Below are 109936 nucleotides of genomic sequence, written 5' to 3'. Positions count from 1 at the left end.
GCGGACTCGGCCGGCGACAAGATCAAGCCCAAGACGAAGATCACGATCAAGACGCTCACCTTCGGCGACACCGCTGCCTCCGCGGCACCGTCGGCGAGCGCCCAGTCTTAACTCCCCCCAGGCCGAACACAGCAGGAGGACCACCGTGTCGTCGATCAAGGACAAGCAGCGCCAGGCGGCCCGGGCCCGGCTCGAGAAGGAGATGGCCGAGCGCGCCGAGTCCGCCCGCAAGCGGCGCCAGCGACAGACGATCATCGGATCGGCGATCGCCGTCGTGGTCGTCGCCGGCGTCGTGTTCTTCATCGTCAACCCGTTCAAGGACGACGACAAGAAGAGCACCGCGGCCGCGAGTTCCGTCCCGGCCGGGTCGGTCGCCTGCACCTGGACGCCGGACACCGGCGGCGGCAAGACCAAGGACGTCGGCACCCCGCCCGCCACCGCGCCCAACACCGGCACCGCGACCATGACGATGGACACGAACCTCGGCAAGATCGTCGCCAACCTCGACAAGGCGAAGGTCCCCTGCACCGCCGCCAGCTTCAGCTACCTCGCGAGCAAGAAGTTCTGGGACAACACCAAGTGCCACCGCATGGTCAACGAGGCCAACTTCAAGGTGCTGCAGTGCGGCGACCCGTTCGCCTCCGGCAAGGGCTACCGCGACACCGACGGCCAGGGCGGCCCCAGCTACACCATGGCTGAGGAGAACCTCCCCACCGACACCAACAAGCCCTACCCCGCCGGCTCGATCGCCATGGCCAACACCGGCAAGGCGGGCAGCACCGGCAGCCAGTTCTTCATCTGCGCCGAAGACACCCAGCTCCCGGCGAGCTACACCCTGCTCGGCACCGTCACCACCGGCCTGGACATCGTCAAGGACGTCATGAAGGCCGGCGACGACGAGGCGTTCAAGGCCTCCGCGGGCGGCGGCCACCCCAAGAAGGAAGTCGACATCAAAGCCCTGACGATGTCGTAACTCCCGCTTGACGCACAGGGCGAGGCCGGCCGGCCTCGCCCTTTTCTTCAGTACGCGCGTCCCACCACTCCCCTGGCACGCCCGCCGCAAGCTCCCCCCGCCCAAGACCCAGCTGCCGCGCCCCCAGCCGCCCGAACGACCCGCGTCCGTCCCGAGTGGACAGTGACGCTCCCGCCCTCCCCCGTGCCGCCCGCCGGGCCGACGTAGCCCGGGTGGCCGTCGCGGCCGGCATAAGTGGGTGAGCACAGCAGACCGTCGCATCGCGGGTCTTGACCACACCTCCCTCGGCCGCCGGATCAGACCGTCCGAGGTGGTGAGTGCGGGCTGCGAACATACGGCGAGTCGGTGACCAACCATCCGGCAAGGCGCAATGCGGTCAGCTTGTCGGTCGGCCATGGCCACGGCTCGTTCGAGGTGCGCACGCGAGCACCAGGCGGTTCCGGACGGCCCCGGGCCAGGGCGTCGAGCCGGGTTTGCAAATCGGGCCGGCCACCAGCAGGTAAAGGCCAGCATCACCGCGTTGCCATGGCTGATCTCGGCCGCATAGCGAGCCCGGTCCCCGGCGAATAGGCTCGCGCACATGACCGGCGGCGACTGGCGGGACAGTGGGTTCAGACAGCGCCGGCCCTCCGCGGAGACTCTCGACTGGGTCGCGGCGTCGATGGGTCGCGGCAGTCGCATCGTCGGCCGTCGCCGGTTGACCGGGGGCGTCTGCTCCGCCGTTCATCGGCTGACGGTCGAGCGGCACGGAACGCGGACGTTCGTCGTGCTGCGGCAGTACCCGGGCGGGCTCGGCCTGCGCCAAGCCCTCGAAAAGGAGATCGCCAACCTCGGTGTGGTGGCCGGAAGCGGGCTTCCGGTGCCGAGCATCCTGGCCGCTGATGTCGCCGGCGCCCGCACCGGCGGCGCCCCCGCATTGCTGATGACCCGGTTGCCGGGACATGTCGACCTCAACCCGGCGGACCCCCGGTCGTGGATGACCAGGATCGCGGAGATTGCCGTACTGCTGCATTCCCTCGATCTTCCGGCGAAGATCTTCCGGCCGTGGACGGATTCCTGGATCGCTCCGCGGGACGCGTTTCAGGTGCCGGCCGGCGCGCGGAAGCCGGCTGTGTGGCATGAGGCGTTCGGAGTCATGGCGCAGGCGCCGCCGAAGGACACCGCTGTCTTCCTGCACTGCGACCTGTTGCCGGTCAACCTGCTGTGGTCGCGTGGGCGGATCACCGGACTGACCGACTGGAACGGCATTCATCGAGGGTCACGCGCTCTTGATGTCGGGCACTGCCGGCGCTACCTGGCGGCGCTCTACTCGCCGGAGTGGGCGGAGCAGTTGCGGTCGCGCTATGAGTCGATCGCCGGGGTGACCCTCGATCCGTGGTGGGACTTGTACGCCCTGCTGCACTATGACGACAGCGACCCGAAGTGGATCCAAGGTCAGGTCGCCGGGCGCCGTCTTGTCGATGCGCCCGGCATGACCTCTCGAGTCGAGATCGCTATCGAGACAGTGCTCCGCCGCCTCGCGTAACCGCCGCGGTCAGGCGCCGGAGGTGACGCGGTAGGCGTCGAACACTCCGTCGACCTTGCGGACGGCGGCGACCAGGTGGCCGAGGTGTTTGGGGTCGGCCATCTCGAAGGTGAAGCGGCTGACTGCCACTCGGTCGCGGGTGGTGGTGACGGTGGCGGACAGGATGTTGACCCGCTCCTCCGACAGCACCCGGGTGACGTCGGCCAGCAGTTTGTGCCGGTCGAGCGCCTCCACCTGGATCGCCACCAGGAAGGTGGACGCGCTGGTGGGTTTCCAGCTCACCTCGACCACGCGTTCCGGCTGGTCGCGGAGGTCCTCGGCGTTGGCGCAGTCCTCCCGGTGGACGCTGACGCCGCCGGAGCGGGTGACGAAGCCGAAGACCGCGTCGCCGGGGACCGGGGTGCAGCAGCGGGCCAGTTTGACCCACACGTCGCTGACGCCCTTGACCACGACGCCGGGGTCCTGCGTGGTGGTGCGGTTGCGGGGCGGGCGGGTCGCGACGGCGGTCTCGGCGATGTCCTCGACCGCGCCCTCCTCGCCGCCGAAGCCGGCGACGAGTTTCTGCACGACCGACTGGGCCGAGACGGTGCTCTCCCCCACCGCGGCGTAGAGCGAGGCCACGTCGGCCAGGTGCAGGTCACGCGCGATCGTGGTGAGGTTCTCGCTCGTCAGCATGCGCTGCAGGGGCAGGCCCTGCTTGCGCATCGCCTTGACGATCGCCTCCTTGCCGATCTCGATCGCTTCCTCGCGGCGCTCCTTGTTGAAGAACTGCCTGATCTTCGTGCGGGCCCGTGGGCTCTTGACGAAGCCGAGCCAGTCCTGGGTCGGGCCGGCGGTGGCCGACTTCGACGTGAAGATCTCGATGACGTCGCCGTTGGACAGCGTCGACTCCAGCGGCACCAGCTTGCCGTTGACCCGCGCCCCGATGCACTTGTGCCCGACCTGGGTGTGCACCGCGTAGGCGAAGTCGACAGGCGTCGAACCGGTCGGCAGCGGGATCACGTCGCCCTTCGGCGTGAAGACGTAGACCTCCTGGCTGGACAGGTCGAAGCGCAACGCGTCGAGGAACTCGGACGGGTCACTCGCCTCGCGCTGCCAGTCGAGCAGCTGCCGCAGCCAGGTCATCTCGTCGATGTGCGCCGGCGGGCCGACGATCGTCGCGCCCTTCTGCTCCTTGTACTTCCAGTGGGCGGCGATGCCGAACTCCGCCGTCCGGTGCATCGCGAAGGTTCTGATCTGCATCTCGACCGGCTTGCCGGTCGGGCCGATGACCGTCGTGTGCAGCGACTGGTACATGTTGAACTTCGGCATCGCGATGTAGTCCTTGAACCGGCCCGGCACCGGCTGCCAGTTCGCGTGGATGACCCCCAGCGCGGCGTAGCAGTCGCGGACCGTGTCGACCAGGATGCGCACCCCGACCAGGTCGTAGATGTCGTTGAAGTCGCGGCCCCGCACGATCATCTTCTGGTAGATCGAGTAGAGGTGCTTGGGCCGGCCGGTCACCTCGGCCTTGATCTTCGCCGATTTCAGGTCGAGGCCGACCCGGTTGGTCACCTGGCGCAGCAGCGCCTCCCGCTGCGGCTGGTGCTCACCGATGAGGCGGTTGATCTCCTCGAACCGCTTCGGGAACAGCGTGCCGAAGGCGAGGTCCTCGAGCTCCCACTTGATCGTGTTCATGCCGAGCCGGTGGGCCAGCGGCGCCAGGATCTCGAGGGTCTCCTTGGCCTTCTGCTCCTGCTTGGGCCGGGGCAGGAAGGTCAGGGTGCGCATGTTGTGCAGCCGGTCGGCCAGCTTGATGACCAGCACCCGCGGGTCTTTCGCCATGGCCACGACCATCTTGCGGATCGTCTCGGCCTTGGCCGCGTCACCCAGCTTGACCCGGTCGAGCTTGGTCACGCCGTCGACCAGCAGCGCCACCTCGGCGCCGAAGTCGGTCTTCATCGACTCGAGGGAGTAGTCGGTGTCCTCGATCGTGTCGTGCAGCAGCGCCGCCACCAGCGTGGTCGTGTCCATGCCGAGGTTGGCCAGGATCGTCGCCACGGCGAGCGGGTGGGTGATGTAGGGGTCGCCGGACTTCCGGTATTGCCCCGAGTGCCAGCGGGCGGCCACGTCGAAGGCCCGCTGCAGCTGCCGTCCGTCGGCCTTGGGGTGGCTGGCCCGGTGGGTGGCGATCAGCGGCTCGAGCACCTCGCTGACCTGGGTGCTCTGCCACGGCGCGTTGAAGCGGGCCAGGCGCGCTCGGACCCGGCGCCCGGTGGGGGCACCGGCCAGGCCGCTGAAAGCGCTGCTCGGCTCCTCGCCGGGCGGCATCGGCTGGGTGGCCTCGGGATCGACGGCGGGGACGGCCGGCCGGGGCGTGGAAGCCTCCGGGGTGCCGTCCGCGGCGGACGCTGTCGCGTCCGCGCCGGTCCCTGCCTTGTCGGTCGGCTGCACCGAGCCCTCCGCCGGAGGGGCGACGTCGCTGGACACCGGTCTCCTCACACCTTCGACAGAAACCTCGCCGGTCACCGTCGGCCGGTGAAGCTCACTCATCCCGGAGCCCCTGCTGTTGGTCACCTGGTTAGGAACGCCATCCTACCCGCACACACTTCCCGGATGCCCCGGCCGAACCTCCGAAAGAGCGGTTATCAACCGGACGAAACCCAATCAAACGGTCAACATCGCGTGTACGGGGCGGGGCGCGAGCCGCTCCCGGCCCTTCAAGAACCCCAGTTCCATGAGAACCGTGAAGCCGGCGACGGTGCCACCGGCCCGTTCGACGAGTTCCAGCGCGGCGCCCGCCGTGCCACCCGTGGCGAGTACGTCGTCGACCACCAGGACGCGCTGCCCGGCGACGAAAGCGTCCTCGTGCACCTCGAGGGTGGCTTCGCCGTACTCGAGCTCGTATGTCGCCGACAGGGCCTTGCGGGGCAGCTTGCCGGCTTTGCGCACCGGCACGACACCGACGCCGGTCGCGTAGGCGACCGCGGCGGCCACCACGAACCCGCGTGCCTCCACCCCGGCGACCACGTCGAACGACTCGCGGCCGAAGTGCTCGATCACGCCGTCCACCACCCGGCGGAACGCGGCGCCGTCGGCGAACAGGGGCATCAGGTCCTTGAAGACGATCCCCGGCTTGGGGAAGTCGAGAACGTCGACCGTGCCGCCGAGAACGACGGAGGCGAGCTCCGGTCCGCTGTCGCCATGAGGAGCTTGATCTGTCACGGGCGCCAGCCTAACCAAGCCCGGCGGCCCGGCCCGTCGCGGCCGGGATGCGGAAGCGCCCGCCACCGGAGGGTGACGGGCGCTTCGTTCGCGAAGTGGATCAGCGAGGCTTGGTGCCACCGCTCGGGCGGTTGCCGGCCCCACCGGGACGGCCGCCACCGCCGCGGTTGGTGTTGCGCTTCGCGGTCGGCCGGGCTCCCGGGCGCGGCGACAGCGTGGCCAGGGCCGGGGCCTCGTCGGACGCGGTCACGTTCGCCGGGCGCTGCCGCTCGGCACGGGGCGCCACGTCGCCGGACTTGGCCGACGCGCGCCGGGCGAGCACCCGGGCGGTGTGCGCCTTGATCTTCGGCTCGCGGTCCTTCAAGGCGCTCAGCACCGGCGCCGCGAACATGATCGAGGAGATGACGCCCAGGCCCATACCGACGAACAGCACCAGACCGAGGTCCTTCAGGGTGCCCGCGCCGAGCAGGCCGGCCCCGATGAACAGCAGGCCGCCGACCGGCAGGAGGGCGACCAGACCGGTGTTGATCGAACGCATCAGGGTCTGGTTGACGGCGAGGTTCGTCGCCTCCGAGTACGTCTTGGTGCTGCCCGCCGTGATGCCACGGGTGTTCTCCTGAACCTTGTCGAACACCACCACCACGTCGTACAGCGAATAACCGAGGATCGTCAGGAAGCCGATCACCGTCGACGGGGTGACCTCGAAACCGACGAGCGAATAGACGCCGGCGGTGAGCAGCAGGTCGAGCAGCAGCGAGGACAGCGCGGCCACCGCCATCCGCCACTCGAACCGGATCACCAGATAGGCCATCACCAGGACCAGGAAGACGAGCAGACCGATGATGGCCTGTCTGGTCACCTGACCGCCCCAGGCCGCCGACACCCGGTCGTCGCTGACGTCGTCGGCCTTGACCCCGAGGTCCCGGACCACTGCCGTCTTGGCCGCCTCGGCCTGCGGCGCGGTCAGGTCGGAGGCCCGGACCGTGAAGTAGCTCTCGGCGCTGCCGACGCTGTCGACCTTCTGCGCGGCGCCGATCTCGGCCTCCGGGTCGGCCGACTTGACCGCGCGCTCGACCGCGTTGGAGACCTCTTCCTGGGTCAGCACCTGACCGCTGGTGGTCTTGGCGGGCACGCTGAACGACGTGCCACCGGCGAACTCGATACCCAACTCGAACTGCTTGATCGAGAAGCTGGCGATCGAGATCAGCACCAGCACGGCCGCGATGGTGAACCAGGTCTTCCGGCGGCCGACGATGTTGATGTTCGCTTCGCCCTGGTAGAGGCGACTGGCTAGACCTTCACGGGCCATCTCAGGCCTCCTTGGCATCGGTCTGGGCGCGACGCAGGACGCGGCCGAGGCCACTGACCCGCGGCGACATGAACGCCTTGGTGCTGGCGAACATCGTCATGATCGGGTGCCGGAACAGGAACACCACGAGCAGGTCGAGCACGGTCGACAGACCCAGCGCGAAGGCGAAACCCTGCACCGCGCCGATCGAGACGATGTAGAGAACCACGGCGGCCATGATCGTGATCGTGTTCGCCGAGATGATCGTGCGGCGGGCGCGGGCCCACGCGCGGGGCACCGCGGAGCGCGGTGTTCGGCCCTCGTGGATCTCGTCCTTCAGACGTTCGAAGTAGATGACGAACGAGTCCGCGGCCACACCTAGTGACACGATGAAGCCCGCTATACCGGCCAGGGTCAGCGTGAAGCCGACCGTACGGCCGAGGAAGACCAGCGCGCCGAAGGTCAGCAGACCGGACAGGATCAGGCTCAGGAAGATGACCGAGCCGAGCAGGCGGTAGTAGAAGAACGCGTAGACCGCGACCAGGGCCATCCCGATCGCGGCGGCCAGCAGACCGGCCTGCAGCTGCTGGATGCCGAGCGTCGCGGAGACCGTCTGGGCCGGGCCGGCGGTGAAGGTCACCGGGATCGCACCGAAGTTGAGCTGGTCGGCCAGCTGCTTGGCGGACACCGCGGTGAACTGGCCGGTGATCTGCGAGGTGCTGGTCAGCACGCCCTGGATCTGCGGCGCCGAGATGACGTTCTTGTCGAGGACGACGGCGACCGCGCAGTGCTCGATGCTCGAGTACAGCGCCTGGGCGGCGGTGTAGCAGGGCTCGCTCGCGGTGGCGTTGAACGCCGTACGCGTCAGGGCCGTCCATTTGGTCTGACCCTCGCTCTTGAAGTCGAGCGAGACCACCCACTGGCCGTTCTGCGGGTCGAGCTGAGCGGACGCCTTGGAGATGTCGTCACCGACCACCGACGCCTTGTCCAACATGACCTTGGCGCCGTTGTAGCACGCCACGACCTTGGACTGGATGTTGTCGATGGCGCCGTTGGGCCGCTCGTCGAGCTGCTTCTCGCAGCCGATGGTCGGAATGTTGAACTGCATGTCCGGGCTCAGCGCGTTGACCTCGGGGCCGGTGAGCTTGCCGAAGCCGTAGTAGGCCAGGCCGGCCTTCGGGTCGGCGGACAGGTCGACGGGAGCGGTCAGCTTCTCGGCCGCGGCCCAGGCGGCGGCGCCGACCTTCTTCTTGACGTCGTCGAGCGAGACCTGCTCCTGGCCCGGCACCGGGGCGGTGCTGTCGGCGGCCGGGGTCGAGGTGACGCTCGGGCTCGGGCTGACGCTCGGGCTCGGCGCCTTCACGACCTCGCCACCGCCCTGGCCGCCGCTCGTGCTCTTGGCCGACGGGGAGGCGTTGACGGCCGGCGCGCTGCCGCTCGCCGACGGCTTCGCCGAGCCGCCGGCCGACGGCGTGGCCGAGGCGGCCACCGACGGCGTGGCGGTCGACGGGTTCATCGCCGTCTGGGCGATGTCGCCGGTGGTGCCGATCAGCAGGCGGAACCGCATCTGCGCGGCCGTCGCGAGGTCCTTGAGCTGGTCGTCGGACTCACCCGCGAGCGACACCACGATGTTGCGGTTGCCCTGGATGACGACCTCGGCCTCGGAGACACCGAGCGCGTTGACGCGGTTCTCGATGATCGTCCGGGCCTGCTCCATGCTGTCCTTGGACGGGTCCTGGCCGCCCTGCACGGAGGCGATGTAGGTGGCCTGTGTGCCACCGACCAGATCCAGGCCCAGTTTCGGCTGCAGGCGGTCGGTGAAGCTGCCCTTCGCGCCACCGGCGAAGAACACAAGCAGATACAGGACGACGAAGACCAGGCCGAGCACGCCGAGTTGGCGTCCGGGATGCATCTGTCCCTGTGGTGGTCGTGCCACGGCGTTCGGTCTCCCTAGTGCGTGTGTCGGCCGCCCCCTGGCGGCGCCGATCATTGTGCGTGGCCGATGTCCGGCCGGACGAAGCGGCCCGACGGCAGGGTGCGCCGCGGGCCGATCCGTGAACCTCTGTTCAGTCTTTCTTGCTCTTGTCGGCGGTCGTGTCGTCCACGATCACCGGGTGCTCCTCGATGACGGGCTCGTCCTCGACCAGAACCTCATCCGTGTCAACGACGGGCTCGGGCTTCGGAAGCACGCGGGCGATAGCCGGACGGGCGAACTTCACCACGACGCCGGGAGCGACCTCCAGAGTAGCCACATCGTCATCGATGGATACAACGGTCCCGTGCAGCCCGCCGATCGTCACGATCTGGTCGCCCGGACCGAGCGCGCTCTGCATCGACTGGGCCTCGCGGCGCCGTTTCTGCTGCGGGCGGATCATCAGGAAATAGACGACGCCGAAGAGGAGAAGGAGGAACAGGATCGTCGTGAAGCCACTTCCGCCTGAGCCACCTGCGGCTGCTGCGTGAACCACTAGAAAGCCTTCCGTAAGCCACCGGCGCGCGACTCGGGCGCGTCAGGGCGATATACACATCCCGGTTGAACCGCGGCGAGTCTAATCGGTCAACCTGGGAAGTCCGAATGCGGCACACATCACGTTCACATTACGAGGGGATTTCACGCGTCTCGGGCGAACAGGTCGCCCTGCACGACTCCGGACGGCGGCGTCTTGCCCAGATGCAGCCAGCCGGCCTCGGTCGCCACCCGGCCGCGGGGGGTGCGCGCGAGCAGTCCGGCCCGCACCAGGAACGGCTCGCAGACCTCCTCGACGGTATCGGACTGCTCACCGACGGCGACCGCGAGGGTGGACAGGCCGACCGGACCGCCCCGGAACGACTCGATGAGCGCCCGCAGCACGGCGCGGTCAAGGCGATCAAGGCCGAGCGCGTCCACGTCGTACACCTTCAGTGCCGCCCTGGCGGTCTCCTCGGTGACCACCCCGTCGGCCCGCACCTCGGCATAGTCCCGCACCCGGCGGAGCAGACGGTTCGCGATGCGCGGCGTGCCGCGCGAGCGGCCGGCGATCTCGGCCGCCCCCGCCGCGGTGATCGGCACCCCGAGAATGCGCGCCGACCGATGCAACAGCGAGTCCAGATCGGCCGGTGAGTAGAAGTCGAGATGGGCGACGAACCCGAATCGATCACGCATCGGACCGGAAAGTAATCCCGCGCGTGTCGTGGCACCCACGAGAGTGAACGGCTCGACATCCAGCGGGATCGCGGTGGCCCCCGGGCCCTTGCCGACGATCACGTCGACGCGGAAGTCCTCCATCGCCGAATAGAGCAGTTCCTCGGCCGGTTTCGCGATGCGGTGGATCTCGTCGATGAAGAGCACGTCGCCCGGCGCGAGGCTGGTCAGGATGGCCGCCAGGTCGCCGGACCGCTCGATCACCGGGCCGCTCGTGGTGCGGATGCTCGTGCCCAGCTCGGCCGCGACGATGTTGGCAAGCGTGGTCTTGCCCAGGCCGGGCGGCCCCGACAGCAGGATGTGATCGGGCGGCGCGCCGCGGCCCATCGCGCCCTGCAGCAGCAGTTCCAGCTGGTCACGCACCCGGTGCTGGGCGATGAACTCGGCCAGCCGGCGGGGGCGGACGCTCGCCTCGGCGTCGAGCTCGTCGTCACCCGCCTCGGCGGCGACCAGATCGTCGGTCATCGGGTCTTGCCCAGCAGCCGGATCGCCTGGCGGAGCAGCAGCGGAACGGGCGGCACCGCACCGTCGATCGTCTCCGCCACCGCCGCCACCGCCTGATCGGCCTGCGCCACCGTCCAGCCGAGCGCGAGCACACCCTGGCGCACCTGCTCCTGCCAGTCGCCCCGCAGCATGCCGGCCGGCGCGCCGTCGGACAGCGGCAGCGGACCGATCCGGTCGCGCAACTCGACGACCATCTTCTCGGCGCCCTTCTTGCCGATGCCCGGCACCCGGGTCAGGGTGGCCAGGTCGGCACCGGCGATGGCGCGCCGCAGGGTGTCCGGCGGGTGCACGGCCAGCGCCGCCTGCGCCAGCCGCGGACCGACCCCGCTCGCGGTCTGCAGCAGCTCGAACAGCTGCTTCTCGTCGTCGTCGGCGAACCCGTACAGCGTCAAGGAGTCTTCCCGGACCACCATGCTGGTCGCCAGCCGCGCCTCGACGCCGGCCTTCAGGCCGGCAAGCGTGCCCGGCGCGCACTGCACCTGCAGCCCGACACCACCGACCTCGATGACGGCACTGTCCGGGTTGATGGCGGCCACCACGCCGCGAACGCTGGCGATCATCGCCGTGCTCCCCTTCTGGCCGCCAGCGCGGCGGCTTCGATCCGGGCCCGGGTGCCACCACGCCAGATGTGGCAGATGGCGAGGGCGAGGGCGTCGGCCGCGTCGGCCGGTTTCGGCGGCGCGTCGAGCCCGAGCAGCCGGGTGACCATGCCGGTCACCTGTTTCTTGTCGGCGACGCCGGACCCGGTCACGGCCGCCTTGACCTCACTCGGCGTATAGGTGGTGACCGGCAGCCCGGCCCGCGCGCCGGCCAGGATCGCGACCCCGCTGGCCTGCGCCGTGCCCATCACCGTGCGCACGTTGTGCTGGGAGAACACCCGCTCGACGGCCACGCTCTGCGGCTTGTGCTCGGCCACCAGGGCGGCCAACTCGGTGTCCAGCCGCAACAGCCGCAGCGAGATGTCGTCGTCGGGATCGGTGTAGACCACGTAGTAGCCGATCAGCTTGCACTGCCGCCCCGGCACGCCCTCCACGACACCGACCCCGCACCGGGTGAGCCCCGGGTCGACGCCGAGCACGCGCACCACGGACCTCCCCTGCCTCACGTACGTGTGTTCGACACCCTAATACCCCCCGGTCTTGCGCCCGGCACCGACACGCTCCGACGATGGAGTCATGTACGTCGTTCCGCCGATGGATGACGAGCCGCCACCGGACTACCTGACGTTCGTCGCCGGCCACCTGGACGCGCTGTGCCGCGAGACGAACCGCCTGGTGGGCGGTGACTTCGAGGCCGCCCACCTCTATCTGGACGTGCTCACCGACGTGGCCGGGCACTGGCGCCGGCTCACCTGGTGGGGCCGGCTGACCAGGAAGGACGTGGCCACGCCGTACCTGGAGAGACGTCTCACCCAGCGCACCAGGCGGTGGCGCGACGAGCAGATCTACGAGGTCGACGTCCGCGTGCTGCGCACGCGAGCGATCTTCCCCTCCCTGGTGGGCGCGCCCCGCTCGAGCTTGGCGCTGCGCAAGGCCACGGTGCTGCCGAGTACGGCCCGGAGCAGTGCCGCCTACCGCGCGGACGCCGGCATAGCGTGGGTGAAGGCGTACCGGAAGCAGGAGTGGCACCGGATCGGCCGGCTGGCCGCCTCCGGGATCCTGCTGGTGGGCGGAATGATCCAGTACATGTCCTGGCTCTCCACCAGTTACTGAGATCGCGCGCCGTCATCGGAACGGTCCGGTGTGCGATCGACGATCCAATACTGTCACGCGGGCGTCGCCCAGAACTCCGGGGCAAGTCAGGCCGTGCAGGCCGGCGCGGGGGCGCCGGCCTTCGGGACGTCGAACTTCGATCAGGCGTCGAGGGCCGCCATGATCTCGTCGCTGATGTCGACGTTGGCGAAGACGTTCTGCACGTCGTCGCAGTCGTCGAGGGCGTCGATCAGCTTGAAGACCTTGCGGGCGGCTTCCTCGTCGACCGGCACGGTCATCGTCGGGACCAGGGAGGACTCGGCCGAGTCGTACTCGATGCCGGCCTCCTGCAGGGCCGTGCGCACCGCTGGCAGATCGGTCGGCTCGCTGACCACCTCGAACGAGTCGCCCAGATCGTTGATCTCCTCGGCGCCGGCGTCGAGCACGGCCAGCATCAGGTCGTCCTCGCTGTTCGCGCCCTTCGGGACGATGAACACGCCCTTGCGGTTGAACAGGTAGGAGACGCTGCCGGCGTCGGCGAACGTGCCGCCGTTGCGGGTCAGGGCGGTGCGGACCTCGGTCGCCGCGCGGTTGCGGTTGTCGGTCAGGCACTCGATCAGGATCGCCACGCCGTTCGGGCCGTAGCCCTCGTACATGATCGTCTGCCAGTCGGCGCCGCCGCCCTCCAGGCCGGAGCCGCGCTTGACCGCGTTGTTGATGTTGTCGTTGGGAACGGAGCTCTTCTTCGCCTTCTGGATGGCGTCGTAGAGCGTGGGGTTGCCCGCCGGATCACCACCGCCGGTGCGCGCCGCGACCTCGATGTTCTTGATGAGCTTGGCGAACATCTTGCCGCGCTTGGCGTCGACGACGGCCTTCTTGTGCTTCGTCGTCGCCCATTTGGAGTGGCCGGACATGCAAAACCTCCGTGATCTACCGTGCGTCTTCGGCCTGGCGGACCATCTCGACGAAGTACCGGTGGACGCGCAGGTCTCCGGTAAGCTCCGGGTGGAAAGCCGTGGCGAGCAGGTTCCCCTGCCGAACGGCGACAATCCTACCGGCGCTCGGCCCGTCATTGACGCGGCCCAACACGCGCACGTCGTCGCCGACTTGTTCGACCCAGGGCGCCCGGATGAAAACAGCGTGAAAATCGCCGCCCGCAATGTCGTCGATCGGCACCGACGCCTCGAACGAGTCGATCTGCCGGCCGAAGGCGTTGCGCCGCACGGTCATCTCGATGCCCTGGAACGTCTCCTGGTCGGGCCGGCCGTCGAGGACGTCGGTGGCCAGCATGATCATGCCGGCGCAGGAGCCGTAGACCGGCATGCCGTCGGCGATCCGCTTGCGGATCGGGTCGAGCAGCCCGAACGACACGGCCAGGTGGCTGATCGCGGTCGACTCCCCGCCCGGCAGCACCAGCGCCTCGACGTCGGCCAGCTCCTCGGGCCGGCGGATCGGCCGAGCCAGCACGTCGCTCTCGGCGAGCGCCGACAGGTGTTCCCGAACGTCGCCCTGCAGGGCCAGCACTCCGATGTTCACCGACCCAGCTTAGGCGGGCGACCAACAAGATCAACTTGTCCCGGATGTCGTCCGGGCCGTCGCGCACCGAGGAAAACCGGCGTTGCAGGCCACCGGGGGGTCGATTGGCCATCGGTGCCGGGGGTCTTCGTGCCTACGATCCGTATTACCGAAACCCCGCTTGAGGAGTCGATACCCCATGTCTACCGATAACCAGCCCGCCGTCGGGACCGCGCGAGTCAAGCGCGGAATGGCGGAGATGCTCAAGGGCGGCGTGATCATGGATGTCGTCACGCCCGAGCAGGCGAAGATCGCCGAGGACGCCGGCGCGGTGGCGGTGATGGCGCTGGAGCGCGTCCCGGCCGACATCCGGGCCCAGGGTGGCGTCTCCCGGATGTCCGACCCCGACATGATCGACGGAATCATCGCCGCCGTCTCCATCCCGGTCATGGCCAAGGCCCGCATCGGGCACTTCGTCGAGGCCCAGGTGCTGCAGGCGCTCGGCGTCGACTACGTCGACGAGTCGGAGGTGCTGACCCCGGCCGACTACGCCAACCACATCGACAAGTGGCAGTTCACCGTGCCGTTCGTGTGCGGGGCCACCAACCTGGGCGAGGCGCTGCGCCGCATCACCGAGGGCGCCGCGATGATCCGCTCCAAGGGCGAGGCCGGCACCGGCGACGTGTCCAACGCGACCACCCACATGCGCAAGATCCGGCAGGAGATCCGCCGGCTGCAGACGCTGCCGGAGGACGAGCTGTTCGTCGCCGCGAAGGAGCTTCAGGCACCGTACGACCTGGTCAAGGAGGTCGCCGAGGCGGGCAAGCTGCCGGTCGTGCTGTTCACCGCGGGCGGCATCGCCACCCCGGCCGACGCCGCCATGATGATGCAGCTCGGCGCCGAGGGCGTGTTCGTCGGCTCGGGCATCTTCAAGTCGGGCAACCCGGCCCAGCGGGCGGCCGCGATCGTCAAGGCCACCACCTTCCACGACGACCCCGACGTGCTGGCCAAGGTGTCCCGCGGGCTCGGCGAGGCGATGGTCGGCATCAACGTCGACGACATCCCGGTGCCGCACCGCCTGGCCGAGCGCGGCTGGTAGGACCTCAGACCGCTTCGAGCGGCGCGGTCGGGGCGGTCGGGGCGGCCGGCACCGGCACCTCGACCGCGCTCTCGGGCAGCGCCGGGTCCTCGATGTCGAAGTACTGCGGGCGTGGGTAACGCCGCGCCATCCCGAGCATCCGCACCAGCGGCCGGTGCCGGGCGGTCAGCGCGTCGCGGACCTGGTCGGTGTGCACCTGCCGGGCCAGCACCGTGCGCCGGCTCGTGCCGACGAGCTGGCGCTCGGCCAGGTCGGATCCGAACGGCGCGGCCGCCCGCAGCTGCCGGGTCAGGTCGTTCTCGGCCTGCTCGCGCTCGTCGGGATCGGCATCCAGCGCCAGGCGGGCCGCGGCGTAGAGCTCGACCAGGTCCTTCTCCTCGGCCACCACCGCGGCGGCGGCGGCCCGGCGCACCAGGTGGGCGTCGAGGGCCCGCTCGGCGGACTGCGCCCGCACGTGCACCCGCTCGACCCGGTGGGCCGTCCAGCCCAGGTAGGTGGCGAGCAGCACGACCACCGCGACCGCCCCCAGCACCCACCACATGCGGGGCATCGTAGTGCCCTTGAGCCCGTTGAAGTCAGCCGCCCGAGCGTGGTTCCGACCACTCTTCGTCCATGACGCGTCCGTCGGTGGCCTCGATCGCGGCCGCGTAGACCTCGAGAACCCGCTGCGCGACGCTGGTCCAGTCGAACGCCGTCACGGCGGTGTGGGCGGCCTCGGTCAGCTCGGTGCGCCGGGCCGGGTCGTCGAGCAGTTGAGCGAGGAGTACGCAGAGCGCATCGGCATCGCCGGTGGGGAACAGCGCCCCGGCCCGGCCGCCGTCGAGCACCCGCCGGAACGCGTCGAGGTCACTGGCCGCGATCGCGGTGCCGGCCGCCATCGCCTCGGTGAGGATCATCCCGAAGCTCTCGCCGCCGATGTTCGGGGCGACGTAGACGTCCACGCTGCGTAGCATGCGAGCTTTGTCGGCTTCGGACACCAGACCGAGGAAAGTCACCCGATCGCGTAGATCCCGGGGGAACTCCGAGTAGAGGTCGTCACGATCACCCGGCCCGGCGACCAGCAGGCGCAGGTGGGGCCGCGCGTACGCCAGTGGCACGAACGCCGCGCGGAGAATGTCGAAGCCCTTGCGCGGCTCCGTGAAGCGACCGAGAAAGCCCAGCGTGCCGCCGTCGCCCGGCCAGTCGTCGAACGGCTGCGCGGCGGCGAACTTGGCCACCGCCACCCCGTTCGGGATCTCCACCGCGCCCCCGCCGAGGTGCTCGACCTGCACCTTGCGGGCCAGCTCACTGACCGCGATCCGGGCGGTGATCTTCTCGAGCACCAGCTGCAGCAGGCCCTGCGCCACCGACAACGCCCGCGACCTGGTCATCGCCGTGTGGAAGGTGGCCACGACCGGGCCCCGCGCCGACAACACGGCAAGCATCGACAGCGACAGGGCAAGCGGTTCGTGAACGTGCAGCACGTCGAACTTGCCGCGGTTGAGCCAGCGCCGCACCCGCGCGGTCGAGACCGGCCCGAACGCGATCCGCGCCACCGACCCGTTGTAGGGAAACGGCACCGCCCGACCCGCCGGCACGACGTACGCCGGCAGATCGGCGTCCTCGTCGGCCGGCGCCAGCACGCTCACCTCGTGGCCGAGGGTGATCAGCGCCTCGGAGAGGTCCATGATGTGGTTCTGCACGCCGCCGGGCACGTCGAAGGAGTAGGGCGAGACGATCCCGATCCGCACGACGCTCCCCCTACAGCCACAGCTTCTGGAGCATGTGCCAGTCCTGCGGGTGTTCGGCGATCCCCGCCGCGTAACCGTCGGCCAGCATCTGGGTGGTCGCCTTGACCCGCTGGTCGAGCGGCCCCTCGGTGGCCGGGACGATCCGGCGCAGCACGGCGTGGGTTCCGGTCGGCGTGAACGACAGGTCGACCGCGTAGAGCGGGGCGCCGGTGCGGATCGCGAGGATCGCGGGCCCGGCCGGCATTCGTGTGCGGCCGCCGAAGAACGAGACCTCGACGCCGCTGCGGGACAGGTCCCGGTCGCCCAGCAGGCAGACCAGGAAGCCCTGCTCGAGCCGTTCGCCGAGCACGTCGAGCGGCGGCCGTTCCCCGCCGGTGAGCGGGATCACCTCCATGCCGAGCGTCTCCCGGTACTCCACGAACTGCTGGAACAGGGCCTCGGGCTTGAGCCGCTCGGCGACGGTGATCATCTGCCACCCGTTCGCGACCACCCAGGCGGCGGCCGCGTCCCAGTTGCCGATGTGCGGCAGGGCGAGCACCACACCCGTGCCGTCGGCGACGTGGCCCTTGAGCCAGTCGTAGTGCTCGGGCGAGATGCTGAAGCCGTCGAGGGCCTGCTGCCGGCTCTGCGACGGCAGGCGGAAGGCCTCGAGCCAGTACCGGGCGTACGACCGGAGCCCGTCCCGGACCACCAGATCGGAGATGTCGGGCTTGACCTGCCGCAGGTTGTTACGCAGCCGCTGGGTGCCGGGTCCGTTCTGCTTGTACGCCCGGTCGGCCGCCGCGTTGAACAGCGCCCGCGCGGCCGGCAACGGCAGCATCCGGACGAGCCGCCAGCCGGCCGAGAACCCGAGCGCGGTCAGCCGATCCGTCATGCCACCGGCTCGGCGGAAGCGGACGGCCCGGACGAAATCGGCGGCTCGGACGAGATCGGCGGCTCGGACGAAGGCGGCGGCTCCGACGAAGGGGGCGGCCCCGACGAGAGCGGCGGCTCGGAAGCGGCCGGGGCCGGTTCGGTGCGGGCGGCGTGGATCAGGCGCTGGAAGACGGTGATCACCGACACCACCGCAAGCACCCACAGGGCGGCCGGCAGGCCCCAGTCCAGGCCGGCGCTGCCGAGCAGGCCGCCGACACCGATGATGAGCAGCCGTTCGAGGCGCTCGGCGATGCCGACGTCGGCGTTCAGGCCGAGACTCTGGGCGCGGGCCTTGACGTAGGACACCACCTGGCCGGCGACCACGGCGATCAGGGCCGCGACGGTGCCGCCGTAGGGGTTGCCCTCGGTCGCCATGTAGTAGACGACGGCACCGAACACCGCCCCGTCGGCGAGGCGGTCCATGGACGAGTCGAGCAGGGCGCCGAACTTGCTGGAGCCGCCGCGCATCCGGGCCATCGTGCCGTCGAGGACATCGGTCAGGGCGCAGGCGGTGACCACCCAGGTGCCCCAGAACAGGTGGCCGGTGGCGCCGAGCCAGGCACCGAACAGCACGCCGACGGTGCCGGCGACGGTGACGGCGTTGGGCGTCACGCCGATCTTGAGAAGAAAGCGGGCAGTCGGATTGACGCCGTGTGAGACAACGGCACGCGCGGTTGCGTTGACGATCTTTGCCATGGCCGTCCCACCCTATCGGCGCGAAAGCGGAGACCGCGAAACGAGGCCGTATCGTCATCCCCGAAAAAGGACCGAAGTCACCACTATGGCACTTGACCCTTACCAAGGGTTGCGAGTGTCACGGCGGCGGGTGTGGGATTCAGAACAGCGGCGTAACAGTCAAGAAACGACAGGAGCGACCGGCGATGGCGCAGAAGACCTCGGAGAAGGGGCTCACCGGCGCGTCCGTGCCGGTGGTGACCGAGCCCGGCAACGTTCGCAACGTGGTGCTGGTGGGGCATTCGGGATCGGGCAAGACCACTCTGGTCGAGGCCCTGCTCGCCGCCACCTCGACGATCTCGCGGGCGGGCACCGTGACCGACGGCACCACGGTGACCGACCACGACCCGGCGGCGGTTCGCCAGCAGCGGTCGGTGGCGCTGGCCTGCGCCCCGCTCGTGCACCAGGGTGTGAAGATCAACCTCCTGGACACCCCCGGGTACGCCGATTTCGTCGGTGAGCTGCGCGCCGGCCTGCGGGCCGCCGACGCCGCGCTCTTCGTCGTCAGTGCGGTCGACGGCACCGACGGCGCGGAGATCGCCGATTCGACGATTCAGTTGTGGGAGGAGTGCGCCGCGGTCGGCATGCCCCGGGCGGTCGCGATCACCCGGCTCGACCACCCCCGCGCCGACTACGACGGCACCCTGCAGGCCTGTCAGGAGGCGTTCGGCGAGAACGTCATGCCGACCTACCAACCCATGCTCGACGACGACGGCCAGTCGGTGGCCGGCCTGATCGGCCTGGTGACCCTGCGGGTGCTGGACTATTCCGAGGGCTACCCGCCCCGGGTCGGCGAGGCCGAGCCGGCGCACCTCAACCCGATCACCGACGATCGCAACACGCTCATCGAGGGGATCATCGCCGAGAGCGAGGACGAGACCCTCATGGACCGCTATGTCAGCGGTGAGCTGGTCTCCACCGACACGGTGCTGGCCGACCTGGAGAAGGCGGTCGCCAAGGGCAACTTCTACCCGGTGATCCCGGTCTGCGCGGGCACCGGCGTGGGCCTCGACGCGCTGCTCGACGGCCTGGTCAGTGCGGCCCCGTCGCCGCTCGAGCACTACCTGCCGGTGGTCACCGGGGTGGACGGCTCGCCCCGCCCGCCGCTGACCTGCGACCCGGACGGCCCGCTGGTGGCCGAGGTGGTCAAGACGACGATCGACCGGCACGTGGGCCGGGTCTCGCTGGTGCGGGTGTTCTCCGGCACGCTGCGCCCTGAGCAGGTGCTGCACGTCTCGGGGCACGGGATGACCGAGCGCGGCCACCCCGACCACGACGCCGACGAGCGGGTGGCGCACATCTACTCACCGCTCGGCGCCCAACTGCGCGAGGTGCCGTTCTGCGTGGCCGGTGACCTGTGCGCGATCACCAAGTCGGGCAGTGCCGAGACCGGCGACACGCTCTCCGGCAAGGACCAGCCGCTGCTGATGGAGCCGTGGGCGATGCCGGAGCCGCTGCTGCCGATCGCGGTGGTGGCGAGGACCCGCTCCGACGAGGACGCCCTCGCCAAGAACCTCGCCCGCCTGGTGGCCGGCGATCCGACCCTGCGGCTGGAACGCCACGCCGAGACCCACCAGCTGGTGCTCTGGACGATGGGCGAGTCGCACGCGGACGTGGTGCTCGACCGGCTCCGCGCCGGCGGCGTCGAGTTGAACACCGAGCCGGTGCGGGTACCGCTGCGGGAGACCTTCGGCACCGGTGCCAAGGGCCACGGCCGGCACGTGAAGCAGTCCGGCGGCCACGGCCAGTACGCGGTCTGCGACATCGAGGTGGAGCCACTGCCGCGCGGCTCGGGTTTCCAGTTCGTCGACCGGGTGGTGGGCGGTGCGGTGCCGCACAACTACATCCCCTCGGTGGAGAAGGGCGTCCGCGCTCAGCTGGACCGCGGCCTGGTCTCCGGTTATCCGGTGGTCGACCTCAAGGTGACCCTCGTCGACGGCAAGGCGCACAGCGTCGACTCCTCGGATGCGGCCTTCCAGACCGCCGGCGCGCTGGCCCTGCGGGAGGCGGCCGCGGCCGGCCAGGTGACGCTGCTCGAGCCGATCGACGAGATCGCGGTGCGGGTTCCGGAGGTCTTCGTGGGCGCGATCATGAGCGATCTGTCCGGCCGGCGCGGTCGACCGCTCGGCTCCGAGCCCGAACCGGACGGCGCGCACTGCGTGGTGCGGGCCGAGGTGCCGGCCACCGAGCTCGTCCGCTACGCGGTGGAGCTGCGGGCCCTCTCGTCGGGCGCGGGCACCTTCACCCGCACCTACGTGCGGCACGAGCCGATGCCCGCGCACCTGGCCGAGGCGGTGCGCAAGGAACACACCGCGTGATCACAACGTGACGGCGTTGGCCGCCTCGTGCATCGGCGCCAGGATCTTGTCGATCACCTGCTCCTTGCGCGGGTGGTACTTCAGGGTCCGCATGCCGTAATTGCGCAGGGCGATCTGGAGGCGGCCACCCGGCACCATGTCCTTGGCCATCTTGCGGCCGAACTCCATGTTCTTCTCGACGTAGGGGCGCATCCTGCGCTCGTACTCGGCCAGGCCGCCCGGCGTGCCCAGCTGCTCGGCCAGAAGATGGGCACCCACCAGGGCCAAGCTTGTCCCCTGGCCGGAGGCCGGGGAAGGACAGTGCGCGGCGTCGCCCAGCAGTACCACGCGCCCGGCCGACCAGGACGGCATCTCGACCTGACTCAGCGAGTCGAAGTAGAAGTCGTCGGCCGCGTCGATCGAGGCGAGGAACCTGTCGGTCTCCCAGCCCAGACCCTGGAAAGCGGCCTTGACGAGCGCTTTCTGGGCGGCCACGGCGCGCCGGTCGTGACCGACCGGCGGCGATGCGAAGGTCATGCCGACCTTGGCGGGCTGGTCGCTGCCCATGGCATAGGCGAAGACCAGACGCCCGGGGCGGAAGAACATCACCTCGTCGCGGTCGATGCCGAGGTGGTTGGGCACGGTGAAGATCGAGATGTACGCCCCCAGGTGCACCGGCTCGACCTCCCCGAAGGCGAGTCGCCTGGTGTTCGAGTGCAGGCCGTCGGCGCCGACGACGTAGTCGAAGCGCCGGGCCGCCCCCCGCTCGAACGTCACGTCCACCCCCTCGCCGTCGTCGGTCAGGCCGGTGATCGAGTCGCCGAACACGTATTCCACGTCGGCCGCTGTCGCGTCGTGGAAGATCCGGCCGATGTCCCCGCGCATCAACTCGATGTCGTCGCCGCGCCGGCCCATCAGCAGGCTCGCCGGCAGGGCGGCGAACGGCCGGCCGGCCTTGTTCACGTAGGTGATCTGCTTCATCCCGCAGTCGTGGGCGCGGCAGACGTCGTAGACCCCGAGGCGTTTGAGCACCTCGGTGCCGGCGCCGCGGACGTCCACCTTGTAGCCGCCCTCGCGCAGGGTCGGCGCGCGCTCCACGATCGTCACGTCGAAACCGCGGCGGCGCAGGCCCAGCGCCAGGGCGGGACCGGCCACGCCGGCTCCGGAGATGAGTACCCGAGAGGTCGTCATGCCGCTACTATACAAACGTCTTACACGTTTGTATAGATGCGAGATCGGCGCGAAAGTTAAGGTGATGCACGTGGGGCACAAGGAAGATCTGCTGGCCGGGGCCAAGAAAGCGCTGTTCGAGAAGGGTTACGCCAGGACGAAGGCGCGCGACATCGTGGCGCTCTCCGGCACCAACCTCGGCTCGATCGGCTATCACTACGGCTCCACCGAGGCGCTGATGACGGCCGCGATGCTGAGCGCGATGGACGACTGGGGCAACGCCGTCTTCACCGCACTGAGCAGCGCGGGTGACGACGACGAGGATCCGATGGTCGGGTTCTGGCGGCGGATCGTCGACTCGATCACCGAGTACCGCGCGCTCTGGCTGGCCAGCGTCGAGGTGCTGATCCAGGCCGAGCACAACCCGCAACTGCGCGAGCAGCTGGCCGACGGCATCCGGCAGGGGCGGCAGGGCATGGCCGCCCTGCTCACCGGCCGGCCCGAGGATCAGCTCGACGAGCAGACGGTGCGCACGATCGGCTCGGTCCAGATGGCGCTGATGTCGGGGGTGCTCACGCAGTGGCTGGCCGATCCGGCCACCGCGCCCACCCCCGCCGAGATCGTGGCCGGGATCAGAGCGTTGACCACGCCTTCGACAGCATGAGCCGGGTGTCGCTGAGGATCTGCGGCAGCACCTTGGTCTGACCGATCACCGGCATGAAGTTGGCGTCCCCGCCCCACCGCGGCACGACGTGCTGGTGCAGATGCTCGGCGATGCCGGCGCCGGCCACCCCGCCCTGGTTCATGCCCAGGTTGAAGCCGTGCGGACGGCTCACCGAGCGGATCACCCGCATGGTCTGCCGGGTGAACGCCGCGACCTGCGCCGTCTCCTGTTCGGTGAGCTCGGTGTAATCGGCGACGTGCCGGTAGGGGCAGATCAGCACGTGTCCCGGGTTGTACGGATAGAGGTTGAGCACCGCGTAGACCAGCTCACCGCGCGCGACCACCAGGCTCTCCGCCCCGGGCAGGCCGGGGGCCAGGCAGAACGGGCAACCGTCGGGACGGGCCTCGCCGGACATGTACGGCATCCGGTGCGGCGTCCACAACCGCTCCAGGCCGTCCGGTTCGCCGGTCTCGACTCGCTGCTCCGTCACGCTCAGCAGACTATGCCACCGGCGGTCGGCGGTCAGTGTTCCGCGGCTCGTCCGCACCACCACCGAGCCGGCTTCTTAACCGGAAACAGGACGCCGGACATCAGCGCATCGGACGGTATTCGAGCACTCTGCGTGATCGAAAGGCTTCGCTCCATCACCGGTTAGGCGCCGCTCCCGCTTGGCGCTACGGTCTCTGCATGGCCACGGTGTTGCTCGTCGAGGACGATCACGTCGTGCGTGGCGCCATGCTTCGATCGTTGACCGATCGGGGCCACGCCGTGCACGCCGTGGGCACCGCGCTGGACGCACTGCGCCGGGTGGCCGCCGAGACCCCCGACCTGGTGGTGCTCGACCTGGGTCTGCCCGATCTGGACGGTTCCGACGCGTTGCGCATGCTTCGCGGCATCACCGACGTTCCGATCATCATCGCCACCGCGCGTGATGACGAGCAGACCGTGGTCCGGCTGCTCCGGGCCGGTGCCGACGACTACATGGTCAAGCCGTTCACCGGCGCCCACCTCGACGCCCGCATCGCCACGGTGCTGCGCCGGGTCGGCCGGGCCAGCCGCACCGCCCAGCCCGCCGTGCACGAGGTCGGCGAGCTGCGGGTGGACATCGGCGAGCGCAGTGCCAGCCTGGGCGACCAGGCGCTGGCGCTGACCCGCAAGGAATTCGATCTGCTGGCCTACCTGGCAGCCCGCCCGGGCCGGGTGGTCTCCCGTCGTGAGCTGTTGGAGGAGGTATGGCGACAGCCATCGGTCGGCGAGGACCAGACGATCGACGTGCACCTGTACTGGCTGCGGAGGAAACTGGGCGAATCCGCGGCGAAGCCTCGCTACCTGCGCACCGTGCGGGGGGTCGGATTCCGGTTGGTGGCGCCGGACTGAGGCCCCGGCTGGCAGCGATCACCGCGGCCACCACGGCCGTCGCCGCCCTCGCCTTCCTCGTCCCGCTCGGCTGGGAACTGCGTTCCGACAACCGTGACCAGGCCATGTCCACGGCCGAACGACACAGCGCCACGGTCGCCGGCGCGATCGCCGCGGGTACCGGTCAGAAGGGTCTGGCCGCCGCCGTCGCGGCCGCGGGTGGCGGTGCGCTCGTGCATCCGCCCACCGGCAACGTGCCCGGCCGGGTCAGCGCGGCCGAGGTGCAACGCGCGGCCGACAGCGGCGCCGTCCGCACCGTCGACATCGCCGACGGAGTGGTACGCCTCGAGCCGGTGACCGTGGCCGGCAAGACCTCGGTCGTCGAGATCTTCGTACCGTCCGCCGATCTCGACGGCGACACCGGCCGTGATTGGCTCGTGCTGCTCGGCATCGCGCTGGGCCTGGTGGTGGGTTCGGTGTTCGTGGTCGACCGGCTCGCCCGCGGCGCGGTCAGCTCGGCCCGCAACCTGGTGCAGGCCGCGCTCAAGGTCGGCGGGGGCGACCTCGGGGTGCGCATCCAGCCGTCCGGGCCGCGTGAGCTGGCCGAGGCCGGCTACGCGTTCAACCGGATGGCCGACCGCCTGGTCACCGCGCGCACCGACGAGCGCGAGTTCGTCGCCGACCTGTCGCACCGGCTGCGCACCCCGCTGACCGCGCTGCGCCTGGACGCGGAGGCGCTCGACCCGGACGACACCCAGGTCGGCATGTTCGATCAGGCCGAGCTTGACCGGCGGCGCGGCATCCGGCGCATCCGGCAGGCCATCGTGACCCTGGAGGGCGAGGTCAACGAGTTGATCAACACCACCCGGCAGGCGGTCGCGGCCCAGGTCGCGGAGACCGCCGAGGACGGCCTCTGCGACGCCAGCGAGGTCGTACGCGAACGGATGACGTTCTGGTCGGCGCTGGCCACCGACCAGAACAGGCAGTACAAAGTGATCGGTGCGCATCTGCGGATCCCGGTTCCGGTGGCCCGGGTCGAACTGGCCGCCGCCCTCGACGCGATTCTCGGTAATGTGTTCCGCTACACACCGCAGGGCACCGCGTTCGAGGTGGGCATCTCCCGGCGTGACGGCTGGGTCGCGGTGCGTGTCGACGACGCGGGGCCCGGGATCCCCGACCCGGAGAAGGCGATGCAGCGTGGCCAGAGCAACCAGGGCTCGACCGGTCTGGGACTCGACATCGCCCGCCGGGCGGCGCAGGCCGCCGGCGGTTCGGTCAGCCTCGACCGGGCGGCGATGGGCGGGGCCAGCGTGGTGATGCTGCTGTCCGACGCCGAGGCCACCCCGAAACAGGCGAACCGTTTCGGACTGGTCGGCCGGCTGGCCCGGGAACGCACCGGCAAGCCGGCCCGGTCCGAGTGAGCCCGAAGACCCCGAACGGTGCAACAGTTGCTTAGAAATGGATTAAAGGCGTTCCGCTGGCGCGGCGGGGCTGGCAGTCTTCGCAGCGATCCCATCCGGCTCTCCGGTTCAGAGCCCGCAAATCGTCCCCGCGATACGAACCGGCGGAGTCAGCGCGCGGTGCGAGGTGGCAACCCCATAGCCACCTCACACCGCGCACCCGCCAGGCAAGGAGACGAATTGTCGACCCACCGCCGGCCGTTCGCCGCGCGCGGGCACCGCCGTGGGCCGCGATCCTGGAGCCACCGGCTGTTGCCGGTCGGTCTGGGCCTCGCCGTGCTCGGCGTCGGCGGCATGGTCGGGCCGAGCATCGTCCAGGACCTCTCCGGCGACCGGTCGCAGCGGCTGGAGCTGGCGTCGGTGCCCGAGGACGACCCCGGCCAGGGGCTGATCTACGAAGGACTGCAGACGGCCAAGGCCGACGCGATCTGTGCGGGCACCTACCAACTCGACGAGCAGACCTGCACGGTCGGCCCCGAACCGGCGCCGGCCGGCCTGTCGGTGCGCCGCGACGTCACCCCGGTGACCACCAAGGCGCCCGAGCCGGTCATGCCGACGCAGGAGTCGGCGACCGTGCCGACCGACGCCGAGATCGCCCGCGACCTCGGCGGCAGTGCGCTGACCGCGGACGCCCCGGCGCTGCTGCCGGACGCGGCACCGGGCGAGGCCGACTTCATCATCGGCCCGAGTCAGGTGGCCTGCGAGGCGGACGGCCGCAGCGGCAAGCGCGTCCAGGTGCTCTACCTGCACGAGTTCGGCACGCCGTCGCGCTACACCGATTTCCTCGGCTCGATCCGCACCTGGACCGCCGGGGCCGATCAGATCTTCGACCAGAGCGCGGCCGAGACCGGCGGGTCCCGGCACGTCCGGTTCGTCACCACCCCGCAGTGCCGGGTGGACGTGGCCGAGGTGCAGCTGCCGCCGGACGCGCTGTCGTCGTTCGCGCTCAGTGTCAAGGCGCTGAGCACCCTGGGCTACAACCGCAACGACCGCAAATACCTGATGTTCGCCGATGCCAAGGTCTACTGCGGCATCGCGACCTTCATCGCCGACCGCCGGGCCGGGCTGGGCAATCGCAACAACGGCGGCCCGTCGTACGGCCGGGTCGACGCGGGTTGCTGGAGCTCGGTGATGGCGGCCCGCGAACTGACCCGCACGCTGGGCGCGGTGCTCATCGACACGCCGAACTCCAGCGGCGTCGGCGGCTGTCTCGACGAGTTCGACCTGCTCTGCGGCGAGGACCGGTCGGGCAAGAAGGTCCGCAACGTCTGTCCGAAGAAGCACGAGAACCGCCTCGACTGCGGGCACGACGACTACTTCAGCACCAACCCCAAGCCGGGCAGCTACCTCGCGAAGAACTGGAACATCGCGACCAGCGACTTCCTGCTGCGCAGCGACGGCGGCGACGACATCCCCGACGCGGAGGGCGCACCCGACCCGGCGCCGTCGGCGAGTGCGGCGCCGTCGGCCCCGGCCCCCGGTCCGACCACGGCATCGCCGGGTGCCGGCTCCGGGGCCGCGAACGGCGGCGGTGACCTCCCGCCGAGCACGACGCCCCCGCCGACCGCTGCCGAGCAGCCCACACCCTCCGGTTCCACGCAGCCGGTAGGGGCTCGGGTCGACCCGATCGCCGGTGCGCTCGTGCAGGCGCCGGTCCAGGCCGTCCTGGAGATCCGCGAGGCCGACAGCAGCTCGGTGCGGCTGCGGTGGAGCGCGGCGACGCCCACCGCGACGTACGAGGTGTGGGTGGGCGGCAAGCCGATCGCGACCACCAAGGCGACCCGGGCCCGGTTGATCGGGCTCCGGCCGGACGCGAGATATCAGGTGACGATCAAGTCCGGTTCGGCCTACACGGCGAAGGCGACGGCCGAGACCGCGCCCGCCGCCCGGCCGGCCCAGAACACCTGGTTCACCCTGACCAACGCGCTGACCGGGGGCGCCGCCGACCTGTACGCGGCGCGTACGGCCAACGGCACGCCGCTGACCCTGGCCGAGTCGGACGGCAACGCCCAGCAGCAGTGGCAGCTGGTGCCGTCCGGCAACGGCGCCTACTCGCTGGTCTCGCGGGCCACCGGCAAGTGCGTGGTGCCGGTGAACGGCAACCCGATCGCCGGCGCCCCGCTGGTGCAGGGCGATTGCGGCAGCGACGAGGGGGCCCGCTGGCAATTGCAGGCCTCGGATTATGGCTTCACCCTGCGCACCACGGTCGGTGACCTGGTGGCGGGGGTGGGAGAGCAACGCTTCGGCGCACACCGGGTGCTGGTGCTCCAGAACGGCAACGGTCAGCGCCATCAGAGCTGGACAGCGGTACCCGACTGACCGGAGGCGAACGGCGATGCGCGACACCTTGGAGCGACACCAGACCGAGCCCGATGAGGGCCCGGCCCGGTTCAACCGGCGGCGACTGATCCGCTGGGCCGCGATCCTGACCATCGGGATCGTGGTCGTGCTGGCAGTCTGGCAGGATCCGCTCTACGCGCGGTTCTGACCGGCGTAGGCGTCGATCTCGGCGAGCAGGGCTTTCTTCCCGGCCGGGGAGAGGAAGCTCTGCTCGACCGCACCCTTGGCCAGGCCGGCCACTCCGGTCGGGTCGAGGTCGAGCAGCCGGGCCGCCACGGCATATTCCGCTTCGAGGGTGGTGCCGAACATCGGCGGGTCGTCGGAGTTGATGCTCACCGGCACGCCTTTGCCGATCAGGGTCGCGAGCGGGTGCTCCTCGATGGCGGCGACCGCCCGGGTGCGTACGTTCGAGGTCGGGCTGATCTCCAGCGGGATGCGGTGCTCGGCCAGATGGTCGAGCAGCGCCTCGTCCTGGACCGCCGAGATGCCGTGCCCGATCCGCTCGGCGCCCAGCTCCCGGATGGCGTCCCAGATCGTCTCCGGCCCGGTGGTCTCGCCGGCGTGCGGCACGCTGCGCAGGCCGGCCGCCCGCGCCTTGTCGAAGTACGGCTTGAACTGCGCCCGCGGCACGCCGATCTCCGGTCCACCGAGCCCGAAACTGATCAGGCCTTCCGGCTTCTCCTCGAGCGCGATCCGCAGCGTCTCCTCGGCCGCGGGCAGGCCCGCCTCGCCGGGAATGTCGAAGCACCAGCGCAGCTCGATGCCGAAGTCGGCCGCGGCCCCGCGCCGGGCGTCCTCGATGGCCTCGCAGAAGGCGGTGGCCGGGATGCCGCGCTTGACGCTGGAGAAGGGCGTGATGGTCAGCTCGGCGTAGCGGACCTGCTGGCGCGCGAGCTCGCGGCCGACCTCGTAGGTGAGCATCCGCACGTCCTGGTCGTCGCGGATCAGGTCGACCACGGTCAGGTAGACCTCGATGAAATGGGCGAAGTCGGAGAACGCGAAGTAGTCGGCGAGCGCGGCCGGGTCGGCCGGCACCGGTGACCGGCCCTCGTGCCGGGCGGCCAGTTCGGCCACGATCCGCGGCGAGGCCGAGCCGACGTGGTGCACGTGCAGCTCGGCTTTCGGCAGTCCGGCGATGAACGAGGTCAGGTCGGTCACTCGGTCCTCCGTGTTGGTCGCGCGGTCCGGGCCACCACGAAGATGCGGCGGAACGGGAACGCTACGTGTCCGTGTGCCACCGGGTAGGCGGTGGCGAGCTCCCGGCCGAGGTCGGCGCGCAAGCTCTGCCACGCATTCTCGTCCAGGGCGGCCTTGACGGGCCGCAACGCCGTGCCTTCCATCCACCGGAGCACCGGGTGCTCGTCCCCCTCGGCCGGCAACAGATGCAGATAGGTGGTCTCCCAGGCGTCGACCCGCGCGCCGGCGGCCAGGAGCAGCTCGGCATATCCGCCGGGGTCGTCGACCGGCGCCTCCCGGGTCGTGTGGGCCACCTGATAGGCGGCGGCCAGCCGGCGCAGCAGGCGATGCGAGGGCGCGTCGAAGTTGCCGGGCACCTGCATCGCCAGCCAGGCGCCGGGCGGCAACTCGACGGCCCACCGGGCGAGCAGGTCCCGATGGCCGTCGACCCATTGCAGGGTGGCGTTGGTGATCAGCACGTCCACCTCGGGGCCGGGCCGCCAGTCACGGACGTCACCGAGCTGGAACCGGACCGGGCCGCCGGGCCCGGTCGCCTTGTCGATCATCTCCGGGGACGAGTCGATGCCGGTGACGCGGGCGGCCGGCCAGCGCTCGGCGAGGGTCCGGGTCAACTCCCCCGGGCCGCAGCCCAGGTCGACCACGGCGCGCGGACTCTCCACCAGGATTCGGCTGGTCAGGTCGAAGAAGGGCCGGGAGCGCTCGGCGCCGAAGCGCCGGTAGACGGCTGGATCCCACATCGTCGTAGACCTCCTGTACTAGCAAACCGTACGTACGTCTTGCAAGAAGATAGCAGAGAAAGGCGCTAGGGTTCGGTGGTGGAAAATCGCACCTTTTCGAGGATGGGCCGCACCGTCGGCGTGATCGGCCTGGGCGCCTGGCAACTGGGCGCCGACTGGGGCGAGGTCAGCGAGACCGACGCGCACGCGACCCTGCAAGCGGCCGTGGACGCGGGCGTCACCTTCATCGACACCGCCGACGTCTACGGCGACGGACGCAGCGAGCAGATCGTCGGCTCGTTCGTCAAGGACAAGCCGCAGCTGACAGTGGCCACCAAGATGGGCCGGCGGATGGCCCAGGAGGTCGGCAACTACACGCTCGACAACTTCCGGGCCTGGACCGACCGGTCGCGCGCCAACCTGGGCGTCGACACGCTCGACCTGGTCCAGCTGCACTGCCCGCCCACCCCGGTGTTCTCCTCCGACGAGGTCTACGACGCGCTCGACACCCTCGTCCAGGAGAAGCGCATCAAGGCCTACGGCGTGAGCGTCGAGAAGGTCGAGGAGGCGCTCGCCGCCATCGCCCGTCCGGGCACCGCCAGCGTGCAGATCATCCTGAACGCGTTCCGGCTCAAGCCGCTCGAGCGGGTGCTGCCGGCCGCGGCCGAGGCGGGCGTGGGCATCATCGCCCGGGTCCCGCTCGCCAGCGGCCTGCTGTCCGGGCGCTACGACGAGCACACCACGTTCGGCGCCGACGACCACCGCAACTACAACCGGCACGGCGAGGCGTTCGACGTCGGCGAGACGTTCGCCGGCGTCGACTTCGCGACCGGCCTCGAGGCGGTGCGGCGGTTGCGCCCGCTCGTGCCGGCCGGCGCCAGCATGGCGCAGTTCGCGCTGCGCTGGATCGTCGACCAGCCGGCCGTCACGGTCGTCATTCCCGGCGCCCGCAATCCGGAGCAGGCCGGCAACAATGCGGCCGCCGCCGGCCTGGCCCCGCTTTGGGCCGAGGCCCAAGAGGCGGTCACCGCCGTTTACGACGAGTTGATCCGGCCTTTGGTGCATGACAAATGGTGAACGAACCGGCAGAGACCGCAAAACTCAGAGGTTGGCTGCCGATGGTGATCGGTGTGCTCGTCTTGGTGCTGGGTGGACTGTGGACACTCCAGGGTCTTGACATTCTGACCGACAGCAAGATGAGCGGGAAACAGCCCTGGACATTCGTGGGCGCCGCTCTTGCCCTGTTCGGATTGATCTTGGTGGTCTACGGCGAGCGCACTCGAGCCCGCGCAAAGAGATAAGCGAAATGTAAGACAAAAGAATGAGGCCCCGCACTCTGCAGGAATGAGAGTGCGGGGCCTTGTTCAGATTTGAACCGATCTCCGCCAGGCGATCGGTGGCCGGTCACGCCGACCGGCGCGGTCGTCTCAGAGCGGGCGAACCTGCTCCGCCTGCGGGCCCTTCTGGCCCTGGGCGATCTCGAACTCGACCCGCTGGTTCTCTTCCAGACTGCGGTATCCGCTCATCTGGATGGCCGAGAAGTGGACAAACACGTCAGCACCCCCGCCGTCGACGGTGATGAAGCCGAAGCCCTTGTCCGCGTTGAACCACTTCACGGTTCCTTGCGCCATGCTGACTCTCCCTCTGAAAATGCCGGCCCTGTTCTGAAAGCGCGGGCCGTTGACCGTTTTCGAGCAGCGGCGCCGTTTGAGGCGGCCCTTCCAGAGGACGTCCCATCGCCGCGACTTCGCGACGCCGGACGACGCCTTACCGGCCGGCATCACGTGGTCTTGGCGAAAGCAGCGAACCACGTACGCAAAAACTGGCCACACTGTACCCGAAAAGGTGGCGGGAAAGCTGCCCCCGAAGAGCGACGAATAAACGTTCGCTGATACGGAAAAGGCCCCCCACTTCGCTCTCGCGAGGTGGGCGGCCGGAAACCCGTCGAACTACGCCGCCGTCGCCCGGAGGCGGGTCGAAGGCGGCGCTTCAGCGCCTCAGTCCGGCCACTGGCCGGTCAGTCGGCGAACGCTCGAGGCGCCACCGCGGTCGACGGCGGCCTTCACCAGAGCGAAGATCGCGCCCTGCAGGGCGGCCGCCGCGAGCACCTCGCCCCAGCCGCGCTCCTCGTCGGTCGCGTTGGGGGCGTCGTCATCACCCGTGGCGACCTTCCAGAGCTCCTTGAACGCGAAGCCCGCGATCGCACCGGCCCCGACACCCAGCAGGATGCCGACCGGCTTGTAGGCGATCTTTCCCAACTTGCTCAACGCTTCCTCCCGCGTATCACCAGAATGATCCCGATCACCGCGGCCACGCCGGCGATCACCAGTGGCAGTGGCACCGGCGAGGTGGCGACCGCCTCGCGGGCGCGCTCCTTGGCCAGTTCGACCTGGTCCTTGGCGCGAGCCTTGACATCGGCCTTCGCGGCCAACGCCTGCACGGTCTCGCCGAGCTCGGCGCGGGTCTGCTTGATCTCCGCCCGAAGCTCCTCGATCGAGGGCTTCGGCTGCTGCGGTTTTTCCTCAGTCGTCACGTGCGAGCGCCCTTCACTGCCGCCTTGACCTCGTCCACGTCGGCTTTAACGCTCTCGATCGCGGCCAGCGGCTCCGGCGGAACCGCCTTGGTCACCTGATTCTTGCCGATCAGCGCGAGCACGCCGGCGATCAGGAAGAGGGCGACCGTCCAGATCAGGGCGGACAGCCAGAGGGGCAGGAAGATGGCGAACACGATGATGAGAGTGGCGATCGCGGCGCCGACACCGTACAACGCCAGCACGCCGCTCGTTCCGAAGAGGCCCACACCGATGCCGGCGTGCTTGCCTTTCTCCGCGAGCTCCGCCTTGGCCAGCGCTATCTCGTCACGGACCAAACGGGAAACCTGCTCGCTGGCCCGCTGCACCAGTTCCGCGGTGGACTGTTCCGAAACCGGGCGGCCGTCCAACACATCGGACATCGTGTCCTCCTTTCCTCTCCCCAAGGCTTATGCCCTGATCAACTCGTCGTCAATCCTGTTGCAGGAAAGGTGTCAGTGCCGGGTCACCAACTCCTCCTCGGGACCGGAGAACTGGGTGCCGCGGCTCTGCCCGTCGTTGCCGCCGGAGAACACCCGGCCGTCGCTCGGGGCGTCGCCGGCCGCGTCCGTCCGCGGCACCGGCCGCGTCGGCCCGGAGTCCTGCTGAAGGTCGGCCCGGACCCGCGGCAGGCTGCCCCGGGCGTTGCGCCACACGTACGCCACCAGGCGCTCACGCACCAGGCAGCGCAGGTCGAACAATCCGCCCGCGTCCGCCGCCGAGACCAGCGCCCGCAGCCGGACCATGCCGCCCACCGCGTCCGTCACCTGCAGCACGCACACCCGGCCGTCCCACAGCTGGGACCCCTCGCAGACCGCGCGAAGCTCGGTACGCAGCGGCTCGACGTCGGTCGACCAGTCCACGTCCAGCTCGGCCGTGCCCAGGACGGCCGACCCGGTCCGGGTCCAGTTCTGGAAGGGCTTGCTGGTGAAGTACGAGGTGGGCAGCAGCAACCGCCGGTCGTCCCAGATCTGCACCGCCACGTAGGTGAGGGTCAGCTCCTCGATGCGACCCCACTCCCCCTCGACGACCACGACGTCGTCGACCCGGACCGCGTTGCTGAACGCGAGTTGCAGGCCGGCGAAGACGTTGCCGAGGGTGCTCTGCGCGGCCAGCGCGGCCACCACCGAGACCAGTCCGGCCGAGGCCAGCAGACTGGCGCCGAGAGCCCGGATGCCCGGGAACGTCATCAGCACCACGCCCAGGGCGAGCACCACGATCACGGCGACGGTGAGCCGGCGCAGGATCACCAGCTGGGTCTTGAACTTGCGGCGTTTCAGGTTGTCCGGCACGTCGGTGCGCCAGCGGGCCAGTGCGGCGTCCTCCAGGACGAGCACCAGCGCGGCGACCATCCAGGCGAAACCCGCGATGAACAGCACCACGAGCAGGTGCAGCACCGGGCCGCGGCCGGGGAATTCATCGGCCGCGGCCCGGATGGACTGCTGGATGGCGAAGACGGTGACCGTCGCCAGGAACGGATGATGCGCGGTGCGGGCCAGATCGGCCGCGAGCTCGGAACGCCGGCCCAGCCGGGCCAGGCTCCAGTGCAGGAGCTCGACGATCGCGATCGCGGCGCCGGTCGACGCCACCACCACGAGCAGGGTCATCAACAGGTGGTGCACTTGTCATCTCCTCCGATGAGAGGGGGGACCAGCGACCCACTTTGCCCCGGTGGGCGCCGCTCGCAACCCTCTCCCGGCGAGATAGGAACCGGCTCACACTTTCCGGTATTTGGCCTGGGCGAAGCAGTAGATCCCGAATGCGGCGATGCCGACGGCGATCACCGCGAGCAGCCAGACGCCCCACGGGTGACCGGCGAGGGTCTTCAGCGCGACGTCGAGACCGCGAGCCTTGTCGGGGTCGTAGGTGACGGCGGCGATGACGACCAGGATGCCGGAGATGGCGTACGCGGTGCCCTTGGCGGTGTATCCACCCATCCCGAGGCGGACCGTGGTCTTGCGGACGTTGGCCGGCATCTCCTGCATCTTCAGGCGCTTGGTGAACTTCTTCAGCAGCCCGTAGACGAAGATGCCGATGCCGACACCCAGCACCACCAGGCCGACGAAACCGACGAGCCAGCGGCCACCGGAGTGGGCCATGATGCCCGCCGACTTGGTCTCCTGGTTCTGCGCCATCGACGCGTTGGCGCCGCGCAGCACCTTCACCGCGTACCAGGCGAACGACAGGTAGAGGATCGCGCGCACGCCGGAGACGACGCGCTCGGCCACCGCTGTCTTGTCCTGCGGACCGCTCTCGCCGATGGCGGCCTCGAAGGCCTGCCAGATGGCCAGGCCGACCATCCCGATCGCGATCAGGACCAGCAGGAACTTGCCGAAACCGTTGCCGGCCAGGCTCTGCAGGGCCCCCGACTGGTCGCTCTCCTGGCCGGAGCTACCGAAGGCGAGCTGAATAGCGATCCACGCGAAGATCAGGTGGACGATGCCGTAGCCGACGAAGCCGGCGCGGGCGACCATCTCCAGCGGTTTGCTGTCGGCGGCCCGGGATGCGTTGGATTTGACGTTCGACGTGGCGGGGGACATGGCCCCCCAATTGACCGAACACGTCGTGTGACAAACATTCAGCCTTCAGACCTCTCGAGGAGGCGGTGGGGCCGGCGGTGGTCAGTTACGTGCCACCTGGAAACTGACGGTGTCACCGGTAACGCTGTCGAGTGCGACGGCGAGCCCGGCGACCTGCACGGCCTGCTGCCCCTTGGTCAACGAGATCTGCTCGCCGGCCACCTCGAGGGTGACGGTGTTGGCGTCGGCGCTCACGAATTTCGCCTCCACGCCGAGCACACTCGCGCTCGCGTTGACCTCCCGGTCGATGGTCACGGTGCACTGGTCGAGACCGCAGCTGACGTTGTCGCTGCTGCAACCGGCGAGGAACGCGAGGCTGAGGGCGGCTGAGCTGAGCGCGGCGGCGACGCGCCGGGTGGGTTTGAGCACCATTCGAGGGTACGGGCTCCGCGCGACCCTAGAGTTGGCGTCGTGAGCGAGATAGAGGTCCATGACAATCCCGAGCTGAACCGCTTCGAACTCCTGGTCGACGGCGCGATGGCCGGCCTGGCCGCCTACCGCCGGCGCGACGACGCGATCGTGGTCACCCACAGCGAGGTGGACCGCGAGTTCCGCGGTCAGGGCCTCGGCAACGAGCTGGCCCAGCGGACCCTGGACCTGATCCGGTCCCGAGGCGAAAAGGTCGTGCCCGTGTGCCCGTTCTTCGCGAAGTACGTCGCCGAGCACCCGGACTACGACGACATCGTCGTCTCCTGAGAGTCTGCGTTCCAGGGCCGCTGAGCGTCAGGCGGCCAGCGGTGCGGGAACCGGCGACCCGGCGATCAGCTCGGCGGCGGCCTTGCCCAGAGCCCTGGTCGCGCCATATGTGGAAACGTGCACACCGCCCAGCACCATGACCGGTACCCCCATCTCGACCACTATCGCGTCCGGGCGCCGCCGCACCACCTGGCTGATCACCTCGGCCAGCCAGGTGTGCCGGTGCAGGTCGCGCACGACCAGGACCAGCGCCCGGTCGTCGGCACCGGCCAGGACGGTCGCGCCCGGGTCGGTGAGCGAGGTCAGGTAGTCCTCGGTGAACCGGATCGACGTGGTGCCCGGGAGCAGGTCGTCCAGCGGGGCACTGATGCCCCACGGGGTCTCCTCGCCGACCGCGATGTTCAGCGCCGGGGCGAACTCGACCACGTGGGCCGGCTTCGAGATCGGCAGGGTCGCGGCGGCGGTCTCGGTCACCCGGACCGCTCGGCGGGCCGCCTGGAAGCCGACGGCCGAGCCGTCCGACCAGTTCTGATCAGTGACGTCGACCGGGCCGCGGGCCCGGGTGGTCCAGTCGGCGAGGCGGTGCACCCGGGCGGCCGCGTCGTAGAGACGCTCGGCCGGCAGCTCACCGTTGCGGACCGCGGCGACGATCGCGTCGCGCAGCAGGATCGCGGTTTCCTCGTCGGCCAGTCCGCCACCCACGCAGATGGCGTCGGCACCGGCCGCGATCGCGCGCACGGTCGCGCCGTCGACGCCGTACTTGCGGGCCACGCCCTGCATCTCGATGCCGTCGGTGACGATCAGGCCGGTGAAACCGAGCTCGGTGCGCAGCAGGTCGTGCAGGATCCGCCGGCTCAGGGTGGCGGGCAGGTCCGGGTCGTACGCCGGGACGAGCAGATGGCCGGTCATCACGGCCTGGACGCCGGCCTCGACGGCGGCCCGGAAGGGCAGCAGCTCGCAGGCGTCGAGCTCGGCCCGGCTGCGGCCGATCAGGGGCACGTCGTGGTGCGAGTCGACGCTCGTGTCGCCGTGGCCGGGGAAGTGCTTGGCGCAGGCGGCCACACCGGCGTTCTGGATGCCCCGGATGAACGCGGCGGAGTGGCGGGCGACCAGTTGCGGCTCGGCGCCGAACGCCCGTACGCCGATGACCGGGTTGTCGGGGTTGCTGTTGACATCCGTGTCGGGGGCGTAGTCGAGCGTGATGCCGGCGCGGGCCAGCTCGTGTCCCAGGTCGCGGGCGACCGCCTCGGTCAGCGCCGGGTCGTCGATGGCGCCGAGGGCCAGGTTGCCGGGGCGGGAGCTGCCGTGCCGCGACTCGAAGCGGGTGACGTCGCCGGCCTCCTCGTCGATCGCCACGATGACGTCGGGCCGTTCGGCCCGCAGCTGGGCGGTGAGCGCGGCGACCTGGGCCGGGCTCTCGACGTTGCGGGCGAAGAGCGCCACGCCGCCGAGTCCTTCGCCGAGCCAGCGGCGGACCCAGTCGGGTGCCGTGGTGCCGACGAAACCGGGCTGCAGAACCGCGGCCGCGAGCTTCGCCAATTCGCCTTGGTTGGGCATGGGCCCCCGTACCTCCGCCTGTCGTTGTCGCCGGCGTCTTATTGTCGTTGCGCCAATAAGCGAACGCCAGCGAATGTGCCGGACTATGGTCACACCCACTCGTCTATTTAGTCAACAAACCTTCCTATTAGATGAGAGTCGTTACCATGGCACCCGTGCTGACTCCACTGGCCGCCGGTTCCGGCGTCGACTGGTCCGAGGTCCACGCCGTACGCCTGCTGGGCGTGGCTCTGGCCGCGCTCTTCCTGCTCTGGGCGATCCGCCGGATGTTCGGCGGCAAGAAATAGCTGTTTATCGGCAACAATCGCTGGGCAAACTGGGCCATCGATGAAGCTTCCCGTCTACGGACCTCGCCTGCGCCGCGTCGCCCGCCGGCATTTCGGCTGGCCGTCGCTGCGCCCCGGCCAGTTCAAGCCGATGCGCGCCGTGCTGCGCCGCAAGGATGCCCTGGTCGTCCTGCCCACCGGCGCCGGCAAGTCGGCGATCTACCAGATCCCGGCCGTCCTGCTGCCCGGTCCCACGGTGGTGATCTCGCCGCTGCTCGCCCTGCAGCAGGACCAGATCGCCGCACTGAACGAGCGCAACGACCCCAAGATCCGCGCGGTCCGGGTCAGCTCCGCCGAGACGCCGGCCCAGCAGCGGGAAGCGATCAAGGAGATCCGCGAGGGTCGCGCCGAGTTCCTGTTCATCACGCCCGAACAGCTCAGCGACCCCGAGCGGCTGGCCGAGGTACGCGACCTCAAGCCGGGCCTGATCGCCATCGACGAGGCGCACTGCATCTCGGCGTGGGGCCACGACTTCCGCCCGGACTTCCTGGCGCTGGGCGAGATGATCAAGGAAATGGGCCGGCCCCCGGTCCTGGCCCTGACCGCGACCGCGTCACCGCCGGTCCGCGACGACATCATCGAGCGTCTCGGCCTGCGCAACCCCGAGATCCACGTGTCCGGGCTCGACCGCGGCAACCTGTTCCTCGAGGTCTCCTACTGCGCCGACGAGGCCTACCGCTGGCGGCGGCTCACCCAGCTGATCGACGCGACGGAGCGACCCGGCATCATCTACGTCGCGACCCGGCGCGCGGCCGAGGAACTCGCCGAACGCCTGACCGAAGCGGGCTACAACGCGGCCTACTATCACGGCGGCATGGCGGGCGGCCTGCGCGAGGAACAGCACGAGGCATTCTCGGCCGACAAGATCGACATCATGGTGGCGACGTCGGCCTTCGGCATGGGCATCGACAAGGCCAACATCCGCTGGGTCGCGCACGTCGCCCTGCCCGACTCCCCGGACAGCTACTTCCAGGAGATCGGCCGCTCCGGTCGCGACGGCGCGCCGGCCCACGCGATGCTGCTGTGGCGCGCCGAGGACGAGGCCATCCAGCGCTTCTTCAGCGGCGGCGCGCCCGACGAGGAAGAGCTGCGGACGCTGGCCGCGGCGCTGCGCAAGGGCCCGCAGACGAAGACGGCGCTGAAGGAGAAGACCGGCCTCGGCCCGCGCAAGCTCGGCTCCTACCTCGGCCTGCTGGAACAGGTCGGCGCGGCGGTGGCCGGCTCGGCCAACAAGATGACGGTCCCGAACTTCGCGCCGCTGCCGGCGGCCGCGGCCAAGGCGGCCGTCAAGGAGCACGAGCGTCAGCAGCTGGTCACCCGCTCCCGCACCGACATGATGCGCGGCTTCGCCCAGACCGAGGGCTGCCGCAGTCAGGTGTTGCTGGCCTACTTCGGCGAGGAGCTGAAGAAGCCCTGCGGTCACTGCGACAACTGCGCCCACGGCCTGCCCGAACCGTCCCCCGACCGGGCCGACGAGCCGTTCGCGGTGCACAGCAAGGTGAAGCACGGCGAGTGGGGCGGCGGCACAGTCATGGGTTACGAGGAGGAGCGGATGACCGTGCTCTTCGACGAGGTCGGTTACAAGACCCTGTCGGTGCCGGTGGTGGTCGCCAACAAGCTGCTGACCCCGGTCAAGGGCTAAGCGGCGAACAGGGCCGCGGCGACCGAGTCGGCCACCTCGTCGGCCCGGGTGAGGGTGGCGGTGCGCAGGACGTCCGGGGTCGCCGCCGGATCGGTCCAGCGCAGCACGACGCGAATGCCGGTGTCGAGGACCAGGCCGGTCACCGCGGCCGTGCCCTCGGCGTTACGCACCACATAGCAGGAGGAGCCGGCGGGCAGCGCCCGGTCGGCGCCCACGGTGCCTTCGCAGCTCTTGTCGGCGCCGAGCTCGGCCAGGAATCCGTCGGCGCCCGGCCGCCGCAGGAGCAGGCGCAGGTAGCTGATCTCGGGCGCCCTCGAACCGGCGGCCGGAGTGAAGACGCAGTCCACGCTCGTCGCCGAGGCCCGGGTGGCGGACGGGCGCGGGGACGGCATGCCCTGATCGGCGAGGACCGCGGTGAAGGCCCCGCAGCCCGGCAACGCCTTGCCGGCCGCCGGCTGCGCCCGAGGTTCGTCCGAACAGCCCGCCACCGACACCACCACGACGACGGCGGCCACCAGCACGTTACGGATCACCGCGCGAGCATAGACATCGACGGTGCGGGTCAGCGGTCGCGGCCGAGCAGGGCGACCAGGAAATCCGCGCCGGGCCGGAACGGGCGCAGGTCCCAGGTGCTCAGCAGCACCTCGGGGAGCAGGCCGGCGGCCGCCGCGTCCTCGAAGAAGTCGTGGAACTCGTAGCCGCGGCCGGCTCCGAAGCCGATCACCGCCCGGCCGCCGTCGGCCAGGTGGGCGGCGAACCGGCGTAGCACCTCGGTCCGGGTGGACGGGGCGAGGAAGGTCATGACGTTCCCGGCGCAGACGATGACGTCGTACCGGTCGGGCCGGTCGAGCGCCGCCAGGTCACCGACGTGCCAGGTGGCGCCGGGGTGGTCGGTCCGGGCCGCCGCGATCAGCTCCGGGTCGAGGTCGACCCCGGTGACCTCGTGACCGGCCGCGGCCAGGTGACCGCCGACCCGGCCGGTGCCGCATCCGGCGTCGAGGATCTTGCTGCCGCGCGGCACCGTCGCGTCGATCAGCCGGGCCTCGCCGGCCAGGTCGTCACCCCGCGCGGCCATGTCGCGGAACCGCTGGATGTACCACCGCGAGTGGCCCGGGTTCTCGGCGATCTGCCGCAGCCACAGGTTGTCCTGGGCGGTCCCGCTGCTCATCAGCTCTCCCATTGCTTCGCACCGCCCGGTTCGCCGGGGTCTGTCGGCCACGCTAGACGAGCGGCCCGCCGAGGGCCCGCCGAGGGCCGGAGCAGCGGTCCGGTCATCTGGTCGATGAACAGCCGTCGGCCGACGACGGCACCGGGGTAGCGCAGCACCTCGGCGGCGCGGACACCGTAGCGGGCCGGGTCGCGTTCGCCTCCCCGGGACCGCGTAGCACGTTCGGGTTCGTCGGGGGATGATCCACGCCGTGCGCGGGTAAGGAAGAGCCCGCGCCGCTGATAACCGAACGTGAGGATCGATTCGTGACCGACGAACCGCTGTACTCGAAGCTGGGCTTCACCGACGCCGAGTGGGGGCTGCTGGTCGGCCTACCGCAGTCGGTACTCACCGCGGCCAGTGCCGCGACCCCCGACAGCGCCCGCAAGACCCGGGCCGAGAACGAGGCCGGCCTCGACGTGATCTCCGATGCCCGCGCGTCGGCGAGCCCGCTGGTGGCGGCGGTCGCCACCCAGCTCGTCTCCGCGGTCGGCGATCCCGAGCTGGGCGAGGCGCCGCCGGTGATCGAGCCGAGCGACCCGATCGGCTACGTCGAGGACGTGCTCGGCCGGGCCGCCGAGGCGAACGCGCTGCTCGCCGTGAAGGCCGAGCAGGCCGACGCGGAGACCTACAAACACTGGCTCGTCGAGATCACCGAGACGGTGGTCGGCGCGGCCAGCACCGGCGGCGTCCTCGGCCTCGGTGGCGAGACGGTGACCGACGACGAGCGTACCTTCCGTGACGACCTGGCCAGGGCCCTCGCCGACTAGGGTTCGAGGGTGGCCCTCGACGAGTACGCGCAGGCACGGCCGTCGGCCGCGCTCCGGCCCTATGTCGGGTTCTACACCGGCTACCGGCAGCGCGGCCTCGCGCCCGCGACTCATCGGGGGCTGCCCTCGCCGTACCTCACGCTTATCTTCACGATGGACGACCGGCTGGACGTCGCCGCCCACCCGGACCCCCGCCAGGCCCTCGGCAGTTACGACGCCCTGCTCGGCGGCCTGCACGTGACTCCGGCCCTGATCACCCACCCCGGGCGGCAGTCCGGGGTGCAGGTGGCGCTCCGGCCGCTCGGCTGCCGGGCGCTGCTCGGGCTGCCCGCCGCCGAACTGGCCGGCCTCGACGTGGACGCCGCCGCCGTGTTCGGCACCGCGACGGTCGCCGAGATCCGGGAGCGCGTGTGTTCGGCGCCGACGTGGGCGGCCCGGTTCGCCGCGCTCGACGAGGTCCTGGGCCGCGGGTTACGCCCCGGCGAGGTCCCGGCCGAGATCACCCATGCCTGTCGGCGACTGCTGAACGACGACACCACGGTGGCCGCCGTCGCCGCCGAGATCGGGTGGAGCACCCGCTATCTCACCGACCGGTTCCGCGCCGAGGTCGGCCTGCGCCCGAAGGAGGCGGCCCGGGTGGCCCGCTTCGACCGGGCCCGCCGCGCCCTGCGCCCCACCACCCGGCTGGCCGACATCGCCGCCGGGCACGGGTTCGCCGACCAGTCGCACCTGGTGCGCGAGTTCCGGGCGTTCGCCGGCTGCGCCCCGTCGCGCTGGCTGGCCGACGAGTTCGGTTTCGTCCAAGCGCAGACCGCCCTGGCCGGGTGAGGATCGGAGCATGACGCAGACACCACCGCCGCAGGTGTGGCCCACGCTGCGGGCCACCGACGCCCGCGCACTCATTCGTTTCCTGGTCGAGGCGTTCGGCTTCGAGGAGACCGCCGTCTACGGCGAGGGCGACCGGGTGGACCACGCCCAGCTGTCCTGGCCGCTCGGCGGCGGCGTCATGCTCGGCTCGGCCGACCGCGGCCCCGACGACAAGTGGCCGCTGCGGCCCGGCACGTTCGGCGCCTACGTGGTCACCGAGGACGTGCCGGCGCTGCACAAGCGGGCGGTGGCGGCGGGCGCCGAGATCCTCCAACCGCCCGCGGACACCGATTACGGCTCGAGCGAGTTCCTCGCCCGCGATCCCGAGGGCAACCTCTGGTCGTTCGGCACCTATCGCGGCGAGCCCGGCTCAGTCGCGGCTCAGTAGACCCTGCTCGAAAGCGGCGGCCACGGCCGCCGCTCGATCGCGGACGCCCAGTTTCGCGTACGCGTGCAGAAGGTGGGTCTTGACCGTGGCCTCGCTGATGAACAGGCGGGACGCGGCCTCGCGATTGCTGTTCCCGCGCGCGATCAGCGTGAGCACCTCGATCTCGCGCTGGCTCAGCGGTTCCCGGGCGGGCGAGCGCAGCGAGCCCATCAGCCGGCCGGCCACCGCCGGGGAGAGCACCGACTCGCCCCGGTGCGCCGCCGTGACCGCCCGGAACAACTCCTCGCGCGGGGTGTCCTTGAGGAGATAACCGGTCGCACCGGCCTTGATCGCGGGCAGCACGTCGCGGTCGGTGTCGTAGGTCGTCAGCACCAGCACTCGCGCGGTCGAGCCCTGTTCGCGCAGGGCCACGATGGCGCGCACGCCGTCCATCTCCGGCATCCGGAGGTCCATCAGCACCACGTCGGGCGAGACGGCTCGGGCGACCGCGAGCGCCTCCCGCCCGTTGCCGGCCTCGCCGAGCACCTCGAAGCGGTCGTCGCCGGCGAACATGCCGCGCAACCCGTCGCGCACCACCGGATGGTCGTCGACGATGAGCAGCCCGATCACGCGGCGGCACCGATCGCGATGGCCGGCGCGCAGGCCGACACGGCGGTGCCGGCGCCGGGCTCCGACTCGACCTCGAGCGAGCCGGCGATCCGGAGCAGCCGCTCGCGCATGGCGGCGAGCCCGAAGGACGCCTCGGACCGCGGGGCGGCCGGGTCGAAGCCGGCGCCGTCGTCGCGTACGTCCAGCGTGACCACGTCCTCCATGTAGGAGAGGGTGAGCGCCACCCGGCCCGCGCCGGCGTGCCGGGCCACGTTGGCGAGGGCTTCCTGCGCCGTACGCAGAAGGGTGGTCTCGATCTCGGGAAGCAGGGACCGGGGTGTGCCGGTGGTGATCAGCTCGGCTCGCACGTCGTTGCGCGCCGCCCAGCCGGTGACGACCTCGCCGATCGCCTCGGGCAGGGCCGACGCCTCCAGGGTCTGCGGGCGTAGCGCCTGCACCGAGCGGCGGGCCTCGGTGAGGCTCTCCCGGGCGAGCCCCTTGGCCGCGTCGAGGTGGCGCCGCCAGCCGGCCGATCCCCCACCGGCCGCGTCGGCGGCCTCGAGTTGGGTGACGATGCCGGTCAGGCCCTGGGCGAGCACGTCGTGGATCTCCCCGGCCATCCGCTGCCGCTCGTCGTGCACGCCGGCCTCCCGCGCCTGCGCCAGCAACTGGGCGTGCAGGCCGGCGTTCTCCCGGAGCGCGTCCTCGAGCCGCCGGTTGGCCTCGGCCAGCTCCTCGATCATGGCCCTGCGCTTCTCGTGCTGCTCGTGCGTCATGGTGGTCAGGAACGTCATGGCGTTCGCGATTGTCAGGTTGAAGGCCAGTACCACCGCGAAGTAGCCCCAGGAGTCACCGACCCCGAGCTCCTGGAAGCCGCCGGCCTGCGAGACCGCGGTGGCGACGGCGACGAGGGTGCCACCGACCGCCCGCGGGCCTCGGCCCCGCAGGGCATAGGCGGTGAACAGGTAACCGGTCCAGGCGAAGAAGCCGAAGAGCGAACTGCTCCAGACCAGCAGGTAGATCAGGACCACCAGGCCGGCGAAGAAGATCGTCATCCGCCGCCGGTCGTCGGCCCAGCCCGGGTGCAGGTTGATCCACCAGAGCATCCACCCGACGCTGGCCGCCACGAGCAGGCCGATGTACCGGTAGGGCAGATGTGGATGGCCGTCGCCGGTGAGCGGCACGAGCAGCGCCGAACAGGCAAGCGCACCGTAGGGCACATAGGTCAGGGCCAGGTCGAGCCGCCGCCGCCAGACCTCGAGCCGGGCCACCGCCGACTGATCCGTCATCTGCGTCAACCTTTCAGGACCAGCGGAACAGGCGGCCCGCGGCCAGCCCGAAGACGACCAGGTAAGCCACCAGAACGGTAGCGGACAGGGCGCTCGGCCAGTGCCCCGTCATCGCCTCGTGCACCGCCCGCTCGCCGGCGCCCAGCGGGGTGAAGTCGCCGATCCGCTGCAGCACCTCGGGGAACACCTCGCGCGGCGTCCACAGCCCGGCGAAGAACATCGACGGGAAGAACAGCAGCGTGCCTATCGCGTTGGCGGCCTTGCCGGTCGGCGCCAGGGCGGCGATGAACAGGCCGATCGCGAAGACCCCGAGCGCGGCGAGCAGATAGGCGAGCACGAACCCGGCGAAGTGCGCCGGCAGCGGCACGTCGAAGGCGATCCGGCCGACCGCGATCGCCAGGGCGGCGGCCACCACCGCGGTCAGGAGCGCGGCGGCGAGTTGCGCCGAGAGAAGAGTGCTCGGGCGTACCGGCGTGGTGGCGAGCCGCCGCAGGATGCCCTTCTCCCGATAACCGGCGAGCACTGTCGGCACGACCTGCAGGCCGAGTGTGGCCAGCGACAGGACGGCGGCGATGCCGACGTAGAGGTCGATGACGCGGGACCCGCCGAGGTCCGCCGACGGCTCGCGGAAGGCCGGGATGCAGCCCAGGATCACCACCAGGACGGTGGGAAAGAGCAGCGAGAAGAACGTCGGCAGCGGCTCGCGGAGCAGCAGCTTGATCTCGGTGACAGTCAGTTTGGGGAAGACGCGCATGGTCACTCCGTTCCGTCCTGGCCGGTGAGGCGGACGAACGCGTCGTCCAAACTGGCCTGCTCGACCCGCAGGTCGTGGGCGATGATCTGGTGGGTGGCGAGCACCGAGGTGACCGCGTGCAGCAGGTTGCCGGTGCCGACGACCTCGAGCTGGCTGCCGTGCCGGCGCACCTCGCGCACCTCGTCGAGGGTGGTGAACAGCTCGTCGTCGAGCGGCACCGACGGCCGGAAGCGGATCCGCTGCTCGACGGCGATCCCGGCGATCAGGCCGGCCGGGGAGTCGAGGGCGACCACCTCGCCGCGGTCGATCACGGCGATCCGGTCGCAGAGCCGCTCGGCCTCCGCCATGAAGTGGGTGACCAGCACGACCGTGACGCCGGTGGCGCGGATCGACTCGATCAGGTCCCAGGTGTCGCGGCGGGCCTGCGGGTCCAGGCCGGTGGTCAGCTCGTCCAGGACGGCGATCTTCGGGTTGCCGATCAGGGCGAGGGCGATGGACAGCCGCTGCTTCTGGCCGCCGGACAGCTTCGCGTACCGGGTGGCGAGTTTGTCGCCGAGGCCGAGCTCGCGGGCCAGCGCCCGCCAGTCGGCCGGCTCGGGATAGAAGGTGCTGTAGAGCTCGAGCGCCTCGCGGACGCTGAGCTTCTCGGGGAGCTGGGACTCCTGCAACTGCACCCCGACCTCGGTGCGCAGCGAAGGGTCGTGGGGTGGCCGGCCGAGCACGGTGATCGTGCCGCCGTCCGGGTCGCGCAGGCCGGCCACGCACTCGACGGTGGTGGTCTTGCCGGCGCCGTTCGGGCCGAGGATGCCGAAGATCTCACCACGCTCGACGGTGAAGGAGACGTCCCGCACCGCGATCGTGTCCCCGTACTGCTTCCGCAAGTTCTGGACCTCGATGACTGCCATATATCGATGGTCACAGGAACGCTCACCCGCCGAATCGACCGGCGGGCGAGCGTTGGAGTCCACCAACTGGTGGATGCGGGATTACGCCACGGCTTCGTTCGGCGCGGCCTCGCCGGACCCGCCGCGCCGGCCGGTGACGGTCGCGTAGACCGAGCCGACCTGGGCGGCGACCCGCTTCCACGAGTACGCCTGGCGGGCCCGGTCGAGCGCGGCGGTGGCGTACGCGAACCGGCGGACCTTGTCGTTGACCAGCCGCCGCAACGCTCCGCCGAGGGCCCGCGGGTCGTGGGCCGGCACCAGGTCACCGGTGAGCCCGTCGACGACCGCCTCGGTCAGCCCGCCCACCGCGGTGCCGACGATCGGCACGCCGCAGGCCATCGCCTCGAGCGCGGACGACTCCAGGTCCTCCTGCCACGGCGCGGCCACCAGGACGTCGGCCGACCTGTACCACTTCGGCATGTCCCCGAACGGCACCCGGCCGACGAGCTTGAACCGGTCGGCGACCTGGAGCTTCTCGGCGAGCGCGCGCAGCTTGCGGGCACCCGGGTCGGCCGGCAGCGCGTCGGCGGCCGGGCCACCGACGACCACCACCTCGACGTCCGGCACCCAGCGCATCGCCTCGATGACGTCACCGAAACCCTTGCGCTCGACGAGCCGGCCGACCGAGAGGATGCGCAGGCGGTCCGGGTCGCGCTCGGCGGCCGGGCCCTCGGGCGTGAACCGGTCGCTGTCGACCCCGGCCGGAACGATCGTGAGCTGGGTCCGCGGGACGCCGATGCGGACGAGCCCGCGCGCCTCGTCCTGGGACTGGGCGACCACCCGGTCGACGGCCCGGCCGAGCGCCCGCTCGTAACCCGAGCGCGACGGCTTGCCGGTGCCGGCCGCCTCGATCTCACCGAGTTCGTGGAAGGACTGCACCACCGGGATGCCGACCTGACGGGCGGCGGTCACGGCGGCGAGGCCGCTGGTCCAGAAGTGGGCGTGCACGACGTCCGGCACCCAGGTGCCGCGCCACTGCTCCTCGAGCCACCGGGCGAACTCCCCCATGTAGGGCAGGAGCAGGTCGGGCGGCACGACGTGGGCCGGGCCGGCGGGCACGTGCACGACTCGTACCCCGCTGCTCGTGGTCACCTCGCCGGCCACCGCCGGGTCGTCGCGGCGGGTGTAGACCCGCACCTCGTGGCCGGATTCGGCGAGGGCCGCCGACAGGTCGGCGACGTGGGTCTGCTGCCCGCCGGCGCCCAGGGGGCTGGCGTGCTCCGAAATCATCGCGATGCGCACGTGGTCCCTCCGGTCCGGGCTGCGGTTCGCGGTGCAGTTGCCCCTAGCCCCAATTGGTAAACATCACGGGCCGTTATGCAGCGTAGCCGCTCCGGTCAGCCGTTGATGACGCGGTGTGCCGTGGTGATCACTTTGTGGTACAGCTCGCCGGTGATCTTCCGGTCCCGGGCGAGGGCGGCCCGCGCCGCGTTCGCGCCCGGCGCCCCGTGCACGCCACCTCCCGGATGGGCCGACGAACTGGCCAGGAAGAGCCGGTCGACGGGGGTGTCGGCACGGCCCAGACCGGGGATCGGACGCAGGAACAGCTGCTGATAGACGGCCGCGGTGCCGCCCCCGAGCGCGCCGCCCACCAGCGACGGGTTCTCCTGCTCCAGGTCGGCCGGGGAGAAGACGTTGCGCCCGGCGACCAGGGCGCCGAAGCCGGGAGCGTGCTCCTCGACGACCGCCTCCACCCGCGCCACGTGCTCCTCGATCTCGCCGGCCGCCCAATGCTTGCGGTGCGGCAAATGCGTATACGCCCACGCCGACTCGGTGCCGGGCGGCGAGTGCCGCGGGTCGGCCGTGGTCATCTGCCCGAACAGCAGGAACGGCTTGCCCGGAATCGCCCCGGTGGCGAGCTCGGCGGAGTAGCGGGTCAGCCCGTTCAGGTCGGCGCCCAGGTGCACGGTGCCGGCCCCGGCCGCGGCCGGGTTACGCCAGGGGATCTTGCCGCGTACCGCCCAGTCGAGCTTCACGGTCGCCCCGTCCCAGCGGAAGTGCTGGAGGTCGTCCACCACGCGCGGCGGCAGCCACCGCTCCCCGACCAGGTCCAGGAACAACGCGGGCGCCGGTACGTCGGCGAGCACCGCCCGACGCGCCCGCAGATCCCGGCCGCCCGCGGTGCGTACGCCCATCGCCCGCCCCCGGGCGATCAGTACCCGCTCGACCGGCGAGTCGTAGACGATCTCGCCGCCGCGCGACGTGAGCCGGTCCACCAGCGCGTCGGTGATCCGCTGCGCCCCGCCCTCCGGGACCGGCCAGCCGACCTCCTGGCCGAGCATCGCCAGCAACCAGCCGTAGATCCCGCCGCCGGCGTCGTCCGGCGACAGGTCGGTGTGCAACGCGCACCCGGCCAGCGCCAGGGTCGCGCCCTCGCCGCGGAAGAGCTCACTGCCCAGCTGCCGCACCGGCAGCAACAGCCGGCGCGCCATCCGCAGCGCCCCCGGCGCCCGCAGCCGCGTCAGCAGGTCCACCCCGGCGCGCACCGGCGGGAACGGCCGCAGGACCGCCTCGACGAGCGGTTCCGAGATGGTGCGCCACTCCTCGAAAGCACCGCGCCAGCGCTCACCGTCACCCGGCGCGAACTGCTCCATCGACGCCATGGTGACCGAGATGTCGCGACTGATGGTGGCCGCCCGGCCGTCCGGCAGCAGGTGGGTGAGCACGTCGGGGGCGTGCCGCCAGTTCAGCTCGAGGTCGAGATCGCGCAGCACCGGCGAGGCGATGCCGAGCGGGTAGAACGAGCTGAAGAGATCGCTGAGATAGCCGGGAGCGGTGACGAACCCGGAGCGAACCGCACCACCCGGCCGCGGCGTCGCCTCCACGACCGTCACCGACCAACCGGCGTCGGCCAGCAGGTTCGCGGCCACCAGACCGTTGTGTCCGGCTCCAACCACGATCGCGTCTGTGATTTCCATCAGCCCTCGTCTCGTTTAGCACTCGATCACCCGGGCACGTCCTGAATAACACCACGGCGGGGAAACACAACAGATAGGGAGTCACCGTGAGTACCGTGACCGAGTTCGTTGACGTCGACGTACCCGTGCGCACCGCGTACAACCAGTGGACCCAGTTCGAGGAGTTCCCCCGGTTCATGGATGGAGTCACCGAGATCCGCCAGATCGACGAGACCCACATGCACTGGAAGACGGAGATCGGCGGCGTCAAGCGCGAGTTCGACGCCGAGGTCACCGAGCAGCTCCCCGACGAGCGGGTCGCCTGGAAGTCCACCGACGGCGAGAAGCAGGCCGGCGTGGTCACGTTCCACCGGCTCGACGACACCAAGACCCGGGTCACCGTCCAGATGGACTTCGAGCCGGACGGCATCGTCGAGAAGGCGGGTGCCGTGCTGGGCGTCGTCGACCACCGGGTCAAGGGCGACCTGGGCCGCTTCAAGGAGTTCATCGAGAGCCGCGGCGGCGCCGAGACCGGTGCCTGGCGTGGCGAGGTCGACCGGCCCGGCGTCTGACCGGGTTGATCGGCCCGGAACGGGGGTAGCTTGACGCCATGACGCATCCGACAGACGACGGCGTGTGGCGCGACGAGGAAAAGCTCCCGCTCAGCGAGCTCGACAAGGCCATGGCCACCTGGGACACCGACGGCCAGAACGACCCGTCGGACAACGATTCCGGCATCGAGGTCACCGACGACGGGCCCCCGAGCACGACGGGCCACACCGGGCCGCACTGATTTTTTCAGTACGGGCGACCGACGTGTTCCGCTGGCACAGCGGGACCTCAGCGTCAGCACCGGCCGATCACCGAGCTTCCGGCCCGGCGGTCGGCCGGTCGGCTTCGGTCGGCCGGTCGCGCTGGACCGGCCGGACGCGTTCAGTCGGCCGGGCGCGGTGGGGCGGTCCGGACCGCGAAGCTGCCTACCGACGAGCGCGCTCTTATCCCGTACCCCGCAAGCGTCCCGGGCCGTGCCCCCACCTGCCGGACTGTTCCCGGTGCAGCGGGAGCCCCGCCCAGCCAGGAGCCGGCGCCCCGGTCCAGCCGGACCCGCAGCGGAGTGCCCGGCTCAGCGGTGATCAAGACGCCGCCCACTCCCCCGCGCAGCGTGATCGGAACGATCGTGTCCGGCTTCGGCAGCCGCAGCTCGACCAGGCCGGACGCCCCCAGGTCGAGCCGGGAGACCCGGCCCCGGCGCAGGTCCAGCTGCTGCTCCCCGGCGCCGGCCGGCAGGTCGAGCTGCCAGCGGACGTCCCGGTTGAGCACGATCCGCACCTCGTCCGGCCCGTCGCCACCGGTCGGCAGCAGGGACGCGACCAGGCGCCCGTTCGCGCCGGTGACCCGCGGCGCCAGACCGGAACCGGCAGGTGTGCTGATCCGGTAGAGCAGGCCCGGAAGCGTCGCCAGCTCGACCCGGATCCGGGAGGCGGCGTCACGCACAGTCAGGGAGCTGCCACTGCGGCCCCGCAGCGCGGCGACCGCTACCCGCTCCTCTTCCGGCGCTTTTCCCGGGGTCGGTTGCGCAGTTCTGGAAGAGCACCCGACCAAAGCGGTGAGCAGCAATAATGCGACCATGAGCCGAGCCGTTGAGCCGCGTGGACGCAATGCAAGGGGCACTATCGGACAACGGAGAATCGGCCGAACGGGTGACGGCGATCCGTCCCGATCGAGCAAGACTGTCCGAATGCAATCTGCTGGTTTCCTCTCCGAACGGCAGCGTCGTCTCGCCTGGGTCGGCTTCATGCTTGCCGCTTTCCAGGCCCCGCTGGCCGCCAAGTTCGTGGACGACGCTTCCTGGTTGTTCGCCGTCGTGGTCGCCCTCGTGGTGGCCACCGTCATCCTCGCCGACGACACCCAGCGCCGCCGCCCGGCGCCGATCGAGGAGTAGGCCTCAGCGAGCCTCGTGGCCCGGCCGGCCGTGGGTGCGCCGGCGTTCCTTCAGCTCCGCTTCGTAAAGATGACGGCGGCCCTCGGCGAGTTCGTCCCGGGCCGCCTTCTCCACCCGGCGAAGATCCGACCAGTAACCGTCGTCGTATTCCTCGACCAACTGGAACGTCCAGTGGCCGGGCGTGACGTTCCGCCCGATGAGCTCGTTCTGGATCCGCGCCGCCCACTGTTCGTGGCCGGCCTCCCGGAACAGCGACACCGCCTCGTCGAGCTGGAAGTCGGCGGTGCCGGTGAGCTGGTGCATCGAGTACAGGTGGCCGCGCACCCGCTCGGTCGTCTCGAGGGCCTCGCTCAGCTTGCCCAGGGCGAGCACCGTCAGATCGTCGAGCCCGGCCGGCCGCTGGTGTGCCTCATCCGGCTTCATCGCCGCCCTCTTTTCTTCTCAACCGTTCTGCACCGTTACGGAGAACCGTTCCATACCCCGGGCTCCGTAACTTTCTCCTCATGAATGGCCTGTTCAGCGGCGCTGCCGCCCGTGCTGCCCTCCGTTCCGCCAACGCCTGCCTCGCCGAGCTGCACGACACGGTGGGAGTCAGCGGCCTCGACGCCGCCGGCACCAACCCGGGTCTGATGGCCGTCGTCGACCAGCACGCCGCCGGGGTTCGCGACAGCCTCTCGGCTGACACGCGCCCGCTGACCGCGGTTCTGCTCGCCGCCTACGCCGAGGGCGTCCGCGACGCCGCCTTCACCCACGGCTGGCGTCCACCGGTCGGCCCGATCATCGACTGGTCCGCCAACGACTGGGTGATGACCCGCCTGCTGGCGGTGTGTTCCCTGGCTCGCAGCCTGCCCACCGCAAACTGACCTGAACCGCGACAGGCCATCCGTCACACCGGGGCCGGTGCCGGGGTTCTCCCCGGCGCCGGCCCCTCTCCTGTGCCTGCGCTTCTTGCGCGGTGGGCTCACTCCGGCTCGGGCCGGGCGCCGCGGGCGCTACTCGGGCTCGGGCCGGGCGCTTCGGGGTTCCTCGCCGGGCGGGATCACCTGGGTCGCCTCGATGCCCCCGATCACCTGGGTGTCGTTCGGGCCCGGGTTGATGATCGCCGTGGGTGCGGTGTCGGAGCCGGGCCCGGCCGATTCGCCGGTTTCCTCAACGTCCGGGACGCTCCGGGGCGGCGGCACGTGCTTCGCCGCTTCGGCCTGGGCGGCGGCTCGATCCGCCTCGGTGATCGGCTGGGTCTCGGCCACCTCGACGATGCTCAGCGTCCGGGTCGTGGCGTCCGGCCGGCTGGACTCCGGCCGGTTGAGCTCCGGCCGGCTGGACTCCTGGCGGGCCTGCTCGGCCTGCCGGGCCTCGTCCGCACGGCGCCGCTCCGCCGCCAGCTGCGATTCCGCCGCCAGCTGCGACTCCTCGGCCTGCCAGGCTTCCTGGGCCAGGCGTGCCTCCTCGGCCCGGCGGGTGCCCTCGGCCTGGGCGGCCTCCTCGGCCCGGCGCGCCGCCTCGACCCGCGCCTCCTGCGCTCTGCGGGCCGCCTCCGCTTGCCGGCGCTCCTGCGCGTACGCCTTCGCGTGCTCCCGAATCACCGTCGACTCGGTGCCGGCCCGTTCCAGCCACGTCTCCCACCGGTATTGCATGGGCCGGATCAGCCCGCCACCGACCCCGACGATCACCACGCCGGCCACCGTGGCGAGGACCGCGATGAGCAGCGGCCGGGTGACCGAGGTGGCGATCCGCACCTGGTCGAGGGCCGCGATCACGCCGAGCACCACGATCACGATGGCCACCGCCCGGGCGAGCACCCGCCCGTACCCGAGCCCACCCAGTGCCCCGCTGAGCAGATCGTGCACCGCCCCGGCGATCGCCGCCGCCACCACCACGATCACGATCGCCACGAACGCCCGGGGCAGCCACGCGATCAGGTCGGTGAGCAGTTCGCTCACCGGGTTGGGCCCCCAGAGGCCGAAGGCGAGCTGCAGAGCGAACAGCATGACCCCGTAGAACACGATCTTCGCGCCCAGGTCGGCGGCGCTGATCTTGGCATTCCGCAGCGCCCGGCCCAGCGCACCCCGGGACACCGCCCGGTCGAAGCCGGCCTTGTGCAGTGCCTTGCCGACCACGGTGCGCAAGACCCGCGCCACGACGTAGCCGACCACCAGGACCACGACGAAGATCAGCGCCTTGGGCAGGAACAACAGCACCGATCGCCACATATCGCTGAGTCCTTGACCCAGCCCGTTTCCGGTCATCGCACGCTCCCAGATCCCACCAGGCCGGTACCACACCGACACTGCGACCATAGGACGAAACGACAAATACCGCCCCTCGGAAAGGCTCCCGGCCCGGCCGGGCTCAGCGGGTGGGTGCGGCCTTGACCCGGTCCAGGCCGGCCGCCGGGAGGGCGCCGGGCCGGAAGTCGTCCGGCGGGCGGGCGGCGTCGACCGGGGCGGCGGACGTGGGAGTGACCGCCGGAACGACCGGAACGGCGGCCGGGCGGTGCAGCGCCGCGTAGCCCACCCCGCCGGCGAGGACCGCGGCGATCGCGGCCAGGCCGGCGATCGCGAACCGGCGACGACGACGGCCGCGCGGGGTGACTTGCTCGTAGTGGCGCGGTGCGGACAGGTCGATCAAGGGCTCCGCGTCTTTCACGGCGGGGACCTTACGTGAGCGAAACACGCCTTTGCCAAGCTCATCCTGTGTCAAAGGACAAACCGCACCGGCTCGTGCCGTCAGGAATCGGACGGTCGGACAGCTGGGCATCGTCCGAACGGCCGAGTCGGGCTACGCTTTCGAGCATGGCCGGGACGGGAGGGGTGCGCCCTTCACACTCTCCCACGCTGCCCTCGCAGCTGGGTGCGACCTTCCCTGCGCGACCGGCGGCCGCCGAGATCGTCCGCGATCTCCCTTGGGACGACACCCCGCTCGGGCCGCGCGAGAGATGGGATCCGGTCGTCACCGCGACCGTCGATCTGGTGCTGTCCTCGCCGATGCCGATGGCGTTCAGCTTCGGTGACAGCTTCGTGCTGATCTACAACGACGCCTACGCCGATCTGATCGGCACCCTGCACCCGGCGGCGATGGGCCGGCCGGCGGCCGAGGCGTTCGGGGAGAGCTGGCTGTCGCCGGGCCTCGGCGGGGTGATCGAGGAGGTCTACCGCAGCGGCCGGCCGTTCCTCGAGCCGGAGACCCAGCTGACCGTGGTGCGCGCCGACGGCGCCCGCCCGGAGCAGGCCTTCTTCACCCGGGGCCACTCGATCGTCAGCGATCGGCGCGGGCGCGCGGCGGGGGTGCTCACGGTGGCCGCCGAGACCACCCAGGTGACCCGCCGCCTGCAGAATCTCGGTGAGCTGACCTCGCGGTTGGCGGTCGCGCTCACCGTCGACGACGTCGCGCGGGTCGTCCTGGGTTATGCGCTGACCTCCTTCGACGTCGACCACTGCGTGTTCGCGGTGGACGACGGCAACATGTTCCGGTCGGTGCGCCGCATCCGGGGCGAGATGCTCGACGAGGCCGACGAACGGCTGCCCCCCGTGTGGAAGAGACTGCCCGACAACCCGCAGGCCCCGCTGGTCGCGGCGGCCCGATCGGGCCGCGCGTCGTTCGTGGCGGACGGCGAGCCGCTGCGTGAGGTGGCGAGCGACCGGCACGAGCGGCGCATCCGGGCGCTGGCGGTGCTTCCGTTGCGCACGGCGTCGTTGAGTGGCGCCCTGAGCATCGGTTACCGGACCGAGCACAACTGGTTGCCGGCCGAGCAGGCGCTGCTCAACGCGGCCGCCCAGCAGGTGGCGCAGGCGGCCGAGCGGGCCCGCCGGTTCGAGGCCCAGCACGGCACGGCCCAGCTGCTGCAGCGGAGCATGCTGCCCGAGCACCTGCCCGAGCTGGAGCGGTTCCGCATCGCGGCCCGCTACGACGTGGGGGTGGACGGCAACGCGGCGGGGGGCGACTTCTACGACGCGTTCCGGCTGGCCGACGGCCGGCTGGCGATGGTGCTGGGCGACGTGGCCGGGCACGACGTACGCGCGGCCGCGGTGATGGGTCAGGTGCGGGCCGCGCTGCGGGCGCTGGCGCTCACCGACGCCGACCCGCCGGGCGTGCTCGCGGGCCTCGACCGGCTGGTCGGTTCGCTGGGCGCCGAGTCCCGCAACGAGGAGATCTTCGTGACCGTCGTCTACGGGGTGCTCGACCCGCACGACGGCACGATCACGCTGGCCAGCGCGGGCCACCCGCCGCCGGTGCTGCGCCGAGCCGGCCAGGGTGGCGAGGCACCGACGGCCGAGCTGGTGAAGATTCCGCCGGGGGCGCCGCTGGGCCTCGGCGGCCGGTGGCAGACGGGCGTGGTGCGGCTGGAGCCGGGCGACTCGATCCTGCTGTTCAGCGACGGTGTGGTGGAGCGGCGCGGCCGGGCGCTCAACGACGGTCTCGACGCGCTCGTCGCGGTGGCGGCGGGGGCGCCCAGTGGTGATCCACGAAATCTGTGTGCGATCGCGACGGCGGCGGTGCCGGGCCCGACCGACGACGACGTGGCGGTGCTCGCGGTGGAACGCGCGGTGGCGCTGAGTCGATCGGACACCATGCTGGTGGCCGCGGAACCGACCGGCCCCAGCCGCGTACGCCAGTGGATGGGCACCCGCCTGCGCGAGTGGTCGGTGCCCGAGCAGGTGATCGGCTCGGCCATCCTCTGCACGAGCGAGCTCACCACCAACGCCCTGCTGCACGCCGGCACCCCGGCCCAGGTCCACATCGACCTGAACGCCGAGCGACTGCTGGTCTCGGTGGCCGACACCGGCACCCGGGGCAGCGTGATCCGGGCGCACACCGACGCGATGAGCAGCCGGGGCCGGGGCCTGAGCCTGATCGAGGAGTTGAGCGACTCGTGGGGCACCGATCCGTCGGTCCGGGGCTCGACGGTGTGGTTCGAGTTGCTGATCCGGTCCACTTCGGACTCACCAGCAAGTTAACGGTCGCGTTACAACCTCACTCCCGACCAACTACCTAGAGTGACTGAAAGCCTCTCCAAATCGGGCATTGAACCCCGAGGTAGTGACGAAGCGTATTGGGTGCCGTAAGGTCGTCATTCAAACCGGGGCATCCACGTGGGAGCGGACATGCGGATTCGAGGCTTTGCGCCATCCACCCCTTGCTGGGCGGAGTTGTCCACACCGGACCCCTCGCGCACGGCGGGGTTCTATGCGGACCTGTTCGGCTGGGCGATCGACGGTGACCAGTTCCGACTGGAGGGCCGTGCCGTCGCCGGCATCGTGCCGAGCCGGCCCGACCAGCCCACGGGCTGGTTGACCTACCTCGCGGCACCCGACCTGGACTACACGATCAGGTGCGTCGAGGCCGCGTACGGCCATGTGCTGATCCGCCCCGAGGAGCGCCCGGGCGGCCGCCGGGCGGTCGTCGCCGACTCGTCCGGCGCGATCTTCGGCCTGTGGCAGGCGGCCGGTTTCGCCGGTGCCCAGCTGCGCGGCGAACCGGGCACGATGGCCTGGTCCGACCTGCTGACCGACAACGCGAGCCGGGCGACCGCGTTCTACGGCTCGGTGTTCGGCTGGTCGCTGACCCACGAGTTCGGCAGCGGCGAATGGCTGACCGAGGCTCGCGACTCGGTGGCCGGACTGATCCCCGGGCGCTACGACGTCCGCTGGCAGCCGTCGTTCCAGGTGGCCGACTGCCCGGAGCTGGTCGCGCACGTGGCCCGGCTCGGCGGCCGGGTGACGGCGGGCCCGGTCGAGATGGGATTGGGTCGCTATGCCGAGATCATCGACCCGGCCGGCACCCAGTTCGCGATCACCGCGCCACTGCCGCGCCCGGTGGAGCTCGCGGTGGCGTACAACGACATCATCGGCCTGGAGCTGACGTACGGCGGCTGACCAGCTCATCAAGAAGGAGGGCCCGTCGGGCCCTCTTTTTTGTGCCCTCCGTGTCAACCAAGGTTGACGAACCGCTGCTGTCAACGTAAGTTGACAGCATGACTGAAGCAACCGACCTCGCCGCCGCCGCCGGCAGCGCCGATCCACGGGTCGGCCTGCGCGCGGTGGTGGCGCTGCGCCGCCTGCTCGAGGGGCTGGAGCACCTCCAGGTGGCCAACGCCCGCCGCAAGGGCTGGTCCTGGCAGGAGATCGCCGACGCGCTCGAGGTGACCCGCCAGGGCGTTCACAAGAAGCACGCGCTCCACATGGTGGCGCGCGACCCACGGGAGGGCTGACATGTTCGAGAGGTTCACCACCGGGGCCCGCGAGGTCGTGACGGGCGCCCACCAGGCGGCTCGCGACCTGGGCAACCAGCACATCGGCACGGAGCACGTGCTCATCTCGATGCTGCGCGACGAGAACGGCACGGTCGCTCGCCTGCTGCGGGAGCGCGGCCTCGACGCCGCGACGGCCCGCGACGACGTGCGACGCCTGGCCGGCGGGACCGAGCCGGGGCCGTCACGCGCCGAGACCGAGGCCGAGGACGCGGCCGCCCTCAAGGCCATCGGCATCGACCTCGACAAGGTGCGCGCCGCGATCGAGGAGAATTTCGGTGCCGGTGCGCTCCAGCTGCCGCAAGCGCTGCCGAGGAAGCGCGGGTTCTTCGGCCGGCTCTATGCCTCGGGCGGCCACCTCCCGCTTACCCCGCGGGCCAAGAAACTGCTCGAACTAGCCCTGCGCGAGGCGGTCCGGCTGCACCAGAATTTCATCGGCCCCGAGCACATCATGCTGGGCCTGCTGCGCGAGGGCGAGGGCCTGGCGGCCCGTGTTCTGACCGAACACCGAATCAAGTTCGACGATTTGCGTACGGAATTGGAGCGCTCCCTGACCGACCAGGCCGCCTGACCTACCCGCGGTAATAGATGCGCAGCTGATGGCCGCTGGCGGTGTGGTGCCACCCGACGTCCCCGATGGTCTCGACGTCGGGGCGGCGCTCCAGCCAGTCGGCGGCCATCGCGAACGCGTCCGCCGGTGTCCTGCCCACGAACGACACCCGCCGTTCCCACTCCTCGACGACCGGCGGGACCAGGGCCTTGCCGAGGTTGGTGACCACCGCGAGCGGCCCGACCCGGCGGCCGTTGCGCACCGCCTGCACGAACCAGTCGTCGACGTCCTCGTCGTGCTCGACGGCCCACCCGTCGAAGCGGTCCACGTCGTTGGCGATCGCGGTCCGGGCACAGTCCAGGGCGGCATCCAGGGTGCCGAGCTCGATGCCCTCGCCGTCGTATTCCACCCGGTACGCCATGCCGCTCCCAGCCAGCCAGCTCGACCTCGCCCGATGATAATGGAGACGCGGACGTTCGTCGCCCGTGACGATCAAGACCCTGTTGATCAAGACCTGTTGATCAAGACACTGCCGGAGCCGACATGTCGCAGCGAGTCCTGGTGACCGGCGCCGCCGGGCTGGTCGGCACCGCGGTCCTCGAGCTGCTCGCCGCCCACGGCGTCCCGGCCACCGCCCTGATCCTGGAGCCGGCCTCGGTCGGGGCCGACCGCACAGTCGTCGGTGACGCCGCCGACCCCGCGGTGGTCGACGACGCACTCGCCGATGTCACCGACGTGATCCACCTGGCCGCCATCCCCGACCCGATACGCGACCCGGCCGAGGTCGTCTTCGGCCGCAACACGCTCGCCACCTTCGCCGTCCTCGATCGGGCCGGGCGGCGGGGCGTCGAGCGGGCGGCGATCGCCAGCAGCTACGCGATCTGCGGGCTGCCGTTCGCGCGAACGCCGTTGCGCCTGCCCTACCTGCCGATCGACGCCCGGCTGCCGCTGCAGATCACCGACCCGTACGCGCTGAGCAAGCAGGCCGACGAGGCCACCGCCGAGATGATCAACCGGGCGTACGGCATGACCGTGGTGGCCCTGCGCCTGCCCTTCATCGGCGCCGCCGACGGCCGGCTGGCCACCGCGGCCGCCCGGTTCGCCACCGATCCCGCCACCGGTGCCGCCGACGTGTGGAGCTACCTGGACGTACGCGACGCGGCCCGCGCCCTGTTCGCGGCGCTGCGACCGGCCCGGCCCGGTTTCCACGTGGTGTACGCCGCGGCCCCCGAGACCCTGGCGCCGCAGCCCACGCAGTGGCTGCTCGACAGGTTCCATCCCGGGGTACCACGCCCGTCGTTCACCGGCCGCACGGTCCCGATCGACCTGGCCCCGGCGCGGGACCTGCTCGGCTTCGAGGCGGCGTTCCCGTTCCCGGTGCGGAGTTCGGTCAGTCCGTGTGCGGAAGCCGGCCCGCCGGAACCACGCCGAGCCGGCCCTTCTGGAAGTCCTCGAACGCCTGGGCCAGCTCCTCCTTCGTGTTCATGACGAAGGGGCCGTAGTGGGCCACCGGCTCCCGGATCGGGCGCCCACCCATGATGAACAGTTCCATCGCGGGGATGTTCGAGTCCTGGGCCGCGTCGGCCGCCACCCGGATGACGTCGCCCGGGCCGTAGGCGGCCAGTTGGCCGATCTGGATCGGGCGCTTCTCGGCTCCGGCCGTCCCGCGGCCGGCCAGGACATAGACCAGCGCGTTGTAGTCGGGCTGCCACGGCAGGTCGAGCTGGGCGCCCGGCTGCAGGGTCACGTGGGCCAGGTTGATCGGGGTGAACGTGGAGCCCGGACCGGCGTGGCCGCCCACCTCGCCGGCGATGACCCGGATCAGGCTGCCGCCGTCGGCGGACGTCAGCAGGGCCGACTCCCGGCCCCGGATGTCCTGGTACTTCGGGGTGATCATCTTGGCGGCCCGGGGCAGGTTGACCCAGAGCTGCAGGCCGTGGAACAGGCCGCCGCTGGTGACCAGGTGCTCCGGCGGGGCCTCGATGTGCAGGATGCCCTGGCCGGCGGTCATCCACTGGGTGTCGCCGTCGGTGATGGTGCCGCCGCCACCGAGCGAGTCCTGGTGGTCCATGATCCCGTCGATCATGTAGGTCACCGTCTCGAAGCCTCGGTGCGGGTGCCACGGCGTGCCCTTGGGCTCGCCCGGGGCGTAGTCGACCTCGCCCATCTGGTCGAGGTGGATGAACGGGTCGAGCTCGTTGAGCGGCACCCCGGCGAAGGCCCGGCGCACCGGGAAACCCTCGCCCTCGTAACCGGAGGGCGCCGTGGTGAGGCGCCGGACCGGGCGGAACCGGGCGGCCTCCTCGACGCGCGGCAGCCGCGGCAGGACCAGCACGTCGTCGACGGTGATGGCAGGCATCTCAGGCCTTCCTTACTTTTTCGAAAACCCGGGCGATGACCTCGAGCTCGTCGGGAGCGAGCCGGTCGATGAAGCGGTCGCGAACGGTGATCAGGTGCAACGGCGCGGCTTCTTCGAGGGAGCGCATCCCGAAGTCGGTGAGCACCGCCTCCTGGCCACGGCCGTCCTCGGGACAGGGCTGTTTGCGCACGAGGCCACGCTTGACCATGGAGTTGATCTGATAGGTGATCCGGCTCGGCGAGAAGACCAGCCGGCCGGCCAGCTCACCCATGCGCAGCCGGCGTCCGGGCGCCTCGGACAGCACCACGAGCACGTGGTAATCATTCATGCTCAGGCCGGTGGTGGCGCGCAGTTCGTCCTCGAGGTGGGTGTGCAACGCCCACGAACTCTCGATGAAGGTGCGCCACGCTTGCTGTTCCGTGTCGCTCAGCGGTTCGGCCATGCCCACACGCTAACTCTTTCAAATCTGAAAGAACAGTGCCATGGATCACGAGCGACGGAGCCTATTGTCCTCCGGCAACAAAATAGACCGGTACGGCGAACGATGGCGGCTGTGTCCGGAAGCCGACACTGAGCGCGCCCGGTACGCCTGTGGAAATCGCCGCGCCGCGCCGGCCCGGACCGATTAGTTTGCCTGCCATGACTGCGCGCCGAGCCGAACCCCGGGACGCCGACGAGTTGGTCCGCCTGCGAGAAGTGATGTTGCGCAGCATGCGCACGCCCGGCTGGGCCGACGACTGGCAGTCAGCGGCCCGGCAGACGTTCCGCACGCGGTTGGCCGACGAGACGATGGCCGCGTTCGTGGTCGACCGCCCCGCCGGCGCCGGGCTGGCCGCCTGCGCGGTCGGCACGATCGAGACCCGGCTCGGCACCCCGGGTGATCCGCACGGCCGGTCCGGCTACGTCTTCAACGTCGCCACCGATCCCGGCATGCGCCGGCGCGGCTTCAGCCAGCAGTGCATGACGGCGCTGCTCGACTGGTTCGCCGAGCGGGGCGTCGGCAAGGTCGAGCTGAAAGCGTCGCGCGACGGCGAACCCCTCTACGAGTCGCTCGGGTTCGTGCGCACCCCCGATCCGGCGATGCGTCTGCGGTTGCCCATCGCATGACACTGATGGCCTGATTGAGATGCCGCCGACCGGTCGGCGAGGGGCGATTCGCGCGCCGTCGCTGATCTAGTGTGTCCGGCATGGGACAGATCGAGCGTTTCGCGGACCTGGTAGTCCGGGCCGGGGTCAATGTTCAGCCCGGTCAGGGCGTCGTGGTCGACAGCGACACGGCGCACCTGGAGATCGCCCGAGCTGTCGTGGCGGCCGCCTATCGCGCCGGGGCCGGCTGGGTCGAGGTCAACTTCCAGGACGGGCCGATCCAGCGATCCGGGGTCGACCGGGCGACGGTCGAGGCCCTCTCCGCCAGCCGGCCGTGGGCGCTGGCCCGCATCGATCAGTGGCGAGCGGCCGGGGTCGCGTCGATCGGCCTGGTCGGTGACCCCGATCCGCATCTGTTCGACGGCGCCGACCCGGTCCGGCTGGCGGCCCGCCGGCACGACGAGGTGCGCGCCCGCCGGGACGCCCTGTTCGCCGGCGACATGCGCTGGTCGCTGGTGGCCGCGCCGAACCCGGGCTGGGCCGAGCAGATCTTCGGCGAGCCCGACATGGACCGGCTGTGGGCGGCGGTCAGCACCGCGATGCGGCTCGACTCGGCCGACCCGGCGGCGGAGTGGCAGACCCGCTCGGCGACCCTGACCGCGCGCGCGAAGCAGCTCGACGAACTCGATCTGGACGAGGTGCGTTACCTCGGCGAGGGCACCGACCTCGTGGTCGGCCTGCCGCCGAGGGCCCGCTGGACCGGTGGCGGTCTGGTCGACCACGCCGGCATTCCCTACCTGCCGAACCTCCCCACCGAGGAGGTCTTCACCAGCCCCGACCTCAACCGGGCCGAGGGCACGATCCGGGTGACCCGGCCGATGGTGATCGCCGGTCAGCTGATCAAAGGGCTGCGGGTGACGTTCAAGGACGGCCGGATCGACGAGGTCGACGCGGACGAGGGCGCCGACGTGATCCGGGCGCAGATCGAGACCGACGAGGGCGCCCGCCACCTGGGCGAGGTCTCGCTCGTCGACCGGGACAGCCGGATCGCCGAGGCGGGCATCGTCTTCCACAACACGCTCTACGACGAGAACGCCGGCTGCCACGTGGCGTGGGGGCAGAGCTTCCCGTGGTCGGTCGAGGGTGGCCTCGCGATGACCCCGGAACAGCGTGCCGCGGTGGGCCTGAACTCGTCGGGGGTGCACACCGACGTGGTGATCGGGGGTGACGGCATGACGGTGCGCGGCACCGGGCCGGGTGGCACCGTCGACATCATCCGCGACGACGAGTGGGTGCTCTGACCATCGCCGCCTACGACGAGATCGCCGACTGGTACGAGAACCAGTTCCTGCCGACGTCGACGCCCGGCGATCCGATCGGGATCCGGGCGTCGCTGGCGCGTCTGCTCGGGACCGGCGCGGAACCGGTCCTGGAGGTCGGCTGCGGGACCGGGGTGCACGCCGCCCAGTTGCGCGAGCTCGGCTGGAGCCCGATGGGCGTCGACCTGTCGGGACGGATGCTGGCGTACGCGAACGGGCGCCTGCCGATCGCCCAGGGTGACGCGACCCGCCTGCCGATCGGCGACGCCGTGCTCGGCGCGGTGATCGCGATGATGGTGCACACCGATATGCCGGACTACCCGGCGGTGCTGCGGGAGGTCGCCCGGGTGCTGCGACCCGGCGGTACGTTCGTGCACGTGGGGGTGCATCCGGCGTTCTGCGGAGGTTTCGCCGACCGCACCGACCCGGCCGCCGTGATCATCCGGCCCGGTTATCTCGACGGCCACTGGACCAAGCAGTCCTGGACCACCGAAGGGGTGCGTAACCGGGTCGGCGCGAGTCACCTGCCGCTGCCGGCGCTGTTGCAGGCGTTTCTTGAAGCCGGCCTGGAGTTGGCCGGCTTCGCCGAGGGTGGCGGCCCGGTGCCCACCACCCTGTCGATGAAGGCGGTCCGGAGACGGGCGGTCAGAACATGAAGAGCATTGCCGAAACACCCATGAGAACCATGAGCAGGAGCGTGATCAGTAGGCCCTTTTCGGCGGAGGCAGCGTCGGTGACGTCAGTGGTCGTGGCGAGCGGCTCGCTGCTCATGGAATGATCCCTCCGGGGTTACGGCCGTCACTTCCAGGGTGCGGCGGCCGATCAAGCGGCTTAACGTGAGGACCTCGTCGACCTCAGGGAAGGGCTTCGTCTCAGTGGAGTGGTTCCTTGATGAGAAGGAGCGCGGCAACCCGAACTCCTCCATACCCACGTGGTGCGCGGGCAACACGGCCGATCCGCTTATTCACGGAATAACGTATTTTGACCGGCTGGTGTCCGAGGTGGAAAGCCTCCGCGAGGGTGACCACCTCCTGTTCACGGACTGGCGGGGCGACCCGGATGAACGTATGCGGGAGGACGGCCCGACCGTGGCCGAACTCTTCGCATCTGCGGCAAAACGGGGCGTAATAGTCAAAGGCCTACTCTGGCGGTCTCATCTGGACACCCTCGCCTACAGCGAGGAGGAGAACCGCAACCTCGGCGACGAGATCCGGGCGGCGGGCGGCGAGGTGCTGCTCGATCAGCGCGTACGCCGCGGCGGTTCGCACCATCAGAAGCTGGTCGTGCTGCGGCACCCCGGGCGGCCCGAGCTCGACGTCGCCTTCGCCGGCGGCATCGACCTGTGCCACAGCCGCCGGGACGACCACGACCACGACGGCGACCCGCAGGCGGTGCAGATGGCCGCCGCGTACGGGAAGAATCCGCCGTGGCACGACGTGCAGCTCGCCCTGCGCGGCCCGGTCGTCGGCGCCCTCGACCTGTGCTTCCGCGAACGCTGGACCGACCCGGTGCCGCTGGACCAGCACGGCCCGATCGCCACCGTGGTCGACCACCTCAAGCACGCCGACGAACACGCCGACACGCTTCCGCCGCAGCCACCGGATCCGCCCGAGGCCGGTTCACTGAACGTCCAAGTTCTACGGACATATCCGGCTATGCGCCCGCCGTACGGTTTTGCGCCGCACGGCGAGCGGACCGTGGCCCGCGGCTACACCAAGGCGATCCGCCTGGCTCAGCGCCTCATCTACATCGAGGATCAGTACCTCTGGTCGAACGAGGTGGCCGAACTGTTCGCGGAGGCCCTCAAGGCCAACCCCGAGCTCCACCTCGTCGCCGTCGTGCCGCGGCACCCCGACGTCGACGGCCGCTTCGCGCTGCCGCCCAACGAGATCGGCCGCGAGCAGGCGATCGCCCGGTGCCGCCGCGCCGCGCCCGACCGGGTGCACGTCTTCGACCTGGAAAATCACGCCGGCACCCCGGTCTACGTGCACGCGAAGGTCTGCGTGATCGACGACGTGTGGTGCAGCGTCGGCAGCGACAACTTCAACCGCCGCTCCTGGACCCACGACAGCGAACTGTCCTGCGCGATCCTCGACGAGACGCGGGACGAGCGGGCGCCCACCGACCTCGGCCCGCGCCGCTTCGCGCGCGACCTGCGGCTCGCGCTGACGCGCGAGCACCTCGACCGGGACGACGACGAGGGCCTGATCGATCCGCGTTCGGTGGTACGCGAGATGGACGCGACCGCCGAGCGCCTGCGGAAGTGGAGCGACGAAGGCCGGCACGGCCCCCGCCCGCCCGGCCGGATCTTCCCGCACCGCACCGGCAAGATGCCGTGGTACCAGAGGCTGTGGGCGCTGCCCGTCTACCGCCTGGCCTACGACCCGGACGGCCGCCCGTTGCGCGACCGCCGCAAGGGAACCTGGTAGCTCAAAGCGCCCAGCGGCGCGGCACCCGGATCGGCGCGTGCGGGTCACCGGCCGGCTCGAGCCCGATGCGCCAGGCGCCCATCGGCGGTCGTCCGGCGGCCTCCCAGCGGTCGACGACCTCGGCGGCCATGGCGGCCGAGGCAGCCGCTTCGGCACCGCCCGCCCACACGCTGCCGTCGGGCGGGATCACCGCTCCCCCAGCACGCGTGCTGTCGAGCAGGGCAAGGCCGCCGTACTGCCGGCCCGGGACGGGGGCGTGCGAGGCGCGCCGGTTCCAGACGCCGGCCGCGTACCAGAGGTCTCGATAGGTGGTCTCGGACAACGGTGGCTCGTAACGGGCCGGCCGGTGCGGGGTCATCTCGGCCATCCCGGGCGCCGGCAGCGGGAACGCGTCGGGGAATGGGGCGTTCAGCGGGCCGGCCGCGGCCATGAAACCGGACCAGCACAACGCCCGGCCGGACCCCGGCGAGCCGCTCACCCGCAGCACCGGATGGGTGCCGGCGTGCACGACCGGGGCGAGCACGAAGCCGTCCGGCTCGAGCTGGTCGAGCCAGTGCGGCGACACCCCGGCGATCCCGACCGTGACGACGACCCGGTCGAAACGCTCCCCGGGCCGGCCCGCGTAGCCGTCGGCGCGTTCCACCCGTACCCCACCGACGCCGGCCCGGGCCAGCGCCGAGCGCGCCCGGACCGCCACGTCCTCCTGCACGTCGATGCTCGTCACCGACGCCCCGAGCGAAGCGAGAAGGGCGGCGTTGTAGCCGGTGCCCGCACCCACCTCGAGAATGCGCTGCCCCGGGCGCACCTCCAGGGCCTCGATCATCACCGCCATCAGCGACGGCTGACTGGACGAACTGGTCGGCACGGGACCGTCCATCTTGGTCACGAGCACGTCGTCGCGGTAGACCTCGGACAGGAAATCGGGGTCGGCCGGAAGCACCCGGCTGCCGTCGCGGCGCTGGAAACCGTCGGGCACGAACGCTTCCCGCGGCACGCTCTCGAACGCGGCGGCCAGCTCCGGCGAGAGCGTGACACCGCCCTGCCGGATCTGCTCCACGAACTCCCGCCGCCGGTCCATCCCCCCACGATAGGGCGGCGGCGCACGACCGAGACCGTAACGTGTGGCGGATAGTCTGCGCCCCGTGAGTGAAATGGCCTGCACGCTGGTGTTCGACGTGACCGAGCCGGCCGAGCTGGTGCTGCGGATAGCCGCCGTGTCACCCCGGTCCGAGAGCCTGTCGGTCGAGGCGGTCGAACTGCCCGGCCGCCAGCACTACCTTCGCGCCGGGCCGGGCCGGCTGACCGTGGAATATCAGGCCACCGTCGACCGGGTGACCGGGTCGCAACCGGTCACCCCGTACGACCGGGTCGTGGCCCTGCGCCCCAGCCGGTACTGCCCTTCCGACCGCCTGCTCGGTTTCGCCTTCCAGCAGTTCGGCGGGGCCGGCGACCCGACCGACACGGTCCGGGCGATCGTCGCCTGGGTGCACACCCATCTGACGTACACGCTCGGCAGCAGCGGCCCGAGCACCGACGCGATCGACACGCTGCTGTCCGGCTCGGGGGTCTGCCGCGACTACGCGCACCTGACCGCCACCCTCTGCCGGGCCGTCGGCATCCCGGCCCGGGTCGTCGCCGTCTATGCCCCGGGCCTGTCCCCGATGGACTTCCACCTGGTCGTCGAGACCGCCCTGGACGACGAGTGGCGGGTGTGGGACGCGACCCGGCTCGCCCCGCGCCAGTCGCTGATCCGCATCGCGACCGGCCGGGACGCCGCCGACACCGCCTTCGCCACCACCCTTTCCGGCGCGCTGACGATGCCGGAGCTGATGGTCTTCGCGGTCACCGACGGCGATCTACCGATCGACGATCACTTCGAGCTGGTGTCCTTGGGCGGCAGCGTCGCGACGTAGTCGGACGCCTGGGCCAGCCACCCGTCCAGGTCGGGGTCGTCGAGCATCTCGCCGGCGACCAGGATCCAGCCCTTCATCCCGCGGCCGCCCACCACGAACGGGCGCACCCCCGGTCGGTCGAGCGCGGCCGGGATCTCGGCCGGGTCGAGCCGCACGATCAGTTCGTCGGAGTGCACCCCGACCGTCATGTTTCCGTGGGTGAGGAACGCCAGACCGCCGAACATCTTCTTCCCGCGCACCGCCGGGTCGTCGGCGAACCTGTCCCGCAGCCGCTGGGCCAGCACCTCGTCATAGGCCATGGAGTCATTCTGGCGGAAACCTACGGCGTCTAGGGTCGGGTGATGGCCGATCTGGTTCTGCGTTCCCGCCGTGTCGTCACTCCCGCCGGTGTCGTCCCGGCCACCGTCTCGGTCGCCGGCGGAAAGATCGTCGCGGTCGGGCCGATCGACGTCGCGGCGGATGTCGATCTTGGCGACACCGCCCTGCTGCCCGGACTGGTCGACACGCACGTGCACGTCAACGAACCGGGCCGCACCGAGTGGGAGGGGTTCGCCACCGCGACCCGGGCCGCCGCCGCCGGCGGCGTCACCACGATCATCGACATGCCGCTGAACAGCCTGCCGCCGACCGTCTCCCCGGCCGCGCTGAAGATCAAGCAGGAGGCGGCGCGCGGCCAGATCCAGGTCGACGTCGGTTTCTGGGGCGGCGCCGTGCCCGGGAACGCCGGCGAGCTGCCCGCCCTGCACGCGGCGGGTGTCTTCGGATTCAAGGCGTTCCTCGCCGACTCCGGGGTGCCGGAATTCCCGCCGCTGTCCCCGGCCGAGCTGGCCACCGCGCTGGCGACGGTGGACGCGCTGTTCGTCGTGCACGCCGAGGACCCGGATCACCTGCACGACGCGGTGCCGTCCGCCGCGTACACCGACTTCCTCGCCTCCCGCCCGGCCGAGGCCGAGCACGCGGCGATCGCCACCGCGATCTCCGCCGCCCGCGCCGCCGGCCGGCGCGTGCACATCCTGCATCTCTCGGCGGCGGGCGCGCTTCCGCTGATCGCGGCGGCCAAAGCGGACGGGGTACGGGTGAGCGCCGAGACCTGCCCGCACTACCTGACCCTGGACGCCGACTCGATCCCGGACGGCGCCACCGAGTTCAAGTGCTGCCCGCCGATCCGGGACGCGGCGAACGCCGACCAGTTGTGGCAGGCGCTCGCCGACGGGCTGATCACCTGCGTCGTCAGCGACCACTCGCCCTGCACCCCGGAGCTGAAACGGCAGGACACCGGCGACTTCGCGGCGGCCTGGGGTGGCATCGCCTCGGTGCAGCTCGGCCTGCCGGTGATCTGGACAGCGGCCCGGGAACGCGGCTATTCGCTCGCCGACGTGGTGGACTGGATGGCGCGGCGCCCCGCCGATCTGGTCGGCCTGACCGGCAAGGGCCGCATCGAGGTGGGCGCCGACGCCGACCTGGTGGCGTTCGACCCGGAGGACACGTTCACGGTCGATCCGCACTCGTTGCACCACAAGAACCCGGTCACGCCGTACGCCGGAAAGGTCCTGCACGGTGTGGTCCGCCGGACCTGGCTGCGCGGCGTGCCCGGGAACGACGGCCGTTTCCTGACCCGAGAGGACTGACCGATGGAGGACTTCAGCATCCGGCCCGACCTGGCTTCCCGGGCCCTGGGCGGCGGTGTCGTCTTCGCCAACGACGAGTTCTTCGCGGTCGCCGACCACCTGGTCATGCCCGACCCGCCGACGTTCTCGCCGCGGACCTTCGCGCACAAGGGCCAGGTGTACGACGGGTGGGAGACCCGCCGCCGGCGCAGCCCCGGCCAGGACGTCGCGATCGTGCGGCTGGGCGTCCCCGGCGTCATCCACGGCGTCGACATCGACACCTCGTTCTTCACCGGCAACTACCCGCCGTACGCCTCGGTCGAAGCCCTCGCCGTCGACGGTTACCCCAGCCCGGCCGAGTTGCAGGCGGCCGACTGGAGCCCGATCCTGCCGAAGTCCCCGCTCGACGGCGACACCCGCAACCTTTTCCCGGTACGGGACAGCCGCCGCTTCACCCACGTACGCCTGACCATCTACCCCGACGGCGGCGTGGCCCGGCTACGGGTGCACGGCGACGTGGTGCCCGATCCGGCGCTGCTGCCCGCGGTGTTCGACGTGGCCGCCCTGACCAGCGGCGGCCACGTGACGGGTTGCAGCAACATGTTCTACGGCCGCCCGCACCAGATGCTCGCCCCCGGCCTGGCCCGCCACATGGGCGACGGCTGGGAAACCGCCCGCCGCCGGACGGACGGCAACGAGTGGGCCGAGATCGCGCTGGCCGCCCCGACCGCGGTCGAGTTCGTCGACCTGGACACCACCCACTTCAAGGGCAACGCCCCCGGTTCGGCGGCACTGCGCGGCTCCCTGGCGAACGGACCGTGGTTCGACATCCTGCCCGCGGTCCCGCTGACCCCGGACACCCCGCACCGTTTCCCGGTGCACCCGGCCGGCCCGGTGGACCGCGTCCGGCTGGACATCTACCCCGACGGCGGGATGGCCCGGCTCCGCGTGATCGGCCGCCCCGACCGGACCGTCCTCGAGGAGAAGTTCCGCCGCCACGTCGGAACCCGCTGACCCGCACCGGTCACCGACGAATGTGGCGCGACCGCCGGCTCGTCCTGGACCTGCCCCGGCGCACCAGCCGGCTGGGCGCGTGGCGCGGGTTCGCGGCTGCTGCGGTTGGGGGCCCCTCGCCCGTACCGCTGGATAGATTTTGCCTTGGGTCTTATACTCGCCTACGAGCATTCGTGGACGAGGAGCGTGGGATGGGAAAGCGGCGCAAGGTCGGCAACCCGCTGGCGCTCGGGGTGTTGTCGGCACTCGCCTTTCGCCAGATGCACCCCTACGAGATCGCCTCGGCGCTGAAGGGCTGGGGCAAGGACCGCGACCTGAAGATCAAGTGGGGTTCGCTCTACACCGTGGTCGGCAACCTGGCCAAGCACGACTTGATCGCCGAGGTGGAGAGCGTTCGGGCGGGACGGCGGCCGGAGCGCACGATCTACCGGCTGACCGCCGCCGGCCGGGCGGAACTGCTCGACTGGACGCGCGAGCTGCTGTCCACGGCCGAGCCGGAGGCACCACTCTTCCGGGGCGGATTGTCGGTGATGTCGGTGCTGTCCCCTGACGAGGTCGTGACGCTGCTGCAACAGCGTCTCAAGGCGGTCGAGCGGGAGATCGAGGCGACCTACTCCGACGAGAACGTTCCCCGGCTCTTCCTCATCGAGGTGGAGTACGACCGGGCGATGCGCACCGCCGAAGCCACCTGGATGCGCTCGCTGATCACCGAACTGCGAGCCGGCACGTTCGCCGGCCTTGAGGAGTGGCGCGTCTATCACGAGACCGGCCGGCCACCGGAGGAGATCCGGCGGCTGGCGGAGGAAACCGGTCCCGGCGACCTGCTGCAACAGGACGCCGGGACCTGACCACCGAACCGCGATCCGGCCCGGCGGCGGCAAACCCAGGATACCGAGGTCGCGGTTCTCCCCGAGGAGGACCACATGGCACGAGTACGCACCGTCGCCGTCATCGGCGGCGGCATCGCCGGCCCGGTCACCGCCCTTGCCCTGCGCAAGGCCGGCATCGAGGCCACCGTCTACGAGAGTTACCCGGCCCCCACCGACGGCGTGGGTGGCGCCATCGCGGTCGCCCCGAACGGGGTGGCGGCCCTGGACATCGTCGGGGTGGACCTGCCGCGAGCGTGGCCGATCCACCGGCAGGTCATGTCGATCGGCCACAAACGGGTTCAGCTGCCCGCCCTGGCCGGCGTCGGCCCGCTCCAGATGATCCACCGCCGCGACCTCCACCAGTCGCTGGCGTCCTCAGTCGAGATCAACTACGGCAAGCGCCTGGTCGACGCCGTGCCGGGGCGCGGTGGCGTCACCGCGGTCTTCGCCGACGGCGACGAGATCCGGGCCGACGTGCTGATCGGCGCCGACGGCGTGCACTCCACCGTGCGCCGGCTGATCGACCCGGCCGCACCGGGTCCGCGCTACACCGGCATGCTGGCCTTCGAGGGCCGGTCACCGCTGGAGGTGCCCGAGGAACCGGGCACGATGATCTTCGCGTTCGGCAAGCGCGGCTACTACCTCTACGGCCCGACGCCCGGTGGCGGCACCACCTTCGGCATCAACCTGCCGCATCCGCCGCTGACGATCACTTCAGCTCGCGCCGTCCCCCCGGCGAAGTGGACGGAAACCCTGCTCGAGACGTACGGCGAGGACAGCCCCGGCGGCGACCTGATCCGGCGGCTGCCGGCCGGCGAACTGACGGTCAACGGTGCCCTGCACCTCATGCCGCCGGTCCCGCACTGGCATCGGGGCCGCATGGTTTTGGTCGGTGACGCCGTGCACGCCCCGTCGAACAGCTCCGGCCAGGGCGCGTCGCTGTCCATCGAGAGCGCCGTCGAGCTGGCCCAGTGCCTGCGCGACTTCACCGACGTCGGTGAGGCGTTCACCCACTACGAAGGGCTGCGCCGGCGCCGGGTCGAGAAGGTGGCGTCGCGGGCCGCGAGGACCAACGGCGTCAAGGCGCCCGGTCCGGTCGGGAAGGCACTGCTGCCGATTCTCATGCCGATCTTCATGAGGATCGCGATGAACCCGGAACGGGTGCTCGGCCCGGAACAGCGTTACCGCATCGACTGGGTGACTGACCTGCGGTCCGCGGCCGCGTAAGCGGCCGCCGCGGTAACCGCCGAAACCGCGAGGACAGCCGGCCAGGCGCCGATGCGGCGGGCGAGCGGGTGGGACAGAGCAAACGCGCCGAGGTACGTCGTGACGAGCGCGCCGGTGACCACGGGACTGGTCCGGCGCGCCCAGTCGCGACCGGCCAGCGCCCCACCCGCCGCCAGGACCAGCCCGCCGAGCGGCCGGTTGCCGGTGCGCCGGGCCAGTTGCCAGCCGCCGATCAGGGAACCCGCCGTGATCGCCGCCGTAGGTATGCGCATGCCCCGAACCTACTCCGCCGCCCGCCCGGTCCCGCCCCGCCCGGTCCCGCCCCGCCCCGCCCCGCCCCGCCCGATCCTGGCCGGGCCGTGGCGCGGGTCTACAGCAGCGTCAGCAGGTCGGAGCGGGGCAGGCCGGCGTCGGTCAAGGCGCCGCAGTCCAGCCCGCGCAGCAGATAGCCGGCCAGGGCCCGCGCGGTGGCCGGCTCGTCGGCTATGCCGCTCTCCTGGCGGGAAAGGTAACGCCGCAGGCGGTCCACCGCCGCGTCCCGGCCGTCCCGAAAAAACGTGTAGGTGGCCGCGTAACGTGTCGGCAGCTGTGCCGGGTGCAGGTCCCAGCCCTGGTAGAAGCCGCGTTCCAGGGAACGGCGAACCAGCCGGTGATGCAGCGCCCACGCGCTCTGCACCTCCGCCGGCGCTCCCACCGGCAGGATGTTCGTCGAGCCGTCGGACAGCCGCACCCCGGTCTGGGCGGCGGCGGCCTGCATCACCGCTTTGGCGTAGTCGGCCACCGGATGCTCCATCGACTGGTACGCGGCCGCCACCCCGGCCGCGGCACTGTAGTCGTACGTGCCGTAATGCAATCCGGTGCAACGACCGTCCGCCGCGGTGATCAGCGCGGCGACCGTGGCGGTGCCGTTCGCGGACAGGACCGCGGACGGGAGTTCGACCTGGATCTCGAAGGTCAGGGTGCCGTTCGGTAGCCCGTACACCCGCTCGAGCTTTTCGCAGAGCGCGACCATCGCGCTGACCTGATCGGGGCCGCTCACCTTGGGTAAGGTGATTTGGAAAGTGTCCTGATAGGAATCCAGGAACAGGTCGAGCGTGCGCAACGCCCGGCGGCGAGTGGCCGCTTCCAGCGATTTCATCCGGATGCCGAGGAACGGCGGCAGCGGGCCGGCGCGGAGAATTTTCGCGGCCCGGCGGACCGCCTCGTCCTCCTGATCGTCCGGGCGTACGCCGTAACCGTCCTCGAAATCGACACGCAGATCCTCGATCGGTTCCCGGGCCAGCTTGGCCCGGATGTCGTCGGCGTCCCACGGGAAATCGCGCATCGCCTCGATCGCGAGGGAGCCCCACTCGCGGAAATCGTCGAGCCGGTCGGCCGGGATGTAGACGGTGTGGATCGGCTGGCGGCCCGGCCGCTCCCCCGGGTAACGGGATCTCAGGAACGCGTCGTGACCGGCCAGCCGGGCATCCAGCTCGGCGTGGTCCTCGTCGGACAGTCGCATCTCAGTCGATCGAGTCGTAGGCGGCCGTCGTCAGGAAGTCGGCGAAATCGTCGGACAGCGCCACCCGCTCGAAAAGCTTGCGGGCGTCGTCGAACCGGCTCGCCGCCCACGCCTCGTCCCCGATCGCCTTGCGGATCTTGACGAGTTCCTCGTCCTCGATCCGGCCCACCAGCTCGGCGGAGATCTCGGTGCCGTCCGGCAACCGCACCTCGTTGTGGATCCACTGCCACACCTGCGAGCGGGAGATCTCCGCGGTCGCGGCGTCCTCCATCAGGTTGTTGATCGCCACCGCACCGTTGCCGCGCAGCCACGCCTCCAGATACTGCAACGCCACCGACACGTTGCCCCGCAGGCCGGCCTCGGTCACCTCGGCCCCGGTCGACGCCACCGCCAGCAGCTGAGCGGCGTCCACGCGGACCTCGGGACGCTGCCGGTCCAGCTGGTTCGGCCGGTCCCCGAGGACCCGATCGAAGATCTCCTGGCAGACCGGTACGAGGTCGGGGTGCGCCACCCACGAGCCGTCGAAGCCGTCGCCGGCCTCACGCTCCTTGTCCTCCCGGACCTTGCCCAGCGCCACCTCGTTGACCTGCGGGTCACGCCGGCTCGGGATGAACGCCGCCATACCGCCCATAGCGAACGCGCCACGGCGGTGACAGGTCGACACGAGCAGTTCCGTGTAGGCCCGCATGAACGGAGCGGTCATCGTGACCGACGCCCGGTCCGGCAGAATCATGTTCGGGTTGTCGCGGAAGTACTTGATGATGCTGAACAGATAATCCCAGCGCCCGGCGTTCAACCCCGAGATGTGGTCACGCAACGCATAGAGGATCTCCTCCATCTCGAACGCCGCCGGGATCGTCTCGATGAGAACGGTTGCCCGGACGGTGCCGTGCGGAATGCCAAGGGCCTCCTGCGCGTACGTGAAGACGTCGTTCCACAGGGCCGCTTCCCTGTGCGACTCCATTTTCGGCAGATAGAAGTAGGGTCCGCTGCCCCGTTCGAGAAGCTCCTTGGCGTTGTGGAAGAAATAGAGCCCGAAGTCGACGAGCGCCCCCACCGCCGGTTCCCCGTCGACGTCAAGGTGTCGCTCGTCGAGGTGCCACCCCCGCGGCCGCATCACAATCGTCGGATAGGGCCCACCGTTCAGCTCGTACTTCTTCCGCGGGGTCGCCAGACTGATGGTGCGCCGGATCGCCGCATAGAGGTTCTGCTGCCCGTCAATCACGTTCTGCCAATGCGGCGTGTTCGCGTCCTCGAGGTCGGCCAGCCATACTTTGGCCCCGGAGTTGAGCGCGTTGATCGTCATCTTGCGCTCGGTGGGCCCGGTGATCTCCACCCGCCGATCGGTCAGGTCCGCCGGCGCCGCCGGAGCCTGCCACTCAGCCGCTCGGATGTCCGCGGTCTCGGCCAGGAACCCCAACGACTTCCCAGCCGCGATCTCCGCCCGCCGCGCCGCCCGCGCCGCCAGCAGCTCGTCACGGCGAGGCCGGAAACGCCTGTTCAACTCCACCACGAACGCTCGGGCCTCGTCGGACAGAATTTCGGTCATGGCCTCGACTCCCCTCGGTGCGACTACCCCCTTCGTACCGTAGTGGAGCCGGCCCCCACCGGCAGCGCCGAACTAGATCACAGCCCGCCCGTCCCGTCCGCCGTCTTCCGATCGGCAAGGATCGCGGGATGGGCTCCACTCTTTCCGAATGCCGGCCGCCGTGGGCATCGTCACCCGGACCGACGACCCGTGGGTGACTACCGAAGTGACCAGGCTGCAGGAGCGGGGCGGGTTGGTCGTACGGCTCGGCGGCCGGGAGTTGCACAGCCCGGCATCGCTTTTCCCGGCCTTCGCGCGTGACCTGTCGTTCCCCGGTTGTTCCGGCCACAACTGGGACGCGCTCGCGGATTGTCCGCATGACTGGCCGGAGCACCTTCGCCGACGCCTCCGCCGACCGAGACGTCAGTGCGGGGCTCGTCGGCGGCCGCCTGGTCGCTACCCTCGCAAGCCCCGATTGGCCGGGAAGCGCTTCCATCACGCTGACGGGCTGCGGGCGGACCGGAGGCCCAGCTCGGTGAACCGAGGGCGGAGACCAGCACCGCGACGGCGGGCCGGCGGTGGCCAGAGGTACTAGGCCGAGTCGGCTGGGGGTGGGAGGTGCGGGCGCGGTGGGGACGTCTGGCCGCGCCCGCACCTCAAGGAGTTTGGCCTTGGGGGGTTGGCCGAGTGGGTGGGTGCCGGCGCGAAAGGCGCGCTATGGGCTGCCGCCCGCTCGGGTCGCGGGCGGCAGCCGCCGTAGGCGGGGGGCCGGCTGGTGCGGTCGGGGGCCCCTGGATGCGTACGGTCAGAAGGTTCCGTTGGTGTTGCACTTCGCCTTTTGCACGATGCAGTCGCGCACCCGGTGGCCGAGGGCGGCGTTGTCCCAGGCGAAGAAGGCGTCGCCGTGCATGGAGCTGGCGTTGCCGGAGGCCAGTTCGAAGCCGGCGGCTGAGCCTGAGGTGGGGTAGCCGATCACGAAGGACAGGGACGGGATCGCCACCGGGTATTTGCCGCTGCAGACGCCCTTGGAGTCGGCCGGGCCCACGTGGGACTTGTGGTCGGGGCTGTCCAGGTGCACGCCGTCCCAGCAGTCGGGGAAGGTCAGCTGGAAGGTCAGCTCGGCGGTCTTGGCGCAGATCGGCCAGTTGCCGTCGGAGCTGCGGCCGGTTTCGCCGCCCACGCCGCCGCACCAGAACTGCCCGGGGGCGCCCTTGGGGGTGTCGACCTGACGCTTGGCGTCACCGACGATCATGCGGAAGCCCTGCGGGAACGGGACCGTCTTGGTGGTGTCGGCGAGGCGCGAGCCGTAGTAGACGGTCACGCCGTGGGGCTCGATGGCCTTGCCGTTCTCGTAGAGCGTGGGGATCCAGTAGGCGGATTGGTCCGCCGACGGCTTGCAGCTGGAGCCCGCGTTCTTCAGCAGGGTCTCGGTGGTGGTGCTCGCGTCGGTGCTGTCGTTACCGAGGAACGAGTGCATGTGGGACGCGCCGGGCAGGTTGGGGAAGACGATCGGGTCGTCGGTCTTCGAGTGGCTCACCGTGCAGGAGGCGTTGAACTCCGCCACCCGGACCGGGTCGTTGGTGATCGGGCGCGGGGTCATCGCCTTGAACTCGGCCAGCTGCGCCTGCCATTTCGCCTGGTCCACATCGACCCAGCCGGCGCCCGTCGCGGTCGTCGGCGCGGCCGTGGCCGGGACGACCGGCGTGGCCGAGGCTGAGGCCGAAGTTGCGGGGGTCGACGTCGGCGCGGCTCCCAGCGTGAACCAGTTGATGTTCACGAAGTCCGACTTCTGGCCGCTTTTCATCACTGCCACCAGCGACTGGGCGTCGGCGGGCGGTTGCTTGACGGTGGCTGACGCGGTGGTCCACTTCTGCCAGCCGCCGGTCTTCGTCACCGGGATCGAGGCCAGCAGGGCGCCGGTCGCCGAGCCGGCGCGCAGCTCGATCGTGCCGCCCGCGGTGTTGTCCGAGGCGATGCGGGCCTGGATCGTGGTGCCGACCCGCACGTTGTCGTAACGCAGCCAGTCGCCGCTCGCCAGCCAGCCGACGTTGCGGCCGCCGTCGGCGTCGCCGGTCTTCTCGGGCTGCGCACCCGACTGGGCGGAGTAGGCCTCGGCCTGGAGGCGGCCGGGAACGACGGTCTCGGCGGCGTCGGCGGTGGCGATGTAGACGCCACTGGCACCGAGGACCGCCACGACTGCGGAAGCGGCAATGACACGGCTGCGCCCACGGCGGGGCTCAGGGAGAACATGCAGAGGCATAAATCGCTACCTTTTCAATGACCGAGGGGGCTCGATTCAAAGGCAGTATGCCGAGGTGGAGACCTTCTTTCAATGCGTGGAGAAAGACTTATGAATTGCTCTTTCCGATGCCGCTGGTGGCCGCGACATCGACGTTGAATAACGCTTTTCCGGGCTCCCCGCCTTAAATCTTCGTTAAGTCTTGAGCAGGCGGCGGTGGGCTCGCCTGGCCTGCCGGGTGAGGGCTTCCTCGTCGGCGTTGACCAGTGCGCCGCGCTCGACCACCGGCTTGCCGCCGACCAGCGAGAGCTCGACAGTGGCCGGCGGGCCGAAGACCAGGGCCGCCCGCTTGTCGTCGATGCCTTCATGACCCAGCCCGTCGAGGCGCCACATCACGAGGTCGGCAAGCTTACCGCTCTCCAGGGAGCCGAGGTCGCCGTCGCGGCCCAGACAGCGCGCGCCGCCGATCGTGCCGAGCCGCAGCGCCTCGGCCGCGGTCATCGCCTTCGGCCCGCCGCGCTGACGGGCGGTGTAGAGCGCCTGCCGCAACTCCGACCCGAGATGGCTGACCTCCTGCGAGGCGGCACCGTCGACACCGAGACCGACCGGGACGCGATGGTCGATCAGCTCGCGCACCCGGGCCATGCCGGCGCCGAGGCGGGCGTTGGAACTCGGGCAGTGCGCCACGCCGGTGCCGGTCGCGCCGAGCTTGGCGATCGCCGAATCGTCGAGGTGCACGCCGTGGGCGAGCCACACGTCGTCGCCAAGCCAGCCGAGCCGTTCCGCGTATTCGACCGGGGTGCAGCCGAACCGCTCGCGGCAGAAGTCCTCCTCGTCGTCGGTCTCGGCCAGGTGGGTGTGCAGGCGGACGCCCTTGCGGCGGGCCAGCACGGCGGCCTCGCTCATCAACCGTTCCGTCACCGAGAACGGCGAACAGGGAGCGACCGCGATCTGCAGCATCGCGTCGGGCGACGGGTCGTGCCACCGGTCGATCGCCTTCTCGGTGGCGGCGAGCGCCTCGTCGGTGTCCTCGACGACGTTGTCGGGCGGCAGGCCGCCGTCCTTCTGGCTGAGGTCCATCGAACCGCGGGTCGGGTGGAAGCGGACGCCGATCCGGCGCGCCGCCTCGATCTCGGCCTCGAGCACGTCACCGCCGCCGCGCGGGAAGACGTAGTGGTGGTCCATGCTCGTCGTGCAGCCGGACAGGGCGAGCCAGCCGAGCCCGGCGCCCGCGGCGGCCCCGACGATCTCGGCGTCGAGCCGGCCCCAGATCGGGTAGAGAGTGGTCAGCCAACCGAACAGCGTCTCGTCGAGGGCGAGCCCGCGGGTCGCCCACTGGTAGAGATGATGATGGGTGTTGACCAGGCCGGGCGTGACGAGGCACCCGGTGCCGTCGACCCGCCGCACCGAGCGGTGGAACCGGCCGGCGTGACCGGCGCCGACCGCGACGATCCGCCCGTCGTCGCCGACCACCACGTGGCCGTCGGGGTGGTAGGTGTCGCTCGTGTCGACGGTCGCGACCGCGACGTTCTCGATGATGATCACAAATACCACTCCGCGAGAGCGGGGGGCGCGTCGTCGCGGACGACGGTGCCCTCGATCAGGCCGTAAGGGCGGTCGCCGGCGATGAACACCTCGTTGTCGTTCGCCATGTCGAACAGCGACAGATCAACCAGGTAGTGGTGCTTGTTGGGCAGCTCCAGCCGGATCTCGGCGATCTCGGGCCGCTGGTGCAGGGCATGGCTGCCCATCGAGAACAGCGTCTGCTGCAATGAATAGCTGTAGGTGTTGACGAACGCGGTGGTGACGGCCTCGAGCACGCCCGCGAAGGACTTCGCGAAGTCGGCGGTCGGCGACATGTGCCGCCACTTCGCGTCGACCGCCGTGGCCAGAATGCGGTCGGTGGTCTCGGGCAGCGTCGTGTAACGGTCGCGCGGGAAGCCGTGGAACTCCGACGCCGTCGAATTGAGCAGCACCAGGCCGGTGAGACCGGAGACCACCTGCGTCTGCTCGGCGGTCACCACCACCGAGGCCAGCCGGGTGCAGTCACCTTTGCGCTGGAACGAGTGCGGACCGAGCCGCTCCCAGCCGAACGATTCGATGCTCACCCGGGCCGACTCGATCTGGCCGTTGGTGGCCACGAAGTGCCGGGCCAGCAGCAGGGCGAACTCCTCGGGCTCGCCGACGCCGTGTTTCTTGGCGAACGCGTAGACCGTGTTCTTCATCGTGTCGGTCGGCAGAACACCCGAGTTGTCGCCGGTCAGGTGAGTCGCGGCCAGGTCACCGGAAAGCGCGATGCCGACGTTGAAGTCGGCCAGGGAGTGGGTGTCGCCGTCGCGGGACACGCGCACGAGCCGCGTCTCGGCCTTGCCGTAACGATTGGGTCCAAGAACGATCGCCACGGCGTCAGCTCCCTCGGTAGGTGGTGTAGCCATAACGGCTGAGCAGCAGCGGAACGTGATAGTTCCGCTCCGGGTCGCGGACATGGAACGCCACGGTGACCTCCGGGAAGAAGCCGTCGTCACCGAGGAAGGGCTCGACGTAGAAGAACAGGCGGTAACCGCCGGCCTGCCACTCGTGCATCGGAACGCGGTATCGCAGGCGGCCGTCCTCGTCGGTGCGACCCTCCGCGATCATGCGCCAGCCCTCGGAATCCCGGCGCTCCAGCCGGACATAGACGTCACGCGCCGGGTCGCCGGTGGCCGTGTCGAGGATGTGCGTCGAGATCTTCGCGTGGAATTCCGGCTCGGTGCCGTCGTCAGAGGGCATCGAGCACCCGCTCCAGTCGCAGCAGCGCGATCTTGCGCAACTCGTCCCGCACGACCATCCGCTCGGTCTCCTCGTCGTTGGCCAGCCGTTGACGCGCCGCGGCCAGGATCTCCTCCTGGCTGCGCCCGCTCGCGAAGATCAGGAAGACGTGGCCGAAGCGTTTCTCGTAAGCCCGGTTGGCCTCGACCAGCGCCGCCTTGGTGGACTCGTCGGCACTGCGCCCCGCTGCCGCCTGCTCACGCCGCGACCAGGCGGCCTCTTTCGAATCGCCGGCCGCCCGCTCACCGATGCGCGGATGGGCCGACAGGCCCACCAGCACGTCGGGCCAGGCCAGCTCACGAGCGGCCGCGTCAGCCACCGCGAGGATCTCCGATCGCTCCCGATAGGGACGTTTGGCGACCACGGTGGCACCCCAGGCGGGTGCCGCGCAGCAGGCGAGGAGTTCCTCCTCGAGGCGAACGGCCAGGAGCGAGTTGAAAGCATCCATCGGCAACCCCCTCCTGGTGTCGATCAGTCAAGCAGGCCGGATCACGCGGGTGCAGACCTTTGCGCAGGAATTCACAAACGCGTCCTTCGTTGCAACACACCCTGCCACGGGGGTCCGACAGTTTCCGGGCCTGAGTCAGGATGGTCCCGTGCTCATTTCCGACGAGGCTTTACCCGATCTGCCGATCCGGGCACTTCTGCCGGAAATTCGCGCGGCGCTTGCCGGCCACGGGGCATCGGTCCTGGTCGCACCGCCCGGCACCGGCAAAACCACGCTGGTCCCGCTCGCCCTGGCCGACGGGCCGGGCCGGGTGGTGGTCGCGGAGCCGCGCCGTCTCGCTGCGCGAGCCGCCGCCCGGCGGATGGCCTCCCTGCTGGGCGAGCCGGTCGGCGGCCAGATCGGATTTACGGTACGGGGTGAGCGCCGCGTCTCCCGCCGGACCCGGGTCGAGGTCGTCACGACCGGGGTCCTGGTCCGCCGCCTGCAACGGGACGCGGAACTGGCCGGTACGAGCGTGGTCGTCCTCGACGAGTGCCACGAACGGCACCTCGACACCGATCTCGCGCTCGCGTTCCTGATCGAGGTCCGGGCCGCGCTGCGCCCCGATCTGCGCCTGCTGGCCACCTCGGCCACCGCCGACTCACAGCGACTGTCCGCGGTGCTCGGCGGCGCGCCGACGGTGGCCGCCGCATCCCGCCTCTTCCCGGTCGACGTGCGGTGGACCCCGCCGACCGGCCCGATCACCCCGCCGCTCGGCCTGCGCGTGGACCCCCGACTGCTCGACCACGTGGTCGCGACAACCCGGCGCGCGCTCGCCGACGGCGACGGCGACGTACTCGTCTTCCTGCCCGGCGCCCGCGAGATCGACACCGTGGCCGGCCGGCTGGGCGGTGTCGACGCCGACGTGATCGCGCTCCACGGCCGCCAGCCCGGCTCCGTTCAGGACGCCGCACTCCGGCCGGCGGTCCGCCGCCGGGTCGTCCTGGCCACCGCCGTGGCGGAGAGCAGCCTGACCGTTCCCGGGGTACGAGCCGTGGTCGACGCCGGCCTGTCCCGAGTGCCCCGGATGGATCACGCCCGCGGACTGGGGGCCCTCGTGACCGTACCGGTGTCCCGCGCGGCCGCCGTCCAGCGAGCCGGCCGGGCCGGCCGGGAAGCCCCGGGACGCGTCTACCGGTGCTGGTCGCAAGCTCAGCACGACCGGCTCCCGGCCCAGCCCGAACCCGAGATAGCCGCCGCCGACCTCACCGGTTTCGCCCTCGACCTGGCACTGTGGGGCCACCCCGACGGCAGCGGCCTGGCCCTGCCCGACCCACCCCCCGGCGGTGCGCTGCAGACCGCCGTGGCCACCCTGCGCGACCTGGGCGCGGTCGACGACCAGGGACGCATCACGCCGCGCGGCCGAGCCCTGGCCGACGCCGGCCTGCACCCCCGCCTGGGCCGGGCCCTGCTGGACGGCGCCCACCTGGTCGGCCCCCGCCGGGCGGCCGAGATCATCGCCCTGCTGGACGACGACCGCGCCACCGGCGACGACCTGGTGGCGGCGTGGCGGCGGGCCCGCTCGGCCGGCGACCCGGCTTGGCGGTCCGAAGTACGCCGCTTGACCGCCGCCCTCGACCGCTCCCCCGACTCCGACTCCGACTCTTCGGAAATGTCCGAAGTGGATCTCTCAGAGGCGCCTTCGCGGGACGGGGTGCCTTCGCGGGACGGGGTGCCCGATGATCTGGCGGCTGGGCTTGTTGTCGGGTTGGCTTATCCGGAGCGGGTCGCTCGCGTACGGGAAGCTGGTGGGCGGTCCTATCTGATGGCCGGCGGCACCGCCGCCGACCTTGGCCCGGGCAGTGCTCTGGGCGGCGTCACCTGGCTGGCGATCGCCTCCGCCGACCGCACAGCGGGCGCCCGGACGGCGCGCATCCGGACCGCGGCGCCGCTCGACGAGGCGACCGCGCGGGAAGCCGCCGCGACCCTCCGGCACGAAGCCACCGAGATCGGCTGGGCGGACGGTGACGTGGTGGGCCGCCAGGTCCAGCGGCTGGGCGCGATCACGCTCACCGAACGTCGGATCACCGACCCGGCGCTCCTGCAACCGGCCCTGCTGGAGGGCCTACGCCGGGACGGGGTCGGGCTGCTGACCTGGTCACGCGGAGCGGTCGAGTTGCGCGAGCGGCTGGCTTTCGCGTACGCCGCCCTGGGCGCCCCGTGGCCGGACGTCGCCGACCAGGCCCTCGCCGAACGGGCCGAACAGTGGCTGGACCTGGGAACCGCACGGCGCCGCGCCGACCTGGCCAAACTCGACGTCGCCGCGGGCCTGCGACGCCTGCTCCCCTGGTCGGTGGCGGGCCGGCTGGACGAGGTGGCACCGGAGCGGTTGCCGGTGCCGAGCGGTTCGCGGGTCCGAGTGGACTATTCGGACGCCCAGGCCCCGGTGCTCGCGGTGAAGGTGCAGGAGGCGTTCGGCTGGACGGACGCGCCGCGACTGGCCGACGGCCGGGTGCCGGTGCTGCTGCATCTGCTGTCCCCGGCCGGCCGGCCGGTTGCGGTCACCCGGGATCTGGCATCTTTCTGGGCCCAGGGCTATCCACAGGTCCGGGCCGAGTTGCGCGGCCGCTACCCACGTCACCCGTGGCCCGAGGACCCGACCACCGCCGAGCCCACCCGCCGCACCAATCCCCGTTCGCGCTGACCACATCGCCCACCGGTCGCCGCATCTTCCTTGAGAAGGGGCCTCAGCCGCGCCGGAGACCCCTCTTTCCATGACGTTGCGCAACAGGAAGGAACAAATGCCCCTAAATGACCACGCGTATCGTGCCGGTGTCCCGCATTCTGACCACGCCTCCCGCCCAGCGGACTTGATCACGGCGAAGGCCGGACACCGAGTCACGTGATCACGCAAGAGAGCAGATCCGGAGCACCGGGCGCCGGCGGAACAGACGTAGCGAAGGCGTCAAGAAAGCTGGGGCAACGAGGACGGGCCCGGCTGGGCGGGGATCGCCGGGGAGGTGAGGCGGTGCAGAGGGGCCGGCTGGCCGTAAAGGTAGCCCTGCCCGAGTGGGCAGCCGAGGGCGGCCAGGGCGGCTGAGCGGGAGGGTGTCTCGATGCCTTCGGCGACGACGAGGACGTTCAGGGAGTCGCAGATGGCGACGATGGAGCGGCACAGGGCGCCGGCCCGCTCCGGGGCGGCGTCGACGTCGGTCAGGGTGGAGTCCAGTTTGACGATGTCGACGGGCAGCGAGTGCAGTTGGGCGAGGGCGTTGAAGCCGCTGCCGAAGTCGTCGAGGGCGATCCGCGGGCCGAGGGCGCGCAGCCGGGCGGCGGCGGCCGCGGCGGCGGGCAGGTCGCCGATGCGGTAGGTCTCGGTGATCTCGATGATCAGGCGGGACGGGGGCAGGGCGTGGCGCTTCAGGGCCGCCCGCACCGCCTCCTCGAGGCCGGGTTGGCCTAGGCGGCCGGCGGAGACGTTGACGTGTACGTCGATCGGGCGCCCGTAGATGATGGCCAGCGCCGCCGCGTCGGCACACGCCTGGTCGAGCACGAAGTCGTCGATCGCGGCGACCTGGCCGGTTCGTTCGGCGACCGTCACGAAGACTTCGGGATGGACCGGGCCGCCCGGGGCGGTCCAGCGGGCCAGGGCTTCGACCGCCACCGTCGTGCCGTCGTCGAGGCGGACGATCGGCTGGTAGTAGACCTCGAAACCGGACGCGGCCGGGCGACCGCCGTCGGCCAGTGCCTGGGCGAGCAGGTGGGGCAGGTCGGCGTCGGGGCCGCCGCCGGCGTACCGGGCGAGGGCTCCTTTGCCGCGTCGCTTGCTGGAGTACATCGCGGCGTCGGCGCGGCGCAGCAGCGTGTCGGCGGTCAGCGGCTCGCCCGGGTCGGGGACCACGAGGCCGATGCTGGCGCCGACCCGGATGCGGTGGCCGTCGATGAGGAACGGCTCGCGGAGGGCGGCCAGGATGCGGTGGCCCGTCGGTTCGGCGTCGGCGGGGTGGCGGTCGAGCACCACCGCGAACTCGTCGCCGCCGAGACGGGCCACCAGGTCGTCGTCGGCCACGCACGCCTGGAGCCGGTCGGCGATCGCGCGCAGCACCCGGTCGCCCATGGCGTGCCCGAAGCTGTCGTTGATGAGCTTGAAGTCGTCGAGGTCGGCGAAGAGCAGGGCGAGCGGCCGGTCGCGGTGGCGGTGCTCGTCGAGGGCCCGCACCAGGCGTTCGCGGAACAGCGCCCGGTTGGCGAGGCCGGTCAGCGGGTCGTGGTAGGCCTGGTGGTGCAGCTGCTGGCGGCCTTCGGAGATCCGCTCGAGCAGCACCGTGTTGTCGACGATGGTGAACATCTGCCGGGCCACCACCAGGCCGAGACCCATCCAGCCGAGGTACGCCTCGAACGGCGACAGCGGGTTGCCGGGGCCGGTGCTGAGCGCGATGACCACGCCGGTGGCGGTGACCGGCACGTACGGCAGCACCAGGTGCAGCCAGTCGCGGTAGAGCCCGGCCGGCGGCGCCCCGGTCTCGGGCGGGGGGCGGGAGACGGCGGCCAGCGCGAGGAAACCGCAACCGAACAGGTAACCCGACGCCTGCCACGGGCTCAGTGGGCCGTGGCCGAGGTTGATCAGGCGGAACGTGTCGCTGACCCCGAAGGCGAGCAGCGCCGTCCCGCCCAGCTGCAGCGGCTGCCGGGCGGCCGTCGAGCCGGGTCGCGTGGCGAGCAGGAGCACCACCATGGTCAACAGAAAAAGGTCACCGATGACGTACGCGGCCGCCGTGCCGATCGCCCCGGATGTCTGACCGGGCCGGTTGAGGACTCCGGCGGGGATCGCCGACCAGGCGAGGGCCAGCAGTGAGCCGGAGATCAGGACGCTGTCGAGGAGCAGCGCGATCTGGTGGCGCCGGGCCGACGTGGGCACCGGGCGGGGTTGACTGTAGGGCGCGTTGAGCAGGCCGAGCAGCAGGCACAGCGGGAGGATCAGGAAGCCGACGTCGGCGGCCGAGGTCATCGCCCGGCCGGGGTCCAGCAGGTCGAGGATCAGCCAGTAGACGCGCATGAGCGCCCAGCCACCCAGCCCGGCGGCGGCGAGCAGCCGCCATCTGCGCTGCACGCCCGAGCGCCTGTTCGCGGCCGCGATGCAGATCCACGCGGCCGCCGCCCCCGCCACTGTCTGCGCCACGTCGTCGTAGAGCCACGACCCCCGCGGCCCCACAAGTTCGCTGAACGCGACCGAACCCAGGACGAGCGCCAGCGTGACGAAGAGTCGCGCCGTCATCTGTCAGCCCCCTGATCCACGACCGGAGTAAAGTACCCCAGCTCAGGGAGAATGCCGAACCTCAGTCGGCGGCTGTCAGATCGGCGACAATCACCGTGATGTTGTCCGGCCCGCCACCGCGCAGCGCGAGGTCGATGAGGCGCTCGGCGCAGGATTTCGGGTCGGTGGCGGCGAGCATCTCCTGCTCGATGGTCTCGTTGCTGACCACCGCGGTGAGGCCGTCGCTGCACAGCAGCCAGCGGTCGCCCGGCTCGGGCTCGACGATCACGTAGGCCGGGCTGACCGGTTCGCCCTGCAGCACCCGGGTGACGACCGAGCGGCGCGGGTGACCGGCCGCCTCCTCGGGCTTGATCAGACCCTGGTCGACAAGCATCTGGACGTACGTGTCGTCCTTGGTGAGCTGGTTGAGCCGGCCCTCGCGCACCAGGTAGGCCCGGGAGTCACCGACGTGCGCCATCGCGGCCCGGGTGCCCGAGAAGATGACCGCGGTCAGCGTCGTGCCCATGCCCTGCAGCTCCGGCTCGGCGACGACCTGCTCGGCGATCTTCACGTTGGCCGCCTCGAGCGCCTTGTGCAACGCGTCCATCTGATTGTCGTTCTCGATGGGCACGTCGAGGCCGCTGACCGCCTCGATCGCGAGGCGGCTGGCCAGGTCACCGGCGGCCATGCCGCCCATGCCATCGGCAACGACGAGCAGATGGTCACCGGCGTAGTAACAGTCCTCGTTGTTGCTGCGGACATGTCCTTGGTCGGTGACTGCCGCCCACCGCAGGTGCAAGGTCATGGCGGGTAGCTTCCCAGATCGGCGCGAGCCTGTCTGCACGCGGGCGGCGGAGTGTCGCCGAAAAACGAGGGCAACCACGTTCAGAACGCGCTTCAGCTGGGGTTCAGTGGCCGCCCGAGGCATCGCGGATCGACCGAGTTGTCACGGTGCGTGGGGGCGATCCACGACAGCGCACTCTCCGAGGCCTGCCATCCGCGGATCGCGACGACGGTGTCCGGTGGTTCCACCGGCCGCGGGCACAGCGTCTTGGAGCGCACCTGATCGTTCGGGATGAAGAGCACGTCGCCGTCGCTCTGCAGGACGGTGGTGGAGGTGTCGTCGACCGCGATCAGCTGACCGCGCATCACCTCGAGCGGGCCGCCGGCCGGGCCCACCTCGACGGCGCTGTCCGGCAGCACCGGGGCGCTCAGGAAGATGACGCCGACGGCGAGAGGGGCGACGAGCGCGGCCGCGACGGCCGGCCAGTGCGTGACGAGCCGCGCCGACCAGGCCGGCACCGGGCCGGTGAGCAACGGCCCGAGCAGCGGCGGCACGCCGAGCAGCAGCGCCGTGGTGATCTCCCCGGTGCGCAGCGCGGCGACGATGCCGGGCCACACGAAGATCAGCACGATCGCTCCGGTGAGCACCGGCACGCCCACCGTGATCCAGAGCATCAGCCAGCGCTCGGTGCGGAACCGCAGGGTGCCGGTGACACCGAGGATCGAGACGATCAGCATGCCGAGGGCGGGCAGCAGGCGGAGCTGCCACGTGAAGGCGGCCATCATGGTGGCGAGCAGCACCACCCAGTCGGGCATGCGCAGCGCGGTGACCGCGAGCAGCGAGCGGCCGGCGTCGTCGGGAGCGCTGACGAGCAGCACCCCGCCGAGTGCCCGCAGCACCAGGATCGCGGCCGGCACGGTCCAGATCAGCGTGATGAACAGCGCACTGATCATGCCGAGCGGGCTGATGTACTGCACCAGCAGCAGCATCGTGGGCAGGTCCTGCTGGCTCAGGTACCACAACCGCAGCACGAGCAGCACCAGCGGGAACGCCGGCAGTACGGTGAGCAGCCAGTTGAGTTGGGCGCGCCGGCGGCGGGGCGGGATCGCCCCGCCCTTGACGAAGATGTCGGTCATGGGAAGACGTCCTCCCACGGCAGGTCGCGTACGTCCGGCTTGGTCACCGGGGGCTGGTTGGCGACCGCGATCGGGGTGTCCTTGTTCTGCTCGACCTCGACCTGGAGGTTGCTCTGGAAGGCCTTCTCCCAGCGATCGTCCTTGGGATCCTTCAGCGAGCGGTAGAGGGTGAGGTTCACCAGCTTCTTCAGCGCCTGGTTCTCGCCGACGTTGACACCCCACTTCTCGGTGGCGTCGTAGCCGAGGTCCCAGTGCTTGAACTCGTTGGGATAGCGCGCCTTGTAGCCGGCCAGGATGGCGGCGTCGGTGCTGACCGCCTCGACCCGGTGCTCGCGCATGTCGGTGATGCACTCGCTGATCCGGTTCTTGCGGTGCACGTGCGCGCCGGCCTTCTCCAGACCGGTCAGGCTGGTCGCGGTGGACAGCGAGCACACTTCCTTCTTGGCCAGGTCCTCGAAGGTGGCGACGGCCGGGTGGTCGGTGAGCGTCAGCACCGACTGCTCGGTGTAGAGGTACGGGCCGGCGAAGACCACGCCCGCTTCCATCCGCTCCTTGGTGATGCTGTAGCTGGCGATCACCAGGTTGACCGCCACCCGCTTGTTGCGATCGACGACGTCGTACGCCTGCATGCGGGCCCGGTCCTCGCTCTCCATCCCGAAGAACTTGACCTCGTCGCGCCGGAAGCCGAGGTCCTCGCCGATCATGTAGGCGGTGTCGACGTCGAAGCCGCTCCACATCTTCTTGACGGAGTCGTAGTAGGCGATCCCGGGCTGGTCGTCCTTGACCCCGACGAGCAGCTCCGTCCAGCCGTCCACGCCGGACTCGGCCCGCAGCTGAGCCACCGACGGCGGCCCGCCGACGAAGACCCGCACCATGGCCAGGGCCAGCGCGAGCACGAGGGCGAGCCCGAGCCCGGCCAGCCGGAACGCGGCCAGGTTGAACCGGGGCGGCGGATCGGCGAGCGGTTCCGGGTCGGGTGGGGGAAGCCGCCGGTCGGCGGCCTCCCGCTCGGCGATGTCCTGCACCGCGATGTCTTCCGCGGTGCCGTCCGGGCCGGGCGTCCGCCGTCGCAACGGCCACGCGAAGCGCTCGCTCATCGGCCCATCGTGCCGCACCGCGGAAAGCCCGCACTAGCGGGCGGCGACCACCACCGCACTCTCGGCGGGCAGCTCCACCCGATCGCGTTGCAGAATGACGCCCGGCTCGGTGGCGAGCAGCACCTTGGTGGGCACCGAACGCAGGCTGACGGTCTGCGGCGAGGCGGCCAGGTTGGCCGCGACGACGCAGTTGCCGCGCTTGATCACGACGTACTGATCGCCGTGCCAGACCTCGACCTTGGACAGCCACGGGTCGGAGAGCTCGGTACGGCTGCGGCGCAGGGCGATGAGCCGCTGGTAAAGATCGAGGATCTCGGCGTGGCCCGCTTTGCCCAGCTCCGCCCAGTCGAGTTTGGAGCGTTCGAAGGTGGCCCGGTCCTGCGGGTCGGGCACCTCCATCTCGGCCCAGCCGTGCGCCGCGAACTCGCGCCGGCGACCGTTGCGCACCGCGTCGGCCAGTTCCGGCTCGGGGTGGCTGGTGAAGAACTGCCAGGGGCTGCTGGCCGCCCACTCCTCGCCCATGAACAGCATCGGGGTGAACGGGCCGGTGAGCAGCAGGGTGGCGCCGACCTTGAGCAGACCGGGCGACAGCAGCGCGGAGAGCCGGTCGCCGACCGCCCGGTTGCCGATCTGGTCGTGGTTCTGCAGGAACGCGACGAACCGGTGGCCCGGGGTGAGTTGCCGGTTGACCGGCCGCCCGTGGATCCGCTGACGGAAGCTCGACCAGGTGCCGGCGTGGAAGAACGCCCCTTCCAGCACGGTCTGCAGGCAGTCGAGCGAGCCGAAGTCGCCGTAGTAGCCCTGCCGCTCGCCGGTGAGCAGGGTGTGCAGCGCGTGGTGGATGTCGTCGTCCCACTGGGCGTGCAGGCCGTAGCCACCGGCCTCGCGCGGGGTGATCAGCTTGGGGTCGTTGAGGTCGGACTCGGCGATCAGCGACAGCGGCCGGCCCAGGTGCGCGGAGAGCGACTCGACCTCGACCGCGAGCTGTTCGAGCAGGTTGACCGCGGAGTGGTCGACGAGGGCGTGCACGGCGTCGAGCCGCAGCGCGTCCAGGTGGTAGTCGCGCAGCCACATCAGCACGCTGTCGGCGATGTAACGGCGCACCTCACCGGCGTACGGCCCGTCGAGGTTCACCGAGTCGCCCCAGGGGTTGGAGCCGTGCGACGACAGGTAGGGCGCGAACATCGGGGCGTAGGCGCCGCTCGGCCCGAAGTGGTTGTAGACGACGTCGAGCACGACCCCGAGGCCGCGCGCGTGGCAGGCGTCGACGAACCGCTTCAGGCCGTCGGGGCCGCCGTACGCCTCGTGCGGGGCATACCAGCAGACGCCGTCGTAACCCCAGTTGTACTCGCCGTTGAAGGCGTTGACCGGCAGCAGCTCGACCAGGTCCACGCCGAGCTCGACGAGGTAGTCCAGCCGGGCGATGGCCGCGTCGAACGTGCCGTCCGGGGTGAACGTGCCGATGTGCATCTCGTAGAGCACCGCGCCGGGAAGCTGCCGGCCGGTCCACGACTGGTCGGTCCAGGCGAACGCCGACTGGTCGTAGACCCGGCTGGCGCCGTGCACGCCGTCCGGCTGCCACCGCGAGCGCGGGTCGGGCAGGGGCGTCTTGGCCTCCGGCAGCACGTACGCGTAATCCGACCCCGGCCCGGCGGACGGCACGTCGCACCGCCACCACCCGTCGTCGCCGCGTTCCATCTCGTGGTTCTCGCCCGCCACCACCAGGCGGACGGTCTTCTCCGGGGCCCAGACTTCGAAGAGTGTCATTGTTCTTTCACCAGCAGAGCGACGGGATAGGTGCGGAGCAGTTCGGCCACCGCCAGGCGGTTCCCGCCGTAGCTCGTGTTCGTGAACACTTCCGTCCAGCTGTGGCCGTCGAGTGACAGGGTGGTGTCGCCCCAGCCGCCGTGACGTGACAATCCGACCGGCAGACGGGTGGCCACGGTCACCGCTCCGCCCCGGTCGAAGGCCAGCACGTGCTCACCGCAGTGGCCGCCGGCGTAGACCGGGCGGTACTCGGTGAACAGTTCCGGCCGCTGCCGGCGCAGCCGCAGGGCGCGGCTGGTGACGAGCAGTTTGGCGGCGCCGCTCTCGTCGATCTCGGGCTGCCAGCCGTCGTCGATGCGGCCGAGCAGCGCCCGGCGCTCGGCGAAGTCGACCGGGCGGCGGTTGTCCGGGTCGACCAGGGAGAGGTCCCACAGTTCGGTGCCCTGGTAGACGTCGGGCACGCCGGGCATGGTCAGCTGCACGGCCTTCTGGCCGAGCGCGTTGGACCAGCCGGGCCGGGTGATCGAGGCGGCGAAATCGGCGACCTCCCGGTTGAGGGCCGGGTCGTCGTAGATCTTGTCGACCATCTCGCGGAGCAGGTTCTCGAAGCGCTCGTCCGGGTGGTACCACGAGGTCGCGGTGGCGGCCTCCCGGGCGCTCTTCACCGCGTACGCGAGCAGTCTCTCCCGCGAGATCGGCCACGCACCCACCGCGGCCTGCCAGATCAGATGGGCCAGCGCCGGGTCCGGGAGCGGAGCGATCCGGACCCACCGGCGCACCACCTCGGTCCAGTCGCCCGGCACCTCGGCCAGCACCGCGAGCCGGGCCCGGACGTCCTCGCTGCGCTTGGTGTCATGGGTGGAAAGCGCGGTCATCGACTCGGGCCACGCCCGTCCGCGCTGGCCGGCGCACTCGTGGAACTCGTCCGGGGTGACCCCGAACTTGGCCGGGTCGTTGCCGACCTCGTTGCGCGCGGTGAAGCGGGTCCAGCGGTAGAACGCGGTGTCCTCGACGCCCTTGGCCATCACCGCGCCGGTGTACTGCTGGAAGCGCCGGGCGAGCTCGTCGGCGGGGTCCCGCAGCCGGCCGGTGAGCTGGTCGAGCACGCCGATCAGCTGCGGCCGGCGGCGGCCCGCCTCGGCCCGCGCCTTGGCCAGGTGCCGGGCACCGAACGGCAGGTAGGAGCGGTAGACCGGGAAGCAGGCGGCGAGTTCGGCGAGGGCCTTGGGGGCGGCGTCCAACTCCGGTACGAGCCGGGCCAGGCGCGCCAGCTCGGCGGCGAGAAGGTTGCTCGCGGCCCCCAGCTTGGCCTCGTGCACCTGGTCCTGGAAAGAGGTCGAGGCCCCGGTGAGGTGCTGCTGGAGGGTGTCGAAGAACGCCTCCGTGCCGGGGTCGACGAAGACGCCGCAGACCTCGGCGAGCGCGTCGTAACCGGTGGTGCCGGCGATCGGCCAGGCGGGCATGTCCTCGCCCGGTTCGAGGATCTTCTCGACCACCAGCCAGGCGTCCGGGGCGGCCGCGCGCAGCCGGTCGAAGTAGGCACCGGGGTCGCGCAGGCCGTCCGGGTGGTCGACCCGGATGCCGTCGACGATGCCCTCGCGGACCCAGCGCAGGATCTCGGCGTGGGTGGCGTCGAAGACGGCCGGGTCCTCCACCCGCAGGCCGGCCAGGTCGGTGATGGAGAAGAAGCGGCGGTAGTTGAGCTCGGTGTCGCCGCGGGTCCAGTCGACCAGCTCGTAGTGCTGCCGGTCGTGGACCTCCCGCGGGGTGCCCTCGCCGGTTCCCTCGGCGATCGGGTAGCGCTTGTCGTAGTAGCGCAGCTCGCCGTCCTCGACGCGGAGCTGGTCCAGTTCGTCGGCCCCGCTGCCCAGCACCGGCAGCAGTACCCGGCCCCGCGACCAGTCGATGTCGTAGAAGGCCGCGAATTCCGACTTCTGCCCCTTGGCGAGGACGTCCCACCAGGTCGGGTTCACCGAGGCGTCACCGACGCCCGCGTGGTTGGGGACGATGTCGACGACGAAGCCCAGACCCGCCTGCTTGAGCGCGTCGGACAGGGCCCGCAGCGCTTGCGGGCCACCGAGCTCGGGGTTCACCGCTCGATGGTCGACGACGTCGTAACCGTGCTCGGAGCCCGGCGTCGCGGTCAGGATCGGTGCCGTGTAGAGGTGCGACACCCCCAGATCGGCCAGGTAGTCGGTTATCTCGGCGGTGGCGGACAGCGGGAATTCGGGTCGGACCTGAACTCGATAGGTTCCCGAAGGGGACATCAGACCGTCCTGTCCAGCACGATGAGGGACCGGTCCGGCACCACGATCATGTTGCCGGCCTCGACGACCGACGGGCGATCCGGTGACGGTTCGGCCGTTTCGATGACTCTCTCCCACTTCTCGCCGTACTCGGCGGGAGGCGTGGAGAACTCGATAGCTGCGTCGTGGGCGTTGAAGAACAGCAGGAACGACGAGTCCACGTGCCGCTGGCCGTACTGGCCGCGCTCACGAATGCCTTCCCCGTTGACGAACAACGCCACTGCCCGCCCGAAGTCATTACCCCAGTCGTCGCCGACCATGCGCCGTCCGTCCGGGGTGAACCATTCGAGGTCGGGCAGCGGGTCGCCGCCGCCCCGCGCGGTGACCGGCAGCCCGGTGAAGAAGCGGCGCCGCTGGAACACCTGGTGGCGGTGGCGGAACGCGGTGAGCTTGCGGGTGAACTCGAGAAGCGTCTCGTCGGCGTCGCCCCAGTCGATCCAGGCGAGCTCGTTGTCCTGGCAGTAGGCGTTGTTGTTGCCCTGCTGGGTGCGGCCCAGTTCGTCGCCGTGCGAGATCATCGGCACGCCCTGCGAGAGCATCAGGGTGGCCAGGAAGTTGCGCCGCTGCCGGGCCCGCAGCTCGAGGACCTGCTTGTCGTCGGTCGGTCCCTCGGTGCCGCAGTTCCACGACCGGTTGTGGCTCTCGCCGTCCCGGTTCTCCTCGCCGTTGGCCTCGTTGTGCTTGTCGTTGTAGGAGACCAGGTCGTCGAGGGTGAAACCGTCGTGCGCGGTGACGAAGTTGATCGAGTGGAACGGCTTGCGGCCGTCGTCCTGGTAGAGGTCGGCCGAGCCGGTGATCCGGGAGGCGAACTCGGCGAGAGTGGCCGGTTCGCCACGCCAGAAGTCACGCACCGTGTCGCGGTACTTGCCGTTCCACTCGGTCCAGTTCGGCGGGAAGTTGCCGACCTGGTAGCCGCCGGGGCCGACGTCCCACGGCTCGGCGATCAGCTTCACCTGGCCGACCACCGGGTCCTGCTGGACCACCTCGAAGAAGGTGGAGAGCCGGTCGACGTCGTAGAACTCGCGGGCCAGGGTCGAGGCGAGGTCGAAGCGGAAGCCGTCGACGTGCATCTCGGTCACCCAGTACCGCAACGAGTCCATGATCAGCTGGAGACTCTGCGGGCTGCGTACGTTGAGGCTGTTCCCGGTGCCGGTGTAATCCATGTAGAACTGCGGCTGGTCGTCGACGAGCCGGTAGTACGTCCGGTTGTCGATGCCCTTCAGCGACAGCGTCGGGCCCAGGTGGTTGCCCTCGGCCGTGTGGTTGTAGACGACGTCGAGGATGACTTCCATGCCGGCCTTGTGCAGCGCCTTGACCATGCCGCGGAACTCCTGGGTCTGCTGGCCCAGCGTGCCGGTCGACGAGTAGCCCTGATAGGGCGCGAAGAAGCCGAGCGTGTTGTAGCCCCAGTAGTTGCGCAGGCCGAGGTCGTAGAGGCGGTTGTCGTGCACGAACTGGTGCACCGGCATCAGCTCGACCGCGGTCACGCCGAGGCTCTTCAGGTGCTCGATGATCGCCGGGTGGCCGAGCGCCGAGTAGGTGCCGCGCATGTCCTTGGGGATCTCGGGGTGCTGCATCGTCAAGCCCTTGACGTGCGTCTCGTAGATCACCGAGTGGTGGTACGGGATGTCCGGCCGGCGGTCGTTGCCCCAGTCGAAGTACGGGTTCACCACCACGCCCTTGCACATGTAGGGCGCCGAGTCGAGGTCTGACATCTGATCCGGGTTGTCCAGGTCGTACGCGTACAGCGACGGGTGCCAGTCGATGTCGGCGTCGACGGCCCGTGCGTACGGGTCGAGGAGCAGCTTGTGCGGGTTGTAGCGAAGTCCGCGATCCGGCTCGTAGGGCCCGTACACGCGGTAGCCGTACCGCTGCCCCGGCTCGACCCCCGGCAGGTAGGCGTGCCAGACGAACGCGTCCTGCTCGTGCAGCTGAACCTTGCGTTCGTTTCCGGACGGGTCGAACAGACACAGCTCGACCGCCTCGGCCCCCTCGGAGAAGATCGCGAAGTTCGTGCCCGTGCCGTCGTACGTGGCGCCCAGCGGGTACCGGTGACCAGGCCAAACTTGCATTTCTTGTTCCACCCCTCCACCGGCGCACGGGCGAGCGGGGTCATGCCCGCCGCTCCGCCGGTCTAATCCTGTGCGGCCGCGTCCGCGGTCATTCTCGCCGATCGCGCGGGCGACGGTGGCGCGACTGTCCGGTTACCCGCAGATCCACCCCCGTGCAGGGGAACTCCGCCGATCGTTTTCGGACCCCGGGGCAACCGCTCCCACCGAGCACCAATGGCTGGTGACGGCCGTTCCGAGCGGTTACGCGAGCGGGCCCGGCGCCGATCCTCGCATTCCCCGGCGGCATCCGCCCCGCTCCGTCGCCGCCCATGTGGGTCTCGTCACCCTTGACCGGACGTCGGCCGCTCTTACGGCAGATCGGCGAAATTTGTCCGGTCGTCGGAACGAACTCCGGACAGACGGCCGCGATATGCCGACACAATACGATTACAAGCCTATTGCCAGGCTTGTACCCCTCGCAAAAAGTATGTTACCTCCAGCGTTTTGACACGATTCGCACTTTTTCGTAGGAGGAATACTAAATGCTGAATGCATTGGCCGCCGCCGGAGCCCTTTTCCTGTCCACGCTCGCCGGTTCGCCGGTGAGTTCGCCGGCCAAATTCACGCCGCCGCCGCCGGACAAGATGGTCATCGAGGTGGCGGGGGTCAACGGCACCGGCTGTCCGCTCGGCTCGGCCCAGGTGCTCCCCGCCCTCGACAACACCGCGTTCACCGTGCTCTACAGCGAGTACATCGCCAAGGTCGGCAACGGCGCCAAGCCCGACGAGTTCCGGCGCAACTGCCAGCTCGCGCTCAACGTGCACGTGCCGACCGGGTACACCTACGCGATCGCCAAGACCGACTACCGGGGTTACATGCGCCTCGACCCCGGCGCGTGGGCCTACGAGCAGGCGAACTACTACTTCCAGGGCTACTCGCAGACGGTGCGCTCGCGGCACGACTTCGGCGGCCCCCGCGACGGCGACTGGCAGAGCACCGACATGGTCGAACTCGCCTCGTACGCGTGGGCCCCGTGCGGCGAGAAGCGCTACCTGAACATCAACACCGAACTGCGCATCGGCAACGGCTCGGCGAGCGGCGCGAACCTCAGCATGATCACGATGGACTCGACCGACACCAACCTCGCCACGATCTACCACCTCGCGTGGAAGAAGTGCTGAGTCAGGCCCGCCTGGCGGAATAGATGCTGAGGGCGGTGTACGCCGCCGACAGCATCGGGGCCGGCACGTCATGCTTGGCGGCTTCGGCAACGAAGTCGCCAAGGATGGCGTCGGCCTCGACCGGAGCGCCCCGCACCAGGTCCCGGTACATCGACGAGGTGGACACGCCGGTGCCGGACAGACCGGTCCGCAGCAGGGACACCGCACCGGGCCGGGCCGGGTGGCCGGCCGCGGTGAGCACGGCCATCGCCTCGGCCGCGATCCGCGCCCCGAGGTCGAGCCCGCCCGGCGCCGCGTTGATCTCCCCGACCGAGCCGCGCATGAGCGTGGTGGCCGCGCCCAGGGTGGCCAGGAACATCCACTTCTCCCACATGTCCTGGACGATCGTGAGCGACGGGTTCGAGTCGAACTCCGTGCCGCTCAGCGCGTAGGTCACCTCGGGCAGCCGCTCGTCCTCGGCCCCGTCGAGCGGTCCGTAGCCCAGCCGGTGCAACCCGCTCATCTGCACCACGTCACCGTCGTCGTCGAGCGTCGCCGAGATCAGGCACACGCCGCCCCACGCCCGCTCCGGGCCGAACGCGCCCTCCAGCTCGTCGACGTGCCGCATGCCGTTGAGCAGCGGCACCACCACCGTCCGCGGTCCGACCGCCGGCGCCATGTCGAGCAGCGCCTGCTCCAGGCCGTAACTCTTGACCGCCAGGACGACCAGGTCGAAGTGGCCGTCCAGGGTGTCGGCGGTGACCGTGTGCGGCTGCACCACGGTCTCGCCGTCGGGGCCCTTGAGGCGCAGCCCCCGTCGTCTCAGCGTCTCCTGCCGCCCCGGGCGCACCAGGAACGTGACGTCCTTGCCGGCCTGGGCCAGCCGTCCGCCGAAGTAGCCGCCGGTCGCCCCGGCCCCCACCAGAAGAGTCCTCATGGAAGCAGCCTAGGAGCGCTATCCCAGAAGTTCGTCCGCGAAGCACCAACGCCATTTCTCCCCCGGTTCGTACGACCGCATCACCGGGTGTTCAGTCTGTTCGTAATGCGCCGACATGTGCCGGCGCGGCGACGAGTCGCAGCAGGCGACCAGTCCGCAGGTCAGGCACGTGCGCAGGTGCACCCATCCGGTGAAACCCGCGGCCACGCACTGGGGGCAGCCATCCTCGTACGCCGTCTGCGGCTCCGGTCTCCCGGCCTCCGTCAGGTGCGTGCAGTTCAATCGTCACTCCGTTGCAGCTGGGACTCTTCCAAGTCAAGTTCACGCTGGGCGCGCACCAGCACCTCCTCGGGGATCCGCCCCTCGTTGCGGGCGATCTTGAAGACGTGCCGTTCCGCGCTGATCATCTCGCGTCGCAGCCGACCGTACGCCGCCGAGGGCGTTTCCTGCTCCTGATTGCCGAGCCGTTCCCACGCGTTGTTGGACCGGCTGCCGACCAACGACCGCAGCCGGGCGACCACCTCGCTGGGCGCGTCCCCGGCGCGGCTCTCCAGGGCTTCGAGGGCGGCACGGCCGGCTTGATGCTGCACCCCGGCCTCGGCCAGCGCGTCCTCGGCGCTGGTGTCCTGCCGCACGCCGAGCCGCACCGCCAGCCACGGCAGCGTGGTGCCCTGGATGAGCAGGGTCAGCACGATCACCGCGAAGGCCACGAAGATGAACAGGTCCCGGTGGTATTCCGGCACGTCCCCACCCTCCTGCGGCAGCGTCTGGGCAGCCGCGAGGGTGACCACCCCGCGCATGCCCGCCCAGGCCAGCACGGTCGGCACACTCGGTGGCGGCCGTTCCTCGCGCTGCCGGATCCTCGGCACCAGCCGCACCAGGTAGGTCGCCGGGTACATCCAGAGGAACCGCACCGCCACCAGCGTGGCGAAGACCGCCACGGTCACGCCGATCGTGGTGCCGACGTCCGTCTCGATGCTCTCGCCGATGTGCCGCAGCTGCAGTCCCACCAGCAGGAACACGACGCCTTCGAGCAGGAAGGTGAGCAACCGCCAGACCGCGTCCATCTGCAGCCGGGACGTCGCCGACAGCAGGTAGGGGATGCGGTGGCCGAGGTAGAGCCCGGCGATCACGACGGCCACGACGCTCGACGAGTGCAGCTCCTCGGCGACGATCACCACCACGAACGGGGTGAGCAGCGAGACCGCGTCCTCCAGCAGCGGGTCCTCGATCTTGCGGTGCAGCTTGGCCGCCAGGACCGCGCCCACCAGGCCGATCAGCACCCCACCGCCGGCCTTGAGCGCCACCTCCCCGGCGATCGGCCCGAACCCGACCACGCCGCCGCCGATCGCGGCCACCGCGATCCGCACCATGACCAGCGCCGTCGCGTCGTTGAGCAGGCTCTCCCCCTCGAGGATCGTCACCACCCGGCGCGGCAGGCCCACGCTGCGCGCGATCGCCGTCGCCGACACCGCGTCGGGCGGCGCGACGACCGCGCCGAGGGCCACACACGCGGCGAGCGGGATGTCCGGCAGCAACCAGTGCACGACGAACCCGACGACGAACGCCGAGACCAGCACGAGACCCACCGCGAGCAGCAGGATCGGCCGCAGCGCCCGGCGGAACGCGGGCACCGACGTCTGCAGCGCGGCCACGTAGAGCAGCGGCGGGAGGATGCCGATGAGCACCAACTCCGGTTCCAGCTCGGCCTCCGGGAACCCCGGGACGTAGGACAACCCGAGCCCCGCGACGAGCAGGACGAGAGGTGCCACGAACCCGAGGCGACGGGCCAGGGCCGCGCCGATGACCGAGATGGCGACAAGAACGACCACGTCGACGATGCCACCCATGGCCAAGAGCTTATTGAATGCTGAATGCGTCGGCGCGTGCGGAGCATCACCCCAGTTTGAGCATCCCTACTCACGCCCGGGGGTACGCGGATGAGAAAGGCTGTCGCGCATGAATGTGGGGATCACCGGGATCGCGTACGCCCTGCCGGCCCGCGAGGTGCCGACGGCCGATCTGCAACGCCAGGTTGCGCTGGCCAGCGGACTGAGATTGCCACCGGGCATGTTCGAACAGGCCACCGGCATCCGGCGGCGGCGGATGGCGAGCGCCGGCGAGTACGCGTCGGACCTGGCCGTCGACGCCGCCACCAAAGTTCTCGCGGAGACCGGCACCGACCCGCTCGACGTCGACCTGCTGCTGTTCGCGAGCGCCACCCGCGACATGGCCGAGCCGGCCACCGCGCACGTGGTGCAGGCGGCGCTGGGCAGCCGGGCGCACGCGCTGGACGTGACGAACGCCTGCAACAGCTTCCTCAACGGCATCGACCTGGCCCGCTCGATGATCCTGGCCGGCCGGGCCACCCGCGCCCTGGTGGTCACCGGCGAGACCCCGACCCGCGCGATGCGTCCCAAGGTCGACGGTCTCGCCCAGGCCCGCAGCGCGTTCGCCGGTTACACGTTCGGCGACGCCGGCGCGGCGGTGCTCGTCGAGAGGGTCGCGACCGGCGGCATCCTCGACGTGGACGGCGACACCCACTCCGAGCACTGGGCGGCCGGCGGCATCTTCGGCGGCGGCTCGCGGCATCCGCGCGGCGACGAGCACACCTACTTCACCGGCGACGGGCACCGGCTGCGCCGGATCTTCGAGACCATCGGTGCCGGGCTGCTCGATCGGGTGGCGAAGCGCACCGGGTACGGCTGGGACGCGTACGCCAAGGTCCTCGTCCACCAGGTGTCGCTCCCCTACCTGGAACGCTTCGTGCAGGTCACCGGCGTACCCCCGGAGAAGCTCGAGGTGACCGTCGGCGAGTTGGGCAACATGGCCTCGGCGACCCTCGGGGTGCAGCTCGCCCGGGTGCGGCCGACGCTGGAGACCGGCGACCGGGTGCTGCTGGTCGGCCTGGGCGGCGGCGTGAGCCTGATGACGATGATCTGGGAGGTCTCGTGACCGCCCCGCTGTGGGTGATCGTGCCGGCCTACAACGAGGCCGCCCGCATCACCGAGACGCTGCGCGCCCTGACCGCGCAGACCGACACCGACTTCACCCTCCTGGTCGTCGACAACGGCTCCGCCGATGCCACCGCCGAGATCGCCCGCGGCCTCGTCGCGCCGTTCCCGGTGCACGTGCTGATCGAGCCGGAGAAGGGGGTCGGCTGCGCGGTCGACACCGGGTTCCGGCACGCCATCGCCAACGGTGCCGTGCACCTGGCCCGCACCGACGCCGACTGCCTGCCCGCCCCGGGCTGGGTGGCGGCCGCCCGCCGGGCGCTGGTCGACGGCCGGGGCCTGGCATGCGGGCGCGTGGTGGCCCGCCGCGACGAGCACGGCCCGCTCGGCCGCGCCTGGTTCCGCCTGCTCGTGACCCTAGCCGCCGGTTTCGGCCGGTTCCGGCCCGAGCACCGCGGCCCCGAGTTCAAGGCCCCCTACCGGATGCACGCCGGCAACAACATGGCGATCACCGCGAAGCTCTACGAGGCCTGTGGCGGCATGCCCCGGCGCCCGTCCCCGACCGACCGCACGTTCCTCAACCGGGTGCGCCGCACCACCCCGGCGATCGTCCACAGCCGCCGCATGGTGGTCGCCAACTCCACCCGCCGGATCAAGGCCTACGGCGTGCTCGGCACCGCGCGGTGGTACCTCGGCCAGGGCAGCGGCATTCTCTCGGCGGATCCGCGCTGATGCTCACCGACCTCATCGGCGGCCTCCGCGAGGGCGACGACCGACCGGCTCTGGCCGGCCGGGCGACTCGCGGCGAGCTGGCCACTCTCACGCACGGCTACGCCGTGGCGCTGCGTTCGGCCGGGCTGGTCGCCGGGGACACCATCGGTCTGGCGGTACGCCCGGGAGCGCGCTCGCTGGCCACCCTGCTCGCCGCGTACCACCTGGGGTTGCGCATCGCCGTGCTCGACCCGACCGCCGGCCCGGACGTGCTCTCGGCCCGCCTCGCCCTGGCCGCCCCGCGGCTGATCCTGGCCGACGCCGCCGCCCAGGCGGTGGCCGGCCGGCTGGCGCCGCTGGCCCGCCGCGCCCACCTCGCGCTGCCCGCCCTGAGCGGCCTGGCCCCGGTCCGCACGATCGGCCGCCGCCTGCCCGGCGCTCCGCCACCGCTGCGCCCCAAGCCCGGTCCGCTCCCCCCGGGCTTCGACGGCGACGGCGACGCGGTGATCGTCTTCACCTCGGGCACGACCAGCCGCCCCCGCGCCGTCGTGCACACCCGCGGCTCGCTGTCGGCCGGTATGACCGCGGTACGCGACCTGGTCCGCCCGGTCCCCGGCGTGCCGGTGCTGGGCGGCACCTTCTTCGTCCTGCTGCCGTCGCTGGCCGCCGGCGCCCCGGTGGCCCTGCCGGCCCGCCGCGGCCTGGCCCGGCAGATCCGGAACCTGACGCCGCAGGCGACCTATCTGACGCCCCCGCAGCTGCGCGCCGCCCTGGCCGCCGGGGTCCGCTTCACCGGCCGCGTCTACAGCGGGTCCGCCCCGGTGAGCGCCGGCCTGCTGCGGGCCGTACGCGCGGCCGGCGCCGACGAGGCGTGGGGCGTCTACGCCCTGACCGAGGTCTTCCCCGCCGCCGCTGTCGAGTACGCCGAGAAGTCCGCCTTCACCGGTGCGGGCGACCTGATCGGCACCCTGCTGCCCGGCGTGACAGCGGCAGTGTCCCCGGCACCCACCGAGCCGTCGGCTGAAGGTGCGGGGGCGGACGGTGAGCTGCTGCTGTCGGGGCCGACGGCGGCGGACCGCTATCTGGGCGAGGAGCCCTTCGCCGCGGTCCGAACCGGCGACCTGGGCCGGGTCGAGAACGGGCGGGTCATCCTGGGCGGCCGCCTCAAGGACATGATCCTGCGCGGGGCCGAGAACATCTATCCGGGCCTCTACGAGCCGTCGCTGCACGTACCCGGCGTGGAGTTGGCGCTGCTGGTGGGCGTCCCGGCGGGGGACGGCGACGAGCGCGTGGTGGCCGTCATCCAGCCCGCCGCGAACGCCGGCGAACCTGAGATCCGCGCCGCCCTGCGTGAGCCGCTGTCCCGGATGGGGGCGGCCCGTCCGGACCGGGTCGTGTTCGCCCCGATCCCGCTGGCCGGCCGGTCCCGCAAACCCGACCGCGCCGCCACCGCCCGCCTGGCGGCCACCGCGTGAGCGCCTCCCGAGCCCTCGACCGGCGGGTCTACCTGCGCAGTCACCCGATCCTGTTCGGTCTGCTGGCCGCCACCCGGCGCCGGCCGGTGCTCCGGATCGGGCGAACCGTGCTTGTCCACGACCGCGAGGCGGTCGTCACCGCCCTGACCCGGATCCCGCTCGACCGGACCGCCACCGGCACCACCGGCGGGGCCGTCGACCGGCTGGCCGGCTCCGGTGGCCTGTTCGACCAGCAGGGCGACGCCCATCGGCAGGCCCGCCGCGACGTGGCCGAGCGGTTGGGCGCCGCCGGCGTCGAGCGGCTGCGCCCGCTCTGGCGCGAGGTGATCGACGAGCGCCTGGCGCCACTCGCCCGGGGCGGGAGCGTGGATCTCGTGCCGGTCGCCGCGGAGATCGCCGGAACCACCGCGGCCGCCCTGCTGGATCTGACGATCGACCCGCTGACCCTGGCCGCCGCCGCCCAGCAGGTCGGAGCCACGGCCGTGCGGTCCCACCGGCCCGGCCCGCGCCGCCGCCGGCACGGCGAACGAGAGGCCGAGCGGGCGGCGTGGCACCTGCTGACGCTCGTCGAGCACGGACCGGCGCCGAGCGGGCTGGCTGCCACCCTCGCCGTGGCCGCGGTGAACACCACCGTCGCCGCGCTCCCCCGGGCCGCGGCGTGGGCTTGCCGAAGTGCGGACCTGTGGGCGTACGCGCAAGACCCGGCCCTCGCCGACGAGTTGCTGCGCGTCACCGCGCCCACCCCGCTCCTGCCTCGCGTGGCCGCCGCCGGCGGTGCTCTCGACGGCTGCCCGGTGCACGTCGGTGACCGCATGCTGCTGATCACCCGGCATGCCGTCGACGCCCACCGCCGTGCTCCCGACCCGGCCGACCCGGCTCCCGCCCGCACCGCCCAGCTGGTCTTCGGCGCCGGCCCGCACGCCTGCCCGGGTGCCCGCCTGGCCCGCCACCAGATGACCGACTTCCTCGCCGCTCTCGCCCCGCACCGCCCGGTCGTCGTCCGGGCCCGGGCCGACCGCCACTCGGCACTGCCGGGCTGGCGCTCCCTGATCGTGCGCGCCCGGTGACCGCCGAAACGACCGGACAGCCGGTGAGCGGCGTCGAGAAGGCGGGTGGGCAAGCATGCGGATAGCGGTGACCGGAGCCAGTGGCTTCTGCGGTGGTGTGGTGGCGCGGCTCGCCGCGGACAGCGGAGCCGACGTCGTCGGTCTCGGGCGCCGGGCCGGGCCCGGCCGGCGGCACCGCTACTGGGATGCGAGCTCGGGCCACCCCGATCTGTCCGGGGTGGACGCGGTGATCCACCTGGCCGCGGCGGTCGGCGATCCGGCCGGCGGCAAGCGTGTCGAGGCGGCCTTTCACGCGGTGAACGTCGGCGGCACGCAACGGCTTCTGGCGGCCGCGGGCGGCAGGCCGGTCGTCTGGGTCAGCAGTGCGAGCGTCTACCGGCCGGGGCCGTACACCTCCCCGGTTCGCGAGGACCACCCGGTCGAGCGGCAGCGCACGGCCTACGGGCGTACCAAATCGGCGGGCGAGAAGCTCGCGCTCGCGGCCGGTGCGGTCGTGCTGCGGCCGCGCGCGGTCTACGGCGCCGGTGACCCGCACCTGCTGCCGCGGCTGCGGCGGATCGTGCGCGGCGGCCACGCCTGGCTCCCCGGACCGGACGTGCCGCTCAGCCTGACCGCCGTGGAGAACCTCGGGTCGGCGTGCCTGGCCGCGATCGGATGGCCGGCCGGCGCCTACAACATCGCCGACGAGCGGGTCTACCGGCGCGACGCCGCCGTCGAGGCGGTCCTGGGGGTGCCGGTGCGGCACGTGCCGGTCGGGCTGGCGCGGGCCGCGTCGCTGGTCGCCGGGCAGCGGCTCACCCGGTACAGCATCGATCAGGTCACCGACGGGATGGTGCTGGACATCGGCAAGGCCCGGCGAGCCGGCTGGGCGCCGGTCAGGTCGTTGATATGACGCCCGAGCGCGCGATCGTGGCCGCGTTCGTGCCGTCGTTGCCGCCCACCTGGGACCAGACCGCGTCGACCGAGAAGACGTAGTGGGTCTTCGGGGTCAGGCCGGTGATCGTGACCGTCTGGTACTCACAGGCCTTCCCCGGAGTGACCACGGTCCAGCCGACGTCCCGCTGCGCGCCGGTGACCAGATCCTCGTTGATGGCGGTCACCCGGAACTGGAGCAGGTTGACGCCACCCGGGTTGAAGAACGTCACCGCGGCACTCGTACCGGCCGGCACCACGGTGGCGCCGCCGATCGTGCCGCGGCCGTTGTTCGGCGTGCACTGCCACGACGGGGTGGCGGTGGCGGCCGGCGGGTTCGACGGCAGGGGCAGGAACCCGGACGGGAACGGGCTGGTCGTCGCGGTCCAGACGCCACCCCGGGCGGCGGACGGCGTGGCACTGCCCTGGGTGGTGATCACCCAGGGTTTGCCGGTCGACGACGGCACGGGGGTCGCGGTGGCGGTGGCCGTCCCGGACTTCCCGCAGCCGCCGAGCAGCAGAACGCCCACCAGCAGCAGCCCACGTCGCACATGGGTCAGATCGTCCGGCGGCGCGGGTTGCTTAGTCGCGCCCGAACAGCGCGCGGGCCCGCTTGGCCAGATCCTTCGTCGCGGCCGAGTTGACCCAGGTGCCGAGGATGACCGCGGCCCCCGGAATGATCTTGGCGAACATGCGGCGACCGGCCCGGACGCCGGCCATCTGGGCGAGCCGCAGGCCCAGCTTGAGGATCACGCCGGTGATCGGCCGGCCGCCCGCGCCGGTGAACATGCGGCTGGCCCGCTCCCGGCCGGCGGCCACCCCCAGCGCGAGGCGGGCGGCCTCGGCGGCCTTGTGCACCCGCTGCAACACCAGCAGGTCGGTGGCCCGCTCGGGAGCGGACGGATCGAGACCGTACGCCGCCGCGATGTGCAGCGTCATGCGGGCCTGGGTCCAGGCCAGGACACCCACGTCGAGAACGGCGCCGGGCAGGCCGGTGGCCCCGGATACGGCCCCGGAGATGCGGGCCAGGGTGGTGAACCGCTTGACCGCGAGTTCGGCGAGCGCGTCCGGGGTGAGGTCGGGGTTTTCCAGGCGCGCACGCTCGGCCCACCGGGCCGCCTCGGGACCGAGACGGCGCACAGCTTCCAGGGCGAGGTGCTCCGGGGCGAACTGCGGGTCGGCTTTCATGCGTGACCACAGAGTGCCGGGGGGTGCCTCGGTCTCGGGGATTTGGTCTTCAACCGGGGGCAGAGTCTCGGGGATTTGGTCTTTGACGGCGGGCAGACTCGCGGATTCGCTCACCAGATCGCTCCGAAGGGGGGGATAGCGAAGATCTGGCACCCATTGTGCCGTGCACATGCACGTGCACGCGAGGAAGAAGATCAGTTGTGCCCAGGCTGAGATCTACCGCACGTTTGGCATGATCGTACGGTCACCGGAATGAACTATCCCCGGCCGCTGTTACACGTGGTTACCCCGTTTTGGAACGCAGTGCGTTTTTTGGAACACAGGAGGTCGTCGACATGCTCGACCCACGCGAGCTGTACGAGTTGGCCGACGACCTGCCGGCGCTGACCGAGCCAGTCCTGGTTCAGGCGCTCACCGGGTTCGTCGACGCGGGCAGCGCGATCCAGCTGTTCCGCGAGAATCTCCTCGACACCCTGGAGAACGAGGTCGTCGCCACGTTCGACCTCGACCAGCTCCTCGACTACCGCTCCCGCCGCCCTCCGATGATCTTCGTAGAGGACCACTGGGAGTCGTACGACCAGCCCAGCCTCGCCCTGCACCTGGTGCGCGACCAGCTCGGCACCGAGTTCCTGCTGCTCGCCGGTCCCGAACCGGACCTGCAGTGGGAGCGGTTCATCGCGGCCGTGACCGGGCTCATCGAACGCTTCGGGGTCAAGCTGACGGTCGGGCTCAACGCCATCCCGATGGCCGTACCGCACACCCGCCCGGTGAGCGTCACCGCCCACGCCACCGACCAGAGCCTGCTCGGCGACCGGGAGTCGTGGCTGCAGCGCGTGCAGGTGCCGGCCAGCGTCGGCAACCTGCTCGAGTTCCGGCTCGGCCAGGCCGGCAAGAACGCCATGGGATACGCCGCCCACGTCCCGCACTACCTGGCCCAGACCAGCTTCCCGGCGGCGGCCGAACTGCTCGCCGACTCGGTCTCCGCGACCACCGGCCTGGCCCTGCCGACCAGCCAGCTGCGCAAGGCGGCCGAGCTGGTGCGCGCCGACGTCGACAAGCAGATCGCCGACGACGAGCAGGCAGCCCACCTCGTCAGCTCCCTGGAGGCGCAGTACGACGCGTTCCTGCGGGGCCGCGAGCAGAACCTGCTCGCCGAGTCGGACACGCCGCTGCCCACGGCCGAGGAACTGGGCGCCGAACTGGAGCGGTTCCTCGCGGAGCAGACCCGCGACGACTCCTAGCGCTTCGGGATCATCCAGTCGAGCACCACCCGGATCTGGTCGTCCCAGTACTGCCAGACGTGTTCGCCCGGCCCGAAATCGGCGTCGAGCGACACCCCGGCGTCCGCGGCCGCGGCCACGAACCGCTCGTTCTGCTCGACCAGGTGGTCCTCGGTGCCGCAGCGCAGCATCAGCCGCGGCAGCTCGGCCGGCTCCGCGGTCCTGATCAGGTGCAGCAGGTCCGCGTCACCGCCGCGGACCCGGCGGTCCCCGAACACCCGCGGGGCGAGTTCCCGGATGTGCGGCCGAAGATCAGATTCCTGGATGTACGCCAGGTCCAGCGCCCCGGACAGGCTGGCCGCGGCCGTGAACCGCGCCGGTTCCCGCAACGCCCACTTGAAAGCGCCATAACCCCCCATCGACAGCCCCGCGACGTACGTGTCCTCGCGCCGCGCCGACACCTTGAAGAACCGGTCGACGACGGCCGGCAGCTCCGCCGTCAGGAAGTCCCAGAACCGGAGCCCGACCGCCTCGTCGGCATAGAAACTCCGGTGCACCTGCGGCATCACCACGGCGAGACCTTTGTCGTACGCGTATCTCTCGATCGAAGTGAATCGGGTCCACGCGGTGTGGTCGTCGCTGAGACCGTGCAGCAGATAGAGAACGGGCGGTGGGGTCGCGCCCTCGTCCGGCAGCAGAACGGTCATCGAGGTGCTGAGCTCGAGGGTCTCGGCGAAGAAGTCGCATCGGATCACGGCCATGCCCACAAACTTACGCACGCCGCCAGAACTGCCGGGCCGCGAAGCCGTCCCGCCGCAGCCAGTGCTCGGTGTAGACGATCCGCACCGGGTCGAGCACCACGAGCGTGTCCCGCGGCGGTTCGCTGACCGGCCGGCCCCGCTCGGCGTGCTCGCTCTCCCAGCGGAACGCCTCCCAGTAGGCCACCCGCTCCGGGTCCGCCGGCGCCAGCACCCGGGCCGACCCGAACAGCTGTGCTCCCCGGCTGCTGGCCAGCCCGACGAGCGGGGCGAAGATCCCGATCGAGACGCGCGGGTCGGCCGCGATGTTGCGCACCTTCGGCGACCGGGGCGCGGCGGTGAACATGACCGCCAACCCGAGCGAGTAGTAACGCACCGGTGTGGCCAGCGGCCCGTCCGGCCCGGCGGTGGCCAGCACGCACATGTTCTGCGACGACAGCAGATTGCGGATGCGCTCCTCGAGACGCTCGCGCGGCATCCGTCCGGCCGGCATGGGCTCGGCGAGCCACGGGTTCGTCAGCGGCATGCGAACCGATCCTGGCCAGCGGTGTCGATGACCAGATCGGCCCGGTCGCGCGTGCCGTCGGCCGCGAAGAACCGCTCCTCCTCGACCATCCACCGGCGCCACAACCGCTCGGCGTCGCCGAAGCCGCTGTCCCGGGCCAGCCCTCGCGCCAGTCGCAGCTCCGCCGGCGCCTCGACCCAGACCGCGTAGACGAGCCGGCCGACCGTCTCCCGCCGCGTGCAGGTGACCCCTTCCAGCACCACCGTGGGCGTCCAGGCGAGCCGCTTGAACCCGCCGAGCGTGTCGCCGTGCCAGTCGGCCCAGTCCCGCACCTGATAGACCGCGTCGTCGCCGCGCAGCAGCGGCGCGAGCACCTGCGCCTCGAACCGCGGCCACCATCCGGCGAAGTCACCCCACGACACGAAATCGTCGATCTCCACGATCGGCGCCCGCAGTGCCGCCGCCAGCGGCCGGGCGAACGTGCTCTTGCCGGAGCCGCTGGGGCCGTCGACCCCCACTATCCGGATGCCGCCGACCGGCTCCCGCAACCCGATCTCGGCGACCGCCCGGGCCACCGTGTCCGCTACCACGACTGGGAGCGTAGCCGTCGCGCCCGGAGATGCCTTGCGGATTTCCGGGGCGTTGGCTCGTCCGCGGAGAAGGTCGAGATCATTTCACGCAGTGTCGACGGCTGCATCGGTTGAGCTTCGATGAGGTAAGCCGGTTACGAGCCGCGCGGCGGCCTCGGCGGCCGACCTCCTGCTTGCTCCCACGTGGTTGTAGCTTGCGCCGGCGCCGGTGGACAGGGCGCGCGCAAATGCGCCGTCGGGGCTGCCACTTTCTCCGCATCAAAGATCGTGGGAGGTCATCTTGACATTCCTGGAACGTTGTTCCAGACTCATTTCTGGAACGACGTTCCAGAAACCTGGGAGAAGGTAGCGCATGAAGAAGAACCAGCCCGGAGTCGTACTGCGTTTCCAAGCCAAACCCGGCAAGGCAGACGAACTCTTCAAACTCATCACCGACCTGCACTACACCGGTGATCCCGATGGCCCCGTGGACTGGGCGGTCAGCCGCGACGACGACAATGCCGACGTGATGTGGGCATTCGAGTTCTACCGCGATCAGGAGTCCTTCGACCGCCACTACTCCAACCCGGTGCACGACGAACCGCATCAGCGCGTGTTCGAACTGCTCGCCGAGGAGGACGGCCTCGACTCGTCCATGCGGGTGGGCGTGCACATCGTTTCTTCGAGCTGACTCCGACGACGACCGACTCGGCGGCCATCCCCAGCACGGTCGGTTTGGACGGGAACGCCGGCGAGCAAGCCGACACCCGGTCGTCGACGTCGCGCAGCCGCTCGAGGTTCGCTTCCCCGGGGAAGGCCTCGCCGACGCCGGCCGAGCCGCTGATGGTGGCGGGCCGCATGCGTGCGCGTGACGCGGCGACGATCTCGGGCAGTTCGTCGAGGCGCGGACCGGGCTGGTCGATCAGGCCGGGCGGCCCGATCCATCTCCGGCCCCGGACGCGACGTAGCAGTGGTGCGGCACCAGTTGCCGCACCGATCCGCCGCGATGGCGAGCGGCGCATGGGGCGCAGCCGGGGCCGAGGCTCACGGCGGCAGGCCGGCCAGTCGGGCTGCGGCCCGCGGATCTCGATGAGCGCGGGCCAGGTGCGTCTCGAGGGTTCCGGTGACGGCGGCGAGCCGGTCCGCGGCGATGAACCGGGCCCGGCCCGCGGTGTGCGAGGTGGGCTGCCCTGCCGCCAGAGCTCGCCGAACGGCATGCCCCGCGCAAGGTTGCGAGCCCGGTGATGCAGGACACAACGGTCTCGCGGTGAGCGGGTGCGACGGCGATGGGCAGGCGCGAGTGGATCAGGCGCCGGCGCCCAGGTGTTTTGACGGCGCATCGCAGCGAACCCCGCCCGCCGCGCCCTCGCCAACTCGCCGCGTCACTCTGCGGCGCCACCTCGGGCGCCCTCGGGGATCGACGCCCATGCCACGGCAGTTTGCTCCCTGCAGCCGCCGCCACCGGCACCGGCACCGGCACCGGCACCGGCACCCGGACGGCACAGGAGCGGCGGTCCAGACCGGTTGGGAATGTCGTACCCATCGATTAGAATGTGTGTACTAAAAGGGGCCGTGACCTGCGAGGAGATCAACGTGACCGCGCCTGTTTTGTCCGAAACCGTGCCCACGATCCCGCCATACGCGACGATGCTCGGCTTCACCCGCTACGTGACCCGCACCGGCCCCGCCAAGGCCACTTTCGTGGGTGGCCTGCGCAAGGCCCGGGAGCGCCGCTCCGGCTTCAACCCGCACGGCCAGTTGGTCAAGGCCCTCAAGGCCGACATCGCCTTCCGCACCGGCGGCAGCTACCTCTCGGGCGTGCCCGCCTTGGTGAAGGACCGCTGGAAGCCCCTCTACGAGTCGGTCAGCGCCGGCGCCCTGACCTACCTCATCTCACTGGGCGCCCCGGACCAGGTGAGCCTCGCTCAGACCCGAGACGCCGTCGCCTCCGTCGGCCCCCTGGCCGTCAAAATCAACCCGCACTTCGGCCTGCGCTACGAAGACGGCCGCCGCGAAGCCGTCCGCCTGCACTTCGACGAGGCTCCGCCGACCCCCGAGGCCGTCACCGCCACCCTTTACCTGATGGCCCGCCACATGGACCAGATCCTGCCCAACGCCACCCCGGTCCTGGTCGACCTCCGCCGCGGCACCACCCACCGCATCGACCCCGCCGCCAAGCCCGCCGACATCGAGAGCTGGCTGGCCGGCGAAGCCGCCGCCTTCACCGCCATGTGGTCGGCAACCGCGGCCTGACCCCTTCCGTGGCCGCCGTCCCCCGACGGCGGCCACGCCCTCCCCGCACGCCCACCTGCCCCACAAACCCGACCGATCCCCGCCGGTCCGCCAGCCCCCGGTCCGCCAACCCAGCCGGTCCGCCAACCCAGCCG

At 70.9% G+C, this 109936-nt stretch carries 114 protein-coding genes and 1 pseudogene (1 of these 115 cut by a window edge); 48 read left to right on the top strand and 67 right to left on the bottom strand.

Annotated elements, in window-relative coordinates; all coding sequences use genetic code 11:
- The 3 genes from Afe05nite_RS20650 to Afe05nite_RS20640 all read left to right on the top strand — a co-directional run.
- A protein-coding gene (locus Afe05nite_RS20650; protein ID WP_203818786.1) for a peptidylprolyl isomerase crosses the window boundary here: on the top strand, nt 1–111 show its 3' end. It extends 747 nt beyond the left edge of the window; only the last 111 of its 858 coding nucleotides appear in the window; its start codon lies off the left edge, out of view; the stop codon is at nt 109–111.
- Nucleotides 112–145: 34 nt separating this feature from the next.
- Nucleotides 146–973 (top strand): peptidylprolyl isomerase, encoded by an 828-nt coding sequence (locus tag Afe05nite_RS20645; RefSeq protein WP_203818785.1) that lies wholly within the window; start codon nt 146–148, stop codon nt 971–973.
- 580 nt (nt 974–1553) lie between these two features.
- Nucleotides 1554–2498, top strand: coding sequence for a phosphotransferase family protein (locus Afe05nite_RS20640; protein WP_203818784.1), 945 nt, complete (start codon nt 1554–1556; stop codon nt 2496–2498).
- Nucleotides 2499–2507: 9 nt separating this feature from the next.
- On the opposite strand, the gene Afe05nite_RS20635 is transcribed toward Afe05nite_RS20640, so the two are convergent.
- From Afe05nite_RS20635 to ruvC, 8 genes are all read right to left on the bottom strand, one after another.
- Entirely contained in the window at nt 2508–4967 is a 2460-nt protein-coding gene (locus Afe05nite_RS20635) for a RelA/SpoT family protein (protein ID WP_203818783.1), read from the bottom strand.
- A 177-nt stretch (nt 4968–5144) separates the two neighbouring features.
- Nucleotides 5145–5702, bottom strand: coding sequence for an adenine phosphoribosyltransferase (locus Afe05nite_RS20630; RefSeq protein ID WP_203818782.1), 558 nt, complete (start codon nt 5700–5702; stop codon nt 5145–5147).
- 100 nt (nt 5703–5802) lie between these two features.
- On the bottom strand, nt 5803–7011 hold the full coding sequence (secF, locus tag Afe05nite_RS20625; RefSeq protein WP_203818781.1) for a protein translocase subunit SecF: 1209 nt from the start codon (nt 7009–7011) through the stop codon (nt 5803–5805).
- A gap of 1 nt (nt 7012) precedes the next feature.
- Nucleotides 7013–8902, bottom strand: a complete 1890-nt coding sequence (secD, locus tag Afe05nite_RS20620) for a protein translocase subunit SecD (RefSeq protein ID WP_203818780.1) — start codon at nt 8900–8902, stop codon at nt 7013–7015.
- Between the two features lie 154 nt (nt 8903–9056).
- A complete protein-coding gene (gene yajC, locus Afe05nite_RS20615; RefSeq protein ID WP_203818779.1) occupies nt 9057–9458 on the bottom strand; it encodes a preprotein translocase subunit YajC in 402 nt (133 codons plus the stop codon).
- Nucleotides 9459–9601: 143 nt separating this feature from the next.
- A complete protein-coding gene (ruvB, locus tag Afe05nite_RS20610; RefSeq protein ID WP_203818778.1) occupies nt 9602–10636 on the bottom strand; it encodes a Holliday junction branch migration DNA helicase RuvB in 1035 nt (344 codons plus the stop codon).
- Complete coding sequence (gene ruvA / locus Afe05nite_RS20605) at nt 10633–11235, bottom strand: Holliday junction branch migration protein RuvA (RefSeq protein WP_203818777.1); 603 nt, start codon at nt 11233–11235, stop codon at nt 10633–10635. Before ruvA ends, ruvB begins: the two co-directional genes overlap by 4 nt.
- On the bottom strand, nt 11232–11759 hold the full coding sequence (gene ruvC, locus Afe05nite_RS20600) for a crossover junction endodeoxyribonuclease RuvC (RefSeq protein WP_203818909.1): 528 nt from the start codon (nt 11757–11759) through the stop codon (nt 11232–11234). The genes ruvA and ruvC overlap by 4 nt, the downstream gene beginning before the upstream one ends.
- A gap of 91 nt (nt 11760–11850) precedes the next feature.
- Here ruvC and Afe05nite_RS20595 point away from each other — a divergent pair, with 91 nt between their 5' ends.
- Complete coding sequence (locus tag Afe05nite_RS20595) at nt 11851–12387, top strand: hypothetical protein (protein ID WP_203818776.1); 537 nt, start codon at nt 11851–11853, stop codon at nt 12385–12387.
- A gap of 140 nt (nt 12388–12527) precedes the next feature.
- Here the strand turns inward: Afe05nite_RS20595 and Afe05nite_RS20590 are convergent, their stop codons facing one another.
- Both Afe05nite_RS20590 and pdxT read right to left on the bottom strand, forming a co-directional pair.
- Nucleotides 12528–13280 carry a YebC/PmpR family DNA-binding transcriptional regulator gene (locus tag Afe05nite_RS20590; protein ID WP_203818775.1) on the bottom strand — a complete coding sequence of 251 codons (753 nt, stop codon included), beginning with the start codon at nt 13278–13280 and terminating at the stop codon, nt 12528–12530.
- Between the two features lie 16 nt (nt 13281–13296).
- Nucleotides 13297–13902, bottom strand: coding sequence for a pyridoxal 5'-phosphate synthase glutaminase subunit PdxT (gene pdxT, locus Afe05nite_RS20585; protein ID WP_203818774.1), 606 nt, complete (start codon nt 13900–13902; stop codon nt 13297–13299).
- 178 nt (nt 13903–14080) lie between these two features.
- Between pdxT and pdxS the strand changes: the two genes are divergently transcribed.
- On the top strand, nt 14081–14980 hold the full coding sequence (gene pdxS, locus Afe05nite_RS20580) for a pyridoxal 5'-phosphate synthase lyase subunit PdxS (protein ID WP_203818773.1): 900 nt from the start codon (nt 14081–14083) through the stop codon (nt 14978–14980).
- 4 nt (nt 14981–14984) lie between these two features.
- On the opposite strand, the gene Afe05nite_RS20575 is transcribed toward pdxS, so the two are convergent.
- The 4 genes and pseudogenes from Afe05nite_RS20575 to pgsA form a co-directional block, all read right to left on the bottom strand.
- On the bottom strand, nt 14985–15530 hold the full coding sequence (locus Afe05nite_RS20575; protein ID WP_203818772.1) for a hypothetical protein: 546 nt from the start codon (nt 15528–15530) through the stop codon (nt 14985–14987).
- 25 nt (nt 15531–15555) lie between these two features.
- Nucleotides 15556–16710, bottom strand: a complete 1155-nt coding sequence (locus tag Afe05nite_RS20570) for a glycosyltransferase family 4 protein (RefSeq protein WP_203818771.1) — start codon at nt 16708–16710, stop codon at nt 15556–15558.
- Between the two features lie 10 nt (nt 16711–16720).
- On the bottom strand, nt 16721–17584 hold the full coding sequence (locus tag Afe05nite_RS20565; RefSeq protein ID WP_203818770.1) for a phosphatidylinositol mannoside acyltransferase: 864 nt from the start codon (nt 17582–17584) through the stop codon (nt 16721–16723).
- A gap of 119 nt (nt 17585–17703) precedes the next feature.
- Nucleotides 17704–18321 (bottom strand): annotated as a pseudogene (gene pgsA, locus Afe05nite_RS20560) (phosphatidylinositol phosphate synthase); the annotation flags it as partial.
- Between the two features lie 185 nt (nt 18322–18506).
- Between pgsA and Afe05nite_RS20555 the strand changes: the two are divergent.
- Nucleotides 18507–20678, top strand: coding sequence for an elongation factor G-like protein EF-G2 (locus Afe05nite_RS20555; RefSeq protein WP_203818768.1), 2172 nt, complete (start codon nt 18507–18509; stop codon nt 20676–20678).
- Here Afe05nite_RS20555 and Afe05nite_RS20550 read toward each other — a convergent pair whose 3' ends face one another.
- The gene (locus Afe05nite_RS20550) at nt 20679–21848 is read right to left on the bottom strand and encodes an FAD-dependent monooxygenase (RefSeq protein ID WP_203818767.1); all 1170 of its coding nucleotides are present in this window, start codon (nt 21846–21848) and stop codon (nt 20679–20681) included.
- A gap of 64 nt (nt 21849–21912) precedes the next feature.
- On the opposite strand from Afe05nite_RS20550, the gene Afe05nite_RS20545 reads away from it, so the two are divergent.
- Nucleotides 21913–22491, top strand: a complete 579-nt coding sequence (locus tag Afe05nite_RS20545; RefSeq protein ID WP_438868520.1) for a TetR/AcrR family transcriptional regulator — start codon at nt 21913–21915, stop codon at nt 22489–22491.
- Here Afe05nite_RS20545 and Afe05nite_RS20540 read toward each other — a convergent pair.
- Entirely contained in the window at nt 22460–22915 is a 456-nt protein-coding gene (locus Afe05nite_RS20540; protein WP_203818908.1) for an HIT family protein, read from the bottom strand. The genes Afe05nite_RS20545 and Afe05nite_RS20540 overlap by 32 nt on opposite strands.
- A 263-nt stretch (nt 22916–23178) precedes the next feature.
- On the opposite strand from Afe05nite_RS20540, the gene Afe05nite_RS20535 reads away from it, so the two are divergent.
- From Afe05nite_RS20535 to Afe05nite_RS20520, 4 genes are all read left to right on the top strand, one after another.
- Nucleotides 23179–23868, top strand: coding sequence for a response regulator transcription factor (locus Afe05nite_RS20535; RefSeq protein ID WP_203818765.1), 690 nt, complete (start codon nt 23179–23181; stop codon nt 23866–23868).
- 104 nt (nt 23869–23972) lie between these two features.
- Nucleotides 23973–25268: a sensor histidine kinase gene (locus Afe05nite_RS20530; RefSeq protein WP_239118027.1), complete on the top strand. Its 1296-nt coding sequence runs from the start codon at nt 23973–23975 to the stop codon at nt 25266–25268.
- Nucleotides 25269–25487: 219 nt separating this feature from the next.
- The gene (locus tag Afe05nite_RS20525; protein ID WP_239118025.1) at nt 25488–27626 is read left to right on the top strand and encodes an RICIN domain-containing protein; all 2139 of its coding nucleotides are present in this window, start codon (nt 25488–25490) and stop codon (nt 27624–27626) included.
- A gap of 16 nt (nt 27627–27642) precedes the next feature.
- Complete coding sequence (locus Afe05nite_RS20520) at nt 27643–27795, top strand: hypothetical protein (RefSeq protein ID WP_203818764.1); 153 nt, start codon at nt 27643–27645, stop codon at nt 27793–27795.
- Here the strand turns inward: Afe05nite_RS20520 and Afe05nite_RS20515 are convergent.
- Together Afe05nite_RS20515 and Afe05nite_RS20510 are read right to left on the bottom strand one after the other, a co-directional pair.
- Entirely contained in the window at nt 27780–28805 is a 1026-nt protein-coding gene (locus Afe05nite_RS20515) for an adenosine deaminase (RefSeq protein WP_203818763.1), read from the bottom strand. The genes Afe05nite_RS20520 and Afe05nite_RS20515 overlap by 16 nt on opposite strands.
- Entirely contained in the window at nt 28802–29581 is a 780-nt protein-coding gene (locus tag Afe05nite_RS20510) for a trans-aconitate 2-methyltransferase (protein WP_203818762.1), read from the bottom strand. The genes Afe05nite_RS20515 and Afe05nite_RS20510 overlap by 4 nt, the downstream gene beginning before the upstream one ends.
- Before the next feature lie 78 nt (nt 29582–29659).
- On the opposite strand from Afe05nite_RS20510, the gene Afe05nite_RS20505 reads away from it, so the two are divergent.
- A complete protein-coding gene (locus Afe05nite_RS20505; RefSeq protein ID WP_203818761.1) occupies nt 29660–30637 on the top strand; it encodes an aldo/keto reductase in 978 nt (325 codons plus the stop codon).
- Nucleotides 30631–30861, top strand: a complete 231-nt coding sequence (locus Afe05nite_RS20500; protein WP_203818760.1) for a hypothetical protein — start codon at nt 30631–30633, stop codon at nt 30859–30861. Before Afe05nite_RS20505 ends, Afe05nite_RS20500 begins: the two co-directional genes overlap by 7 nt.
- Nucleotides 30862–30987: 126 nt before the next feature.
- Here Afe05nite_RS20500 and Afe05nite_RS20495 read toward each other — a convergent pair whose 3' ends face one another.
- The 7 genes from Afe05nite_RS20495 to Afe05nite_RS20465 all read right to left on the bottom strand — a co-directional run bounded on the left by Afe05nite_RS20495 (nt 30988) and on the right by Afe05nite_RS20465 (nt 35080).
- Entirely contained in the window at nt 30988–31191 is a 204-nt protein-coding gene (locus tag Afe05nite_RS20495) for a cold-shock protein (protein ID WP_030440218.1), read from the bottom strand.
- A 366-nt stretch (nt 31192–31557) separates the two neighbouring features.
- Nucleotides 31558–31827, bottom strand: coding sequence for a DUF4235 domain-containing protein (locus Afe05nite_RS20490; protein WP_203818759.1), 270 nt, complete (start codon nt 31825–31827; stop codon nt 31558–31560).
- The gene (locus tag Afe05nite_RS20485; protein WP_239118023.1) at nt 31824–32093 is read right to left on the bottom strand and encodes a DUF3618 domain-containing protein; all 270 of its coding nucleotides are present in this window, start codon (nt 32091–32093) and stop codon (nt 31824–31826) included. Before Afe05nite_RS20485 ends, Afe05nite_RS20490 begins: the two co-directional genes overlap by 4 nt.
- The gene (locus Afe05nite_RS20480; RefSeq protein WP_203818758.1) at nt 32090–32512 is read right to left on the bottom strand and encodes a phage holin family protein; all 423 of its coding nucleotides are present in this window, start codon (nt 32510–32512) and stop codon (nt 32090–32092) included. Before Afe05nite_RS20480 ends, Afe05nite_RS20485 begins: the two co-directional genes overlap by 4 nt.
- Nucleotides 32513–32584: 72 nt before the next feature.
- Entirely contained in the window at nt 32585–33751 is a 1167-nt protein-coding gene (locus tag Afe05nite_RS20475; protein ID WP_203818757.1) for a mechanosensitive ion channel family protein, read from the bottom strand.
- 93 nt (nt 33752–33844) lie between these two features.
- On the bottom strand, nt 33845–34669 hold the full coding sequence (locus tag Afe05nite_RS20470) for a DUF1206 domain-containing protein (RefSeq protein ID WP_203818756.1): 825 nt from the start codon (nt 34667–34669) through the stop codon (nt 33845–33847).
- 81 nt (nt 34670–34750) lie between these two features.
- Entirely contained in the window at nt 34751–35080 is a 330-nt protein-coding gene (locus Afe05nite_RS20465; protein WP_203818755.1) for a hypothetical protein, read from the bottom strand.
- 39 nt (nt 35081–35119) lie between these two features.
- Between Afe05nite_RS20465 and Afe05nite_RS20460 the strand changes: the two genes are divergently transcribed.
- Nucleotides 35120–35404: a GNAT family N-acetyltransferase gene (locus Afe05nite_RS20460; protein WP_203818754.1), complete on the top strand. Its 285-nt coding sequence runs from the start codon at nt 35120–35122 to the stop codon at nt 35402–35404.
- A gap of 27 nt (nt 35405–35431) precedes the next feature.
- Here the strand turns inward: Afe05nite_RS20460 and Afe05nite_RS20455 are convergent, their stop codons facing one another.
- Nucleotides 35432–36961, bottom strand: coding sequence for a glycoside hydrolase family 3 protein (locus Afe05nite_RS20455; RefSeq protein ID WP_203818753.1), 1530 nt, complete (start codon nt 36959–36961; stop codon nt 35432–35434).
- Between the two features lie 155 nt (nt 36962–37116).
- Here Afe05nite_RS20455 and Afe05nite_RS44605 point away from each other — a divergent pair, with 155 nt between their 5' ends.
- Both Afe05nite_RS44605 and Afe05nite_RS20450 read left to right on the top strand, forming a co-directional pair.
- A complete protein-coding gene (locus Afe05nite_RS44605; RefSeq protein ID WP_275407494.1) occupies nt 37117–37248 on the top strand; it encodes a hypothetical protein in 132 nt (43 codons plus the stop codon).
- Between the two features lie 40 nt (nt 37249–37288).
- Nucleotides 37289–38929, top strand: coding sequence for a RecQ family ATP-dependent DNA helicase (locus Afe05nite_RS20450; protein ID WP_203818752.1), 1641 nt, complete (start codon nt 37289–37291; stop codon nt 38927–38929).
- On the opposite strand, the gene Afe05nite_RS20445 is transcribed toward Afe05nite_RS20450, so the two are convergent.
- Complete coding sequence (locus Afe05nite_RS20445; protein WP_203818751.1) at nt 38926–39462, bottom strand: hypothetical protein; 537 nt, start codon at nt 39460–39462, stop codon at nt 38926–38928. The two genes, Afe05nite_RS20450 and Afe05nite_RS20445, sit on opposite strands and share 4 nt — an antisense overlap.
- Before the next feature lie 29 nt (nt 39463–39491).
- On the bottom strand, nt 39492–40097 hold the full coding sequence (locus Afe05nite_RS20440; protein ID WP_203818750.1) for a class I SAM-dependent methyltransferase: 606 nt from the start codon (nt 40095–40097) through the stop codon (nt 39492–39494).
- A gap of 305 nt (nt 40098–40402) precedes the next feature.
- On the opposite strand from Afe05nite_RS20440, the gene Afe05nite_RS20435 reads away from it, so the two are divergent.
- From Afe05nite_RS20435 to Afe05nite_RS20425, 3 genes are read left to right on the top strand one after another with little or no spacing between them, the layout of a single operon-like run.
- A complete protein-coding gene (locus Afe05nite_RS20435) occupies nt 40403–40906 on the top strand; it encodes a hypothetical protein (RefSeq protein WP_203818749.1) in 504 nt (167 codons plus the stop codon).
- A 9-nt stretch (nt 40907–40915) separates the two neighbouring features.
- Complete coding sequence (locus Afe05nite_RS20430) at nt 40916–41734, top strand: helix-turn-helix domain-containing protein (protein ID WP_203818748.1); 819 nt, start codon at nt 40916–40918, stop codon at nt 41732–41734.
- Between the two features lie 10 nt (nt 41735–41744).
- Nucleotides 41745–42161 (top strand): VOC family protein, encoded by a 417-nt coding sequence (locus tag Afe05nite_RS20425; protein ID WP_203818747.1) that lies wholly within the window; start codon nt 41745–41747, stop codon nt 42159–42161.
- On the opposite strand, the gene Afe05nite_RS20420 is transcribed toward Afe05nite_RS20425, so the two are convergent.
- The 6 genes from Afe05nite_RS20420 to Afe05nite_RS20395 all read right to left on the bottom strand — a co-directional run bounded on the left by Afe05nite_RS20420 (nt 42144) and on the right by Afe05nite_RS20395 (nt 48654).
- Nucleotides 42144–42770, bottom strand: a complete 627-nt coding sequence (locus Afe05nite_RS20420) for a response regulator (RefSeq protein WP_203818746.1) — start codon at nt 42768–42770, stop codon at nt 42144–42146. The genes Afe05nite_RS20425 and Afe05nite_RS20420 overlap by 18 nt on opposite strands.
- Nucleotides 42767–44038, bottom strand: coding sequence for a sensor histidine kinase (locus tag Afe05nite_RS20415; protein WP_203818745.1), 1272 nt, complete (start codon nt 44036–44038; stop codon nt 42767–42769). Before Afe05nite_RS20415 ends, Afe05nite_RS20420 begins: the two co-directional genes overlap by 4 nt.
- Before the next feature lie 13 nt (nt 44039–44051).
- Complete coding sequence (locus tag Afe05nite_RS20410) at nt 44052–44792, bottom strand: ABC transporter permease (RefSeq protein WP_203818744.1); 741 nt, start codon at nt 44790–44792, stop codon at nt 44052–44054.
- Nucleotides 44793–44794: 2 nt separating this feature from the next.
- A complete protein-coding gene (locus Afe05nite_RS20405; protein ID WP_203818743.1) occupies nt 44795–45697 on the bottom strand; it encodes an ABC transporter ATP-binding protein in 903 nt (300 codons plus the stop codon).
- A gap of 81 nt (nt 45698–45778) precedes the next feature.
- Nucleotides 45779–46978, bottom strand: a complete 1200-nt coding sequence (locus Afe05nite_RS20400) for a glycosyltransferase (protein ID WP_203818742.1) — start codon at nt 46976–46978, stop codon at nt 45779–45781.
- Nucleotides 46979–47073: 95 nt separating this feature from the next.
- Nucleotides 47074–48654 carry a phytoene desaturase family protein gene (locus Afe05nite_RS20395; RefSeq protein ID WP_203818741.1) on the bottom strand — a complete coding sequence of 527 codons (1581 nt, stop codon included), beginning with the start codon at nt 48652–48654 and terminating at the stop codon, nt 47074–47076.
- A gap of 86 nt (nt 48655–48740) precedes the next feature.
- Between Afe05nite_RS20395 and Afe05nite_RS20390 the strand changes: the two genes are divergently transcribed.
- Nucleotides 48741–49205 carry an SRPBCC family protein gene (locus Afe05nite_RS20390; RefSeq protein WP_203818740.1) on the top strand — a complete coding sequence of 155 codons (465 nt, stop codon included), beginning with the start codon at nt 48741–48743 and terminating at the stop codon, nt 49203–49205.
- A 38-nt stretch (nt 49206–49243) separates the two neighbouring features.
- On the top strand, nt 49244–49426 hold the full coding sequence (locus Afe05nite_RS20385) for a hypothetical protein (protein WP_203818739.1): 183 nt from the start codon (nt 49244–49246) through the stop codon (nt 49424–49426).
- A gap of 140 nt (nt 49427–49566) precedes the next feature.
- Here Afe05nite_RS20385 and Afe05nite_RS20380 read toward each other — a convergent pair whose 3' ends face one another.
- Nucleotides 49567–50127, bottom strand: coding sequence for a toast rack family protein (locus Afe05nite_RS20380; protein ID WP_239118022.1), 561 nt, complete (start codon nt 50125–50127; stop codon nt 49567–49569).
- 244 nt (nt 50128–50371) lie between these two features.
- Here Afe05nite_RS20380 and Afe05nite_RS20375 point away from each other — a divergent pair, with 244 nt between their 5' ends.
- A complete protein-coding gene (locus tag Afe05nite_RS20375; RefSeq protein WP_203818738.1) occupies nt 50372–50575 on the top strand; it encodes a hypothetical protein in 204 nt (67 codons plus the stop codon).
- Nucleotides 50576–50578: 3 nt separating this feature from the next.
- On the opposite strand, the gene Afe05nite_RS20370 is transcribed toward Afe05nite_RS20375, so the two are convergent.
- On the bottom strand, nt 50579–50998 hold the full coding sequence (locus tag Afe05nite_RS20370; RefSeq protein WP_203818737.1) for a hypothetical protein: 420 nt from the start codon (nt 50996–50998) through the stop codon (nt 50579–50581).
- 80 nt (nt 50999–51078) lie between these two features.
- On the opposite strand from Afe05nite_RS20370, the gene Afe05nite_RS20365 reads away from it, so the two are divergent.
- Complete coding sequence (locus Afe05nite_RS20365) at nt 51079–51438, top strand: DUF6401 family natural product biosynthesis protein (protein WP_203818736.1); 360 nt, start codon at nt 51079–51081, stop codon at nt 51436–51438.
- A 129-nt stretch (nt 51439–51567) separates the two neighbouring features.
- Here Afe05nite_RS20365 and Afe05nite_RS45115 read toward each other — a convergent pair whose 3' ends face one another.
- Both Afe05nite_RS45115 and Afe05nite_RS20355 read right to left on the bottom strand, forming a co-directional pair.
- Nucleotides 51568–52821, bottom strand: coding sequence for a mechanosensitive ion channel family protein (locus tag Afe05nite_RS45115; protein ID WP_239118021.1), 1254 nt, complete (start codon nt 52819–52821; stop codon nt 51568–51570).
- 103 nt (nt 52822–52924) lie between these two features.
- Nucleotides 52925–53221 carry a hypothetical protein gene (locus Afe05nite_RS20355; protein WP_203818735.1) on the bottom strand — a complete coding sequence of 99 codons (297 nt, stop codon included), beginning with the start codon at nt 53219–53221 and terminating at the stop codon, nt 52925–52927.
- Between the two features lie 146 nt (nt 53222–53367).
- On the opposite strand from Afe05nite_RS20355, the gene Afe05nite_RS20350 reads away from it, so the two are divergent.
- From Afe05nite_RS20350 to Afe05nite_RS44600, 4 genes are all read left to right on the top strand, one after another.
- Nucleotides 53368–55530 carry an ATP-binding SpoIIE family protein phosphatase gene (locus Afe05nite_RS20350; RefSeq protein ID WP_203818734.1) on the top strand — a complete coding sequence of 721 codons (2163 nt, stop codon included), beginning with the start codon at nt 53368–53370 and terminating at the stop codon, nt 55528–55530.
- A gap of 192 nt (nt 55531–55722) precedes the next feature.
- Nucleotides 55723–56448 (top strand): VOC family protein, encoded by a 726-nt coding sequence (locus tag Afe05nite_RS20345; RefSeq protein WP_239118019.1) that lies wholly within the window; start codon nt 55723–55725, stop codon nt 56446–56448.
- A gap of 98 nt (nt 56449–56546) precedes the next feature.
- On the top strand, nt 56547–56783 hold the full coding sequence (locus Afe05nite_RS20340; RefSeq protein ID WP_203818732.1) for a helix-turn-helix domain-containing protein: 237 nt from the start codon (nt 56547–56549) through the stop codon (nt 56781–56783).
- A 1-nt stretch (nt 56784) separates the two neighbouring features.
- Complete coding sequence (locus Afe05nite_RS44600; protein WP_203818731.1) at nt 56785–57393, top strand: Clp protease N-terminal domain-containing protein; 609 nt, start codon at nt 56785–56787, stop codon at nt 57391–57393.
- 1 nt (nt 57394) lies between these two features.
- Here Afe05nite_RS44600 and Afe05nite_RS20330 read toward each other — a convergent pair whose 3' ends face one another.
- Nucleotides 57395–57793 carry a hypothetical protein gene (locus Afe05nite_RS20330; protein ID WP_203818730.1) on the bottom strand — a complete coding sequence of 133 codons (399 nt, stop codon included), beginning with the start codon at nt 57791–57793 and terminating at the stop codon, nt 57395–57397.
- A gap of 122 nt (nt 57794–57915) precedes the next feature.
- Between Afe05nite_RS20330 and Afe05nite_RS20325 the strand changes: the two genes are divergently transcribed.
- Nucleotides 57916–58860 (top strand): NAD-dependent epimerase/dehydratase family protein, encoded by a 945-nt coding sequence (locus Afe05nite_RS20325; protein ID WP_203818729.1) that lies wholly within the window; start codon nt 57916–57918, stop codon nt 58858–58860.
- On the opposite strand, the gene Afe05nite_RS20320 is transcribed toward Afe05nite_RS20325, so the two are convergent.
- Both Afe05nite_RS20320 and Afe05nite_RS20315 read right to left on the bottom strand, forming a co-directional pair.
- Nucleotides 58763–59731 (bottom strand): pirin family protein, encoded by a 969-nt coding sequence (locus tag Afe05nite_RS20320; protein WP_203818728.1) that lies wholly within the window; start codon nt 59729–59731, stop codon nt 58763–58765. The two genes, Afe05nite_RS20325 and Afe05nite_RS20320, sit on opposite strands and share 98 nt — an antisense overlap.
- Before the next feature lies 1 nt (nt 59732).
- On the bottom strand, nt 59733–60173 hold the full coding sequence (locus tag Afe05nite_RS20315; protein ID WP_203818727.1) for a MarR family winged helix-turn-helix transcriptional regulator: 441 nt from the start codon (nt 60171–60173) through the stop codon (nt 59733–59735).
- A gap of 197 nt (nt 60174–60370) precedes the next feature.
- Between Afe05nite_RS20315 and Afe05nite_RS20310 the strand changes: the two genes are divergently transcribed.
- The 3 genes from Afe05nite_RS20310 to Afe05nite_RS20300 all read left to right on the top strand — a co-directional run bounded on the left by Afe05nite_RS20310 (nt 60371) and on the right by Afe05nite_RS20300 (nt 62792).
- The gene (locus tag Afe05nite_RS20310; protein WP_203818726.1) at nt 60371–60838 is read left to right on the top strand and encodes a GNAT family N-acetyltransferase; all 468 of its coding nucleotides are present in this window, start codon (nt 60371–60373) and stop codon (nt 60836–60838) included.
- Nucleotides 60839–60918: 80 nt separating this feature from the next.
- A complete protein-coding gene (locus Afe05nite_RS20305) occupies nt 60919–62118 on the top strand; it encodes an aminopeptidase (protein ID WP_203818725.1) in 1200 nt (399 codons plus the stop codon).
- Nucleotides 62106–62792: a class I SAM-dependent methyltransferase gene (locus Afe05nite_RS20300; protein ID WP_239118018.1), complete on the top strand. Its 687-nt coding sequence runs from the start codon at nt 62106–62108 to the stop codon at nt 62790–62792. The genes Afe05nite_RS20305 and Afe05nite_RS20300 overlap by 13 nt, the downstream gene beginning before the upstream one ends.
- Here the strand turns inward: Afe05nite_RS20300 and Afe05nite_RS44595 are convergent.
- Entirely contained in the window at nt 62782–62907 is a 126-nt protein-coding gene (locus tag Afe05nite_RS44595) for a hypothetical protein (RefSeq protein ID WP_275407493.1), read from the bottom strand. The genes Afe05nite_RS20300 and Afe05nite_RS44595 overlap by 11 nt on opposite strands.
- A 65-nt stretch (nt 62908–62972) precedes the next feature.
- Between Afe05nite_RS44595 and Afe05nite_RS20295 the strand changes: the two genes are divergently transcribed.
- On the top strand, nt 62973–64565 hold the full coding sequence (locus Afe05nite_RS20295; protein WP_438868503.1) for a phospholipase D family protein: 1593 nt from the start codon (nt 62973–62975) through the stop codon (nt 64563–64565).
- A 1-nt stretch (nt 64566) separates the two neighbouring features.
- Here the strand turns inward: Afe05nite_RS20295 and Afe05nite_RS20290 are convergent, their stop codons facing one another.
- On the bottom strand, nt 64567–65643 hold the full coding sequence (locus Afe05nite_RS20290; RefSeq protein ID WP_203818723.1) for a protein-L-isoaspartate O-methyltransferase family protein: 1077 nt from the start codon (nt 65641–65643) through the stop codon (nt 64567–64569).
- A 73-nt stretch (nt 65644–65716) separates the two neighbouring features.
- Here Afe05nite_RS20290 and Afe05nite_RS20285 point away from each other — a divergent pair, with 73 nt between their 5' ends.
- Nucleotides 65717–66478: a transglutaminase-like domain-containing protein gene (locus Afe05nite_RS20285; RefSeq protein ID WP_203818901.1), complete on the top strand. Its 762-nt coding sequence runs from the start codon at nt 65717–65719 to the stop codon at nt 66476–66478.
- On the opposite strand, the gene Afe05nite_RS20280 is transcribed toward Afe05nite_RS20285, so the two are convergent.
- Complete coding sequence (locus Afe05nite_RS20280) at nt 66436–66777, bottom strand: TfoX/Sxy family protein (RefSeq protein ID WP_203818722.1); 342 nt, start codon at nt 66775–66777, stop codon at nt 66436–66438. The genes Afe05nite_RS20285 and Afe05nite_RS20280 overlap by 43 nt on opposite strands.
- Before the next feature lie 42 nt (nt 66778–66819).
- Between Afe05nite_RS20280 and allB the strand changes: the two genes are divergently transcribed.
- The 4 genes from allB to Afe05nite_RS20260 all read left to right on the top strand — a co-directional run bounded on the left by allB (nt 66820) and on the right by Afe05nite_RS20260 (nt 71195).
- Nucleotides 66820–68106 (top strand): allantoinase AllB, encoded by a 1287-nt coding sequence (gene allB / locus Afe05nite_RS20275; RefSeq protein ID WP_203818721.1) that lies wholly within the window; start codon nt 66820–66822, stop codon nt 68104–68106.
- Nucleotides 68107–68109: 3 nt separating this feature from the next.
- Nucleotides 68110–69099, top strand: a complete 990-nt coding sequence (gene alc, locus Afe05nite_RS20270) for an allantoicase (RefSeq protein ID WP_203818720.1) — start codon at nt 68110–68112, stop codon at nt 69097–69099.
- Between the two features lie 191 nt (nt 69100–69290).
- Nucleotides 69291–69947: a PadR family transcriptional regulator gene (locus Afe05nite_RS20265; protein ID WP_203818719.1), complete on the top strand. Its 657-nt coding sequence runs from the start codon at nt 69291–69293 to the stop codon at nt 69945–69947.
- Between the two features lie 75 nt (nt 69948–70022).
- The gene (locus Afe05nite_RS20260) at nt 70023–71195 is read left to right on the top strand and encodes an FAD-dependent monooxygenase (protein ID WP_203818718.1); all 1173 of its coding nucleotides are present in this window, start codon (nt 70023–70025) and stop codon (nt 71193–71195) included.
- Here Afe05nite_RS20260 and Afe05nite_RS20255 read toward each other — a convergent pair.
- From Afe05nite_RS20255 to aceB, 3 genes are all read right to left on the bottom strand, one after another.
- Entirely contained in the window at nt 71150–71467 is a 318-nt protein-coding gene (locus Afe05nite_RS20255) for a hypothetical protein (protein ID WP_203818717.1), read from the bottom strand. The genes Afe05nite_RS20260 and Afe05nite_RS20255 overlap by 46 nt on opposite strands.
- A 98-nt stretch (nt 71468–71565) precedes the next feature.
- A complete protein-coding gene (locus tag Afe05nite_RS20250) occupies nt 71566–72696 on the bottom strand; it encodes a DUF6986 family protein (protein ID WP_203818716.1) in 1131 nt (376 codons plus the stop codon).
- Nucleotide 72697: 1 nt separating this feature from the next.
- Complete coding sequence (aceB, locus tag Afe05nite_RS20245) at nt 72698–74245, bottom strand: malate synthase A (protein ID WP_203818715.1); 1548 nt, start codon at nt 74243–74245, stop codon at nt 72698–72700.
- 148 nt (nt 74246–74393) lie between these two features.
- On the opposite strand from aceB, the gene Afe05nite_RS44935 reads away from it, so the two are divergent.
- The gene (locus Afe05nite_RS44935; RefSeq protein ID WP_203818714.1) at nt 74394–74819 is read left to right on the top strand and encodes a barstar family protein; all 426 of its coding nucleotides are present in this window, start codon (nt 74394–74396) and stop codon (nt 74817–74819) included.
- Nucleotides 74820–75029: 210 nt separating this feature from the next.
- Here the strand turns inward: Afe05nite_RS44935 and Afe05nite_RS20235 are convergent, their stop codons facing one another.
- The 5 genes from Afe05nite_RS20235 to uraD form a co-directional block, all read right to left on the bottom strand.
- Complete coding sequence (locus Afe05nite_RS20235) at nt 75030–76418, bottom strand: DUF1996 domain-containing protein (protein WP_239118017.1); 1389 nt, start codon at nt 76416–76418, stop codon at nt 75030–75032.
- Nucleotides 76419–76658: 240 nt separating this feature from the next.
- Nucleotides 76659–78008, bottom strand: coding sequence for an 8-oxoguanine deaminase (locus Afe05nite_RS20230; protein WP_203818712.1), 1350 nt, complete (start codon nt 78006–78008; stop codon nt 76659–76661).
- Entirely contained in the window at nt 78005–78865 is an 861-nt protein-coding gene (gene pucL, locus Afe05nite_RS20225; protein WP_203818711.1) for a factor-independent urate hydroxylase, read from the bottom strand. Before pucL ends, Afe05nite_RS20230 begins: the two co-directional genes overlap by 4 nt.
- A 4-nt stretch (nt 78866–78869) precedes the next feature.
- Nucleotides 78870–79232 (bottom strand): hydroxyisourate hydrolase, encoded by a 363-nt coding sequence (gene uraH, locus Afe05nite_RS20220; RefSeq protein ID WP_203818710.1) that lies wholly within the window; start codon nt 79230–79232, stop codon nt 78870–78872.
- Entirely contained in the window at nt 79222–79719 is a 498-nt protein-coding gene (uraD, locus tag Afe05nite_RS20215) for a 2-oxo-4-hydroxy-4-carboxy-5-ureidoimidazoline decarboxylase (protein ID WP_203818709.1), read from the bottom strand. Before uraD ends, uraH begins: the two co-directional genes overlap by 11 nt.
- A 154-nt stretch (nt 79720–79873) precedes the next feature.
- Here uraD and hrpB point away from each other — a divergent pair, with 154 nt between their 5' ends.
- Complete coding sequence (hrpB, locus tag Afe05nite_RS20210) at nt 79874–82402, top strand: ATP-dependent helicase HrpB (RefSeq protein WP_438868562.1); 2529 nt, start codon at nt 79874–79876, stop codon at nt 82400–82402.
- Between the two features lie 261 nt (nt 82403–82663).
- Here hrpB and Afe05nite_RS20205 read toward each other — a convergent pair whose 3' ends face one another.
- The 7 genes from Afe05nite_RS20205 to glgX all read right to left on the bottom strand — a co-directional run bounded on the left by Afe05nite_RS20205 (nt 82664) and on the right by glgX (nt 94114).
- Nucleotides 82664–84973: a putative bifunctional diguanylate cyclase/phosphodiesterase gene (locus Afe05nite_RS20205; RefSeq protein WP_203818707.1), complete on the bottom strand. Its 2310-nt coding sequence runs from the start codon at nt 84971–84973 to the stop codon at nt 82664–82666.
- A gap of 61 nt (nt 84974–85034) precedes the next feature.
- Entirely contained in the window at nt 85035–85757 is a 723-nt protein-coding gene (locus Afe05nite_RS20200) for a PP2C family protein-serine/threonine phosphatase (protein ID WP_203818706.1), read from the bottom strand.
- A gap of 92 nt (nt 85758–85849) precedes the next feature.
- Complete coding sequence (locus tag Afe05nite_RS20195; RefSeq protein ID WP_203818705.1) at nt 85850–86872, bottom strand: hypothetical protein; 1023 nt, start codon at nt 86870–86872, stop codon at nt 85850–85852.
- Nucleotides 86869–87969, bottom strand: a complete 1101-nt coding sequence (locus Afe05nite_RS20190) for a transporter substrate-binding domain-containing protein (protein WP_239118016.1) — start codon at nt 87967–87969, stop codon at nt 86869–86871. Before Afe05nite_RS20190 ends, Afe05nite_RS20195 begins: the two co-directional genes overlap by 4 nt.
- Nucleotides 87970–88002: 33 nt before the next feature.
- On the bottom strand, nt 88003–89736 hold the full coding sequence (treZ, locus tag Afe05nite_RS20185) for a malto-oligosyltrehalose trehalohydrolase (RefSeq protein ID WP_203818703.1): 1734 nt from the start codon (nt 89734–89736) through the stop codon (nt 88003–88005).
- On the bottom strand, nt 89733–92003 hold the full coding sequence (gene treY, locus Afe05nite_RS20180) for a malto-oligosyltrehalose synthase (RefSeq protein WP_203818702.1): 2271 nt from the start codon (nt 92001–92003) through the stop codon (nt 89733–89735). The genes treZ and treY overlap by 4 nt, the downstream gene beginning before the upstream one ends.
- Nucleotides 92003–94114, bottom strand: a complete 2112-nt coding sequence (gene glgX, locus Afe05nite_RS20175; protein ID WP_203818701.1) for a glycogen debranching protein GlgX — start codon at nt 94112–94114, stop codon at nt 92003–92005. Before glgX ends, treY begins: the two co-directional genes overlap by 1 nt.
- Before the next feature lie 521 nt (nt 94115–94635).
- Between glgX and Afe05nite_RS20170 the strand changes: the two genes are divergently transcribed.
- Nucleotides 94636–95274: a DUF4360 domain-containing protein gene (locus Afe05nite_RS20170; RefSeq protein ID WP_438868493.1), complete on the top strand. Its 639-nt coding sequence runs from the start codon at nt 94636–94638 to the stop codon at nt 95272–95274.
- Nucleotide 95275: 1 nt separating this feature from the next.
- Here the strand turns inward: Afe05nite_RS20170 and Afe05nite_RS20165 are convergent, their stop codons facing one another.
- Genes Afe05nite_RS20165 through Afe05nite_RS20155 form a run of 3 tightly spaced genes read right to left on the bottom strand, consistent with a single transcriptional unit; the run spans nt 95276 to nt 98040 of the window.
- Nucleotides 95276–96190: a ketopantoate reductase family protein gene (locus Afe05nite_RS20165; protein WP_203818700.1), complete on the bottom strand. Its 915-nt coding sequence runs from the start codon at nt 96188–96190 to the stop codon at nt 95276–95278.
- A gap of 18 nt (nt 96191–96208) precedes the next feature.
- Complete coding sequence (locus tag Afe05nite_RS20160; protein WP_203818699.1) at nt 96209–96472, bottom strand: UBP-type zinc finger domain-containing protein; 264 nt, start codon at nt 96470–96472, stop codon at nt 96209–96211.
- On the bottom strand, nt 96469–98040 hold the full coding sequence (locus tag Afe05nite_RS20155; RefSeq protein WP_203818698.1) for a Na+/H+ antiporter: 1572 nt from the start codon (nt 98038–98040) through the stop codon (nt 96469–96471). Before Afe05nite_RS20155 ends, Afe05nite_RS20160 begins: the two co-directional genes overlap by 4 nt.
- Nucleotides 98041–98149: 109 nt before the next feature.
- Here Afe05nite_RS20155 and Afe05nite_RS20150 point away from each other — a divergent pair, with 109 nt between their 5' ends.
- From Afe05nite_RS20150 to Afe05nite_RS20130, 5 genes are read left to right on the top strand one after another with little or no spacing between them, the layout of a single operon-like run.
- Nucleotides 98150–99145 (top strand): 3-oxoacyl-ACP synthase III family protein, encoded by a 996-nt coding sequence (locus tag Afe05nite_RS20150; protein ID WP_203818697.1) that lies wholly within the window; start codon nt 98150–98152, stop codon nt 99143–99145.
- Nucleotides 99142–99876 (top strand): glycosyltransferase family 2 protein, encoded by a 735-nt coding sequence (locus tag Afe05nite_RS20145; RefSeq protein ID WP_203818696.1) that lies wholly within the window; start codon nt 99142–99144, stop codon nt 99874–99876. The genes Afe05nite_RS20150 and Afe05nite_RS20145 overlap by 4 nt, the downstream gene beginning before the upstream one ends.
- The gene (locus Afe05nite_RS20140) at nt 99876–101330 is read left to right on the top strand and encodes a class I adenylate-forming enzyme family protein (RefSeq protein ID WP_203818695.1); all 1455 of its coding nucleotides are present in this window, start codon (nt 99876–99878) and stop codon (nt 101328–101330) included. The genes Afe05nite_RS20145 and Afe05nite_RS20140 overlap by 1 nt, the downstream gene beginning before the upstream one ends.
- The gene (locus tag Afe05nite_RS20135; protein ID WP_203818694.1) at nt 101327–102397 is read left to right on the top strand and encodes a cytochrome P450 family protein; all 1071 of its coding nucleotides are present in this window, start codon (nt 101327–101329) and stop codon (nt 102395–102397) included. The genes Afe05nite_RS20140 and Afe05nite_RS20135 overlap by 4 nt, the downstream gene beginning before the upstream one ends.
- 55 nt (nt 102398–102452) lie before the next feature.
- Nucleotides 102453–103289, top strand: a complete 837-nt coding sequence (locus Afe05nite_RS20130) for an NAD-dependent epimerase/dehydratase family protein (RefSeq protein ID WP_203818693.1) — start codon at nt 102453–102455, stop codon at nt 103287–103289.
- Here Afe05nite_RS20130 and Afe05nite_RS20125 read toward each other — a convergent pair.
- Entirely contained in the window at nt 103273–103860 is a 588-nt protein-coding gene (locus tag Afe05nite_RS20125; RefSeq protein ID WP_203818692.1) for a hypothetical protein, read from the bottom strand. The genes Afe05nite_RS20130 and Afe05nite_RS20125 overlap by 17 nt on opposite strands.
- Nucleotides 103861–103891: 31 nt before the next feature.
- Nucleotides 103892–104497, bottom strand: coding sequence for an EcsC family protein (locus Afe05nite_RS20120; protein WP_438868488.1), 606 nt, complete (start codon nt 104495–104497; stop codon nt 103892–103894).
- Nucleotides 104498–104832: 335 nt separating this feature from the next.
- Between Afe05nite_RS20120 and Afe05nite_RS20115 the strand changes: the two genes are divergently transcribed.
- Nucleotides 104833–105738 (top strand): proteasome assembly chaperone family protein, encoded by a 906-nt coding sequence (locus tag Afe05nite_RS20115; protein ID WP_203818690.1) that lies wholly within the window; start codon nt 104833–104835, stop codon nt 105736–105738.
- On the opposite strand, the gene Afe05nite_RS20110 is transcribed toward Afe05nite_RS20115, so the two are convergent.
- The 3 genes from Afe05nite_RS20110 to Afe05nite_RS20100 are packed head-to-tail and all read right to left on the bottom strand — an operon-like array spanning nt 105735 to nt 107570.
- Complete coding sequence (locus tag Afe05nite_RS20110) at nt 105735–106478, bottom strand: alpha/beta hydrolase (protein ID WP_203818689.1); 744 nt, start codon at nt 106476–106478, stop codon at nt 105735–105737. The genes Afe05nite_RS20115 and Afe05nite_RS20110 overlap by 4 nt on opposite strands.
- 10 nt (nt 106479–106488) lie before the next feature.
- Nucleotides 106489–107001: a pyridoxamine 5'-phosphate oxidase family protein gene (locus tag Afe05nite_RS20105; RefSeq protein WP_203818688.1), complete on the bottom strand. Its 513-nt coding sequence runs from the start codon at nt 106999–107001 to the stop codon at nt 106489–106491.
- Nucleotides 106992–107570 carry a uridine kinase family protein gene (locus tag Afe05nite_RS20100; protein WP_203818687.1) on the bottom strand — a complete coding sequence of 193 codons (579 nt, stop codon included), beginning with the start codon at nt 107568–107570 and terminating at the stop codon, nt 106992–106994. The genes Afe05nite_RS20105 and Afe05nite_RS20100 overlap by 10 nt, the downstream gene beginning before the upstream one ends.
- 352 nt (nt 107571–107922) lie before the next feature.
- Between Afe05nite_RS20100 and Afe05nite_RS20095 the strand changes: the two genes are divergently transcribed.
- Nucleotides 107923–108240 carry a putative quinol monooxygenase gene (locus Afe05nite_RS20095; RefSeq protein WP_203818686.1) on the top strand — a complete coding sequence of 106 codons (318 nt, stop codon included), beginning with the start codon at nt 107923–107925 and terminating at the stop codon, nt 108238–108240.
- A gap of 917 nt (nt 108241–109157) precedes the next feature.
- Nucleotides 109158–109802: a hypothetical protein gene (locus tag Afe05nite_RS20090; RefSeq protein WP_203818899.1), complete on the top strand. Its 645-nt coding sequence runs from the start codon at nt 109158–109160 to the stop codon at nt 109800–109802.
- Nucleotides 109803–109936: the final 134 nt, after the last annotated feature.

The sequence above is a fragment of the Paractinoplanes ferrugineus genome (assembly GCF_016862195.1).
In the GTDB taxonomy this organism is placed as follows: Bacteria; Actinomycetota; Actinomycetes; order Mycobacteriales; family Micromonosporaceae; genus Actinoplanes; species Actinoplanes ferrugineus.
Note: the sequence above shows the minus strand (reverse complement) of the source record. Positions and strands in the feature narration are given on the sequence as shown.

Excerpts from the sequence above, each read along its gene's own strand:
- Afe05nite_RS20640 (WP_203818784.1), top strand. The coding sequence starts at position 1,554 with ATGACCGGCGGCGACTGGCGGGACAGTGGGTTCAGACAGCGCCGGCCC.
- secF (WP_203818781.1), bottom strand. The coding sequence starts at position 7,011 with ATGGCCCGTGAAGGTCTAGCCAGTCGCCTCTACCAGGGCGAAGCGAAC.
- secD (WP_203818780.1), bottom strand. The coding sequence starts at position 8,902 with ATGCATCCCGGACGCCAACTCGGCGTGCTCGGCCTGGTCTTCGTCGTC.
- ruvB (WP_203818778.1), bottom strand. The coding sequence starts at position 10,636 with ATGACCGACGATCTGGTCGCCGCCGAGGCGGGTGACGACGAGCTCGAC.
- ruvA (WP_203818777.1), bottom strand. The coding sequence starts at position 11,235 with ATGATCGCCAGCGTTCGCGGCGTGGTGGCCGCCATCAACCCGGACAGT.
- Afe05nite_RS20595 (WP_203818776.1), top strand. The coding sequence starts at position 11,851 with ATGTACGTCGTTCCGCCGATGGATGACGAGCCGCCACCGGACTACCTG.
- Afe05nite_RS20590 (WP_203818775.1), bottom strand. The coding sequence starts at position 13,280 with ATGTCCGGCCACTCCAAATGGGCGACGACGAAGCACAAGAAGGCCGTC.
- pdxS (WP_203818773.1), top strand. The coding sequence starts at position 14,081 with ATGTCTACCGATAACCAGCCCGCCGTCGGGACCGCGCGAGTCAAGCGC.
- Afe05nite_RS20575 (WP_203818772.1), bottom strand. The coding sequence starts at position 15,530 with ATGCCCCGCATGTGGTGGGTGCTGGGGGCGGTCGCGGTGGTCGTGCTG.
- Afe05nite_RS20565 (WP_203818770.1), bottom strand. The coding sequence starts at position 17,584 with ATGACGGATCGGCTGACCGCGCTCGGGTTCTCGGCCGGCTGGCGGCTC.
- Afe05nite_RS20555 (WP_203818768.1), top strand. The coding sequence starts at position 18,507 with ATGGCGCAGAAGACCTCGGAGAAGGGGCTCACCGGCGCGTCCGTGCCG.
- Afe05nite_RS20550 (WP_203818767.1), bottom strand. The coding sequence starts at position 21,848 with ATGACGACCTCTCGGGTACTCATCTCCGGAGCCGGCGTGGCCGGTCCC.
- Afe05nite_RS20545 (WP_438868520.1), top strand. The coding sequence starts at position 21,913 with ATGCACGTGGGGCACAAGGAAGATCTGCTGGCCGGGGCCAAGAAAGCG.
- Afe05nite_RS20540 (WP_203818908.1), bottom strand. The coding sequence starts at position 22,915 with ATGCCGTACATGTCCGGCGAGGCCCGTCCCGACGGTTGCCCGTTCTGC.
- Afe05nite_RS20535 (WP_203818765.1), top strand. The coding sequence starts at position 23,179 with ATGGCCACGGTGTTGCTCGTCGAGGACGATCACGTCGTGCGTGGCGCC.
- Afe05nite_RS20530 (WP_239118027.1), top strand. The coding sequence starts at position 23,973 with ATGTCCACGGCCGAACGACACAGCGCCACGGTCGCCGGCGCGATCGCC.
- Afe05nite_RS20520 (WP_203818764.1), top strand. The coding sequence starts at position 27,643 with ATGCGCGACACCTTGGAGCGACACCAGACCGAGCCCGATGAGGGCCCG.
- Afe05nite_RS20510 (WP_203818762.1), bottom strand. The coding sequence starts at position 29,581 with ATGTGGGATCCAGCCGTCTACCGGCGCTTCGGCGCCGAGCGCTCCCGG.
- Afe05nite_RS20500 (WP_203818760.1), top strand. The coding sequence starts at position 30,631 with ATGGTGAACGAACCGGCAGAGACCGCAAAACTCAGAGGTTGGCTGCCG.
- Afe05nite_RS20495 (WP_030440218.1), bottom strand. The coding sequence starts at position 31,191 with ATGGCGCAAGGAACCGTGAAGTGGTTCAACGCGGACAAGGGCTTCGGC.
- Afe05nite_RS20480 (WP_203818758.1), bottom strand. The coding sequence starts at position 32,512 with ATGTCCGATGTGTTGGACGGCCGCCCGGTTTCGGAACAGTCCACCGCG.
- Afe05nite_RS20470 (WP_203818756.1), bottom strand. The coding sequence starts at position 34,669 with ATGTCCCCCGCCACGTCGAACGTCAAATCCAACGCATCCCGGGCCGCC.
- Afe05nite_RS20465 (WP_203818755.1), bottom strand. The coding sequence starts at position 35,080 with ATGGTGCTCAAACCCACCCGGCGCGTCGCCGCCGCGCTCAGCTCAGCC.
- Afe05nite_RS20455 (WP_203818753.1), bottom strand. The coding sequence starts at position 36,961 with ATGCCCAACCAAGGCGAATTGGCGAAGCTCGCGGCCGCGGTTCTGCAG.
- Afe05nite_RS20450 (WP_203818752.1), top strand. The coding sequence starts at position 37,289 with ATGAAGCTTCCCGTCTACGGACCTCGCCTGCGCCGCGTCGCCCGCCGG.
- Afe05nite_RS20440 (WP_203818750.1), bottom strand. The coding sequence starts at position 40,097 with ATGAGCAGCGGGACCGCCCAGGACAACCTGTGGCTGCGGCAGATCGCC.
- Afe05nite_RS20425 (WP_203818747.1), top strand. The coding sequence starts at position 41,745 with ATGACGCAGACACCACCGCCGCAGGTGTGGCCCACGCTGCGGGCCACC.
- Afe05nite_RS20415 (WP_203818745.1), bottom strand. The coding sequence starts at position 44,038 with ATGACGGATCAGTCGGCGGTGGCCCGGCTCGAGGTCTGGCGGCGGCGG.
- Afe05nite_RS20410 (WP_203818744.1), bottom strand. The coding sequence starts at position 44,792 with ATGCGCGTCTTCCCCAAACTGACTGTCACCGAGATCAAGCTGCTGCTC.
- Afe05nite_RS20405 (WP_203818743.1), bottom strand. The coding sequence starts at position 45,697 with ATGGCAGTCATCGAGGTCCAGAACTTGCGGAAGCAGTACGGGGACACG.
- Afe05nite_RS20395 (WP_203818741.1), bottom strand. The coding sequence starts at position 48,654 with ATGGAAATCACAGACGCGATCGTGGTTGGAGCCGGACACAACGGTCTG.
- Afe05nite_RS20385 (WP_203818739.1), top strand. The coding sequence starts at position 49,244 with ATGACGCATCCGACAGACGACGGCGTGTGGCGCGACGAGGAAAAGCTC.
- Afe05nite_RS20375 (WP_203818738.1), top strand. The coding sequence starts at position 50,372 with ATGCAATCTGCTGGTTTCCTCTCCGAACGGCAGCGTCGTCTCGCCTGG.
- Afe05nite_RS20370 (WP_203818737.1), bottom strand. The coding sequence starts at position 50,998 with ATGAAGCCGGATGAGGCACACCAGCGGCCGGCCGGGCTCGACGATCTG.
- Afe05nite_RS20365 (WP_203818736.1), top strand. The coding sequence starts at position 51,079 with ATGAATGGCCTGTTCAGCGGCGCTGCCGCCCGTGCTGCCCTCCGTTCC.
- Afe05nite_RS45115 (WP_239118021.1), bottom strand. The coding sequence starts at position 52,821 with ATGACCGGAAACGGGCTGGGTCAAGGACTCAGCGATATGTGGCGATCG.
- Afe05nite_RS20350 (WP_203818734.1), top strand. The coding sequence starts at position 53,368 with ATGGCCGGGACGGGAGGGGTGCGCCCTTCACACTCTCCCACGCTGCCC.
- Afe05nite_RS20340 (WP_203818732.1), top strand. The coding sequence starts at position 56,547 with ATGACTGAAGCAACCGACCTCGCCGCCGCCGCCGGCAGCGCCGATCCA.
- Afe05nite_RS44600 (WP_203818731.1), top strand. The coding sequence starts at position 56,785 with ATGTTCGAGAGGTTCACCACCGGGGCCCGCGAGGTCGTGACGGGCGCC.
- Afe05nite_RS20330 (WP_203818730.1), bottom strand. The coding sequence starts at position 57,793 with ATGGCGTACCGGGTGGAATACGACGGCGAGGGCATCGAGCTCGGCACC.
- Afe05nite_RS20325 (WP_203818729.1), top strand. The coding sequence starts at position 57,916 with ATGTCGCAGCGAGTCCTGGTGACCGGCGCCGCCGGGCTGGTCGGCACC.
- Afe05nite_RS20320 (WP_203818728.1), bottom strand. The coding sequence starts at position 59,731 with ATGCCTGCCATCACCGTCGACGACGTGCTGGTCCTGCCGCGGCTGCCG.
- Afe05nite_RS20315 (WP_203818727.1), bottom strand. The coding sequence starts at position 60,173 with ATGGCCGAACCGCTGAGCGACACGGAACAGCAAGCGTGGCGCACCTTC.
- Afe05nite_RS20310 (WP_203818726.1), top strand. The coding sequence starts at position 60,371 with ATGACTGCGCGCCGAGCCGAACCCCGGGACGCCGACGAGTTGGTCCGC.
- Afe05nite_RS20305 (WP_203818725.1), top strand. The coding sequence starts at position 60,919 with ATGGGACAGATCGAGCGTTTCGCGGACCTGGTAGTCCGGGCCGGGGTC.
- Afe05nite_RS44595 (WP_275407493.1), bottom strand. The coding sequence starts at position 62,907 with ATGAGCAGCGAGCCGCTCGCCACGACCACTGACGTCACCGACGCTGCC.
- Afe05nite_RS20290 (WP_203818723.1), bottom strand. The coding sequence starts at position 65,643 with ATGGACCGGCGGCGGGAGTTCGTGGAGCAGATCCGGCAGGGCGGTGTC.
- Afe05nite_RS20285 (WP_203818901.1), top strand. The coding sequence starts at position 65,717 with ATGGCCTGCACGCTGGTGTTCGACGTGACCGAGCCGGCCGAGCTGGTG.
- Afe05nite_RS20280 (WP_203818722.1), bottom strand. The coding sequence starts at position 66,777 with ATGGCCTATGACGAGGTGCTGGCCCAGCGGCTGCGGGACAGGTTCGCC.
- allB (WP_203818721.1), top strand. The coding sequence starts at position 66,820 with ATGGCCGATCTGGTTCTGCGTTCCCGCCGTGTCGTCACTCCCGCCGGT.
- alc (WP_203818720.1), top strand. The coding sequence starts at position 68,110 with ATGGAGGACTTCAGCATCCGGCCCGACCTGGCTTCCCGGGCCCTGGGC.
- Afe05nite_RS20265 (WP_203818719.1), top strand. The coding sequence starts at position 69,291 with ATGGGAAAGCGGCGCAAGGTCGGCAACCCGCTGGCGCTCGGGGTGTTG.
- Afe05nite_RS20260 (WP_203818718.1), top strand. The coding sequence starts at position 70,023 with ATGGCACGAGTACGCACCGTCGCCGTCATCGGCGGCGGCATCGCCGGC.
- Afe05nite_RS20255 (WP_203818717.1), bottom strand. The coding sequence starts at position 71,467 with ATGCGCATACCTACGGCGGCGATCACGGCGGGTTCCCTGATCGGCGGC.
- Afe05nite_RS20250 (WP_203818716.1), bottom strand. The coding sequence starts at position 72,696 with ATGCGACTGTCCGACGAGGACCACGCCGAGCTGGATGCCCGGCTGGCC.
- aceB (WP_203818715.1), bottom strand. The coding sequence starts at position 74,245 with ATGACCGAAATTCTGTCCGACGAGGCCCGAGCGTTCGTGGTGGAGTTG.
- Afe05nite_RS44935 (WP_203818714.1), top strand. The coding sequence starts at position 74,394 with ATGCCGGCCGCCGTGGGCATCGTCACCCGGACCGACGACCCGTGGGTG.
- uraH (WP_203818710.1), bottom strand. The coding sequence starts at position 79,232 with ATGCCCTCTGACGACGGCACCGAGCCGGAATTCCACGCGAAGATCTCG.
- uraD (WP_203818709.1), bottom strand. The coding sequence starts at position 79,719 with ATGGATGCTTTCAACTCGCTCCTGGCCGTTCGCCTCGAGGAGGAACTC.
- Afe05nite_RS20205 (WP_203818707.1), bottom strand. The coding sequence starts at position 84,973 with ATGACGGCGCGACTCTTCGTCACGCTGGCGCTCGTCCTGGGTTCGGTC.
- Afe05nite_RS20200 (WP_203818706.1), bottom strand. The coding sequence starts at position 85,757 with ATGACCTTGCACCTGCGGTGGGCGGCAGTCACCGACCAAGGACATGTC.
- Afe05nite_RS20195 (WP_203818705.1), bottom strand. The coding sequence starts at position 86,872 with ATGACCGACATCTTCGTCAAGGGCGGGGCGATCCCGCCCCGCCGCCGG.
- Afe05nite_RS20190 (WP_239118016.1), bottom strand. The coding sequence starts at position 87,969 with ATGAGCGAGCGCTTCGCGTGGCCGTTGCGACGGCGGACGCCCGGCCCG.
- treZ (WP_203818703.1), bottom strand. The coding sequence starts at position 89,736 with ATGACACTCTTCGAAGTCTGGGCCCCGGAGAAGACCGTCCGCCTGGTG.
- treY (WP_203818702.1), bottom strand. The coding sequence starts at position 92,003 with ATGTCCCCTTCGGGAACCTATCGAGTTCAGGTCCGACCCGAATTCCCG.
- glgX (WP_203818701.1), bottom strand. The coding sequence starts at position 94,114 with ATGCAAGTTTGGCCTGGTCACCGGTACCCGCTGGGCGCCACGTACGAC.
- Afe05nite_RS20170 (WP_438868493.1), top strand. The coding sequence starts at position 94,636 with ATGCTGAATGCATTGGCCGCCGCCGGAGCCCTTTTCCTGTCCACGCTC.
- Afe05nite_RS20165 (WP_203818700.1), bottom strand. The coding sequence starts at position 96,190 with ATGAGGACTCTTCTGGTGGGGGCCGGGGCGACCGGCGGCTACTTCGGC.
- Afe05nite_RS20155 (WP_203818698.1), bottom strand. The coding sequence starts at position 98,040 with ATGGGTGGCATCGTCGACGTGGTCGTTCTTGTCGCCATCTCGGTCATC.
- Afe05nite_RS20150 (WP_203818697.1), top strand. The coding sequence starts at position 98,150 with ATGAATGTGGGGATCACCGGGATCGCGTACGCCCTGCCGGCCCGCGAG.
- Afe05nite_RS20140 (WP_203818695.1), top strand. The coding sequence starts at position 99,876 with ATGCTCACCGACCTCATCGGCGGCCTCCGCGAGGGCGACGACCGACCG.
- Afe05nite_RS20130 (WP_203818693.1), top strand. The coding sequence starts at position 102,453 with ATGCGGATAGCGGTGACCGGAGCCAGTGGCTTCTGCGGTGGTGTGGTG.
- Afe05nite_RS20120 (WP_438868488.1), bottom strand. The coding sequence starts at position 104,497 with ATGAAAGCCGACCCGCAGTTCGCCCCGGAGCACCTCGCCCTGGAAGCT.
- Afe05nite_RS20115 (WP_203818690.1), top strand. The coding sequence starts at position 104,833 with ATGCTCGACCCACGCGAGCTGTACGAGTTGGCCGACGACCTGCCGGCG.
- Afe05nite_RS20110 (WP_203818689.1), bottom strand. The coding sequence starts at position 106,478 with ATGGCCGTGATCCGATGCGACTTCTTCGCCGAGACCCTCGAGCTCAGC.
- Afe05nite_RS20105 (WP_203818688.1), bottom strand. The coding sequence starts at position 107,001 with ATGCCGCTGACGAACCCGTGGCTCGCCGAGCCCATGCCGGCCGGACGG.
- Afe05nite_RS20095 (WP_203818686.1), top strand. The coding sequence starts at position 107,923 with ATGAAGAAGAACCAGCCCGGAGTCGTACTGCGTTTCCAAGCCAAACCC.